Source organism: Pseudomonas sp. NMI760_13, assembly GCF_021283245.1.
GTDB lineage: Bacteria > Pseudomonadota > Gammaproteobacteria > Pseudomonadales > Pseudomonadaceae > Aquipseudomonas > Aquipseudomonas peradeniyensis.
The window spans coordinates 1-108155 of the sequence record NZ_JAJSRC010000003.1; the positions used below are offsets into that span (position 1 = coordinate 1).

Sequence of the window (108155 nt, forward strand, 5' to 3'; positions counted from 1 at the left end):
GTGCTGTCGATGGTGTAGCTGATGGTCACCTGGTTGCTGGTGACAGCATCAACGGTCCAGGCTGTGTTCCAGACAGTCAGATCGGGCAGACCGCGTTCCTTCAGCTTGGCTGCAGTGATGGTGGTCGTGCTGCAGGTGTTGGTGCGGCTCACCTGCCGGGCGATTGCACCGGGGAAGTCTTTCTGCAACTGAGTGATCGCAGTGCTCAGCTTGGAGTCTTCACGCGCCTTGAGCATGCCCGGCAGGAAGAAGGCAGTCAGGATTGCGATGACCCCCAGCACAATGGCCAGTTCGATCAGGGTAAAACCCTTCTGGCGATTACCTTTGGTACTACGTTCGATCATGGATCGTTCCTTTTGTGTGAGTTTCAAGCTTGCTGTTGTGCAACCAAGACCACGTGCCGACTTGTCAAGCAGCAGTCAGGCTCGACCACTTAGTTGCAGCGGTATGCCACTGTCACCTTGGTGTTGCCCGTCGCTGTTGCGGAGTTCTTCACGATGTTGTTGCTTTGGTTCAATGCTGTTGCGAGGTCCGCAGCAGCATTGGTGTCAGTGCTGTCGATGGTGTAGCTGATGGTCACCTGGTTGCTGGTGACAGCATCAACGGTCCAGGCTGTGTTCCAGACAGTCAGATCGGGCAGACCGCGTTCCTTCAGCTTGGCTGCAGTGATGGTGGTCGTGCTGCAGGTGTTGGTGCGGCTCACCTGCCGGGCGATTGCACCGGGGAAGTCTTTCTGCAACTGAGTGATCGCAGTGCTCAGCTTGGAGTCTTCACGCGCCTTGAGCATGCCCGGCAGGAAGAAAGCAGTCAGGATCGCGATGACCCCCAGCACGATGGCCAGCTCGATCAGGGTGAAGCCCTTCTGGCGCACACGCTTGGTATTACGTTCGATCATTGATCTATTCCTTTCTCTGTGTTTTTCCTGGGATGGACCTGGCGGTTACAGCTGTGGCACCAACGATGAAGTGCTCGCTTCGCGGATGGGGCGAATACCCGCTTTCTCATGTCGATTCTTCGGTGCGCCAACTCGATCCGAGAGGTAGGGCCGTAGCTCTTTTTCGAGCTGCTCGAACCCGATCACACCTTCGAACACTAGGCGCAAACCATCGTCCCAGAGGTCCTTGAAGGTCCCTTCTGCGATTTGGGAGCGTCTCAGCAAACTGGGGGAGATTCCATTCAAAATGGCCTCCTGAATTTCCGGCGTAAGCTCGAGTACCTCGATGACACCGCGCCGCCCTTTCAATCCGCCAGATTGGTGCGATCCGTTGTTACACACCTGACAGCCTTTGGGGTTTGCTCGATAGAGCTTGAGATCGCCGTTGCTGCCAAACACCGGGTTCGAGCCATACAAGGCGAATCGCTTCTCATCAGACCGGAAGAGGTATTCGACTTTGCAGCTTTTGCAGAGGCTGCGGACCAAACGCTGGGCCATGATGGCTTGCGTGTTGGTTGCGATAATGTCTGTCGGAATATCCATCCTGCCGAGGCGATCCAGCGACTCGTGGGCATTGTTTGTGTGCAAGGTGGTCAAGACCAGGTGACCAGTTTGGCCGGCTTTGAAAGCGTACTCGGCGGTTTCGTTGTCGCGGATCTCGCCAAGTAAGATCACGTCGGGGTCTTGTCGTAGCAACGCTCGGAGAGCGGTAGCAAACGACAAGTGCTTACCGCATTCGGTATGCGACATGCCCTCATGCTGGATCTCCACCGGCTCTTCGATGGTGTGGTAGTTCCGGTTCGGGTCCTGGCCATAGATGTCCAGAAGCATCGCATTGAGAGTTGTGGTCTTACCTGAGCCAGTAGGGCCTGTAACGATGATCAAGCCATTGGGGGCCTCACCCAACCGACGGAGCAGCGCCTTGTTTTCGGCTGACATGCCCAGTCTGTCCAGGTTGGCCAAACTCGTGTCGTTGCCCAATAGACGAACCACGACCTTGGGGGTACTCTCCGAGCCCTTGGTGACAGGAAGCGTGCTAACCCGCAGGTTGATTTTCTTATGGGTCGAGACCGCGAAATCAAACTTCCCATCCTGGGCTGCGTTCAGTTCCAGGGTAAGGCCGCAGTTGTTCTCGATGATCACTCGGCAAATGGCCTCGTGAATTTTGGACGTGTAGAGCTTGCGAGTCAGAAGTTCGCCGTCGATTCGCAACCGGACTTGAACCTGATCACCTTGTGTAGGCTGAAGGTGGATATCCGAGGCATTGAGTTTTGCCGCCTCGCGCACCAGGTCTTCAACTCGCTGTGTCGCGCGGGCCTTTAGCTGCTCGCTGTCATGGACCGCGCTATCGTCATCTTCAGTTTCGATCGCCTTGATCGCTTCCAAGCGGGTCAGGCTCACCACACCAACCTTCGGCTGGTGGATGTTGTTGGTCCTGGCGAACCCTGTGGCACGCTCGTGCATCCGTTTGTGGAACGGATTGGCCATGAAGATGGTGTTACCGTAAATGAACCATGGCTCCCCTTCAGGGCCCTGAGTAATCGAGAGCCCTTCCTCCAGCTCGAAGAACACTTCACGGCCGAGCGCCTTGCCGATCGCATGGGCAACTGCTTCGTCGTCCTTGCAGACGCGGAGGATGTCGGGAACAACCTGCTCGATGACTTCGGATACTGGCTGCGTATCTGCTTGCTGTTGCGTGATTTTCCCCGCCTCAACCAGATTCCGCAGGATCTTTCGTTGAATCCCCTGGATGTTATTGCTCATGGTCAGTCGTCCGCATAGCGTTTGGATTTGGTCCAATCGATTACCAGTTCCCGAGTGCCGTCAGGACCTTTGAAAACTGCCTTGTCGAGCCCAAATCGCTGCAGTGTGTAGTCGTTGACCTTTTCGCCATTGCGTACGATTCGGCGCCCTTGGCTGGTCATTACTACGATCGAGTCAGCCCGAACCTCGAGGAGCGCCAGAAAGTGTTTGGCCTTGTCTTCATCGTCGTCGGGGACGTTTTTCTGAGAGGAGCCAGGCTGGACTGGACCGCCTGGAGCAGCCTGTCCATTTGGTCCGCTCATCCCTAACGTAGGCTGGTCGAGCATGAACGGTGCGGCATTGGGGATGACTGGGTTTTGACCGAACGGGAGGTCAGCTTTATCGGGTTTAGTGCCTGCCTTGCGCACCTCTTTACCCAGAGTTGCGATATCTGTTACACCCAGTGGAGAGCCACTTTCGTCCACAATGAAGCCGGCATCCGACATTTTCTTGTAGGAGTCAGCCATTTCAGCCTGAAGTTTCAGCTGATCGCGCTTGTACTCCATGTCTCCAATCTTCCGACTGCGGTCACGATGAGTGTCTGCATCGTCCGCATCTGCAAGAGCATAGATAGGGAGCACAAATTGAGCTGCCATAAGAGTGCCGATGACAAGATTTTTCATAATCAGGTACCCACGACTACAAAGTTAAGTTTCATCACTCCGTTCGCAATGGAGTAATCGTAGAGATATAGGGGAATTTCCTTTTGAAGCGACCGCACACTTGATATCACTACCTGCGGATCGCCTATTACTTGGCCCGGCCAGCCTTTTAGCGGGCCTGAATAAGTATTCCCCATCTCCGAAGAATTGTTCGCGTCGAAGGTTTCGAACTTGAGCCCATCGAGTTCAAATGATGCAGTAGCCTTTTTCCAAGAGGTCACGAGTTTCGGAAGCTTTTCTAGCTCCGTATACCGCTGAACGTCTTGTCTTGAAGTTTCAATTACTGCATCGATCTGATCGAAGTCTCTTGGGAGAGTGCGGCTCTCCCCCATGGTCATGCTGAATCGAACGGCGCCAACTGCCACGGCTGCAATGACAATCAACATCAGATTCGAAAAGCCAAAGGTTGAAATAGACAGTTTTGAGCGCTTGATAATCATTGGTTGTCGCTCCCGCCAATTTCCGAAGGGTCAATTCGAATGACGTAATTCAGGTGGGGAGTGAATTCCGAAACTATGCCTCGGACTTTCTCAGCCGGATCGAATGGCAAGTATTTGCTCGTTACAAATTGGTGCAGCGTCGTGAACCCGACATGAGTTTCACCATCAGGTGAAGTTTCAAGGTTGTTATCGTAAGCAACCAGCTCACTGATCTTGCCGAGCTCAGCAGAGTTGTCCGGCCACTTATCCAGTCGTTCACGCAGTAGCTCGCCAATCTTGGTGTCTAACTCGTCTCTTTGAATTTGCTTGGTTTTATAGACCGCCATATCAGCGTTATACAGCGTGTACATGCCGTAGTTATATACAAGTGTGGCGATCAGCATCAGGCCGCAGATGCTTGCGACCATATACCAGCGTTTGGTTTGATCGTGCCTTTGCTTTTCGAATAGTTCTTGTCGGGTATATGCCGGACTGGTGGGTAACACCAGATCAAGATTATCAAGACTAATGCGAGAAGCATTTGAGAGGTCGTAGTCCATCCACTCAGGGATGAAATTATCTACAAACTCAGAAGAGCTCAGGATGCTCGAAGGCTTATGGACATCCGTACTAGAGTCCAACCGCAGATAAAGCCCGCGGTCAGGACCCATGGGGAAAATAATAACCTCGTTCCCCAGAGGAACGAGGTTGTTGGCGAACAGGAGCTGCCAGAGTCCATACACGTTAATGCCCGGGTACGACTCTCGCATCGACTTTAGTTCATCTTCGTCGATGTAGATCGCTGGCCGGCCGTCTTCGCGTGGCCCCTCAATGATGGTATACACCTCCGACTCGCGGGAGCTGCTGAGCGCCTGCGAGCCGATGGAGTCACGGCAGATGATGACCTCTTCGCCACCAATCTGGATTGGTACGCCAAGAAGCAACTGATTCATTAGAGAGCACCCTCCACCAATGTGGGGGTGACAACCAGGACCAGCTCACGTCTGTCGAGTTGATTGTTGATGTCCTGGGTAAGAGGGTTCAGCACTGCTTTGGTGACCAGATTCTGCCAAGGCAAATGGCGGAGAGCCTGGTTCATCTTTTTGGTGATGAGACCGCCAAGGTGTACTGCGCGACCAGAACTTGTGATCAGTTGTGTGCTGAACTCCTTGAGATTCACACGAGGAGTTTCGAACTGGAAATCACCGATGGCGATCGTGTCGTTGCCACTCAGGTTCGATATCACCGGCCAGATATCAACCAGGAGCTGGTCGTTATCGAGCACCCGCACAGTCACGCTAAGGGTCACGCCGACTTTCAAACGGCCCAATTTCGGGGTAACGGTTACGTTGCCCGACTCATCTTGGGATTGCTCGACGTCAACAATGTAGGTGAGTTCTTCGCCCGCATAGATTTGGGCCGGGACACCATTCCGGACCGTAATGTTGGGCTGGTCGGTGAGCTCAACTCGACCGAAGGTTTCCAGGAATCGGATCAGAACATCGGCTTTGACATGCTCAGATTCGTAGGTTCCTTGGACATTCCAGAAAGGGTCGGTGGTTTCAGTCTTCGTGTTGAAGAAATGAAGTCCCAGCGGGTTACCGTTTACTGTGCTCTTAACAAGCAGATCCCAGTCGATCCCTTTCTGCTTGTCGTTGTTGAGGATGACGTCGTAGGCCTCAACTTGCACGTTCACAATTTTGGTGGCTTCGCCGATCGCTCGCTTGAGGAAGCGGTCGAGGATTTTCATTTTCGAGGGCTTGCCGCCGGCGGTGATAATGCCAACGGAGCGAATCCCCTCGATGTAGGGCTCAATTTCTTCGCTCGAGGTCAGGAGACCGAAATCTGCTGGCGAGGGCGCATCGAAGTTCAAACCGCTCGTCATGCCATTATTGTTGCTGCTGCCGTTGCTGTTTCCACCGACAGCCGCACTCGATGCACCTGCAGAACCCTGCGTGCGACCACGGCTACCTTTATCAGACTCTTTCTCGGCACCGATAATCGTCCGAGCGCCTTCCATCACTTTCAGCCACTCATCTTCAGAGAGTTGCAGACCGATGGTTGTGCCAGTCGAGACGTTGGAGTCTTGTTGGTTGTTGGAATCGTCGTCGCCTGCTTTAGCACCCCGAGTCTGAGTGGATGCGATGACGTTGTTGACGTTCCGAGTCGACGCAAAAGTGGCAAGGTTCCACTCGCGGGTTTCGAAGTCGCTAACGATTACACGCTTTCCTACGATCTCGATGTTCAGGTCTCGGGTCCCTTCGATGTATTCGATGAAATCTGCAAGGGTCATCCCAGCAGCAGCTACATCGATTGGATCGTTAAGGTTGACTTTGCCCTTCGGAATGATCGCGTACCCAGGCAGCGTGTCTTGCAGCACGCTTCGAAGCGGCTTGCTCTGTGCCGTTAGGAAAATCGGCCGGGCTTTCGCAATATCTTCAGTCCTGATCTCGCGTACGAAAGTGTTACCCCGGGCAGCCTGAAGAGCATCTTTCGCTTCGGGTCGCAGGGGGGCATTTTTCGCTTCTTCGGAAATGTCGAAGCTGCTGGTACATCCCAACAGGCCGGTGGCAACCAGCAGAGCCAGGGCAATGGATTTCATCTTCATGGGTGTGGCTGCCTTAGTTCGGGCGGTCGGTGATCAGGATCATGGGAGACGGATTTCCCTGTTCGTCAGTCAGGTCCCAGAAATACTGGTAGCGAACACGGGCGTCCCGGACGGAAGCCGTGAGCTTGCGCAGGGCGATGTCACGGGCGTCAGTGGAAATGAACTCGTAGCGGCGGGTCTCAAGCTCAGGCTTGTTGTAGAAGGCTGTTTTCACACGCCATCCGACCGGCATGATCCCTTCCACAATCTCCTTCAGAGTTGCCCCTTGGTATTCGGCCTCAACCGGTTCGTTGATCACCACGGTCGGGTCTACCCGCTCCAGGGTCACTCGTTTGCGAGCAGCCGTTTCGATCATCTCCGCGTTGTTCTCGGCCAGCATGAGAAGCTGTTTGCTTTCTGTGCGGATCTGTTCGATGTCCGTGAGCTGTGCGACCTGTACCTGATCAGCCTTCGACTGCGCCGCTCGGTTCAGTTCCAGGGCTTTACGAATCTCGGCCTCTTGCGCCAGCAGATCCTGCTTACGCTTTGCAGCAGCCTCGATCGCCGTCTTCTGCGCAGCGATGAGATTGCGTTCTGCTTCGCTACGTGCGGCAGTCAGGGCCTGGCGGTTTCGTTCCAGGTCTTCGAGAGTTTTCCTGTATTGCCGTTCGGTCTCTGTTTCTTCTACCGAGGCAACGGGGTTATCGATCGACAGGTCGATCATTGCCGCAGGTGCTGAAGGCGTTTGCGTAGACCGCTTGTAGTCGATGGGCTGCATCACCTGCTGCGCCCTGCCGGCTTCATAAGTGCGATCGAACGGTGAGAGAGTTTCGCTCCGCGCGAGGTGAGAATCATCAAAGGCGGAAGCGTAGGCGCCCTGGCTCAGGAGGCTGACGCCCAGGATGAGGATCGATTTTTTCACTGCGGAGTCCCATAGAGGCTTCTGTTACCTCAATAGTGGGAAGGCAGTGCTCCAAATCCGGGGTTTGGTTGGAAAATCTTTTTTAAAACCTGCATCGTGATCTTGTGTTCACCACGTTGAGATAGTCATGTCCGCTTCTACACCAAAGGTCAAAGCCTCATCTGGGGTTGTTGCCCTGATCGTCATGATTGCAGTTGTCATCCTGGGCTATGCGGCCTACTTAGAATCCACGCATAAGGCATTGGACTTCCAGGCTGAAGCCCTGTCGCCCCACTTCTACATGTTCAAGCCTCATGCAGTGGTTCAGCTCATCGCATCTGGTGGTTACGTAGGGACGCTGGTTGCAGTCCTGGTAGAAGTGCTGCACTGCATTTTCGCGGCCGCTATGGTCTACACCATTGCCAGGGTTGCAGCTTCCAGGTATTTCCGACCGCGGAACACTTCGACTGAAGCCACTGCGGTGAGCGACGATCCCTTCGAGTACGAATGCTCTATTCCAGGATCGACCATGATGATCCTGCTCAGGAACAACAAGGACCCTCGAACCGGAGAGGAAATTGGAGGGGTAACAGACCTCAACCCCTACAACCAACGCTTCTTCCGATGCAACCGAAAACAGGTAGCTCTGAGCCGGGAGCCGTCGACGCCCATTGAACACCTCGAACTGGCCGTGCATGAGTTACTAGCTGCTCATCCCACAGTCCCAGCCAGTGTCGGCGCTCACCATGCCGATGCCACGTTACGCGAGCATTCCCTCGCCATCGCCAAGGAGGTCTTGTCCTATCTGAAGCGCCAGAATGTGCAGGAACCTCTCGCTTATCTCGCTGGGCTGTCTCATGACTTGGATAAGTTATTGGCATATGCCGAGAAGGCGCCTGGCCAGTGGGTTAAGAACAAGGACGCAACACACCACAACACTTACAGCGCTTACATCGTGCGTCAGATGCCGGAGTTCGCGAAGCTCCAGCCGGAGGATCAGAACGTACTCACCCTTGCGCTGCGCTACTACCACCATCCTGCAATGCTTCCGGTTTCTTCTGGCCCGCGCGTTGAGAAGTTGGTCCAAGCGCTGAGACACGCTGACGGTTTCGTGATCCGTGCAGAGAAGCAAGATGGTATTCGCGCAGCCAAGGAAAGCTCCCAGACTGAGGAACTGATCAGGGAGGCCATCCTGAAATTTGTCGGCGAAGCCAACATCAACAAGTTCCGGGCGACTGGAGAAGCAGAGGGTTGGACGAAGGACGCCATGGAGTTCGTCATCATTCCGATGTCACGAATCCTTGAGTCGATCGGCTCACATTTGCCGCTGGAGTTGAGCCGTCAGCTTCAGATGGGAGTTGATACCCGTACCTTCACCCACCCTGCTATTCCGGTGATGCTGGAGACCCTCGAGGGTATGGGGCTTTTGCTCCATAGCTACAATCATCATGACAGCCCATCGGGCCTGTTTGATGTGAAGATTGGGGTGATCAACTTCAATGCTTGCGTATTGCTAGACAAGGAAACCCTGCAAGAGCTCCTACCCGGGGTTGTCGACCGTTGGGGTATGGCGAACTACAAAATTCAAGTTCGTCGCCCCACTCGAGATGGTGGCGCAGAAGAGGAATCGGGCGGTGATTGACCGCCCGATTTAGCATGCGAAACTCAAATCACTTGATGCTGCTCATTCGGTCCCGAGAATGCGAAGGGCAGCCTCAGTGCGAATAGTCCTCTCCGCTCTGTCTTCATGGCCGAGGTTGTTCCAGCAGGCATACGCCTCCGGATAATGCGCCTGCCGTTCCGAGAGTCGGCACATAGTGACCTTGTACTCGTCTCCCGAAAGGTATTCTTTTGCGAACTGAGCCAGCGTCTGGTCCCTCCCGGTTTCCCAGAGGAGAGAAATCACAGTGTCGATTGCGATTTTCCTGCTCTCTCCGTTGAGCCCCCAGAACTGGATTTTCAGATCGCCCTTGTCCGTTCTATAGACGTACTTGGAGAGGAGCTGCTCTGCCTCCTGGTACTGCCCTCGTTGAACAGCCTGCTGAGCCCCGAGTATAAGGCTGCGGTCCTGAATGTCCGCCGCGGTGACCGGGAGTATGGTTTTGCCACCAGTGCACCCAGTCAGGGTTAGGCAAAGAAGCAGAGCATATTTCTTCATCCCTACTACTCCTTAAAGTGGGTTACTAGAGTGAAGGCGTCCCCTGCGCTGAAGAGTACGTTCTGCCGGTTCTGCAGTTGCTTCAGAAGCGAAGGCTTGACCCCGAACATCCGACTTACTTCACCGTAAGTCGTCTCGGGGGTCTTGAGAAGGAAGTAGGTTGAGACGTTTTTCAGGAGGTCCGGAGTGACCTGGTCTGGCTGCTGAACCCCAGCCCAAACACCCACACCGTAACCGCGTCCCTCGGTCGCAATTCGGTTCACTGGACTCAGAGGCGAGGACGAAATTTGTTTGACGTGCTTCCCTTCGTCCGCGATCAGGATGTGGCTTGGGTACTCGGGATTGAAGAGACCAGACCTTCGAGTATCCATCACTCCCATTGCAAAGACACGACTTGCCACAATACGCATGATGATCTGCTGGTGTTCAGACGAGATATCGGTCAGGACGTATCGGTTGATTTTGCCCGCCTGTGATTTTGAAGGGTTACCAGTGAATAGACGGGATTTCACCATGCCCTGGATGATGCTGCGCAAGCCAAAAAGGGAATCCTTGGACCAGAACTCCCAGAACGTTCCGTTGCCAGTGGACTTGTTCTGCAGCGCCTGGAAATCCAGATGCTTTTTGGCGTAGCCATGCAGGACTCCTTCCAAGTCATCAAGGATCTCGTTGACCTTGTCCTCGATCTCTAATGGATCTTTGCCATCCGCCTTCATTTTGACGATGGCCTTCTCTGCCTTCGACTTGGCCTGGCCATAGGCTTTCATGATGTCGGATACCGACCCCGAATCCATGCTGGCCGAGATGGAGTTGAACACGAGATCGATCTCATCAAGGACCTGATCTAAGGTCGGGGAAGGTCTGATCCAGGACTCAATGTCGTCCTGGGAAATTCCGGCTTTGCGGTAAACCTCGTTCAGAATCTCTTCGAGGTAGTCCAATTGCCGCTTGCCGGTATTCGGTGCAAAAACCTTCACCAACTGCTTCATACCTTCGACTGTCATCAGTACCCCACCCCCCTCTTTCGTCCTCGGGACTTGGAGTGGGTTGAGGGAGCTGCCGCCCTCGAAGTAGTTGAACGTGATGTCGTTGAAGTCTTCCGGCCGAACCAGGTGGCTGAGACCAGCCTTTTCGAAACTCTCGTAGGAGAAGTCGCCTTTGATGTCCAGGACGTGGAATGTCATGCCACGGCTGTAGACACGCGCAAGTAGATTTTGAATCGTATGGGATTTGCCTGCGCCGCTTGCCCCTTCGAAGAGGACGTTAAAGTTGCTGGACTTTGCCAGCACCCAGTCCACGGTTTGGCCGCGGCTGTCGCTCCCGATCCTGATGGGATCATAGTGAGTGAGTCCGGCAATGGCCTGACTCAGCGCTGTAGGTTGGGATGGTGCAGCTTGATACATTTGATTCCCTCGAGGAATTTCAGGTCCGAGGCGATGCCCTCAGGCAGGGCAGAGTCTTGGGAAAGCCGGTGATATGGAAACTTGCATGAGGAGCACTCGAGCTCTTCTTCCTGAAGCTTCACGGAATTGCCAGTGGTGTCGGCGATAACAGCGATGGCCTCATCTCCACCACACTCGCACTCGACGGCAAGCCCTCCTTTACTGAGCTTTACGGGACGATCGTCGAACGTACCCTTTACCTTTGCGGCAGGCGTAGCGTTCGGTGCCAGAGTGAATAGCCACTCCTGCCAGTCTTCGTCATGCAACTTCCCGATCTCTTCGCCCTTCTGCTTGACGTCTATTGCGTGCAGGATGTGTGCGAGCTCGTGAGGGATTGCTTCGTCCACCATCGTCTGCATGTCCTGCTGCAGATACAGGGGCTGAATCCGGAGTACAGCTATGCCGTGCGCCTCCCCACTGATCATCATCACATCCAAAGCGGATGAAGTTGGGTCAGTCATTGAGGGGTCGAAACGAAGGTCCAGCCAGATCCTTTCAGCTGGGAAGTCGACGTTGGTCAGCAGCCGGTTAATTTCCTTCGCAGCGAAGAGCTCGCGTGGGTATTCGGCGTTGTGCTGTTTGATGCGGGCGAAAATGGGGATTTGGGCATTCATACCCCAATAGTGGGAGTTGAGTGCCCTATTCCGCCTCTAGGTCCGAGTTAGGAGTTTTTGAACATGTCAGCGATGCGGTTCCACTCCGTAAATTCCCCGGCGTTCCCGTCCTTGATTAACCGGTCCATCTGAGCGATAGGAGCAGAGTCCTGGATGAATTCGATGACATCTCTCGAGCCTTTCCAGCGTTGCATCCCAACGGCGTAGATTGCCTTTCTGCAACGCTCCAGCCTCACTGGATCTGGTTCATCCTCAGCCACACCACGATCATCGTCTTGCGTTCGCTGGGGGGCGGCTACGTTGTCCGATTTCGCATGCGAAACTGGGAAGGGAATGCTTGTCAGGTCGGTAGAGCTTGTATGCGCTTTCAGCAGCTCGAGGATCGCCACATCAGTGAATGTTGGATAGATCAGCTTGGCGTAACCAAGGCAGTAAAATTGCAGATGGATCACATCGTCATCCGATAGCCCAACCTGGATGGTCAGCGTACCTACTGCTTCCGAGTCGAACTCTGTTGCAGTAAGCATCCGGGCGAACTGGCCGTCCTGAAGAGTGAAGCCCTGGAGTCGTTTTGGAGATGCGCTCGCACGAACTATTTCGTATTCCAACCGCGGCTGCTGGTCAGAGAGCCAACGGTATAACTCACGTACCGCGCCGAGCCCAAGGTTGAGACTGAGCTTGTCCGGGTCGTCATTTAGTAGGTACCTGCCCTTCGCTTTATGGGAGAACGTGAGACGGAGTGCTGTGTGCACACTAATCGCCTCGCCGGCGGCATTCACGTCGTTTCGGATGTAGATCGCAGCGTTGAGAGCGTTATTGCTAAACACCTGGTGAGCAGCCAGGTACTTCCCCTTGGCCGGCATCTTCGGGTTGGCGGGTGTATACACCCAGCCAGAATCTGACGGCCGCCCTTTAAGATACTGTGTGTGCTCGGCCTTGAAGTCGATCAGCATGAAGCCCCCCTTTTCATGAAACGCCGGCGGTGGAACGCGATGAGGAACAGCGCACCAGCAATCCAGACCGAATGGGCGACTCCGCAAAGCATGTAGAACAGTTCTCGAACCAAATGATGGACCCGGGTGGCGCCCGCGCTATCAATCACGATTCGTGCCTCTCCCTTGTCCAGGTAATAGAGCACAGCTGCGACGCCATCATCCGAGAGGTCGTTGAACACACCGAAACCATGTCCTTGCGGGAATGGCTTGGGGTGAGCCCTGAAAAAGGAATCAACCCCCTTCAATTGCTCCCTAAGTTCGGGTTTGAAGGCCCCATCCTCGAATGCGGTGCCCCGCCAGCAGGTCACTTTTGCTTGCTCACATTTGGGGGCGAAAGACTCTGCAGAGGCTTCAACCAGGTTGTAGTTCGTCCAAGCGAGATCCTTTGCCCAGAGAGGAAGAACACGGTTCACGAGGACGAGGTGGAAAACGGCAGTGGTGAGACAAACACTGATCAGAGCTACCAAGATCAGGGTACGGTCCATTGTTCTCCACCGAGAGCGGGAAACCCTGATCGCCAGGCCGAAGATACCCAATGCCGCGACTCCTGCGGTGATGAACTGAGGATTTGTACCTTCATTCAGCAGTAGGTCGGCCAGGTCGAAAGTCAATTCCAGTTTTACGAATGTCCAGGCGAGCAAAAGCGCTCCGCAAGTGCCGGCGGCACGCAGAGTTGGTCGGATGGATAGGAAGGCTGCGAGGAATGAAACGAAGTAGATTAGGGTGTGATCGAGGTCAGCAAGATCGAGCATGGTAGGGCTTCCAAATGGGATGCCCTAGAGGTTACCGGCAAGGACTTGGCCTTCCAGTGAAAACGGGGGGCTGAGCGCCAGGGGGCTGATTCTCAGCCCCCTTCAGCGTGACCAGGTCCACGCGCGCCCTTGGCCGCTCCGATCTGCCGCGGAAATTACCGCAACAGCCGAACGCAGGCATCGAAGTCCCACAGCGAAGTGAGTACGTCGACTTTCTGGACGCCGCCCATAAAAGCTTTGAAGAAGGAATCATCGGCAAAGAGAACCAGCACGTGGTTCCCCGGATTCGCCATCTCGTCCGCAGGACTGAAAGCGTAATAACCCATGCCAGGAAACAGCCCCTGCAGCTTCCGGTTCCAGCGCTCGATGTGATCGCGAACGAGTTCAAGCGGCATTGAGTCTGGAAACATCAACTTGGGCGCTGTGTGGCGGGCTATGTTGCCTTCCACCCCTTTGGGGAAATGGCTCTCGAGTGTGAGCCCAGAATTCCCGAAGGATTTCAGCAGGTCGTAGGCTCTGTTCGATACACCGTTCATGATTCACCTCTCGATTTCGGTAAAGGGCGGACGCCACCTCCAAACGCCCTCGTCGAGGATGCTTGGAGGTGACGTCCGCCCTCCCCTAAGGGAGAGGCGGTGTCACTTCAGGCTTAGAACATCCGCAGCACTGCGGTAACCAATCCTTCGACGGTTACTCCCACGGACCAGCCGATACCAGCCATGAACAGATACCAGCCGAGAGCGCGAGCGCTACGACTGGATGCGTCATGGTCGGTGTACATATGGAAGAATTCGCGGTCACCGAGGTTGGCTTCGCCAACAATCAGTTCCGCTTCCTCTTCCTTCTTGGAGATCCCCAGGGCCAACTTAGCGTCGTAATCGATCGCCATGGCATCCCGGGGCAAAGGACGACCTTCGTTTGCTCCCATTGCCCACAGAACCACAAAGTGGCCGTTTGCAGGGTTGAAGATCTTCACCAGCTTTTTACGGCTGACGATCCCTGTTTTCTTGTTCTCCGATTTGATGTGCTGCCAGCCCAACCGAACAATCGACTGGCCTGCATCCTCCCGAGGGAGGCTGAAGACTTTGCCGAATGTCACGCCGTTTACAGGTGGTCGCGCGGCGAAGTGCTCCTGGACCGGCCTCGGGTCAAAGACCTTCACCAGTTTCCAGACAGCACCAGCCAGTTTCAGAACAACCACATCGGCAACAGCAGTCAGCTTTGCTTTCAGAACATGAGTCATGATGTTTCTCCTCTGGGAGCCGGAGCCCAGTTCGCACACTCGAGGGTGGCTGAATGAATTTTCAGGCCCCGCCGGCGCAGGGGTCTGTTCGCAGTGAGTTACTCGTCGCAATCAAAGTCGTCGTTTTCCATCTCTCGCATGAGCGAGTCGGAAACCGGTTTCTCTTCTTTTGCTTTCCGTGCCGCTGCACGCTTCTCCCGCATCTGGTCCCGTTTGGTCAACCTGCGGATCGTTTCCCCCGTTCGGGAGTTATCGATGAAGTCGTGCTGCGTCATGACCTGCAGGAAGGCCTGCAGGCATGCATACGGATCTTCATCCTCCTCCATCATGCGCAGCCGGATGGCGAGCACATGGACGGAGTTGATGATGAGCCAGCAGCAGGGGTCAGTGAACACCGGTTCAAGAGCATCCCTCGCGGAGGTCAGCACGAACTGGCGATTGAGTTCCCAGATCATCGAGCCTCGTTTTCCGAAAACTCGACTCCCCTTGAACGGCTTGCCTACTCGGCGGTACTGGTATCCGAGCTCGTCGGTTTGCCACTTGCCATCTTTGATGACCGGTGCCATTCCGAGAGCCTTCTCCAGGCGCTCGATCGTGGAATTGTCTGAACGGGTATCCGACGTCGAGAGTGCATCCGACAAATCATCATCCTCATCCAACTCTTTCACGCCAGGCAAATAACCGGAGGAGGACCAGAGGGCCTTCCTGTCGATTACCAGCCTAGTTGGGGCCTTTCGAACTGCTTTGGGTTTCTCAACTGCGGTTGATTGATTGATGGCTACTCCAAACAAATCCACCGGTGCATCCGCCTCCGAGGAGGGTTGAATGGGGTTGGATAGGATGGGTTCACCAAAGAGATCGACTTGCATAGTGCGCTCCATAGGGCGCACCACTCCCCTGACGGGGTGTGGTGGCCCGTCAGGGGTGGGAGGGAGGTATTGCTTAGAGGAACAGCGCGAAGTTCTGCGACAGAGCCGGTTTCGGCTCCTCATGCACAACAGGCGTGGACTCAACCGCGTCCGGGACCGTGGTTTCGTCCTCTTCGTCAGTAGCTTGTGCCACAACAACCGGAGTTGCGGTGGTTTGAGCTACAGCTGCTGCAGGTGCAGCAGCGCCAGCCTGTACAGTGCTCGCAACCGAAGTTGCAGGCATGGACGCCGCGGCCGCCGAAGCGGTCGAAGCAGGCTGGTTCAAAGTTGCTTGCTGGGCTTGCCCAAGATTGGCTTGAGCAGTCGCAGGAGCTTGCTGAGTGATGTTGCTCACAGCAGCAGTGGTTGCTACCTGGATCAGGGGTTGGCCATTCTTCAAGCGGTCCCAAACGATGGTCTGGTCACGCAGAGACTTCAGGCATTCCCGCAGATTTTGGAATTCACCACCAGTAAGGAAACCGTTAGCCGGCACCTTGTCCATTTCGCTTTTCAGGGCGTCATGGAGGGGACGGATAAGCGGGTGAATGAAAGCCAGGGAATTCAGCTTCACACACATCGCTTGAGCACGACGGACAGTTCGGGGGTTAACCTTCACTTCGCCCGATTGGCTCCCGGTTGTCTTCTTGTCGAGGGTTTCCAGGATCTCCATGGACTCTTTGCAGACGTGTTGAATGACTGCTCCGAGGACACCCTCCCGCAAAGCAACAACGCTGTCGCGTTGTGCTTCATACAGGTCCGCATCGAACTCGCCATCCTCCATTGTTACCGGAGTGACGACAAACTCGAATTTGAACCGTGCGGCTACCTCTTCCCAAGCTGGTTGGCGCTTACGAAGGTGTTCGGCCAGCAGCATTACCTGGGCAGAGTCGGCACCTTTCGCAATTGCCTTCTGGCTCATCTCCAGCAGGTGCTTGTCGCACATTGCCTGATAGCCAGGTTCATCTTTAGCGAGTTGCTGAGCCCACTCCTCCTTGATCTTGTTCAGCTCGCGGATCTTGATGACCGCTTCGCTGCGGCTCATCACCGCCCCAATGGAGCACATGATGGAGCCGTCTTGCTTCAGGAGGGTTTCGCCGTTTTCACGAAGCCGGGCGTAGTTACGGAGAAAGTCTTTCGGGAAGATCTTCTCAGTCACCAGCTTCCGGATCTCATCGTGCAACTCTTCAACCTTGATATTCAGCACGTCGAGGTCGATCTGACGATCGGCCGCCATCGCGGAAACCAGCAGGTTGATTACTACTACTTTGTTGTCATTTGCAGCGCTGATTACTTGAGTCATCGGTATTTCCTCGCACCCGCCGCGCACGGGGCATTGAGATGAACACCCGGGCGCGGAGCCGGGTGGTTTGAGATCAATGACCTCGAACAAACACCCGGCAGTGAGCCGGATGTTTGGTCCAGCTCACTGAGCAAGGAAGGCCCCCGTGGGGGCCACTGTTACAGCAGACGTAGAATCGTGCCCTCTCCCAGCGGAGTGCGTTGGGAATAGCCGTACTCTGTTTTGTCCAGCACATAGCTGTAGGTTGCACGCATCCAGCTGAAGCTCAAGACGAGGGTGTTGCCCTCATCCCGGACCCGAAGATCGCGCGCGAATGTTCCTACCTCCTCGATGTAGCCCTGGAGTTCGGCTTGGGTAAGACGAACTCCTGTGGACTCGCGACGAAAGTGCAAAACGCTGTCTACTGACCGTCCGTAGACTTGAGTTTGAGTTGCCATTGAATTGCCCTCCCCCGTCGCGCACGGGGTGATCATTGAGAACACCCGGGCGCGAGCCGGATGGTTTTCCAGCTCGTTGGAGAGAGGGAGGCCGCCCCGAAGGGCGGCATCAGTGGTTACATCAGCAGCTGCTTGGCTTGCTCCAGAAGAGCTGGACCAACGTCATCTGCGGTTGCAGCAACGGCGTACGGGATACCCGCCTCTTCCAGCCAGTCCTTTCGGACCTCATTGCCGATGAGGAGGTACACCACCTTGATTCCAGCGTCGACCGCTAACGCAGTCTGTTCTGTAGCCAGGGTCGCACACGACGGAGCACCATCCGTGAGGACAAACATCAGCTTCCTCTGTGCCGGATGGCTTGCCAGGCGTTGGGCTGCTTGGAAAACCGCCTCACCAATCGGGGTGTGATTCCCGCCGGTGATGCTGTCCAGACCGCCAATGCGGTCAACCGCGTTTTGATGGGAGTCCCCGAAGGTCCTCACCACCGTGTTGAGATGGCCAGTTTTTGGAGCAAAGCCCAAGAACTCGCGTGGAGTGTCGATCCTGTGGAACACCTTCTCCATGATCAGCAGGCTCTGCTGGATGGATTTGGCAACTGTCTGCACCTCGTACTCTTTTTCATTGATAGCTTCCCCAGCAGCAATGGCCTTGGCTTTCGCCTTCGCCAACGTCGCGAGAACGCTAGGATCAACCCAGCTTGTCGAGCTGGAAAGATCTGCAAGAACAGAGACCGCTGCGGTAGGGAGTACCGTTTCCTCTTTACGTTCGAAGATACGGCTGTCTCCCATACCTGCACGGTAGAGGTGAGATTGTCCGAGCGAACCGCGGCGCGTCGAGTAGACGTCCGCTTCTTCTCGGTTTAACAGGTAGGCCTGCAGTTTCGTGGCCAGTACATTGACCTTGCGGTCTAGCGCATCAGCCAGTTCACGTGCATGTTCCTTGTCAGCAGGGCAAACAAGCATCCCTTCGACCAGGTCCTTGACCGTTCCAGCCCCCAGTGAGGGTTGGTTCTCCACATCGCTCGGTTCAACTTCGAAAGCTGGAACCGGAGCAGCATCCTGATAGTCCGGGTTGGTACCGTTCTGGATGCTAGTCGCGAGTTGCTGAATCACTTTGTCCATATCCAGGACTTCGGAATCGTCACCACCATTGCTGCTGAGCATTTGCTCGATCAACTCGGCGAGGTCGACCCCGTTTTGCCCTTGGCTGTCGCCTTGGGCATTCTCGGATTGGTTATTGGCATCAGCGTCATCCTCGCTCGGCGCACCTTGGCCATCAGCCTTGGAGTCGGACTCGTCTTCAGCTTTACCGTCATCGCTACCCTGACCACCGGTGTCACCGTTGGTAGGTTCTTGATCATCTTTCTGGCCCTGGCCTTGGCCGTTGTCAGAGGTCTGATCGTCTTCCTGATTACTCTCATCATCCCCTTGCGAGGATTGCTGATCGTCCTGGTCATCCCCTTCGTCACCTTCCGAATTGTCGTCTTCAGGCTCCTCTTGGGGCTGCTCATCCTGCTGGTCACGCTGCTGCTTCAGCATTTCGATCAGCCGAAGGGTGAGATCGCCGGCGTCTTGAGTGGAACGAACGCTCGGGTACTCAGCCAGAAGGATGGTTTCCAGGTTTTCGCGCACCTGGTCGGCATGCTCACCGAAGTGGGCATCGAAGTTTTTCCGAACAGCCGCTAGAGGCTGCTGGTACTCACTCCACCGACGGCTGCGAAGGAAGCACAAGGTGTAGCTTGCAAATGCTTCTTGGGGGCTTTGGCTTCCGTCCCGGAACATGCCGCGATCGAACATGATCGCTGCTCCCTGACGGAAGAAACGCTCAGAACGTCGAGAAGACCGAGTTTGAGCGTATTCCATATACACGTCGTCGACAGCGTTCAGCAGCAGGCCCGCGAAGGCACCATGCTCCATGCTGAACTCCTGAAAAAACGGCACATCGCTGTGCATGATGTGGCCGACTTCGTGGTAACCCCAACGCTTGAACAGGATCAAGTCTTCCTCTGTCAAATTCGCCGGCAGAGACGGCAGGTACGCGACCTTACCGTCGGTGCACGGTCTGACATTCGGACGAATCACGAACTTGATCTTGGAGTTTCTTGCCAGAACACGAAGGAAGGAAATCCAACCGTCCTGGAACTGTTTCGCGGTACGTTGCAGCTTACTCATGATCAGACTCCCTTCCGGATTGCGTAGGCTTTCTGGGCGTGCTCATTGGCCTTCTCTCGCAGCACACGAAGTGCTTGAGTGGGGACCTTAAAGCGGGTGTAGATCACTTGGTCTGCAACGTACGTGGCCCGTTTCAGGTACATCCGAGCGGCAACCCGGTGGTACTTGAGCAGGACTTTGTCTTTTGCTGCTTTGATTGCTTTCTGAATCAGGTTCATGGGTATTTCCTCGCACCCGCCGCGCACGGGGCATCGAGATGAACACCCGGGCGCGGAGCCGGGTGGTTTGAGATCAATGACCTCGAACAACAACCCGGCTGTGAGCCGGATTGTTGGTCCAGCTCACTGAGCGGAGTGACTGCCCCCGAAGGGGCAGTCCGCATGGATCAGCAGGTTTCCCCGCGGATCAATTTTGCTTCCAAGTCATGACGCAGGACTTGGTGGCGATGGCTTAAAAACTGATCTTTGGCCCGCACTTGGTAGGCGGGGTTTTGGATCTCGTTTGCACGGCCTTGAACCTTTTGGGCGAGGCGCGCCGCCTTACGGCGGTAATGCGCACTCATCAAACGGTGGTAGGCATGCAGCACAACGCCAATCCAGAACTTATCCAGAGCAGCATCCAGTTTCGCGATTGCGATTTTCATGGTCTTACCTCTCACCCGCCGCGCACGGGCAATGTAGAAAAAAGCCCGGGCGCGGTGCCGGGCTCGTTAGAACAAACCCGGCATGAGCCGGATTTGTCCAGCTCACAAGGAGGGAAGCCCATGGGGCCTAGTTATAGGAACAGGGACATACCGATGTTGGTGGGCACCGAAACCTTGGTCCTGGAGCCACCTAGTAGACTGGCATCTTCAAGCACCTTCAGAAGGCCAGGGAACGTCTTGTACCAGTCCATTTCTTGAACGGACTGGCGTTGGAACGGTCGCTGGAAATCGAGGGTGTAGTCAGAGTCACTCGTTACCGAGAACTCGGCTCCGGCTTTGTTGAGCTCGGCAAGAAAAGCCCGTGCACAGACATCCAAAACCGACTCTTGGGTTCTAAATCGCCATAACCCCTTCCCGCTTGGCAGCAGGTTGGTGCTGTCGATAAAGCCCCTTTCCTCGAAAATTTCTCGCCCCTTCGGGGACATGGTTTCCCAGTCCCGTACCGAGGCGATGCCTTTACGAATCGAAGCCCCGTTCAAAGCGACTTCAAACTCATTGCCTACCATCCTGAAAGCTAGGGGATGACCCGCATCGATGAGCACCCGAACTACATTCTCTAAGTGGGCAAGCCCCTCATTGAACTGCTCTGCAGTGCAGCTTTTGACACGGACATAGATTCCCCGGCTTAGGAGGTCAAACTCAGCGACTATCGACTGGGCTGCATCGAGTTCCACGGGGGAATGATCGATTGGCTGCGACGAATAGCCGTTGCTTCGAGCGTCGGCAACCTGGGCACAAACATGCTCCCAGGCTTCCTCCGCTGTTCCGCAGAGCAACTCCTTCTTACCGGAAACACCTCGCATGACTGAACCTTCCCACACTGTCACGAGGAACGTATTCACGTCCCCACGTACAGCGATGAAACGTCCCGAATCGTTCGTCAGGTAGAACATCACCTACCTCCTTACGCTATCTGAGCCGCATTGCTAACCGCAGCTTTCGTCAGCGCATCCAGCTGGTCCGCCACCGAGGTGGTGTACTCTTCCGGAAGTACGAGGTCGCGATCGAAGGTTTCATCGAAGAGTTCGCGGGCCAGAGCCTGGTCCGCTTCTTCGAGGTTGCCGTAGATAGCGTCGACGAAGGATTCATCCAGATCATCATACAGAGCCATTTTGGTAACCCAGCGTTTGAGCTCACGGAAGGAGATGTTGTCGAACGCCTCCTCCTGCGAAAACGCAACACGGAACCGGAACGCGAACTCAACCATCAGTTGGATGTTGAGATCATCCACTCCAGTGTTCAGACCATGCAGAGCAGCCATCTCTTTCTCAGCCGACATGAAGTTGGCCTTGAAGGAGGTGAAGCGGCTACGTACTGCAGCGTTCTGTCCCTTCGTGCCGGCATACCGGGGATCACGCGAGGACTTACCACCAGTGTTATCGGTGGCGAACAGCCGGAACGACGGGTGACGAACGATGTTCATCCCACCTTCGAGGCCGAGGAGTTCCCTCGGGTCCAGTTCAGGGTCAATCCCGTGGTGTTTCAGCGTCACGACCTCATCACCTTGGAGGATGTCGTTCAGACTGAGAAGCACGCCGGGATTCAGGCTGCAGATTTCGTCGATGGTGCAGCTCAGCCCATGGCGATAGGCATAACTCAGCACACCATCAACACTTTTCACACCGTCCTTCCCAAGGGTACGGAACCCTACCAGGTAACCTTCATCAACACCGGGGCCGGCATTGATTGCGATTGACGGACGGTTAAGACGGCCATTGATCTGGTTGATGAGGGAGGACTTACCGGTCCCCTTCTCGCCTACCAGCATGATGGAGTCTTTCGTCGCCATGCTCAGGAGAACCCGGCGAACCAGGCTCTCATTGAACACGTAATTGCTGTCGACACTCGGCGAAAGCGGATGACGCTCTGCCGGTACCGGGATCGGTTTCTCAAAACCCTTCAGAGGGGTAGAGAAGCCGAACAGCTCGTGGACCATTACCGGCTCGAACTTCTGGCTGGTGACAGCTTGGATGTGAGCGGCTTTGATCTCTTCGACGGTGATGTTCTTCTTGGCTACGTTGTTCATTTGTATTTCCTCGCACCCGCCGCGCACGGGGCATTGAGATGTACACCCGGGCGCGGAGCCGGGTGTTGTGAGATCGGTGACCTCGAGCAAACACCCAGCACTGAGCTGGATGTTTGGTCCAGCTCACAGAGCAAGGAGAGGCCCCTAAGGGGCCCGTTATTAGACGGCTACGCGGTCGTACATGGGGATCGCATCCGAGTCGTAAAACCCGAACATGATCATCCCAGCGCACAGTCGCTCTTCTGCGAGTCCGATTCTCCGAGCCAGCTCGGGAACCGAGAGATGCAGATCGATTTGCAGGTTGTTCAGCACGGCCCAGAAGGAGCGTGCTGGCAATACCTGGACCTCAATGGCCGGCAGGATGCCAACCATCACGATCTCTTCGATTTGCTCTGACTGAGGAACGTCGTAGACGGCTCCATGAACGAACCCCTTCTTCCACTCGTCGTAGGAGATGGTGTCGGGAGTTTCAGGGTTGTCAGATAAGGTCCGGCCTCGTAGCGCAGCCTGACGGCCTTGCTCCCAGCTGGTTGCCCCGAAATAGACTTCCTGGATGATCCCGAACAGTTCGTTGTCGCTGTATTGGCGTTGTTGCATTGCTAAAAGCTCCTACCCGCTGCAGACGGGAGAATTGAAGAGTTCACTCCCGCCTGCAGGTCGGGAGGGTCCGACCTGGCTTAGCCTGGTTGGTCGTCGTAGAGGCGTGCGATGTCGTCCCAGTTGCCTGGTTCTTTCGCTACCAACCAGCCCATTGCCCATGCCCTGCCCTCTTGGGACATGGATGGGTACGGATTGGATTGGTTGGAGTTGCCCGAACGATATGCTTCTTTGCCTTGTTGAAACGCCTTCATTGAATGCTCCTTCCCGAAATCCGGGTGATGGCCACCCGAAACCCGATCACCGGGCCGGTTTTCCGATGTGCTTCATTTCCGCATGACAGGCCGCGAGGGCCAGATCCAGGGCAAACCTCGTAGCGAGGAAAGCCATCCCCAGTGGGGTGTGGAGAAGAATCGGTTTGAGCAATTTTCGAATTATGTTCGTTGTCCGCAGCACGTAATCGGCAATGATCACCGACCAATACATCATCGGAACAATTGCTTTTGGTGCTGGTATATCTCCCCCGCAGCCAACATACAGGGCGAACCCGACTGATAGCTTTAGGTTAGAAACGAACTTGGATTTTTTGGTTTTCATGGTATTCACCTTCTAGTTTAGTTAGTTCATGGTTTTTCTCCTGTCCTAACCCCAGAGGTGATCATCCCTAAGGGGAATTTCACCCCCAGGGTATGTCCATGGAATTTATGGCGTGCTGCTTCGTGTACCAGCTACGTCGCCACCGGCACGCCGGCGCTCAACGTAGTCACAACCCCAGTAAATTGCGAATGCAAGAAACAGGATTCCGAGAGTCACACTGAAAGACATGGTCGCATCCTCGCGATGAGTAATAAGAGATTCTTTCGATCCTCTACTCACCTAGGGGCTACGTGCACGCTTCTTTGCCCGACGCGATTTACGTTTTACCGTGCGCGTCGGCTTCATTTTAGGACGCTTCTTCCGTCCCTGAGCCGTTGAGTTCAACGTAATGAGTGCAGTCATCAATATGGAAACCACAAAGACTATGCGAAGTTCATTAGTAGACCATCCTACGAACAGGGAGGAGGCAGAAGCACCCATGATGGACGCGATGATCACGACCATCAGGTTTTTTATGTAGCTCATGTTGCCTCCAAAGTTACGCCGTCGCGTGTTATGTGAAACACGACCAGGGCGTCCCGCCGGAAGTGTTGAACTTCCGGCCCGAAAGGGCTGGAAATTAGCCCTCCGGTTGGAGGAATAGCGGTGGCATATCGTCAGTATCCAGAGAGAAGTCGAGCATGCCCTGCTTACGCAGTTCAACTCGGTCCTTAACTCTGGCTTCTAACTTGGCTTTAATTTCATCTCGAAGCTCATTGTGTTTCCACTTGGGCATCGAGCGGGACCACGAACCGAGGTAATGCGCACCGTGGAAGTCGCTCCGAATCCTCGGAGACAGCAACCTGTGCGTTAGTACCTGCTTATTCGAGCCCCATACCACATTGATGCCTTCCTCCCCGTCGGAGCTCATGATGAGTTCAGAGGAGTTGGCAATAAGCTGTAAACGCTCGTGGTACGACACCCTCCCAAACTCTTCAGCTAGTAAGGCGCCTTCGGCCAAGTAATTCCGCATCAGGAAATCACCAATCTTACGACTGGCGAGATCCTCAGCTTCCTTGTCACGGCGAATTCGTACAGCACGTTGAGCGTAGCGCTCCATTCGATAAGACTCACGCATGTAGCCTCCTCGAGGGCGCACCAGCCCCGTAGGGCTGTTTTGCCCCACAGGGTTGTTTAAATTCAGATTAGGTCTGCAAGTGTCAGACCTGCTTTAACGCTGTATCCCGACAAGCAACCTTCGAGGCATAGCCCCGCCATGTCACACCGTTTGGAGTGACTATCGCAGGGTGAGTCGTAGGCCATATGAGGGGCACGGAAAAACTCACCTGCGCGAAGCCGTTTGGCAACTACGCGGGCATATTCCACTGCTTCCTCAATGTCGGCCGCCGTCCGTTTTACCCAGTGGACTGGATGCCAGATGGCGTTCACAACTGATTTGGAGTCCGGTTTCGTGATGTTGGGCTTCTGCCCTGAGGCATAACCACAAAGCTTTGGCTCTCTGATTCCCAACTGCTGGCATGCTAATTTCACTGCCAGCCAGTAGTAGGTCAGCTGATACCCGTATCGGGAAAACAACTCACCCTCAGGCTGTGCAGCGGTTTTCCAGTCCAAGATCACGACGTCGCCAACATCAGCCAACATCTCCCCTTTCGGGTTGAATATTGGTTTTGTGCATTCACCGACAAAGTCGATTACTAGCGTGATGAAGGTACGCTCAGCGATTTTCAACTTGAACTGTCCTTCAATAATCAGTGGCTTGAGGCCAAGATTACGGAAGTAAGACGGAAAGCCTGCAGCTAATTGTTTACCAAGAACCTCTGCTGTTTCCCGAGACTTAGACTTGGCCATGCTTATCAACTTTCCGTCGGATAAACCTTCGAACTTGTTAATAAACTGAGTGGCCATTTCCTCCTCTGGAATGTATCCCTTGACGAACCCTTCGATCACCCAATGCAAGGCTGAGCCGAACAGTAGGTTGAGCGGGGTTGCCTCGGGTTTTACACGAGCTCGGTAGTACCCCAGCAGCCGAGTGCAAACCATGGATTTCATGATCTGCGTTGGAGACAGCGTTATGTCTACTTCATCCGGGAGTGGATTGAAGATGTAATGCGGATTCACGAACGAAGTCATGCGATCACCTTTTCTAGGCGCACACGACTACCCGAGGGCAATCTTGTCGCCCTCGTGGGTTCTTGAATGGTTTAGAAGTCTACGACTTCAGATTCTTTTTCAGGTTGGTCATCCTCTCCACGGAAAAAACGCCCTTGCGCAATTTCCAATTGCTCACCTTCCGGCTGTTGCCACAAGGATGGAGCTTCGAGAAGTTCAACTTGGCCTGTCATGGTGTTTCCTCCTATATCCCCGCTGCACCGGGAATAAGCTCGCGAAGAGATCCCGTGCAGGGGTAAGCATTGAAGCTGGAGGGTGCCTTTGACTGGTTAGCGTGCGAACACACATACCGAAATGGCGGGGAGATACACGTTCCTGGAACACGTCTACCTTGCAGGAGCAAAGGACATGCCTGGTATCTCGAGATTGTGGACTGATCAGACGATCGTCCAGTCTGTTCCAACAATGTCTGTGCTCATCTAACTCGAATTCGAGTATCGAGTCGCACCCCAGAAAACCTCGGTGAATTCACCAACGTAGTCTGGGTTTGCTCTTTCGGAGAAAGGCAAATGGGACAGACACTTTTTAGCCGAGCACATCCTAGTAGTCAAGATGTCCAAGGTCGAAACAAAGCTACTCTGGGTTTAGCATGCGAAAAAAAACCCCAGACCAGCAAAAGCTGGACCGGGGTTTCTTGAGCGCTCACGCACAGGCACTGAGCAAGCCATCTGCGTTGACTGGCTTGAAGCCCATGAAGATCCCACCTTCGCATGCTTTCGCACGCAGGAGGTGGAAGCGTTGCGGCAATGGCTGTCCAACGACCTTCTCAACCACGATGATATCTTCCCAATCCTGGCCCTTGGCTCCAGGAGTGTGAATCACATCGGGCAGCATGAAGGCCACCTCGAACCCTTTACGCATCAGCTCAATAAAGAGCTTCCACGCAAAGGTTTGTCCATCGCCATATTTCCCACGTGCTTCGTTGTATGGGTCGTTATCAGACCAGATAACTACCCTATCGAATTCAGCACGATCGACAAACAACGTCGCCAGAGTGGTGCAGGCATGCGCTACTCGAACAGACTCGCCTGTTGCCAGGTGGATTGCCCATCCTTTCTCTACGCCTTCGGTCACATGCAGCGTCCTGCAACCTTCAACGTTTGCTACTCGGATTGACGCTCCTTTGAAGCCAGACAACGGGGAATCAATTTTCTTCACCTTCGAGACACCTTCCAGCTTATGACCATCCGGAGTCAGGTAGATCTTGTGGAAATTCACCACTCGACCAGTCCTGCTCCGAAACGCCGACACGATGGCCGGGAACCGACCGATGAGCTCCTTCACAACCTGACCATCTTTCTTACGGGTTTCGTAATACTCGAGGGCCGGGTGGAATTTCACGTCACCAAGGTTGCTGTTAAGCGGGATACCGCGGTGTTGAAAGTACAAACGGCCAGGAAGAGCATCCGGGTGGGTTAGCGAGATCAAGCCTTCTGCAGTCTTGATGTGCTTCGCCTTCCGCTTCTGCTCATCCTCCGGACTTATGCCAGCCCGTGAATTGACCACTACAGGAGTGACCTTACGGGTATAGCTTTTGCCGTTTGTTAGTGCATCTCTGACTTTGAACATTACGTCGGTGAAGTTGCGACCGACGCCGTCCAGGATCAGAAGCTCTACTGGGTCCCGGCCACCGTCCTGCAAGCAGGAGCAGATAGCGCGGTCTTCGTAGCCCGGCTTGTTTGAGAATCTGAAATCACTCTTCCCTCCCCCATTCCGGTGACGGTGTGGGAAAGGGCAGTCGACCAGATGTCCATGGTTCTTGAGTGCAGCATCGAACGAGCTAGTCAAACGTGGGATCACGTTAAGCCAACCGCCGTTGCTCTTCACCAGCTCCAGGACTTCCTCAGACAGTTTCGGACGATTGTCGTCTTGACGATCCATAGCTACCTCCAATTGCAAGGCAGCCACGTCCCCTTAGGGATGGCTTGCCCTAAGGGTGGGAATTGCGCGAGCGCGAGTTTTTAAAGAACCCAGCTCCAGAATTCTGGGACTGGAATCTTCTCCAGACATCCGTGCGGAATTTCGCATGCGAAAGCTGGGGGAAAGATCACCTCCAACGCTAAGGAGGCCCCCAGCTGAAATCAAGGACATGAAGTCTACAAATGCAGAAAGGCCCGGTGCATCGCTGCGCCGGGCCTTTCGTCTCATCTGTCTAGGGCACCTCTAATACAGCCTGCAAAGGTTGTATTAGGGGTGCCCTTGACTAAGTCATAGGGCACGAGATCAGCATTCAACTCCAGCAGCTTCAAAGGAAGCACATCTGTCGTGTTGGACCTTCGTCATTGTGTTTCGCGCATCATCTCCCTGAAAAAGGAAGAGAGCAGCAGAAAGCGCAAAGGCAAAGGTGAGTGCATATTTCATGTCGTGGTCCTCAATGTGAATTGAGACGACCACTACCCTCCCGAAGGCGATGTGGATCGCCCTAGGGGTCGAGTGAGATTTGCTTAGAAAACACTCTGCGACGGAATAGCGAATGATGAGGCCAAGGGGGCACACACCAAACACCAAACCGAGCGAATGTCACCACAACGCAGCAACCAGCTCAGCAAAATTGGCGAATGGGCGTGTTCACACCAAAACGCAAAATCGCAGAGTGAAGTCCTTTACGAACTCACGCGACACTGACTTGTTAAAGAACGTGAAGCAGGTAGATCACGATGATCAAGATGCAATGCACCTGGAACATCGCAAAACGATGAACCAAGTGAAAAGCACCAGGTTCACCTTGAAGCGAGATGATCAGAACGGCGACTGAATACAGTCACTGAACCAATCTCCCACCACAACCCTTGAATTCAAAGGCGGGGGCGGGTTGTGATCAGCTATCAGTGAGTTCACCAACAGCGGGAGATCACGAGAAAACGCCTTCACGATAGGTCGCCCTACCCCGCCATTCAAGTACGCCGTGTCCCAAAATGAAAAAGGGCGCCTCAATTGCTTGAAGCGCCCTATTCCCCTACTGAAGATTTAGTTCAGCCATCGGTCTCCATCGCTGCGACGCTGACGATATCGATCTGATCCACCTTTATCTGCTTGGGCTGTTGTGATCCGCCGATCATCAGCATGCACCATGCCTTGGAAGGATCTTCGCTGACGCGATCATTCATCAAATACCCGGACGCTACCGCACTGTCCAGTGCAACCTTGATACCGATTACCTGACGCTCCGCAGTAATCGGTATGTATCCCTTACCATTCTTCTTCGAAGAACTATTCGGCGCAGCGGCCGGCCCCTGTTCCTGCGAAGGGGTGGTTACAACTGCTGGCGTATTTGTCTCGCCCTGGCCCTGGGCTTTTGACTGCCCCTCGGGTTTAGCATGCGAAACTGGGGACTGGTCGGTCTGACCAGGAGGGTTCGCCTGAGAAGAATTACCACCCTTCCCTACCCCATCTTGAGCTGGATGCCCGACTTTTCCAGCTTGGTGTTCAGTTTGCGGTTCTTGTGCCGGAGGAGCTTTCGTGGGCACTGTCTTGCCTTTTGCTGCTCTGACCGCATCACGTACTTGCTGCCTGCTGATGGAGCCTTCCGCTTTTGCCCTTTCAATGAATGCAGTGAACGTCTCGGGCTGAAGGTTCTTCAGTTGCTTCATTTCCCGTAAGACTTCGCTGTCGCTCGTAATGCCTCCTTTGATCAGGTCAACCAGTTCCTCGGGAAGGTCTGCGAGTCCCAAATGAATGGAGATGTAGGTCTCGCTTTTCCCCATGTAGGTAGCCAAGTCCTGGTTGGACAGGGGCTCCCCAGCAGCCTTAGCTTCAGCTTTGGCTTCAGCCAAGGCTTGACCAACCTCATAGGGGTTGAGATTTTGCCGCTGCTCGTTTTCGATCAGCTGCGAGAGGATCTCCTTGGCCGGCGTGCGTTTCTTGCCGTCAACGATAGCTTTCAGCTTAAAGCCTGGGCGAAGTACCGCAGCGGCATAGCGACGACCGCCTTTCTTCAAGGGGTACTTCTGAGTTTCAGGATTCATCGGACCAACGATGATGGGGGTTTGCTGCCCTTCGTCATCGTAGCTAGCTGCCAGTTCCTCGATCTCCTTGAAGTCTTTCCTCACCTGAGGTTTGACTTCGATCTGATCTACGCTGAGGAGAATAATCTGATTCTCCTGTGCGGCCCGGCCAAGGTCCATCAGGTCATTCAGTCGAGTCAAACTCCCTAGGTCTAATGTCTTAGCCATTAGATTGCCCCCACTTTCTTAGCGCACGATTGGCTCTTTTTCTTTACCGGCTTTTTCTTCCGAGGCACCTTCGGTGCGATCACCACAGGCGTGATTTCTACGCCTGCTCGGTGCGCCATTTCCTCCATCAGCCTGATCATTTCTACGCCGGTCTCACGCTCAGCACCATTGGTTCGCATGCTCCAAACGGGCTTGCATTGGCGCAGCGCGGTATCAATTGCCCCTCGGATCGAGAGACTGTTTTGAAGAATTTTGGGACCAACTACTTTTCGCAGGTCCTCCAACGACTCGCGGTGAGCGTTCACGCGAGTGTTGTATTTGTTGCAGATGATCCCAGTAGGAGTGATCTGAGTGCCGAACAACGGCCCGACCATATCGAACGTCTCGATTAGAGAAATCACGCCATCTACAGCGAACGCCGCCAGCTCCACAGGTACAAAGATGTGATCCGATACCACAGATGCCGCAATCATCCGCACCCCATTGGTAGGTGGGGTGTCGATTACGATGTAATCGTAATCCTCTGCCAACTTTTGGATGTGCTTGGCAAAGGGACCTACCGCCGACAAGCCAATCTGCTCTACTGAACTCAACTCATCGTCTTTGTTCAGGGCATAAATCAAGTCGGCGCCGAGTGCCGTCTGGAGGGGCTTGAGATCAGGCAGTTCTTCTTTGAAGAGATGCGCGCTGCGGAGCCCTCCATTGCGGGAATCAGGCGCGAGTCGACTGGAGAAGTTGCCTTGGCTGTCCAGGTCGATACCCAGCACGCGGTATCCCTGCTCTACCAAGTAAACCAGCCAATGGAAATCGATCGTCGTTTTGCCTACGCCGCCCTTCTGGTTAGTAACAGCATGGACGTCGGCGAGCAGTTTTCTCTTCTTGAACGGGATTGCGGCCATGTGAGGCTCCTTGTCTGCAATGGAGTCCACTCTAACCGCATTGCAGTCCATTTCAAGTCAAAACACCTGCTTTGCAGCTTTTTTTCATGGCGGCGACCGCATTGCGAAATCTAAAAACAAAAAGGGGCGAATCCCCTCGCCCCTTCTCACTGAGTTTCGCATGCTAAACCGGCGTTACATCGGCACCTCTTGCGGGTGCACGGTCGCATGATTGGTATTGGTCGTGCGGTTTAAATACTCGACGCGCTTCGCTGCAGCGAGCTTGTCGTAGAAGCGCCCCATGTAAAGGTAGTACGTGCTCCCTTTGTGTACCGGTTCGAAATCCTTGATCCCGTAAGCTTCCAGGTAGCGCTGGAACTTCTGCCAGCTACCTTCATCCTTATAAACGTAGAGGACGTCGTAGATCACACGTGACTTTGGGGATACTACGATCGGTGCTGGGGACTGTACTGAAGATGTCACAGGGCCGCCGGCAAGCACCGCGCTACCAGCATCTGAGCCCCTCTGAATCACAACCGGAGATATCTTAGGCTCGAACTTGGCCACAGTTACTACTGGTGCCTGCTTGGATGCGATAGCCAGAGGCTTCGCATCTTGTTTGACCGGCTTGTCGTCAACCTTGGCGTAGGTGGTTGGCTTTTCACCATAGGAGCCTGCGTAGACCGCTCGACCAGTGACGACCGGGGCCACGACTGTAGCCTTTTTGATTTCAGCGCCGGCCGTCAAGGCCGCTACCTCTGTCCGGGCTTTGGCGGTGATTTCAGTTTTCTCACGCGCGAGTCGTGCTTTGATTTCGGCGATTCGGCTCTCTGTTAAGCTCCCGATCTCAGGCGAAGGCTGATCCGTAATTGCTGCTGTTACCGCCACAGGTGTCTGCAGCTGACGGGAGAGATCAGCCAATCGTTCATGCTCTTTCTGAGCCGCTGCCAATTTCGTCTCAAGCTGGGAGAGTTGCCCTTTCAGCTCACTAATCTGGTTATTGATTTCAACAACCGCATTTGCTGCTCGCCGTTCAGCGTCCGCGTTAGCTACCGCCATTGCAAAGCGTTGCTTCTCAAGAGTGCGGGAGCTTTCCGCCTTTTGTTCCGCAAGCTGAGCTTTCAGTTTCGCCAGATCGGCCTGCTTGGCTGCATCAGCAGCTTTCAACTGCTCAATCTCAGCCATTGCTCGATTCTCAGCCTCGAGTAATGCGCGGTCACGGTCATTCTCAATGATGGACTGGCGTATGGCCGCCTTTGAATTCTCTTCAGCAACCCGGGCCTGTGAGGCCTGGGTTGCCGCTTGGAACTCTTCAATCCGGCTCGACTCAGTTGAGGGAGCTTTACCCGAGCCTAGATCCTGTTCGTAGGCTGTTGTAGAAAGCGACGCCTCCAAGGCCTGCTTTTGCTTTTCGAGCGAATCAATCTGATCCTTGAACTCGTTCAGGCGGCGCATGTAGAGAATCTGCGATTCGGTGTACTTCTGGCTACCGAGACCATCCTGGATACGTTGATCGTACTGGGATTGAGGCTCGATGGAAGCTAGCTCCACCGGCTCATGGGTGGAGGTACAACCGGCTAACACTGCCGTCAGAGCGATAGCCAGCAGAGTTGGCACCGGGAATGGTCGGTTTAGCATGCGAAATTATACCTTCGGCCTCTGGCTACCCGCAGGATGGTCGGCAAGGTTCGGCAGGGCCATAACAATGGCTTCTGTCGTAATAATGGAAACGGAGTGCCCAAATTCGAGGGTAGGGGCTAACACTCGTCGACTTTGATGCCTAGCCGCTCCAGAAGCCCTGCGAATTGATCGTCACCTGTCATGAGAAAGCCCATCTGCCAATTGCCACTCGGTGTCTTCTGAATCACACAGGGATACCCCGTGTGATCGGATACCAGCCGGGTCAGACGTGCGATGTCGGCGTCTTGCTTGGGCAAGTTGACCTTTGGCTTAGGCTTGTTGAGGTGCTTGGCAACCTCATCTTCGATCTTCTTAACGCTCCACCCCAGCCTTACGGCTTTCGTCGCGACTTCACGTTGGATGCCTTTCGAGTCGAGTGAGCACAGCGGGCGAGCCTGAGTCGCCGTGAGTTTGCCGTGGATCAGGAAGTCCTTGGCAGTGATGTCCAAGGTGAGCAACCGCAGGTAGTTGGAGACGTGCGACCTGCTTTTACCCAGCTCCTTGCCTATTTGCTCGTGGGAGAGACCGGTTTCTTGTATGTCTGCATAGGCTTGAGCTTCTTCGATCGGGTTGAGTTGCACCCGGAGAACGTTCTCTACAGCAGAAATGAAACGGGCCTGGTTATCCGTGTAGTGCCCGATCCGACAATGCAGGCGGGGGATCATCTTGAGTTGCGCCGCGCGCCAACGTCGTTCGCCGGAAATGATGAAGTAGCCGCCCTGAGCCCGGGGACATAGCACCACCGGGGTTACATTCCCCCCGGCCTTGACCATGCTGTCACCTAGCTCTTCCAGCTCTGCAAGAGTGAAGTTCCGACGGGTTTGCCAGATGCCAGGCTGCATGAGATCAACATCGACGTCTCGGTGCTCAACAGGTACTAGGTTGATACCCAGGCAATGGGACTCTGTGGGGTTGATTCCGGTCTCTGATTGATACACGTGAAACCCTCGTGCGTTCGTGAAACATGATACACGAGGGATAACGGATTGGCCGCAAAAATCAACGCCCTAATGAGCTGGCCACCTGAATCGTTGCATCTTCGATTAGTCCCCAAGGCCGCCCTGCAGGACGTAAGCAGATCACCAGGCCAGGAGACTCGCCTCTGGAAGTGTAGGGTAGGGGGTGAGCAATGTGGGATGGATCATCGTCCGGCAAGAACCCATTCGAAACAAGTGCATCAATAACCGGTTTGCAGGCCGCGGTAACACTTTCTGGGTCGAGCAAGCTGCTCTCACCTGTGATGTATACCTCCTCGACCAACAGAGGATAGGTCGCAATGGCTATCCATTCCTCGAGAACAGCCTTGTAGGTGTATCGAAGGGCCTCCACTCGTTTCAGCCATGTGTTCTTCAGGCGGGTGGCCTTGGCGTCGTGGACGCGGAGCATGGTGTTGAGAGAGACCAGCTTCGCCCCGGGGAAGCAAATGGTCAGTACCCTGGATGTAGATTCCAGGCTAATCCTGTCTTTCCTCCCATCCATATTGGCGGTTTGGACTTTTTCGAGGCGCTGGACGGCCTTGCTCGGCTTTTTATCAGCAGGGGAGGGCGGGGTAGATGTTGGCTCGCTTTGGAGCTGCCTTGCAATCCGCTCCAGAAATTTGGGATCACTGGCGAATGCAGCCCGGTGGTTTGACTTACGCATAGGTCCTCCAGAAACAAGGGAGGACCATAACCGTGCATTGAGATATGACCAGTTTTTACCTGCTTGAGGTCGGTAAGGGCAGGTACGTCCAGAAGAGGGCACCTCCTGAACATTATTAGGGCATGAATCAGGAGTTGTTCCATGTCCAATATTCGATCTGTCTGCATCGTCGACGACTCCCCCGGAATGCGGAAGATGGGGGCCGGCTTTCTGCAGAAAGCTGATATCGAGGTTCACCTCGCAAAGGATGGGTACGAGGCCCTGCGTGTTATTCGCGAGGCTAGGCCTGATGCGTGCTTCATCGACATCGAAATGCCTAACCTGGACGGATTGAAGCTTGCCTCAATCCTACGAGCTTCGACTCAATTCAAGCACCTACCCATCGCCATGCTTTCCAGTGCGAGTTCACCTTTCGACATACAGAAAGGGCTCTTGGCAGGCGCAGATCTCTACCTGACCAAGCCGTTCACAGGCGACAAGATCGCGAAAGCACTCATTGATATGGAAGCGATTATCGATGAGCAGTGATATCTCCAGCGGTCGTTACAAGTGCATTGGGTATCGGATCGGCGATACCTACTGCTTGAGCCCTTCATTGGCGGTAAACGCCATCACTCAGGTTCCTGTTAGTCCCACGCAAGTGCCCGGAACGAAGCCCTGGTTGCTCGGGGCAACCAAGCTGGATGGAGACATCATTCCTTTCGTGAACATAGCTCGGTTCCTCTCGATCCCTCAGACCATGTCCAGGGCAGAACACAGTAACCCAGTGGCTTTGATCGTCCGGGGCGGAGCTGATGTGGGTGACGTAGGCGTCATCGTAGATCAAGTGGTTGGGTTCATCCCTTCGGGCAACCTCACTGACGCCCCAAATGCCAATTTGAAGATCCCACCCGGGTTAGGTGCTTGCCTAGTCGGAGTCGTAACAGGCGACGCCCGGACGTGGGCTGTCATCGACATTCAGGCGCTAATTGCCGATCCCAAAATGCAAACGATTGACCTCACATGAGACAGGACCGCATGAGCAACAATTTTTCCTTCGTTCCCCTTACCGCGGTCCTGCTGATCGCAACTGGCAGCGCGGCTGCATGGACTGGATACAGCTTCCTTAAAGACACTCGGGCTGATTCCTTCTATGTGGCTGAAACCTACGAACTGAAGTCCGCCGCTATGCAAACCATCTACTTGGCAGACAAAGCAGCGGCTGATGGTGCATATGCAAGCCAGCTCGTCGAGGCGGAAAGTCAGGTAGAGCGCGCCCTGATGCATCTTCGGAATGGAGACCCAATCAAGGGTATTCCCGGCGCACCGGAATCGGTACTGCGTAGCCTGGAGTCCCTGAGTGCTTCCTGGGATGGCATTGCCCCCTCGATCGCCAAACTGATCAGTGGACAGTCTGGGACCGAAGCCTTCAGCCGATCCGCCAAGGAGGCGAAGACGGCCGTTGTGAAAGTGATTGAGAGTGGCCGCTCGGCTGAAGCGCTGCTATCTAAGCTGAATGCTACTTCCCAGCAGAAGAGCCAGCTGGCTCAGGCCCTCACTGAGCTGGAAGCTGACGTAGCGGGAGTCACTGCTACTACAGTGGTCGATGCCACCGGGCTGCAAGGCGCAGAGGCAGGGGTTAGCAAGTATTTAGGCGCGCTCACCGCATTCGGGAATTCGTTGCCTCGTGACAAGGCAATGATGGATGAGTTGATCAAAAGCTACCGAAGCGCTCAATCCGCTCAGAGCCTGATCAGCCAGGCAAGCGGCCTTTCCGCCAACTCGGCCCAGAATCTTCCGCATGCTAAAGAAATCTGGCAGGCACGGGACAAGATCGCGTCTTCGACAGATACCTTGATCGCTTCGGTGAAGGCTTTGCCGGATGCACGGGCCATCAACCCAACTCTCGTGGCAGTCCTGGGTGCTCTAACTATCGGTCTCGCGATCCTGAGTGTCCTCTTGGTGGCTCGTGTATCTGCTTCTCGGGCTCAGGCGGTTGAAACCCGCGGCAGCACGATTGAGGGTAGTCAGCGTGAACGGTCCAAGGAGCTGAGTCTCCTTTTGACTGAAATTGAGCGAGTAGGGCGGGGAGAGTTGGACCTTACCCTGACAGATGATCGCGATTCCACCAAAGAGATCGCGAAACTGCTCAACCAGGTATTCGCGCGGTTCCATGAGATTTTCACCGAAACCAGCCAGACCGTAATGGGGCTTGCTGCGGCGACGGAACAAACCATCACCACAGCTCGCAATGTTGACCGCAATCGTGACGAGCAATTCCGGGCGATCGAGCACATCAGCTCTCTGATCGCAGACATGAATACCTTCATCAATCTGATCCAGCAGCTCATGGGTGATACCCAGCGCGTTGCCAACAGCGTGGCTAACAAAGTCCACGCCGGCAGTGAGTCTGTGAATGGTGTGCACGAAGGTATTTTGGTCCAGACCCAGCACCTGAACTCTATCCAGCATCGAAACAAGCATCTGATCGAACGGTTCCAGATGCTGGAAAGGATCAGTGAGTTCGTAAAAGAGGTTGCGACAAAGTCCGAGCTGGTTGCTTACAACGCCTACCTGGTATCGGACCAAGTCGAGGGCAATACCGAGCTGTCCCGTGCGATGGCTAAGAGCGGTGAAGCGGTCCAGGACCTCAGCACCCAGTCGAAAGCTGTGGTGAGCGAGATTGGGCAACTGCTCAAGGACATGAATGAAGCTGCTCGCGATACCCAGACCGCTGTTGACATATCACTGAGCGAAATGCAGGGCCTGCTGACCCGCTCCAATGCGGCGCTCGCTTCCCTGAAAGACATTCAGAGCATTACTGAGAGCCTCACCACGAGTGTTGACGACGTCAATCAGCGGACCAATAGCCTCATTTCTCAGTCGTCCGAGGTATCCGAGACGATGAGCTCTATTCGTCACTACGCTTCCGAAAACTCGGCTGCGAGCGAGCAGACTGCATCTGCAATGAACAACCTGAATCGCCAAGCTCAGAACCTGCACAGTGGCATTCAAGACTTCTACAGCAAGCAACGCGAACGCGCATGAATACAGTCGATGATCTGATTCTCGATGAGGGGATGGCCAACTCTTGGATGAAGATCATCGAGGAGCGCTTTGCCATCGAAATTGACGAGCACCGGCGTGTTGCCTTTGCGAGGGCCCTTACCAGTTTCGCATGCGAAACTGGTGAGACCCTCGAAAGCCTGTTCAAGCTGTTCGTGTCTGGGCGTTTGGAGGAAGCGCAGAGATTCCAGATTCTGCACCTGGCGACCAATCACGAAACTCGGTTTTTCCGATATCCCCCATCGTTATCTGCTATCCGTGACGCCTGTGCTGATATTCGTAGACCTCCCAGAGTCTTGTCAGTCGGTTGCTCAACAGGTGAAGAGCCCTACAGCATCGCATGCACATTGCTTCGCGCTGGACATGCAGCATTTCATGTGCATGGCACCGATGTGTCCCAGCCATGTATCGATAAAGCGCGGCAGGGGATCTACCGCGGGCACCCCGAGATACGACTCGATGTCGCTGCACCACAAGGCCAGCATGAGGTCCGGTTTCACGCCTGGATACGAGACATGGTCACCTTTGAGCAGCACAACATTCTTGCTGAGCGTCCGGTGAACTTCACCGCTCCTGACGTGATCATCACCCAGAACATGCTGATCTATTACCGCGTCGAAACGCGGCACCTAATACTGCAGAAGCTGGCGGCCATGTTGCCGATTGGGGGGTACTTACTGACCGGCCCCGCAGAGGACGGTAACTGGAATCCGCTGGGGTTGAAGCGACTCCCTAACCACCTTCTCAATCTCTTTGTAAGGGTTGCTTAGCAATGCCCAAGAATGTCCACGCGGCACATCTTTCCTGGATTCGGCCCCCGATCATCAAGAGCGTCGAGATCGCCAAGGCGTCTATCGACACCTACTTCAAAAAACATGCTGATCTACAGAATCCTCCTCAAGGGGCACAGGCTGAATGGTTTGCCAACCAGAAGAAGGCGATGGCCGATGCATTCCGCAACGTCAGTGAACACGTAGAGTTGATTCACTCTGCGCTGACTGTCTGCGATAGCCCCGGAGGCTCGGCTTTATCGGTTGAAATGCGGGTAGTCTGCACCAGTGTCCAAGAAAAACTCCTCGAAGAGGAGAAGGTGGCCCCCGCAATTCTCGCCATGATGTCCGGCATGATCATGCTGCCAAACTATCTCAAGATGGTCATTGATGGAGCCCCTGATGCTCCTGGCATCCTCTCCAGGCAGATCAATGAAATCCGTGAGGTCAGGGGCGTTCCCTTGCTTGTCGAGGACAGCCTCCCCCCTAGCATGCTCTCATTCGAGTTTGTTGATCCTCCCCGCAAGATTCATAACGTTGACGATGCCCGGCAGCAGGAGGTCTTCTCGACCTCATCTCGTCGCTTCCAGACAGCCTTCAGTTCCTACATTGGGACCCAGAACAAAGGGGCGCTGGCGGACATGCGCCAGGTCCTCCGAGAACTCCAGGAAGTTTCTCATAAGCCGGAAGTGGGCGATTTCTGGTGGGTTGGTGAGTGTCTACTCGAGGCACTTGCCATCGGGGGCCTTCGTAGTGGCGGTAACACCGTCTCCCAGGTCCGCATGCTCTCTGTCGCGGTTCAGAAAATCGGTCTAGGTGGTGAAGAAGCCGCCCTGGAAGTCCTGGGTATCGATCGCTTCAAGTCGTTGCTCTACGTACTGAGCCTAAGTTCAAAAAGCACGCCTAGCATCGAAGCCGCGTTGAGGGTGTTCAATGTCGGGAAGTCAGTCGACACCGACTCGTTGGCAAAGCTTCAGAGCAAGCTCGAATCTACTGAGGCTACAACCATTGCTGACGTCGTCCTGGAGCTGAAGCCTCTTCTGGATGCAGCCATGGTCTCTCTGGGGCGGGCCCTGGGGGCACGCTCTGACGACATCTTCAGTGTCCAGCTGTCTGCATATAGCGCGGCGATGCGTTCAGTAGCGAACGTGTTCTATATGGTGGGCGAGGATGAGCTTGCAGGGGTTGCCAATAAGTCCATCGCACTCGTGGCTGGCAAGGAAGGTATTTCTGCCATCGCTGCCGAGGTGGTAGACGATCTGAAGTCTTACATCCTCTACCTCGACGAGCGCATCAATCTCATCAATGAAAATGACGCGACAAAGGCACTGAACATTGAGGGTGTCGGTGCCGACGTTCTGGACACACTCGTCTCGGAATGTTTGATCGAAGTGGTGAAGACTCGTCGTTCCGTTTCGGTTCACGTAGAAAGTGGCATTGGCCAGGATGAACTGAAGGACGGACTTGCATCTCTCGTCAATACTGCTGCGGCCTTGAAGTTTTCGGGAGCAGAACAGGTTGGTGATTTGCTCGGTGCAGTCTGCTCTGGGATGGTAGGTCTCCTAGATAATGCGGAACTCACGTACAGCCCGGAGCTGGATCTGCTGGCGAAAGCCTTGGTGGCGATTGAGATGTACCTCGAAGCCATCAAATCCAAACTTGAACCTGATCCCGAAAACCTGACGAAGGCAGCTGAAGCTCTCCGCGAACTCGGGATAGATTTCACGGAGGTGGCTCCGGTAACCACCAACGAACTTTTGATTAAATTTGAGGCAGCCCAGGAAGAGGTACGCGAAGACGATGATCCGTTCCTCACCGAGCTTTTCGAGCTGAGGAGCGTCTTCGAAGATAGCTTCACGAGCCTCGACCTGCGTAGTCGTTCGTCCATTGAGCAACTCTACAAGGCTGCAGACCGCCTCTCCATGGCCGCCCGTATGCACGGTCATGAGTCGTTCGGAAAGATCGCCAGTGGTGTTGCTGCCTTCAGCAAAGGCGTAACAAACCGAGCCCTCAAAGAGGATTTCGACCATGCGGAGGAGCATGACTTGCTGCGCTCCGGCGTGGAGATGTGCCTCCGCTGCATGGATGAATACTCTCTCAGGAACAAGGTCTCCTTGTTTGTGAAAGATGTGGCCGATGCACTCATGGCTAAAGCTGATCCGGAAATGCAGTTGGCATACACGTCTCATCCAGAGATACCGGCATCGTCTACTAACGCAACTCATCAGCCTGCAGTCCAGAACAAGCTCGAGCAAGTCGTTGCCGAGCCGGATGCAGTGATACTGGCCCATGAGCAAGAACGGGAAATGCCCGAGGGCGTCGATCCGGTCCTGATCGATATCTTCCGTCAGGAGTTCACCGAGCAATACGCAGCAATGAGTGCGTATCTCAAAAGCGGGCGAAAAGACGTCAACGAAGCGTTTTGCCGTGTCGCTCATACCCTTCATGGAATTTCGTCCAGTGCTGATTGCCTCCCGCTTGCAAGTGCATTTGCAGCCCTAGAGACTCGCCTGTTCCAGTTGAGAAGTGATGAGGCCGAACTGATCCAGGGTGATGTAGAAGCCCTCCTGGATTTCCTGGCAGATGCTGAACGTTTCCAGCAAGCTTTCCCTTGGAAGACTGAAACTCCCGCACTTCACTCCTGGCTAGAGGTTGTCCAGGCATTGGGGTGCGGAGCGGAAGAGGCTGAGTACGTTGAGGTCGCTCAGGTCACTCCAGTTTCGCATGCTAAACCGGAACCGGATGCTCCGCAGGAAAGTCATCAGCCGGAAAATTTGAACCCAGTTTCGCATGCTAAACCGGGAAACTCTGAAAGCGATGATGTACAAGAGTCCACCACCAAGCATGCGCAGCAGCCTTCTGCCCCGCCGGCGATTGAATACAACCCGGAGATGGCTGAGTTCTATATTGAAGAAGCCGAGGAAGTTCTCCCTCAGCTTCAGCTGAACGTAGACCGCTGGATGGGCCAGATGGAAGACCATGACCTCGTTACCACCATCAAGCGGCAGATGCATACTCTGAAGGGCGCTGCAGCGATGGCAGAGGCAGCTTCGATCAGAGAGATTACCCATTACATGGAAAGCCTCTTCGAGAGTCTTTCCCTGTCCATCATTCCTGCATCAGATGACTGCGCCAGGCTGGTCGAGTATGTGTTGGTCGCATTGGATCAAATGACTAGCGCGATGCGTCGCGCTGTCGGGTACGAAGTTCCCTCGGCCCTGATCCGTTGCGTTGAAGCTGCAGTCCAGCATAATCGAGTGGATCTTGGCCTTCTTGCTCAAGAGCCCTGCACAGCCGGCGAGGTCCTCCTTCAAGATATCCAGCTAGAGAAGGTGGCCACCCAAGATGCCAGGGCCGAAACCCTAGAAGCTTGTGAAGCACAATCTATCGCAGAGCTTGAAGAAGAAACGCCTAAGACTGAAGAGTTCGAACAAGGCATCGTCCATCCTCAGGGTGAGGAAAACTCTTTGGCGGAGGAAGAGTCAGGACACAAAAAGACTCGTCGCAGGTCTCGAGGAAAAGGTGGTGCAAAACGACACGCGGCCCGTATGGCAGCTCACGCTCAACCCGCTCAGGAAGACAGTCTGGTGGTGTCCTCGGAGCCGGAAGACTCAGTCGAGGTCGAGAGTCCAGCTTTGCCCGCCGTCCCGGAAGCTACCCCCGAAGAGTCTGGCAAGTCAGTGCCGGCACCTGTAGCAATTCCCGAACTCGTTGAAGTCCCACCGTCAATTTCTGCCGTTACTGCACAAGAGCAGGAAGTACACCATGAGCCAGAGCGGCAAAGCAGAACTCTTCGCGACTCGGTCGAAGGCATAACCTCTAAATCTGCCCCAACCAAGCCTGTCAGCAGCTCGGTGATTCGCGAGATTCTGGCGAAAGCCCATGACTCCATCCACGGTGTCGGCAGCAAACGTCGAAGCGGTGGTTCGGAAAAAATCAAAGTGGATCAGCGACTACTGGACACTGCAGTCGAGCAGTCCAGCGAGCTGACCGCAGCCCGATATCGCCAACAGGCGCTGCATGCCGAGTTGATGATGATCGTAACCATCATTCGGGAGAAGCTCGAGGCGCAACAGTTGAACCACATGAAGTTCACCAGCGCCCTGCGTCTTCACACAAACCAACCCGTTCCAACCGCCTTGGCCCATCAATCGGCAGGTGATTTTCAGCTTGAGCGATTCAATGATCTTTCAGCTCTCAATGTGACCATGGGGGCTCAACTGGCCCAGACCATCCAAGACGTCGAGGAAATGTTCGCACAGGGCAAGCTGATCAAAGACTCCTACCGTCAACAGGCGGGGCTCATCAGCAGCCTGCAACGAGATCTTCTCGATAGCCGCCTGGTACCGTTCCAAAACATTCGTCCAGCCCTGACCAATCTCATCGAGCGTGAGTCTTCAAAACTAGGGAAGAAAGTAGACACCGTCTTCACCGGTGGCGACGTAATCGTGGACAAAGTCATGCTCGATGCTGTGCGTGATCCACTGGTCCACCTACTCAACAATGCTCTCGACCATGGTATCGAGCCTGAAGCACAGCGGATTGCTCAAGGGAAATCCGCGCATGGCAGCTTGGAGGTAAACGTCTGCCGACGAGCTAAGAACATCGTCATCACTGTCAAGGACGATGGCAAAGGCATCGATACCGCGATGATCAAGGCTAAGGCACTGGAGAAAGGCATCATCAGGCAGGATGATCAACTGACCGAATCGGATCTCCTGAGACTCATCACTCACAATGGGTTCTCTACTGCAGCAAAAGTCTCTCAGCTGTCCGGCCGCGGTGTTGGTATGGACATTGTCGCTACGACGGTAGAAAGCATGGGCGGCCGGCTGGTAATTGAGAGCAAGGTAGGCTGGGGTACGACCTTCACTTTGGAAATGCCATTCACTATCGGCTCGAACCGAGCTCTCATCTGCCGTACGGGCAGTCAATGGTTTGCGATTCCCAGCTACACCATGTACCAGATCATCCAGTGCTCCCGAGCCGATCTGGAAAAACAGCGGTTGGAGAAGGGGAAAGCGGTACTTCATCACGAAGGAAAGTCCTTCGAGGTTGTGCATCTGGCCGACCTTCTTGCGATGCCTGAGATGCGTTCCACTCACGATTTGGACCAGGAGGTCCTGGTCATTCTGTGTCAACAAGGCGAAATGGCTATTGGTATTGAGGTCGACAGCACTGATTCAATGCCCGAGATCCACATCAGGAAGCTGGACGGCATCCTTTCCAAAGTGCGCGGGATCATTGGCGAGACAGAGATGCAAGACGGTTCGCCGGTCTTCGTCATCGATGTCATGGAGCTGGTGAGGCTCAACCTCAAGCGGACAGACACCGGCTTCAAGGTTCGGCAAAACCGTGTCAAGTCTGTGAAACGAGATCTAAAACCGGTCTGCCTCGTCGTTGACGACGCTACGAGTTATCGCAAGCTGTTGCAGAAGCACTTCGAGGCTCGTGGGTATACGGTCATTACTGCCCGCGACGGTCAGGACGCAATGGACATGCTCCCTCTCGAGAGACTCCCCGAAATCGTCATGGTGGACATGGAAATGCCTCGAATGACTGGCTTGGAACTCACAAAGGCACTGCGAGCCCGGGCTGAATTCAATGAGGTACCAATCATCATGCTCACCACTCGCACAAATCTCGAGGACGAGGCCCTGCGAGCTGGCGTAAACGTTTATCTGAACAAGCCGTGCGACAGCATCGCGCTCGATAACGCGATTGCAGAAGTTCGCCCAGAACAAGCATTGCAAGGGTCCGCTGCATGAGAGTCGGTATCATTTCAACTAGCAACGTCCAAGTGGCTCTCATCCAAGAGGTTCTCTCGCCAGTTGTCGGAGAACTCACGGTCTATGACATGAGCCACGTGGAGAATGGAGACCTGTCAGCGACTGGCGTTCACGCACTGATCGTCGACTTCAGCGACGAGGCGATTCTCAACTCAGAAGATGTCCTCGAAATGTTGGGACGAGATGAGCCTGTCTGTGTGCTCAACGAACGTGAGTTGTATTCGATGAGCGCTGCAGAACGTCAGGCCTGGTGCAACAAGCTTGTCGATGAGCTTAAGCGAAGCATCCCCGACCTCGCAGAAAGCCTAGATGCGAGGAAAGCCGAGATTGAATCCCGAAACGCGAACGACACCTGGGTGATCGGCTGTAGCTCTGGCGGGCCTCAAGCTATCCGTGATTTTCTTGGCGAGTTACCCACGTTGCCAGTCAGTATTTTCCTGGTCCAGCACCTCACCGAAGCTGCATTCAACACCTATGTCCAGCGGGTACGCGAATGTACCTCGCGGTGGGAGGTGGTCGCGGCCGAGCATGGCGCCAAGCTTAAGGCCGGTACCATCTTCGTTGTCCCCCGTGACACCACAGTTGAAGTACGAAGCGGGGTGATCCAACTCCGGCCGGTCAAGCCAAACACCTACAGCCCGTCGATTAACAGCGTGATTCGGTCTGTGTTCAGTTCGATTGCAGGGAAGCTTGGAGTGATCATCCTCACCGGGATGGGGGATGACGGTGCCTCGGGAATTCGTGATCTGAAAGGAAAGGCGAAGATCGTTATGGCCCAGGATGCGGAGTCCAGCCAGGCCCGTTCGATGCCTGATGCTGCTAGGGAAACTGGGGCTGTATCCTTCTCGGTTAAACCGGCCGAGCTTGCCCGACATATGTACCGGATGTACGGCATCGGGAATCACTGATCACAAAACAGAAGGCCGCCCAAATTGGCGGCCTTTTCAGTTGGTTTATGCAACCTCTTGATCGTCATCACCAGGAGAGTCGGTGATCACCGCAACACCGGTGATTTTCTGGCTGCGGAGCTTCGCCTCGATCTCATCGCTGACCGCGGGATTCTCCTGCAGATACTGGCAGGCATTCGCCTTGCCTTGGCCGATCTTCTGACCTGCGTAGCTGTACCAAGCCCCCGACTTCTCGATCAAGCCACCAGCTACCCCAAGATCAACAATCTCACCGAGCTTGTTGATACCCTTCCCATAGAGGATTTGGAATTCAGCCTGGCGGAATGGTGGAGAAACTTTGTTCTTCACCACCTTCACCCGGGTTTCGTTCCCGATCTGCTCATCGCCATCTTTCACCGATCCGGTACGACGAATGTCCAGGCGCACAGAGGCGTAGAACTTCAGGGCGTTACCCCCGGTGGTGGTTTCCGGGCTGCCAAACATCACGCCGATCTTCATGCGGATCTGGTTGATGAAGATGACCAGGCAGTTGGCGTTCTTGATGTTGCCGGTGATCTTGCGCAGCGCCTGGGACATCAGGCGGGCCTGCAGGCCGACGTGGGCATCGCCCATCTCGCCTTCGATCTCGGCCTTGGGCACCAGCGCCGCCACGGAGTCGACGATGATCACGTCCACCGCGTTGGAGCGCACCAGCATGTCTGTGATTTCCAGAGCCTGCTCGCCAGTGTCCGGCTGCGAGACCAGCAGGTCGTCAACGTTGACGCCCAGCTTGCCGGCGTAATCCGGGTCTAGCGCGTGCTCGGCGTCGACGAAGGCGCAGGTGGCGCCCTGCCGCTGGGCTTCGGCGATGACCGACAGGGTCAGGGTGGTCTTGCCCGAGGATTCTGGGCCGTAGATTTCTACGATCCGACCTTTCGGCAGGCCCCCGATGCCCAAGGCGATATCCAACCCCATGGAGCCGGTTGGGATTGCCGGAATGGTCTGGCGCTCGTGGTCGCCCATGCGCATTACAGCGCCCTTGCCGAATTGTTTTTCGATCTGGCCCAGTGCCGCCTGAAGGGCCTTGTTCCGTTGCTCATTCATGGAATTTCTCCGTTCTGTGGACGCGGGATGCGTGAGATCAATTTCGGCCGGTTTCAGATGTGCCAGAACCCAAGACTTGTCGAATTGCCTTGGCTTGATCACCAAGGCATTTGCCGAGTGATTGATTGAGCAACTCAAGAGCTCCAGGGTTTGCCCGGTTGATCAGATCGCGCAAAAAGTCCTCCTGCAGATCTTCATCTGCTGGGAAGGACACTGGATCGAAATCAGCGCGAATAATCGTTGCCACGCCCAGCTTGGTCGTTACCTGGATGGTCCGTGGGTCGAGGCGTGTTGCGAACTGGCGAAGAAGGGGAGAGGTGGTGATTTGGAAGCTGTCCATAGATTGGTCCTCATGTGGCACTTGAGACCAATCTATGGATATCTGGATGTGGCAGAAGCGGCTCAACCGCAGATTGTTGGGGAGCAAACCCCCATGATCTCTTCGTACTCCTTGCAGCAGACCACAGGAGTCCACCAAACGAAGGCATACAGCTCCTCAAGGGAGACGGGGTATAGCCTCATGGCTGTGTCCAGGAGAGCGCTACCGGCCTTGAAACCGACGGTTGGCCAGGGTTGAGTTTGCTGCAGCTTCCCAACAGAGAGGGCCGCGCTGAAGGGAAAGGTGCCGATTGTGAAGCCGCTGAGGTGGATTGCTCGGTATGCGGCAATTCCGGCAGCGATCGCCGCGTTGTCGTTATGGGAAGCCATTTGCCGGGGATATAGACCACCCCATTGTCCAATGCAGATCTCCATTCCAGGGATGGAGAATGAGCCAGTGAGCGGATTGCAAATCACTCCCGCAATGGCTTCTGCTGCTGCTATGTCCCGACATCCGGTGTTCCAAGTCGGGTCGAACTCGGTGCTGTAGAGCAGCTTCGGGAAGCAGTTCGGCAGGGCTGAATTGAACGCACTGACGCCCTTTGACACGATAGGGTTGGCCACTGCACCGCACATGTCGAATTTAGAGGTCAGGGAAAAGTTAGTAGTGCGAGCAGCATCAACACCACAAAGCTTGCACGACTGATAGCCCATTGCGATGTCGATCGCCCAGTCCGGCAATTGCCAGATACGGACTGCCATCGATGTGTAATCGTTGTTGTCCGTGCCCACACTGAGTGGGCCACCAATGGGTTGGCCGAGTACCGTATCTCCACCCCCTTTGATCACTTCCACCAACGCTACTGGCTGGTAATGAGAGACGATCAGATGGTCTGGGCAGAAATGGCAGCATGGCCCGAAAATTTTGTACTCGAGGGTGATGGGGTCGATAAAAAGAAGAGTGGCGATGCTGGCACTCATCGCGGCTGCTTCCTGAGTTTTCACCCCAAACCCAATGGCGGCTGCAGCGCTGGCTGCAGCCGACATCTTCACGAAGCGTCGACGGGAGACTTCCAATTCACTCACCTACAGAACAAGGGTTTGGTCTAATAGTGGGTTGGGAGTGCCCCTCAGTTGAGGTTCCAGCACATACCCGGGAAGCCCACACTGACCATCGGCATGCTACCGTCAGCGTCAAACTGGTCATCGCCGTCTGGCGACATCACGTTCACCGTCGGTTCTCCGTCCTGGATGTCGACCATCACCATTACATGCTCTAGGTCGGTACCAGGTTTACGACCCGTGATGTAGACCGCTTCCCGGGATACGTAGGCTGTGAGTCGAGCTCGGAGCCTGTCAGCCCCGAATTGTCCTGCCGCAGGTGCTAGAGCAACCATGGCCCCAGAGACGTTCAAGGCCATGTCATGGCGAACCTCAAATTCAAGGCTCCCTACCCGGGCCTGGCCTCTGGTGCTCCATGCCTCTCCGCGGAATTCATAGGAGCAGTAGCCAGACTCACCAAAAGTCACGGGCTGGTTGAGTCGAGCTTTGAACTGCTCCAGCGCCAGCTTTTCCACTTCTTCTGGGTGGCAGTGACTGGGCACACGCACCTTCACCGTTCCGTTGAGGTTTACCGGTACCTCGATTGTCTGAAACGCATCGTCGTTGTCACGCATAGAACTACTCCTGTGGCTGATGATGCGCATTTTGGAGATGTTCAGGTGTGCCACCAGCGTGACCGAAAAAGAGGCACCCTCGAGACACTATTAGGACAAGGAAAATGAGGATAGAAACGTGGAATCTCAGATTTTGGGCGTCATCGGATCAGTGCTTCTTCTCGGTGCCATAGCCGCCCTATGGATCGGACGACTGAATAGTGCCGCGGGGAAGGCTTCAGCTGGCGAAGAAGCGCATAGCAGTAACCACCATCTGGAGGAAACACTTCCAGCAAAGCCGAAAATCAACATGGTTCCCCATGTATCTGCTACGCCGATTCAGACTTCACCTACAGAGCCTGAACGGGTGATCGAACTGGCGAAAGCGGAAGTACGTGTGGAAGAGCCCGTACTCGTCACCAGGCCCGAGGTGGATTGTGATGATGCAGCTATGAACCTCCAGCTAGCAGACCAGCTACTGGTTGTCGGTGACTTCGAAGGTGTGGCCGAGTACGCCAAGCTCGTCCTTGAGATGGATACCGCATCGGTAAGGCAACGCGATCGAGCTCAGATCCTATTGAGACGAGAGATGGCTCGTTGAAATTTCATCACCGTTACTGCCGCTCGTACATGCCGATCAACTCGAAACGCAATGAATCCTTCATCATCCGTCACATCAAAGCCTGGTGAGCTGCGCCATACGCAGTTCGTCTTCGACACCTGGATCAGACTTGCTCCCACGACTAGGCAGAACTGATCTTCGGCCACCGCGTAACTGTGGGCCAATCGCACATTTGATTCCGGCATTTTCAGAGTGAAGTGGACATCGCCATCATCCATCAAGTCGGCGCCGATGAAGGTGCCAAGAACTCCAAAAGCCTCGATCTCAGCACCGTACAGAGGCAGGCTCAAATTACTCATTCCAAAATCTCCAGCAGGCATTCTGCGTGCTCACTTTCTCTCAGCTTTTTCAGCGCCTCACATTCGATCTGACGTACCCGCTCCTTCGAAACACCCATGATCTCGGAGAGGGTCGCAAGAGTCTGGGCTTCCGCTCCTCCAATACCATAGCGTGCAACCACTACCTGCAGTTCCCGCTGGTTGAGAACGTCCCCGAGCACCTCAGTTATGTAGCCGGCGGCATCCTCCTCCATCACCTCCTCAACAAAGCTGTTGTTCGAGTCCGCGAGCAGATCGTGCATCCCCTCCGCCTCTGAACTGCCACTCTCCTGGAAGGTGGAGTCAATAGACATGGGCTTTCCTACACCCACGAAGTAGAGGAGATTCTCGACGTCATCCATCGAGAGTCCACAAACCTTGCTCAGGTGCTTTTTGGATGCATTCGGTTGCTCCTTCAGAGCAGCTGTAAGCTTGCTCAAGGCTCCATGTGATCCTTCGGGCAAACGGATCAGCTCCTGTTGGGTGAGGTCACGCAGGATCGTTTGACGAATCCAAGTCATGCCCAGTGTCGAAAATTTGAAGCCCATCTCCGGTGCGTACCGGTAGATGCTTCTCACGAGGCCCAGTTGAGCTGCCGAACGGACTTGCTCGAGGTCTGTGGCAAAGCGATACCCAGAGACGATCTGGTCAACCAGGCGCATATTCGCATTGGCAAAGAACCCTACGGTCTCGTGAACAACCCGCTCGGCAGAGTTGAATCCCTCCAAGGCGGCCAGCAGCTGCTCGGCCGGCATATCTGCAGTCGACGCCGCAGAAAGGATGTCCCGCTGCTTTTCAACGATCTCTTGGCGCAGCCGGCGCAACTCTTTCTGAGGATATAGTTTCAACTCGTAGCCCCCAGAGAGCATCAGACCAGGCATCAGCTTGGGTGACGTCCATTTCCCATTGATGATTCTTGCGACCTTGGAACGAGGAAGGCGAACCTCCTCTGAGATGTACTTCACCAGGCCTTTGCAGAGGCTGGACAGCTCCTTGCACTTGGTTCGGAATTCTCCGGCCGCGCGGTTGAGGATGAGGTCGTAGGGCAGGATCTCCAGAACCTTCTTCTGGATTTCGTCTCGGACAGCTGCCACGAACAGATTGTCCTCGAAGCCGGGAAGAGCGAACGCTTTCAGTTCCGCAATCAGGGTCTGGATGGTGTTCAGTTTCTTGCGAAGAATGGATGCAAACTCACTGTCAGGAATTGAGCCCGCGCGAACCCATGCTCCGTCCTGGAAGATCAGTGCGGCGGCCTTATCGACGCTATCGTTCTCGCCAATGGAGTTCCAAATGTCGGTCACCAGCCCTTGGAGAATGCTGGTGTCGCTCGAAATTGCTTTCAGCAGGCTGAGTTGGCCAAGAATGATGCGGTAGCCCAGGGACTGTTCCTGGTTCAGAGAAAGCAAAGCCTTTGGGCCTTCCAAAGAAGGCAGGGCCGGGAGTGAGTTAGGCAACAGGAAGCCCTTACGGGCCTCCTGGTTGACTATGCGGCAATCGAGCTTAGTGTTGGTGCCTTCAGTCAGGTTAGAGCGGTCGGTGTGGCTCATTTCTTGCCCCTTCAGAGGTCCGCCTTACAGGCGAACCGGCATGAGTACGAATTTCTGATGGGGGCAGTCTTTGGCCTTAATGAGCGTGCCAGAAGCAGGGCCGGAATAAAAAAGTTGCAGGTCGGTGCTGGATACAGCTTTGAAAGCTTCCTGTGCGTAGCGACTGTTGAACCCAACATCGAAAGGGGCCGCATCGAAGTCACACGGCAGCAGGTCTTCGGCTTCTGAAAGGGCATCATTCGACACAGAGACGACCTCGACCGTTTGTTGGCAAAACTTGAGGCGGACTGCCTGGGACTTACCATCCGAGAGGAGACTGACACGAGCAACAGCGCTCGTAATCGCATCACGGTTCAAGTTGATCTGTTGACCAGTCTCTGCACGCTCAATGAGAGCGCAGTAGTTAGGGAAGGCCCCGTCGACAAGGCGGGAGGTCATGGTCCCATTGACTGCGGTAATACTGACCAGATTGCCAGAGTGGGTGATGGTGACGTAGCCGTGGCTGGCAAAACTGGCAACGTCCTCAAGGCATGCAACAGGCAGAATGAACTTCATGGATGAGCTTTTCTCGATCTGGAGTTCTACCATGCCCATTCTGTGTCCGTCGGTGCCCACGAGAGTCAGCTTCCCTTCCGAGGCCTCGAACAGCATCCCGTTCAGGTACTGACGCACATCGTTCCGGGCAACGCAAAATGCGATACCACGGATGCCGTCCCTCAAGGCATGCGACTCGATAGTCAGTGCCGTTTGGACCTGGCCATCGGAATGCAAAGCCTTGGGGAAAGAAGACGCAGGTAGGGTGGCGATGCTGAATCGTGAGCGTCCACAGGTGACAGTGGCTTTCTCCTCGCCCACGGATACAGTCACATCACGATCTACGGGAAGAGAGGAAACGATTTGTTCGAATTTGGATGCCGAGATGCAGACGGAGCCAGCTTCACGAACGATCAGGCTTGGGTCCTGCAGGTGAAGGCTCATCTGCTGGTGGCCATTGTTCGCCGTTACATTGAGGTGGCCATCCTGAACATCGATCAGGAAATTGCCGTTGATATCCCCGGCCTTCTTAGATGCGACACGACCGCACTGTTTGAGAATGGCAGCTAAAGGTGCAGCCTGGACAGTGAACTTCATGGGAGTCTCCTTCTGAAAGATGCTCCCATTTACGTCGATGCGCGGCTGTGCCAGAACCAGTACAGCATGTCCTTTCTGGCTGAAAAACGCCCATACGTGTAGAGGCCAGCTACGGACTGGAATACAGAGAGTTATCCGCCGAGTTATGCACAATTCCTGGGGAAAAAGGTCTAGTGCGAATCGCGGAGGAAGTCAGCTAACCGGCTTGCGACCTCGGTGCGATTGGCTTTGAAACTTGCCTTTTGGGTGAAGCGAGATGCGTCGGCCAGCATAGAAGTGACCATTGCCCGATTCCCGGTGTTTCGGTAGTACCGCGCCACCACCAGATAAGCCCGCAAACGTGCCGAATCAGAGCTGAACTGGTAGAAGTCATCGGGTATGGGGCGGTACCCATCGATGACCTGGCCGACAAGATTGAACAGCTTCAGGTTGTCCGCAGACCTCACCCCTGGAATCCCATCAGCGGCCCTGACCAGGAAATCCCGAGCATCGAGCTTTAACCCCTGCGACAGATAGGTGATTGCCATTTCTGTAGCTGGTTCAACCCCTGTCTCTGGGTCTTTGGCGAAAAAAGCAAGAAGGTGGTTCTGGAGAGCCGAGGATCGCTCCAGATCTCCCTGAGCGAGTAACACCTGCAGCCGAAGAAGCAAGGCATCCATGTAAGCTCGCTCATCGTCTTTGCTTAATACATCCAGGGCTTTACCAAGGGCTTTGTCATCCTTGGCCTCGGAAGAGATCTGCACGATCAGCGAAAGGGCATAGGTACGGGCGTCCTTCCCATCGATCTGTTGGGCGGCGGATAGTGCATTCCGAAATCGTCCCTGCTGAGCTTCTTGGACTGCTGCGGAGGCTTCGTCCCAGTAGAACCTTTTGGCAGTGCAGGAAAACGCCTCTACTGAGGACTGAAGCGATTTCAGAGTCTCTGGGAACTGAGCTCCTGCAATTCGAACCGCAGCGGCGGCTCTCCACATAGCGTCATCACGAATCGTACCGCCAGGAGCTTTCTGTAGGTGGGCCGAAATCAGGTCCGCAAGACATACCTTGTCAGCAGTTTTGTAACAGTACGCAGCGGGCCTATCCGTTACCCAGCGAGGTTGTTCAACCGCGCACCCTCCCATGAGTATGGGGAACAGTATGACTCCCAGATTCCAGGCCTTCACGCTGGCAGCTCGACCTGGTGGGCAACAAGACCGGTTTCGCATGCTAAATCGTATGCTGCTTGAGCAAAGGAAGCTTGGCCATTGGTGCCCAAAAGAAAGACATGGGTGGCCTGGCTGATCGCGTTCTTCGCAAACTCTCCTGCGCTTTGAACCCGAGGAAGAAACCGCAGCGGAATGTAGCGTCGTGCCGCATAAGCAGCAGATCGCATGGATACCCCGCCATCAGCCGAGACGATTACTTCGTCAGGCTGCCGGACGTTGAAGATGTGATCGAGGACCTCATCAAAAGACGAACTCCTCAAGGCATTAGGCGAATCGTCCCCGGCGAGCAAGACTTTTCGCAATGGATCGCCAGAATGAAGCCGCTCGTATATCTCTTGAATCGCCTCATTGACCAGACCCACAGGGCACTCACATCCTGGATGTGTTATGAGCGGCACCATTGCATCTTTGTGCTGTACCAGTTGCATCCAGAGCCCTGCGCGGACCATTGGTGCTTTGATCTCATCCCAGTCCGGTCGGCGGACACCTTGGGTGATTCCTGCTGTTTCGAGGATGAAGTCATCGCGGTCCTCGATACTCAGAATGTACCGACGGTAGCCCTCGTCCAAACCGCGGAATTTCTCAGCCTCAATGAAGTGCATGAGAGAGAGATAGGTCTCCACTTGCCGGCCTTCGCTGCACATATAACCTTGAAACGGTCTGTGCTCGTATGGGTCGAAGATTGGCGGTGTTTCAAAATCCATCATTGACCATCCCCTTCAAACGATGAAGTCGTTCCCGAAAGCCCTGGACACCTGCTGCCGTCGGGTACTGCTGACACATATCCTCCGCTCGTTCCATGAGCTGTTCCAGCCGAAACGAACCGCTGAAATCTCCCCGGACTCTCTGATCCACATGCCGCAGCCATACTCCTCGGTCGCTAGGCGATAGGGCATCAGGCTGGTACCTACCAAGCATCCGGTTACCGAGATCCCGAAGTCGGCGGTCAGTGCCAGTTAAGAGGAGGTCCTGCCAGGAATTGAACCCCGAAGAATGCAGCTGGCGCATTAGGTCGAGGTCAGTTGAAGGGAAATCACCCGCCCACATTCGGTGGTCAACGTCTGCGGGCTGTGCGTTTAGCTGCAGCACTGGTTCATCCCGCAATCTGGCCACCAGGTGTTTCGCTGATGTCAGGCGCTGGATGTTCGCCTTCACTGCGGAGACATTGATGCCCAGGCGCTTAGCATCATCCGGTCGAATTGCGCTCAGCGGGGCCACGAAGGGAATTCGGGACATACTGATGTGGAAAAGCGGCGCGGAGCGGTCCCCTTTGTTTGCCCTAGACAAATGCTGGAGTGACTCCGTGGAGTCTGAGCATAAGCTTGAAAGGTCAGCCTCTAAGTCCACCATGCAGATCAGGTCGGGATAACTCACGTCAGCTGCCACTGGCATAGCGAGGATTGCGCCACGATTGTCGGGGAGCGAGGGGTGGACCATCACCACAGGCTTCACACTCCGCAGGTCCCAGACTTCACCCCCATCAAGGCCCAAGAGTGCCTTGATCTGGGAAGGAGAGCTGACTGTGACGGCATGGTGGAGAAGCTTCGGGCTCGCTTCCGAGATTTTGGAAAGAACCTCTTTGACCCGAAGTGCCCGGTTCTCAGTGCCGAGTCCCGCGTCCCACATGAGGAACTGGTAGAGGCCGGCTGCTCCACCAGTAAGCGTCTCAACATCCCAAGGGCATTCTCCTGGACGGATCAGGAGAATTGCTCGAAGTAGTACATCCAGATCGAGGAAGTGGGCAGTGTCAGGTACGCCCAGGCAGGGGTACGGGAGCAGATTCCGGTAAAAGGATGCTCGAATGAATGGATCGTGCCTTGTCGTTGATCCAAAGGCTATATGGAGAGTGTTTGGTCGGGTGAAATCCGCGAAGACCCTCCTGGCCCACTCTACTTCGCTGCAACCCTGGTCGAACGCCAGTAGGGCCAAGTCACTATTCATCACAACATCAGGATCGAGGTATACGTCGTCTCGGAGCTTGATGTTGGTAGTTGAGAGGTCTACCGATCCTCGGGCTGGATAGACCGCCGAGTCAAAGCGAATAACCTGGCCCTCGGTTGGAGAGCGCCCGGCAGTGACTGTGTCGTAGAAGTGTATGGTTGGCATGAGTTCTTCACCTGGTTCGCCCTAATAGTGGGGACCAGGTGCCCCTGAACTGGCTGCCATGGTTCATCATCGAGTAGAAGCTCCGACCAAGGCCTTCGCTGGAATGCTGGAATCTGCTCGATATACTCGGGAGGAGTTAGTTAAAGAGGTGGCACGAGTTGAATGGTGGCGGTTCCATTGCCCTGGTTTGCCTGGATGGCCGAGTGCATATTGCCTCGGTGCAGGCGGATGTGCTTGCGGCGAATTCAGTTGCAATCTGCGGGGATGAACTGGAGGGTTCCCCTGAGATTGCCTATGTGGACACTGGCGACCTACCCCACCTTCACACGTTCACAATCTGCCCTCGCTGTACTACGGCGTATTTGCGCTCAGGATATCGGGAGCGGGTACTTGCCGCGCTCCCGGATCAGCCTGCCAACGTATCACCACAGGCTGCGCTGGAGGCCATGTATGTCTCCCACAACCAGCTCACACTTTTCTGAGTTTCGATACCTTCCCTTTCTTGCCTGTTGCCTTCGTCTGTTTTGGCGCAGGAGGAGGGAAGGGGTAACTCATCTGCTCTCCTGTGCCCAAGTTCAGCACAAGCCAATGCTTGGACGTTTCACCAGTACGCAGTAACTCCCACACGATGCCCATCCCTGCCGTGGTCACCGCACGGTTCACAAGGCAGTCCTGAGTACGAATGGACTCGGCTGCTGAGCAAGATTTGGTGTGGTCATCTTCCAACGATGGAATTTCCGGGTAGGCGTCGAGGACATTCGGGAATCGGTCGCGCATGACTTTGTTGATACCACCGAAAACCACCTGACCATGACGGTGTCCATTCCCGAGGTCGAGCCACATGCAGTTATGTTTGACCGCTTCGCAGGCGCCGATGGCCACACGGGCCGAGGGTAGGTCTACTGCTGAAATGATGAGATCAGCATTGCCGATAGCGTCATCAGTTGCGCGAGAGGGGAAGCGATAGGGGAGTCCCTCCCATTTCATCCCCAGCATCAGGTTGTATCGATTGGCCAGACTGATTGCTTTGTACTGGCCGAGGTCGCAAGGCCAGAAACGCTGACGTACAAGATTCGGTTCGCGTACAACGGAGTCGTCGATGATGGTGACATGCAGGCCATGCTTGTGCCCGAGCGAAATCATGGCGTGATGGAACTGGGCGAGGCAATCCACTACTTCGCTGCCGTTCCCACCAGCCCCGATGACGACAATTCGTGGCGCGCTCGACAGCCATGAGTCTGGAGTCTTGAAGCTGATGGTTTCCGGGATCAAATTCTGAACGGCCCCCATGACTCAACCCTCCCCATTGATTGCTGCTTTTAGGGTCAGAGGCTTACCTTTGACTTCCGAGAGCTTGAGGCAACGGTCAGGGAACTTCTTCGCTTGCTTGGCTGAAAGGTCGCGGTAGAACTGCACCAACTCTTTGAAGTCCTTGATACCCTTTAGGGGGATAACCCCTCCGCCGTGGGTATTCGTGCTCTCCAAGACAAAACGCTGCCAGATGGGGATGTTCTCGATCAGGATTTCTCGCGGCAGATTGACGTTACCTGAGCAGAATGTACCGTTGTTATAGGTGTTGCCCAGCGGAGCGAAGTGCAGTTCAGTTTCCGGCGTCGGACGGCTCTTGCCTTTGTAGGCATAGCAGCGCAGCACGCCGCCAGCCAAGTAAATGAGGCCGGGGATTGGTGCTTTGATAATCTCGCCACGGAACGGGATTTCCAGCACCTGGGGAGCGGTGTACCACACCAATTTGTTGCGGCCCCGCACCAGCAGGTTCTCAGGCAGGAACTCGATGCTGGGTTCTTCTTCACGAAGGAGGTCGATCAGCACCTCCTTGTCCAGGCTCGAAAAGGCTCGGCCAGCACCAAGGGTGAAGGTTTTCCCCCCCTCCAGTGGCAGGACCTCATGGCTGGTGATATCCAGTCGATGGGTCTCGACGTGGCGATGGATGAGCATGGCGCGGCATTCGACTTTTTCACTGAGCATGTTCGTTCCTTAGAGAGCTTGGGTGAGGCGGCTAAGCAGCGATACGCACTGCTTGGTTTTGTCCAGTATCGTCACGGTCTGCTGTGCCAGAAGCTCTCCATCCAGTGGAAGCGCCAAATGCAGATCGCCCACACCGCTCACCCGGTCATCGAATCCGTTGCAGGCTTCATCTTCGAGCGAGCTGTACTCACCATGAATCGTCACAACCAGCGTCTCGAACACACCTACCCCTTCCTCCGCTGAACCCTGAAGGTCGTGCTCACTGATTGCTCGACTGCCCTCTACTGCGTACCGATGGCAAAGCTCAAATGCTTCCTTGATCACTTCCAGAACAGGCTTGAACGGGCTGCCTGCGTTGATCGAATCCTGAACCTGTTCAATCAACTCTTGAATTTCGACTGGGTGGTTGGAGTCCTGCTCATGCGTCAAGGTGAAATGGGTGCGTCGAGTCAGGTTGTCCAATTCTTTCAACTGATACGCGACCCCCTCGATGTAGTCTTCATCGCGGTCGTCACCTTCGATCCCCATGGGCCATGCTTCAAAGGGGAATTGATCCTCTGGTGTCTCCAGCAGGTAAGCGGTCAATTCTTCAGGGGAGGAGTTCTGAATGCGTTCTTTGATCGCACCATATGCGTCCGCCAACCCATGATTGTCGTAGCTGTAAACGCCCATGAAGCTGGATGGCGTGTGGAAATGAACAAGGTACGTGGACATGGCGTCCAGTGCTTTGAAAAGGAAGACTGCTACCTCACGGAATTCCTCGCAGTCCTCTGCTGGCAAGGTCAACTCGTACCGGTTGAAATACTTGGCACTGATGATGAACTTCGCCCCCTGAACGCCGAGGTAGAGCCAATCCTTTACATCCGGGCAATCGGCAGTAGCCAGATCAACAAGGCTTTGCTCGACCTTCTGTATGAGGTGGTAGGCACAGTTGGGGCCGAGGGCGACCAAGTCCTCTACCGACTCAGCAGTGAAGAGTCCTGCTTCGATGCACGCCAGCGTGGTTTGCGCTGCGGGTTGGAGTTCGTACGCTGGGGTTCCAATGAGCTTGGTACGTCGCTTGACTCCAGGAATCAGCCCGACCTTTGAGAACCCAATTCGGGATTCAATGGCCCCGATCACCTCGTTGGTGACCAGGTGCAAGCCATAGTCGTTTGGATAGGCGTTGAGCCAATCCAACTCCTTGTCACTGATCAGGCCGCCTTCATGCGCATCAAGACAGAAGGCAGCATGGCTCTTGCGATCTACAAGGTGGCTGTATTCGCCAAAAGCGCGGCTATGGGCCTCCCGCATGGCCGTGGTGACCTGCGGGAGAGCGAGAGGGCTCAGCGCGGAACTTGGGAATTGATAGTTCCGGGAGAAGCTGGAGAGTTCAAGAGCGCCCATAGCCGCCTCAACTGTTCGTTGGATAGATCGTGGTCGGGGTTGGTCGGGACGGAGCGGGCGGAGGAATCTCCGTCCGCCCACGCCATGAGGGTGGAGAGGGCGTCCTTAACCCTTGTCTCCGAAGCTGGCTTCACGGAATTCATAGACATAGCGGTCGCCCTCAGAGATAGGTTCAACAATCTTGGCGCCTACCAGTCGTGGGAACTGGCGGCTGTAGTGCTTCAGCACGTCGCTCGGCTCCATGCTCGGATCGGGATCGTCCAAGTCGCGCCCGGCATAACGGAACACTCGGTCCAGGGTGACGATTGCGATGCTCATCGTGTCGCTCCTCAGAATCGTTCAGCGAGATTGGCGAAGGGGGCGGGAGCCGCCGCTTGGGACGGAGCTGGGGAGGCGGACGGCTTGGTTGCCGGCTCAGAGCCACTTTCCAGATCGGAATCGTCGCTATCGTCCTCTGCTGCAGCGCTGTTCCCTTTCGCGGCGGTGGGTGCGCTAGGAGCAGGCTTCGATGCTTGCACTGCCGCCTCGCTCAGCTTGCGGATTTCGTCCAGGGCGGACATGCCGTGGTTCACTACTTCCGCATGACTGCGGACACGCTCGAACAGCGCGGTTTCCACTTCTTCCGGGGTGCCCGACAGCATCATCGGCTTGGCGATGGCTGCGCGCAGTTTGATCTCGGCTTCGGAAGCCTTTGCAGGGGTGGGGCCGATGTTTGCACTCAGCACCACTTTCACACGGCCTCCTTCGAGGCCGGAGACGTCGATGTTGATGCGTTTGTTGCTGTCGGTCAGCGCCTGGCTGATAGCGGTGAAGAAGGTGTTCATTTGAGCGGCTCCTTTGTTTCGATGAGGTTATTGTTAGGCCGAGCGACGTGTGCCAGAACCGGCCTGAACAGAAATCTCAAATGCTTCGGGGAGATACCCGGCCCAAGAGAATTCTTTGAATTCCAGTACCGCTTTGATCAGGGTGTCTGTTTTCTCGGTCGAGAGCTTGACGAAAGCCTTGTCGCCGTGGACCTCGTTGTACTTCGCCTCGAATCCCGAGCGCTTGCAGTCCGCGATAATTCCCGCTTTCACCAGAGATTTGAGGTAGTTCTCGCTCATCTGGAAATGTTCAACCGGCTGCATGCCTTCATGTTTGATGTAGGCAATCGACTGACTACCCGGCAGCGACTTCTCGAAAGAGTCGGCGCTATCGTTACGGAAGGTGGTGCAGGAGGCGAGATTGGTCAGCAGCTCCAGCAGCTCTGATTCCTCCAGCTTGGCCAGTTCTACCTCCACATTGCAGCGGCTGCTGTCCAGCATGGCTTCAGGCATGCCCAGCTTCTTCTTGATCCGGTTGGCCAGCTCGTGAGGCAAGCTGCTGCGCATCTCCAGGTACATGCTGACGACGGCGATGGCCAAGGCGAGTCTGCGATTGCCTTGAACTGCCTTGGAACCCATTTGGCCATAGAGGTTGAATGCCTCACGGCGAATGGACTTTTTCAACGCCTGCGGTTGTGCAGGCTTGCTCTTGCCCGCAGCTTGTTTCGATGCCGGAGTGGTGGCCGAGGCAGTTTTGGACAGCGGTTCAGTCGAGCGATTGTTAGCCGGCTCATGGGTGTTTTGCTGCCCAGCCGCTTCTGCGAGTGCGGCCTTGTAGGCTTCACGCATGTCCTTGTTGCAGTTACGGTCGAAGCAGTAGCCTCCTGCAACGGTCCCTTCGTGACCCGCTGTGGTACTCACGACGGCCCCATAGTTGGAGCAGGACAGGCAGGCCGTGATCTGGCTATCACCAACGCCATTCGGCCCTTTCGCTTCCAGTTGGACATAGCCGTCCTTTGGCAGTGTCAGGTCGGTATGCACTACCCCGAACTCGTCACGGGCCTCGATGAGTTTGACCTCGATCAGTTGGCTAGCTTTCTGATTCCAGCAGGTGGCGTTCTGGCATTTGGCACCGGCTACTGAGGTATCGAACAGGTCCACGTAAGCAGCCGAGTTGTGGCGGCATGACGCGCAGTCCTTGGTATCGAAGCGAGCGGACGAGATATCGCGGGCAATCGTAAAGAGACGGTCCTGGGTGTCTTTAACCGTCAGGTTTTGATCGATGATCTTGGCCAGGATGGGCGCCTGCTCGCTTTCCACCAGACGGCACAGCAATTCAGCGTGGCCGATCTTAATTTGACCTTGCAGCAGAGCATCGCGGACTTCCGGGCAGGCGCGGGAAAGCATGATCCGACTATCGAGGCGGGTACGGGACCAGCCAAGCAGCTTCATCACCTCCGCGTGATCGTTGCCACAGTCAGCCAGAACAACAACGGCATGCTGTGCTTCTTCAATCGGGGTCAAATCCGCACGTTGCATGTTCTCGATGGCCGCGATGATCCGTGCTTGAGCCTCAGTGAGGTCACGGATGATCGCTGGGATTGTCAGGAGTTCCAGATCGACGGAAGCCTGCCAGCGGGTGTTGCCTGCGACTACCTCATAGTCGAACTCGGGCTCATCAACCGGGCGGATGATGATCGGCTGCTGTACCCCATGCTGACGGATGCTCTCTTTGATCTGAGAGTAGAGAGCGGTGTTCCGGCCCTTACGGGGATCGACTGTAGGGTTGCGGCGAATGCGGGCAACAGCTACATGCTGCATATCGGCCTGTTCTGCGGAGGCTGCGTCTTGGGTGGGGATGTGCTGAATCACGGCGGTCATGGTGAGTGCCTCTGTGTGTTTGCGATGGGCAAACTTTCAGGGGTATCGGTGTGTGGCAGAACCGGGCCGCAATTATTTTCCGCAGGGCAGGGCCTAGCGGCTTGGGCTTTGATGTCCCCGCTTCCAAACCGATATGGAGGGTTGAACTTATCGGCGGCTGGATGGATTCCGTTGCATGAACTCGGGAAGGGTGACGCCTGAGAACGCTTCCTCATCGAGGAGCGGGAAATCGTCTATTCGCTTCCGGATGTGCTCGCCCCAACGATTTATCGCGGCCATCTGCTTTGGAGTGAGCATCCAGAAACGGTGGAGGTGCGTTTGCATCTGCTCCAGGAACTCGCGTCGATCCTTATTCGTGTGCTGAACCGCCTCCACAAGCCAGTGGTTGAGGCCAATGCAGCGTTTGACGTTGATTGGGCTCAGGACCGATTTGTTGGCCGCCGCGTTACGCATAGCGCCGCCGATCTGCTTGCGGAGATCATCTTCGATCTCTCCGCTTTGTTTGTACTCGTCGTGAGCCAGCTTCAACACCTTCGATACAGCGAACTTGAAGCCGTTCATTGCTTCACATCGGAGGCGAACGTATTGCACTACCTCGTCTATGGGCGGGAGAGGAGGGCGTTGTGGGCTAGAGGTTGGTGAACTTCCAGCCCCTATCTCTGGAGCTGGACTTGCCGGTGTTGGGGCCGATTCGTTGTGCTGCGCTGGTTCGTCAGCCACAACCAGTAGGGCCAGGCGCGATACATCAAGCAGCCGCTCTTCCGGCTGCCCCAGATGCTTCTTAGCGCAGCTGGGGCCAGCGAAAGCTTCGGTACCGACCTCATCGGTGATGACGATGCCCTTTTCACTGTGCAATGGCCGACGACAAAAAGTGCAAATGGCCAGGGGAGGGAGGAAGTCTCTACGCAAATAGCTCCAAGTCATCTCGATTCCCTCCCGTTTAGGTCAGCGCTGCATTTTGAGCAAGACGGTCCATTTGCCGTCTATGACCATTGGCTTGGTCTTGTTGGGCTGCAGCCGAACAGTGTCAGACAAGGCGGTGTTCGTCAGCTTGACCTCCTGATTGGTCCCGCACTTGAGTTTTGCGCCGTCATTGATGGCGCTGAGAGCGGAAACCATCCCCAACACCTCGATCGGCTGTTCAGTTCCTTCGATCGGAAGCGAACGCAGCTTCAGCACCAGTCCCGTCTTGTATTCACCATCACGGCAGATTTCGCGCTTCGTCGCCGGGTCGACAAATGCAGCGTGGTAGCGATGAGAATCACGGATGTCCAGCTCGTGAGCTTGGCCGTCGAACGGCACAATGAACACCTCCGGCTCATTGGTACCCACGATGACAGAGACTTGAGCTTGGCTTGCCTCGGCACTGCCAGCAATTACAAGAAGCAAGGGGAGAAGTCGCTTGATCACTGAGGTCCTCACAGTTTTTCAGCAAAGGTGCGGGTGATGAGACGCCAGGCCGCTTGTTCCATGAACGAGTCATGGTCCAGCTGGTCTTTGGGGGTTGCTTTCAGGTCTTCGGCTGAGACCACCAATACTTCCACCTGGGCAGGTCCCCAGCTGGTAATTGGTGCCAACCCATAGCCATCCTTCAGGATGTTGTAGAGGAATTCCTCCTTGCCTACCGGGTACTCGATGCGGATGAAGCTTGGGTGCAAACTCTCGTAGTAGCCCAGGATGTACTCCAGAAGCTCATTGGCAGTCAGTTTGCTGAACGGGCAAGCCAGTGCTTTACCTTCAAATTGCAGAACCGACTTTGTCGCCGCAGCGAGTTGGGTCATAGGGCCTCCGCAGACACAGTCACCCGAATCGGATCAACTGTCCCGAAGTCATACCGAACGACCTCACCACTCTCGCCGGCAAACCGAATATTCAAGCGATCCAACCGGATCAGTGGATTGGTGCTGCTGTTCAGGTCAGCCTGCGGTACGTACATCCGATCCACCCCGAGGCAGAAGCTGATCGTGTTGTCCGAGATCTGAGGGCTTGCAGCACGGATGAAGAATCCTTCGGGGTAATGGAAAAGTTCGCCTGTTTTCACCAGCCCATTTGTGTCGACACCCAGCAGCCAAGACCGCTCCTTCTGAAAGTCTTTCATGACTACCTGATGCCCATTGTTCGAAGGCAGAACGAAGTCCAGGTCCTGACCGTGGCTCGAATCCGAGCCGCTATGGAGATTCACTTTCAGCCGGAAGCCAGTCATTTGCTTCAGCCCGGTCGGTTGATACGGCTCCCCATCCCGCCAAAATTTGGGGCACTGATCCGAAGGACCATCAGTACGCTCGACAACCTGGACAGTCCCGGAGTGAGCCTTCGATTCGTAACTGTAGGAGGTCTCTTGCAACTCCTTGTTAGCGCAACCCGACAAGGCTACGGCCAGAGCAGCGAGAGGAACGAGCGTGATGATTCGCATAGTGGTCCTTTTCGAGTGCCAGGGCGGAATTGCCCGCTCCTGGATTGTTGGTTTCCGAAACCAGAACGATTTTAACGATCCAGCATATGGATTCACGCCAAAACGCGGGCTTGAAATCCAGGCTTGCTGATTGGCTTGAATGCGGCTGACGGGCTGTCAGAGTCGGAGTTTTCCGTAGAGGAGGGGACATGAGCACTCCGCAAGAAATGGCCTGGCTCACGACGATTTCTGTGCCCACGGTGCAAGCTGGAGAGAAGTATGTGCGCCTTACAGGACTACCCGATAACCGTAGGAAGGACGCTTGGAAGACGATCACGAGTAACCATCCTGGGTTAGCGGATCTCCTTCGGTCACCTGAGCTAAAGGAAGTCGTCGCGTTCTTCGACGCAGACATTTACGTCGATGCGGAGGTGGTGCCTGCTTTGCCGGCGGAGCCACTCAAAGGGCGAAAGCAGGCCGTACCCTAAAACGGTCTTGCCAACTCATCCTTGAGCGCGTTGAAGCGAGCTCGACGTTCTTCAGGGGTCAGTGAAGCCTCCTCCCCATCTTCATTGGGTATGAGATTTCCTATATCGAGCTGAGCTGTAGGCGCGGGAACGTCAGGGAGTGACACCTCTGGAGGACTCTCCCCGAATTGCTTCATCAGCAATTGTATCGCGGCATGTAAGTCCTTCTGTCCTTCGAGACTTTGGCAACCTGCGAGTTGATGACAGAGGTTGTCGATGGATTGCCTGATTTCATCTGGCGATGGCATCTCACTCTGCAGCCATTGCTGAGCTTGACCTAGAGCGTTCATTGGGGCGACACCTGGCTGGGCCGGGCAAGCATTGCTCGGATGTTCTGAATTGCCTTGGCTTTCTCCTCCATGGTCAAAGGTGGAGTTGGTTGAACGTCAGGACAAAGCGGGGACAGATCTATCACCGAGGCCGTCGTCACGGCCGCTTTGTCGGTTTGGGCACCCTGGTGCTCTTCCGGTGCTTGGTACAGATCGAACATTTCACCGCCAGCGTCCACGTACCCTTCAATCAGTGCCTCGAGAGCTGTTCGACCGTCCTGCGGGTCGATCGACTTATCCTTCTGGGTTTTCTTGACCAGCCTCAAATGAGCGTCCTGGATTTCCTCGAGAGTTCGTGGAGCAGAAAGCCAGGTCTTTGCCCGGCTGGTGAGGGAGTTCTGGCTGTTGTTGGGCATGTGGTTCACCTCCTGAATTGGTAGGTGGATTCCCTCATGATGCTGCTTGTGCCAGAACCCTCAAGACAAAGGAAATATAAGGAAAAAGGAAGAATATAGGAGAGACTCGTAAATCCCTTTAGAAACAAGGGGTTGAGCGAAGAATCGTGAGGCAAACCTGCCTAGAATCATGAGCCAATCCTCACTATGCTTGGTCGGCCTCAAGAGAATCGTGGACCAAACCTTCACTGTATAGAATCGAATCGTGGAGCAGACCTGACTATGCCATCCCGAAACGTGGAGGAAACCTGAGTAGCCGAGCGGCTTTATCGACCCTAGCCCTGTAGATAAGTACCCCATAAAACCCCTGAGTGGAGCAAACCTCAGTACAACCGTGGAGTGAACCTGACTACTGGATAAACCGGTTAGGACGGATTATCCCGGTTGAGCGGATCAGGAATCGATCGCTGGAGCAGTGGGGATCGTGGAGTAAACCTCAGTATCTTTCGGTGGGCCCCCACGCTGGGAAATTTATCCGGTTGGTTACTGCATACGTGATGCTGCCGAGAAAGAAGGGGAATCGTGGGCGAAACCTGAGTAGTAGGAGCCTTCATTAGCGCAGGGTATCGAGCTACATACCCGGTACTGGACCGTGGGGTAAGCCTCGGCGCCGCCGGCGGAAGGGGTAAAGGGCATGACTCAAATCGTGGACGAAGGCTGAGTGTATGCCGGAGGCTGACCGGGACCTGAATCATGGACGGAAGCTTCGTGCGCACCGTTGGCCGGGCCGCGGGCCCAGATCCAGATCATGGGCGAAGCCTCGGTGCTGGCGGCGGCCGAGATACAGGTCATGGTCCAGATCGTGGACGAAGCCGCGGTGTACGCCGGGGGCTGGTTGCGGGCCGGGGCCAGAATCATGGACGGAGCCTTCGTGTGCGACGTTGGCCTGGCGCGGGTCCAGGCCAATATCGTGGGGTGAACCTCAGTGTGTCCCGGGGCTGGCCCGTAAGGCTGACCAAACATCAATCGTGGACTAAACCTCAGTGCTCGATGAGTCCGGAAGTGATGGTGGATCAAAACCAGGAGTGGGAGAAAGGAGGAATCATGTTCCAAACCTCAATAGGGATGCACTAAGGTTTGGCTACCAACTAACGTGGCCAGTCATTCGACCTGGCTCAGAACCCATCGACCAGTCGGTAATGTGTTTGAGACCGGCAAGCGTCGAACCTGGAGCCATAACAACCGGTCTGACTGACCCTATCCCAATGTTGACGAGGTGAAGTACCGAGCCCAATCGCTCGAGCAATTTGCGTATGCCTCGGGTACCGATCCTGCGTCGTGAGCTTCTCCAGTCCGTCTCTGATAATGCGCGATCATTGCACATGCTCAGGATTGCATATCGGGCCTGCTCCAAGACCATCTTGGCCTCAGGGACCTCTAGGCACATTTCATACACCGCAACCCGACAAGCAGTGTCGAGGCAAAGCCATCCCGCTTCATTGAACAGCCGCTCTGAGGTACAAGTCGGATGAGTAGGAGACATTTCCTTATGGCTCCATTCCCCTTCCATGGAATTGAACTGTGGTGTTGCGTAGAGGGCGGACGGCCATTCACTGTCCACGCGGCCATATACGTAGCCTGGTCCGGTGTACTGGACAACTGTGTAGTAGTCCTGAATACGCTCGATCAGTAGGGCTGTCGCCCTACGGACATGGTCTGCAGTGACCTCGTCCACCAATCCAAACTGAGCGCGAATCTTCTTGCGGTTTAAAGGTGCTAGTGCCCCACATTCACGAGCACTAGCAATTGTTTGTGCGGGGGATGGCGCGGCCGACATCTACTTACCTCCTGAGCGATAGGCAGATTGTCTAAGAGAAGAATTGGTGCCAGAAGGTCGTTCCCAGGGGAAGAAACGTGGACTAAACCTGAGTAGTGGAAGGTCCAGCGGAGGTGCCGGCAGGTGAGCTGCCGGCAGACGACAGGTCAACGCGCCCGCTTTGCCATCAACTGGATTTCTCGACGAGCTTCCGCTTGGTGCCCTTTGATGATAGTGGAAACAAACTCATTAGTAGGCCAGAGTTTGTAGGTATAGTCTTTTGCTCCTTTCCCTTTTGATTTGGCAATTTTGGTGTGTTCGTAACGCTGGATAGCCTTCTCTTTAACTAACTGCTCCAACGCAATGTTCATTGCGCGAAAGTCTTCCGGCATGCGGTTTGAAAGTCCTCGGGCCGTGTTAGATAAGAAATCTACCAGTGAAAAAGTATACGGATGGCTTGGAGATGCGTTTCGCCATTTGAAGGAAAGCATCCTGTATAGGACACGAGCAATGCCATTCGTAAGCCCCATGGATGTTGTGTATTGATAAAGCCGGTAATCACCATTTGCGATGCTTCTTGAAATAAGCGGGTGAAGAACAGCTTTGCAAAGCACTGAACTCTCAGGGTCGTCATCCGGAGAGGGCTGCACGTATGCGGAGCTTCTTTTATTTCTACTACGAATAGCTAGGAAAGGAAGGTAGGTCGATTTAATGTCAATCACCTCGCCATCCGCCGTCCGAGTCTGGATAGTAAGAGGAGCTTCGCTGAGGATTTCTAAGGCTTCCCGGAGCTCTGCGTACGTATAAGTATGCTTCTGCGACTGAAGCTCTTTCTGTAGTTCATAAAGAGTAAATTGAACAGAGCACTCAGCCTCGTTAAATTTGGCATTGCCTTGAGTTGAAAATTTGCGAAGTGCCTCTTCAACGAACTCCTCACGAGCGCCGGGGAAAACACCAACATCTTCTACTTGCTTAGATAGCTTGCCATCCACCTTGAGCCGTTTCTGCATTGGAACGGCTTTAAGAATTACACGAAACGGCTCCCCGTTAATCGTACCTTCCTTAACAATAGTCATTTCGGCGACTGAACGTACAGTCTTCCCAGACCATGCGAACCGTGGAAGCGCATCGTAAATGCTCACCAGATTTCCCAGATCGTTATCATCAAGAGTGATCTGGTATGCCGAGAACAAGGGCAGGGTTGATGATGCCGCAGGCTCCTGGATTCTTTTTCCAGTAGCTTTGCTTCTGATGCTATTCAAACGGGCTACGACTCCCGTTTCTTTCCTCGAGAGGGATTGCGAATTACAATCGAGGCCTGTGAGCAAGTCGTTCTGTGATTCGATTACATCCATAGCGGCATGCCATTTACTACAACAGGAAGGGGTACAAAATGGTTTCGAAAGTCCAGCAGGTTGCAGCGATTGAAGCTCAGATCCAGGATCTTCAAAAGCAACGAGAAGAGATCATCAACAGCCCTGGATACCAATCCGAGGCCGAGTTCAACGGCAAGCTGAATGAGCTCCTTGGCTCCTACGGAAAAGGCTTGAAGGACGTCATCGCCATTCTTGATCCAGACCGGCGAGCGCCAGAGAAAGTCGATCGCAAAGGTGCTCGTCGTGCTCGCACGCTGAAGCGCTTCAAGAATCCTCACACCGGGGAAGTGGTTGAAACCAAAGGTGGTAACCACAAAACCCTGAAGGAGTGGAAGGAGAAGTGGGGCGCCGATACTGTCAAGGGCTGGGCACAGTAAGCTGCCAGTGACCGAGGGGCCAATTGAGGCCCCTTTTTCATTTCCCTTCACGGCGTTGCTCGATCGATCAGCGTCAGCACCCTGAAGGTGCAATCTGATACGCCTTCCGGTGCACTTAATGCGAGATCAACCGCTTTTTTGAACTCGACAGCATGGGAGCGCTGTGTGTCCAGCATGCGCGAGATGTCGATGTACTGATCCGCCGTTATCTCGTCCTTAGGAGAGCAAATGTGATAGCCCCCTTCGATGGTGACGTCCGACAGCCTTTTCGCCGCCGTGGAGATGTCGAACTTGGCGGGGGCCTTCAGAAAATCCTCCTGAATTGAAGCCTTCACGATCTCATCGCTCGACTCTGTGGAGGTGGTTACCGGCAACGCGCCTGGCGTTGTGTGGCTGTACTGAATCGCACCAATCGTAGCCGCGATAGAGGCTGCGAAACTCACGATGAGTATCAGTCGTTTGTGGGGGATTACCTGCTTCACATGCTGATCCGGCAAATGATGACTGGCCGAGATTAACCAGTGGGCGGACGATTCCAAGTCAAAACGCAGTCCTGAAATCCGCCCCCCCTCTTTGCTGGTACCAGGACTATTCAGTCGTTAAGGTGAGTCATGGATCAACCACCAAAGAAGGTGCCCTATGCTCATCCTGACCCGTACCGTCGGCGAGACCATCAACATCGGTGATGACATCACTGTAACCGTGGTGGCTAACAATCAAGGTCACATTCGCTTGGGGATCAATGCCCCGAAAGATGTGCCAGTCCATCGCGAAGAGATCTATCAGCGTATCCAGGAAGAAAATGTTGCTCGGTAATCTGATGCGTTCTTCTCTCATCATCTGGGCAGCTCTGGTGTCTGGGTGCGCCGCGGGTTGGATTCAGAGCCCGAGCTCAACCACACGTAACCTGGTCGAGGACCTCAAATTAGAGGGGTTCGTCTGCAAGGCGAAGTGGTCAGCGATAGAGTGCCGCCAGGAAACGCCATACGTGAAGAAGGCCCCCAAGATATGCACATCGGAAAAAGGGTGTGTAGAGCAGCCGGGTGAGCTGATTACCAACGTCTACTTGATCGAACAAGACGCCTATGGCATCCCAGCCGTAAGGCAGTGGGTGGAATCTGAGCCCTCACCAAATTGAAGAAATACGACAAAAAAGCCCGGCTCACTGCCGGGCTTTTTCCATCATGCAAGACGCCAAATCAGCGATACGGGTATCTGAGGAGAGGTGTTCCTCGTGCCACCGGCCATGCTCATCACATACGGCCCGAATGATCGAGAGCCTAAGCGGCGCACCCTCCGGCTGCATCGTGATTGTGAGTGCTCGGGGGCCAACCATCTGATCAGTATCAGGGGCCAGGCGAAAGCTGATTCGCAACGAATCTGCTGTGTCCCCGGCAAGGATGGTTCCGCGGTAATACCGACCCAGTTGCTTTGACAGGATGTTGAATAGCGGTACCGCGACTGTCGTTTTCCAGTCAGCTGCAGCACGATGCTCTCGATCAAGGTTGTCCCTTCGATGACGAGCAAGGCTTAGCCGGGTTTCCAGCCGACCACCTGAACGACGGGTGGATGATTCCAACCGTCGAATCTGGGTGTCGAGCTGAAGTGCATGTGACTGACGGCGCTCAACGCTATCGTTATAGCGATGAAGGAGTGCAGAGACTTTCAATTTCCCCTCGCAGCCGCGCGGATAGGAGGCGCGACAGTAAATGTGCGGACCCGTCAAAATGATCAAGTACGCATCGATTTTAAGTTGCTATTTGTCGGCAGTATTCACCGCCTTGTTGATGTAGGCGGTCAGCCCTGGCAGGTCCTCCGACATTGCATACACATCACGGTTAAGCCCCTTCATGTTGAACCGACCGTAGACTTTGCCGCCGGCGGGCATTTTGAGTGGGTTGGTCAGTGTGGCCATAGCCGTCACCTTGACCTTCTGTGGTTCCTTTTCCAGAACACATTCGCCAGCTTTCTCCAGGGCCGTGGCGGAGGCTTGGAAGTAGGACTGGAACGCATTCTGTCCGCCACCCTTCATCGCAAGCGTGCTCCCTTCGTAAAGCAGGAAAAGCGACTCCGGAGATTTGCAGAGAATAGCCTCTACACGCAGTTCCGAAGAAACCGGGTTCTTGAACTCAAGCAGATCCGCCGCGCCGGCTGCCATGGGACTAAGAGTCAAAAGTGCGGCAAAGGCCGCGCGCATGTTCATAGGAAATCGAATCCGCTGGTGGGTAGAAATGGGACGATGCAACCGCTGTGGCAGCGGTAGACGGTTGGGGAATAGCCAAGCTGCTTCGCTTGCTCAGCAGCTGAAAATGGACTGTTGGTATGCTCCAGCTCCAGGAGTTCTACTGAGTTTTCGGTTTGATGCCAGAGCTTGAAGTAGACCGAGCCACGCTGATCGTCCTTCGTGCTGCTATCCATCAGCATGACGAGGGCACACCGAGGGAAGCGCTCGATGGGAGCTGACATAGCGTAGGCAGCTGAGAAGTTCTGGACTGTCTCGATCCACGGGTAGGTGACCTCGCCGAAAGCGATATCGATCAGATCCTGTGCCGTGCAGTCCCAAGGCAAGTAGAAGTAGGTGATCTCACAGTCGTCGTGCGGCGTGGCGGACGGTTTGCATGCCATGAATTTGGCACCCACCATCACAGGAAAAACCGGCATGTCGGTGACACCCCTTGCCAGAGGTTTGAACCAAATAATCGAGGATTGATTACCACGCTCAAGCCTCAGTTCGAGCATGTCCGGTTCTGCCTCTTTCCACTCGGTGACATCGATACCGGTGAAATTGAATAAGACCTTCAGTCCTTGAACCACCTGGTTCCAGGCGATGATTTCCGTGCGACCTTTGGAAATGATCTCAAGCGCAGGCCGAGCGCACAGGTTTCTGGTGACGTCTTGAGTCATGGACTCTTAATCCTCATCGTTGGTAAGGGCCCGCTTTGCCACTAGAGCAGAGACCGGGTCCTTGGTAGCGCTTTCGATGTCAGCCAGTGCCTTACGCAGATCCCTGATGCGAGACTCGTCGAGGTCAGAACGCTGATCACCTGCTGCGGTATGGGCAGCTAGCAGAAGGTCCAGTACCTGCTCCATCGCTAGGGTGTCAGGTAGCTCGTCGGTACCGAGATGGTTCATTGCGAACTGCTTGGGGCTGAACATTCAGTGCTCCTGGAAAAATGCCCATCGATCGATGGGCATTCTAGGTTAGACGCCTTGCGGAACCTCGATACCGCCTAGTGCCTCGAAGAGTGCTGGTAGGAACTCGGCGAAAGTCAGCATCATCAAGGTGAAGCTGGCATCAAATTGGGCTAAGGCATCCTCGCCGCCGTCTTGTTCTGCTTGATCCTGCAGGAGATCTTCAAACCGGAGACGCTTGATAGCCATCTTGTCGTCAAGGATGAAAGACAGCTTATCCGACCAGGCCAGCGCCAGCTGGGTGACCAACTTTCCCGCGGACAGGTGAAGTTGGATTTCCTCGCTGGTCAAATCCTGAGCTTTGCATTTGACCGAGCCACCGTCTTCATGGGTATCTCGAAGCTCGCAGTCACTCAGGACATGGAAGTCACCGGCTGCCTTCTGAGTTTTAACCCAGTCAGTGAGGGTAGCGCTTGGGGCGACCTTGACGCTGACCGGGCGCACCGGGAGGGACCCGAGGACCTCGCGGAGTGTGGAAAGGAGGTCCTCCGCCTTTTTTGCGCTGGAGGTATCAACCAGGATCAGCCCCAGACTTGGAGCAATTGCCGCGAACGTGGTGGAGCGGCGCACAAACGCGCGTGGCAAGAAAGCCTGGATGATGTCGTCCTTCAGCTGATCACGTTCCTTCTTGTAGACCTTCCGGCACTGCGCAGTCTCGATTTCCTCGACCTTCTCTTTGACCGCATCGTTTACCACGCTGCCGGGAAGGATGCGTTCTTCCTTCTTCGCCGCTACCAGGAAAAAGCCCTGACTCGCGTGCACGAGCGGCGCATCAGGCCCTTTTCCCAGAGGGGCGGTAAAGCCGTAGGTAGTGAGTTCCTGATTCTCACAGGGGCGAGCAGGCTTGCCTTTCAATGCCTGTTCGAGAACCTCCGCGGTGAGTTGCAGGTCCTGGGTAAGGGAGTACGCAAGCAGATGCTTAAACCACATGGGGTTGCCTCATTATCAGGGGAGGCAGCCAGAGTAACGATGGCACTGATCAGTTCAACTCAACCAACGTGGCTGGAATTCTCATCAGTGCCGCCACGTAGCCATCGACAGGCTAAATTTTGGCCGCGTCGAGTTTCGCTTCTGCAAGGGAGGGGTGCCGATCGACTCTTCCTGATAAATGCTTCAGGACCCAATGAGGTCGGTTAAGCCCGCCGCCATTTTCCTTGAGAGCAGCCTTGTCGACGTAGTAGATGGTGGCTACACACGGGCCATCCTTTGTCACGTGGTAGCTTTTCTTTCCATTGATCACTCGATCAGTCATGAAAGTGATGCGAGCCATGTGAACTCCCGGTCAGGTAAGAAGGGTCAAGTCAGCGAGTACACCATTTGCGGCTTGCGGGCCGATGGCCTGTGACAGCCACTGCACCCGCTCGAATACCGTACGGTTGCAGATAGTGGCTCCGGTCTGACCGACCAGGCCCAGGATCACATCAGTCAAAAGGCTATCGATGTCGACATCATCATTTCGTGTCGCCAACTGAGCTTTCTGATACTCATCAATGGTGGCCTGGCTCCAGATCAACGACAGAGGTCGATTGTCCTCGAGCATTACCCAAAGAGAGACCTCGCGAATCATCGCTTTGCCGAAACTGCTTACTGCATGATTCGTGGCCATCTCGAGCTCACCGAGAATGTCCAGCGCAGCGTCGGGGCCCCGATGGGTCAGCACCCAACTGATCTGGCTCAACACCCCCTCATTGAGGGAGCTAGTTACCGACCGCTCGAGCTGGGTATGGATCGTCTCGTCCAGCCGGTCGGCATCGACCTGCAGACCAAAGAAGGACGGATCACTGCCGTGCTCAGCGCAGCTGAGCAAGGTCTCAGCGACACCCAGTTCCCGGGTACTGACTTCGTTGACCTTGATGGAAAAGTCAGCCAGAAATTGCATCAAGGCATGGTGAATCAGGTCACCAGGCACCTTTTGGTCCCCCAGGACGTCAACCGTAAACGTCGAACTGGTGGTTTTTGCCAGTGTCATCTCGGTGTCCTTCAGTGCACGGTGATGGTGGTGGAGGTGGAGGTAAGTTCGTTGTTGATTTGGATTGCTTCGAAGCGCATGCCGAACTTGGCCTCTGGGTCTTCGATCGCCTGGACCAGGTAGCCAGTCATGTGTGTCCGCGCGAAGTCCATCATGGCCACTGCAATATCGGTGCTGGCGTATTGAACGGTTGGGCCATTTGGGGTGCTGAGGGTGATCATGCTCTTGAATTCCTATTCGCTGTACCGCTGGCGGAGTGCCTTTGGGTTGTGCTCATTTTGTCGCGATGCGGGCGTGCCAGAAGGGGGCCTGTAACTGCAGCGAAAGGCCGATGAGCGCAATCGGTAACCAGGTGGGAGGAGTTTTGCTCTCCCAGGTTCGGACCGTTCGGACGTGAACACCTAGGTGACATGCCAGCTCGGCCTGCTCGAGGTTCAAGTAACCGCGGGCTGAAATGAGGTCCTCGGCAGTGAGCGCCGACACTGCGCTGCGAAGCACCAGGGTTGTAGGAATCCCCAGGCAGGCCAGGTGTAGCCAGTTGGGTTGGTTCCCTTTCTCCCAGTCGATTACGGTGGTTCGATGAACCCCCAGAATCTCGGCTACCTGTTGCTGGCTCAGCCGAAACGCCTCACGGAGTGCAGCCAGGTCTATAGGCGTTACTAACGGGCGACTCGGAGTGCTCATGCTGCAGCCCTCAAGCTCTGGCCAGGGAACTTGCGTAGGTACTCAACCAGGTCTGAAGGTCTTGCAGCATCATTCAGCGGCATGAACCAAACCCGCCGTACTCGTATTGCTGGATCGAATAGACCATCCGGCCCGGGAGGCATATCAGCAGAGGGTGGGGCTACCCTGAGCATCACCTTCAGGGTTGGAGATCCCTTGCATTCAAATATTCCGATTGAGAGCCCAACGTCTGGAATGTAAGCGCCGGAACGTGGCTCGTAGTAGTTCTGGACTACAGCCAACCCATCTTGAAAAGCCGAATGGAGACGGAATCCGAAATCAAGGAGTTGACCTGCAACCTCCTCGGCCGCGATCGCGACCAGACCGGCGGTTACTCCGCCATACTTCAGATCTGGGTGACCACTCCCCAAGAGATGCTGGATCACCTGGTGATTGACAGTGGATGTGGTCATTTCGATACCTCGAAGTTCTTGAGGATCGACTCCACAGCTCGAATGACTGCTTTGCTGATCAGTCGAGCGTCTCCGCCAGCGATACGGCCCTCTCGCTGGATGCGCTTGATCCTTTTGGCGACGAATGCCTGCTGTGCTTCCTCATCGTCGGCCTTCAGTCCTGGTGTTCTCGGCAGATCCATAAGCTTGAACGACCAGGTCGAATCAAGCTTTCGTCCTTCGAAGATCGAGATCTGGAAGGTTGAGCCATCCAACACCACCTGGGCCTTGAAGGTATCGTCCGCGGCAACCCTTGCCGATGTCAGATGCAGCTTCTTCTGCTCCAAGTAGGATGCGAGCCGACCCGTGAGTACGTCTTTCACATACTCCGGGGCGCGTTCCGGCAGCCGGGAAATTGGGGCATAGCGGAAACCCGGCCGACGGAGACCTTGTCGTCCATCCTCGCTTTCATAGAGTTCAGTGTGTCCGGTACGGATTGCGAAATCGATCAGACTTCGCCAGGTCGTGATCCCCTGGGAGAGCACGCGGTCGTCAACCACCATGTCACCAAGTTCTGCGCCGGCGCTGCGTTTACTTGGCGCTTGGACCTGGTCGTCCTCTTCAGCGCGAACCAGCGCTGGAGATCTGCTGTTGATGGAAACGTGAGTAGGTAGCTGAAAGCTGAAATCCAGGGCCATCTGTGGGGCCCGGACAATAGAGCGTGTGTTTTTCATGCTGGTGCACTCCTCTGAAGATGGCTCCATTGGAAGTGCAGGTTTCGAGTGGCAGAAGCGGCGTGCCTCAAAAATCTACGAATTCTTGGTACGCCGCCCAGGGAGTGTCATTCGATCAGAGGTGGATTTCGGAGTGGACGGTTGTGATCCGACCACGCGAACGCATATACGGCAGCCAGACACGCACAATGCCAAGCAGGTTCGTCAAGACGAAGCAAAGGTTGAGTAGGAGAATCCCGTAAGCGCCTACGATTAGGCCGTAGCTGCACAAGGCCAGGCTTGAGATCAAAAACAACCACCATCCCCAAGGGGATAAGCGAACGTTACTAGCGATCAACGCCGCCCCGGTGATTCCGCAAATCGTACCCACCCACTCGAAGATTTCGTTCATGGCTTCATGCTTGTCTGCAGTTGATTGACTCGCGGGGCTGAGATCCATAGGAGCCAGCTTGAGTGTCCCGCTCCCGAGTTGTAGGAGCAGGATGTGGTCCTAAGAGGTGTGCCAGAACCTGTTAGTTGGAGGCTGGAACTGGCACAGTTTTGAGCTCTTCGAGGCGCTTCAGGATGGCGATTGCCTCATCAGAGGTAGCGGGATTGGCATATGCGGACATGAAGCTGTCGAGCAAGGAGCGCAGCATCCCGCCGGTGCCCTCATTACGAATTACGGACATGAGGCAAAACTGCTCCAAAGGGACCGAGTCGACATTACTGAGGAAGTCTTCACCGACGGTGTTCCCGACGTCATTCATCAGGATGCGGAGGATGTGATCAGGACCTTCCACATTGCCTTCACTGTCGCCGGGAACATCCACGAATGATAGGAAGCGGCCTGAGGTGTGGCCGTGAGGGGTGTTGCGTAGCGCATTCAGATGCTGATCGATGCGCTCATTGAGGGTCGAGCCTCTGTTGGTCATGGTGTATCTCTCATTCACGATACGCCAAGGCTATCAGCCGAAATGCTGCGGTAGTAGCGAAAGCAGTGGGGCGCGCAGATGCGAAGCCCAACTACAACCAAAGACGCATTGGATCGATTTCAACGGCCCGAACTGGCAAGGCCTTGAGCTGGTCAAGTCGTTGTTGCCTTGCTGCTTGATCCTCAGCAGTCATCTCGGACTTGAGTTGCATTTTTTCTGCTGGGGCGTCCGTAGCGGTACCCACGAGCACGTAACCGCGTGCAAGCCTTTTTTTGCAAGCTGCCTCGAATGCCTCAAGAGCCGCGAAGTAGGAGCTCTGGGACTTCACAACCCGTTGAGTTCCGGCTGTCCCAGTACGGCCATAATGCGAGAGGACCACCCAACCACCCGAGGTGGAATTGAGCATCAAGGTGTAGAACTTATTGGAGCTACCTTGCTGACAAAGGTAGTTGTGGGTCTGATTCAGGCTCATGCGGGCTCCCGTTGCATGGGAGTGATGATCCTTCGTTCAGTGAGGTGCCAGAAGCTCGGCTTGGAATGGAGACTCCCGGCTGAGTATCCCCAGGAGGGCCCTGGTGCACTCAGCCGGAGATGGAGGGGAATTACACCGCTGGGGCCAGATCCGGAGCCGGGTGGCCTTTACGGTGGGCGCGGTGGAGATGAGTGGCCCAGGCGACCAGGAGCGCGAAAAGGGTGAACGCCATCCAAAGACTGCCGATGCAGAACCATGCGATCGGATTGAGGGTGGTGCCCTCACCGAACATGAGCGTGGTGGTGAGAGCGCAGGCCACGACAAACAGGGTCATGGCCATGAATGCAACGCGGAGGAAAGACTCGGTGATCATGTGGTAGCTCCTTCGCTAAACCGACATTACTGATTTGGGCTTTCGCCGGGCCAACCTGTCCGGCATGAGCAGAGGTATAACCAGGGTGAGTCTTGTTTCAAGGTGCAGCCTGAAAATACGAACCCCGCCGAAGCGGGGTCACTGTGACTATGGAGTTAGCCGGTCCACGTCGAGTATCGCGTTCAACTGCCCTTGCAGCTGTTTCAAAGCGCCCTCGATGTCACCTTGCTGCAGATTATGGAGTGCACACGATGCCGCAACATGAAGATCCACGTATGCATGCATGAGCGTGTTGTTAGTGGGGTAGGAGGACGCCGGGCCAGGCAGGGAGACCTCGATGTGCTGTGTGTCCTGCTCACTCCAGATGGCCTCACTCTTCAGGCAGGTATCTCCACCTTCAGTCACCAGGACCAACTGGTTGTTGATCTGCAGGAGCTCTTGGCCATTCCAGTTCACTAGGGTTTCGCTACCGTCCTCAAGAGTAATGGTGTCGCCTGTCTTGTGGATTTCACGGGGAACCCAAGCTGGGATCACTTCAAAAGTGCCGGCCAGACGATCACCCGAGATCGGGTGGTAGGGATATAAACGCGAGTTGCTCGACATTCTGTTTTGGCTCCTTATTGATGAACAATGGAGCCATTCTTGAATGCGTTAGGGGGTGCCACCAGCTGAGTGGTGTCAAACCTCAGGTTCAAATTGCGGGCAGTGTTTCCTTACCGCGGAGAGTAGATCGTCCTGGGTAAACGGTTTGGTGATGTAGTCTGTTGCGCCGTGTTTTTTGCCCAAGGCGATGTCAAACAGGCCATCCTTCGACGAAAGCATCACCACAGGAACTGACTTGAAACTGTCCCGGCTACGAATCAGTTGGCAGGTCTGGTAACCGTTGAGCCGCGGCATGAGGACGTCGATGAAAATGAGGTCTGGTTTAAAGTCCAGAGCTCGGCCGAGACATTCGAACCCGTCGACAACGCAAAGCACCTCGCATCCTGCCTTAGCGAGCATGACTTCGCCCGTTTTTCGGATAGTTCGGGAGTCATCGACAAGCATGACTCGCAAGGGGGATAGATTACTCATAGGGGTCCTCGGGATTACGTGCCATCAATGGCAAGACCGACGAATGTTCGCCGGTCTGTTGCTGATAATCCAGTGAAGTCAGTTTGCTACTTTTCACCGCATCAGAAACGCCGTATTTCCGGATCGAATTCCTGAGCAAGACGCATGGCGTCACTCATCGATTTGAAGCCCGATTGCCGCGAGCCATCGGAAAGACGTACTTCCCACTGCAGGGCCTGATTACCGGCTTTGGAAGGCGCGGTATGGCTCCAGATCCGCGCTCCTGTCTCGTGCTGATAGATGCCTGGCCGGCTTCGGTACCACCCTTGAACGGCCTTGCTCACGCCTCGCCTCCGGATTTCAGCGGGTTTCCAGTGGCAGCATGCATTAGCACCTTTCGCTTTGCCCCGCGCACCAAGCGGTAAATCTCCACTTGGCCTGCAGATATCGCATCTCGCAGGTCTTGCTCATCATGGGGCGTGGCTTCAACTGTCGAGATCGTGTCGACAACCTTGTGCATCTTTCCGTCGGACAGAATTGTGAACGTCGGGCCGGGACAGATCCTTGCGAAGGTACTGGAACTGGGACTCTGGCCAGCCTGGTGCTTCCAGCCATAGAGCACACCTTCTACGGTGTCCGAAAGTTGGGGGGTGTGATTGCGATTCATCAAATAGCCTCGTCAGCCAGGAAATTTCGGGGCTATTTGAACGTTCCGAGAGCTGTGCCAGAACCACTTGGAAAGCAGACCAGCATTTCGAGTTGAATCAGTAACTTTCTTCGATAAAGTCGGGGGTGTCCGTAGCAAAGTGCCTTCAGAATGACTCCTCTCACTCAGATCAAGATCGAACGTGGCCTGTTCAAGGCCCCCGCAACCCTCACCGAGGTGGATCGAAACGCTCTTGCCGTCATCCAGAACCTAGGTGGTGAGATCACGGACGCCGGTATGTTAGGCACGCTGGTTTCGACCAAAGTCGCTTCAGCAAGAAATCAAAGGTTGCTGGGGGGCCGATTAATCAAGCGATTGGAGGGGATGGGGCTGCTGGAGCGCCGGCGGAGTGACGAAAGTGTCTCCCGGTTCGCACTTACAGAATCCGGAGCCGAGCAGGCACGGGCTTCGAAGCTCCCGATCACTGCACGAATTCTGGCGTGACTGGGGGGCGCCTTTGCATAAGGTGCCCCAGTCGGAGAGCCCCTCTACTGGTTCGAAGAGCTCAGGACATTCGCGATAACTGCCAGGCCCAGTGCAGTGAGCTTGACGTCGAAACAACGATCATCAGAGTCGAGCCGGTCCGGCATCTCAGCGACGATGCCCTTCTTCATGCAGGAGAGCGCAACGCGATGCTCTTCTCGATCGCACTCCACTGATTCCGTTTCAGTCAGGTCGTTATCAAAGGACCGCACGAACCGCAGCTGAGGCTCAGTGAGCTTTCCCGCAATTTTGTCAGCGCGAAGCCCGATCAGGTGCGTATGGACCTGGTCTGCAGGGATTTCCAGTTTCGCCCAGGCGGCAAAAGAGGTACGGGTGCTGTTGCTCTCCTGTCCGATGTCGGTGGAGGACTTGGCGTTCAGGCAGCGAAAGCGCAGGCAGTCTTCATCTTCGACGCCGGCGTAGAGCTTGTATTGAGGCCCCTCATCAAGCACTTCCCGCAGTCCAACCTTGCCATCGCTGTAGAACCGACCTTTTCCGATTTCTGACTTTTTCATCAGCAGATCCTTGTTTGAGTGGATGTGTTGCAGTCGAGACTGCTCGTGGAACAGGGTCATCATCCGCCCATCTGTTCTGTGCCAGCAGCCGGGATGATTAGCCCTGGTCGACAGCTTCGTTCGTTTCCTGGATGCACTGATCCAGCTTGCCCGGGCTTTTTCGCTCCGAAAGGGTCTTCACTCCGGCCAGCGCGGATAGCTCAGCTGCTGCCTCTGCGTGTCCATGATTTGCAGCTACGGCATACCAGCAATACGCCTCGAACTGGCCATCAATTGAAGGGTATTTCCCCAGGCTTAGCCCCAGGGCAAACCGATACATCGCCTCTAAGTCGCCGTTGTACGCCTTCTGCTTGAGAGACTCCGCTCGTACATCCGCGGGGTCTCCCTCCGTACGAGGCTGCACCACCAGGGAAGCTGACGCGCCGAGCGTGCGCGGTACGCTGAGGCCAGAATTCAACATGCTGAGAGCTCTAGCCGATTCAGAGTCTCCGGCGGCTGCGGCTTGACTCAAGAGATCTTTTGCTCGGGATGGATCGTTGAGGTTGGGTTGGTAAGTGTTATTGAGCAGCAAGGCGAATTCCCGTTTGGCCCTGACGCTGGTCTCTGCAGCTTTCTCCATCAGAGCGGTCCCATATGGGATGTCCTTGGTTACCCCTTTCCCAAGTAGATAGTCCCAGGCCAGCACCCGGGTAGACTCGACATGGCCAAGTCCGGATGCAGTGGTTAGATAAGCCACTGCGAGCTCAGGGTTAGCTGGCACTCCTTCTCCGTTCTGGTAGACCTTGGCCAGCCGGTACAGGGCATCCATGTTCCCCCTGAAGGCGCTTTGCTCCAGCAGTTCGATCATTGCCGTCGTGTCACCGGTGGTAGCTACCTTTTCCGCCTCGGCCAGCGCCTCACGGCCGGAGTCGGGTGCCGGTGTTACTGCAACTGGAACGTTCGGCGTAGAGGAAATCGGGGTCGGAACTGCACCAGCAGGGTAGACCTGAACGTCGGGTTCGATGTCAGCCGTCTGCCTGATCTGAGCGACGGGCAAATCGGCAGGGACTTGCCGCGGTGATGCTTTGAGGATGCGACCAGGTTCCGCGGCGGGTGCTTGGATTGGTTCTCGCGCAAGAGGCTCGTCGAAGGGGTTTCCCTCCCGTGTGACTTGGGAGGTACAGCCAGATGCGATGAGCGTTAACAGGAAGGTGGTGGGGATGCTCAAGCGTCTCATGCAGAAGGGCTCCTAACCATAGGCTGGCAAGGATTACAGAATCAGCAGAGAGGCCCAACCGAAAGCCAGGCCCGCATTTTCGGGCCCGGCTCTAAACCATAACGGGAAGTATCTGAAGCTCGGTGGACGTTAAGCGTTGAGCAATTCGAGGTCAGCCTCGGTGTGCGGGGTTCCACTGAAGTTCAGTCGGCGATACAGCTCCTTCAGGACCTTCTCGTCATCGGTGTAGTCCATCTCGATGCAGGGGAAGATCAGGTTGTTGAAGCGGCGGCGCTTGTCAGCCAGGCTCAAGTCCTGGAAGAAGATCCCCCCGAAGATGCTGATCTCCCCGTGAAAGAAGCGGGCGATCGCAGTGATTCGCTGTTGACCATCAATCAACCACCCAGACATGGGCTTGTCATGGCCCTGGTCGTCATAGTCGCGCCCATTGATAACGTAGTACCCGGTACCAAGGCCCAAGAAAATCCCCTCAATAAATTGGACCTGTTGGTCGAGGTTCCAGCTGGGCGGACGCTGCCACGGCGGAAGCACCAGGTTCAAAAGCTGACGCTCCTGATCAACGTTAGTGCGGGCCGGGGTCCCCTCCCACAGTGCGCTTATAGAATACGAGCGCTGGTTCCCAGCAAGGATTGGAGCAGGTAGGGCGAGAGAGGACATGGAGATCTCCAGTTGTTGAGCGACCAGGAAAGAGTGGATGCGCACATAATCTGGCAGGTAGGAGTGTGGCAGAAGCCCATCCGTTGAACTGCTGTAGATCGTCAGCTCCAGGCCTTAAGCATCTCGGCTGGAACCTCGGAGCGGAGAGTCAAAATACATTGCTGATAGGTCACATCGTAGAGAATGACCGCCTCACCGATTTTCAGCGCCCTCATCACTCGTTCGATCTTCACGGCCTCAGGAGTGTCGTCACCACCATCAGTTCCGTCCCTACTCACGAAATCGGCCATGAGGTTGTGAAGCGTTTCAGGCTGTAGCTGGTCGTAGGGAATGAGCATGGGATCACCTCTAGTTTGCCTTGAAGGGTGAGGTGATCCTCTGCTGTTGAACGGTGTGCCAGAACCCGCAGTATTATCAGTCCCGACTCTGGCAGTGCTGCACAAAACTTCTGATCAGATCCCGTTCGGACCTGGCGTCAATCAGGAAGCCGTAGAAGGAGTCAGAGCCTGTGGGGTGAAAGCCAAATCCAAGTTGTTCAGCGGACTGCATATCCCAAATCATGCTGGAGTCAGGGGTGAAGGTCGCCGTCAGATAATCACCACTGATCTTGGGAGCGGATTGCAGATGAGGGATGGGGAGAAACTGGCTGTTCACCCTCAGGGTGTAATTCCGCGCATTCCGCAAAATCTCTTGGTTGTTGGTGCCTGCATCGTATAGAGCGGAAATCTTGACGCCGTTGTGACTCGCGCAGGTGACGATCAGCTTGCCGGTACCGTTCCAGGTTTCCTGTTCCCCCTTGAGGTACACAGTTCCTTGCTTGCCTTCGATCCCCCACTGGGGCGATAGAATCCCGTTGTTCACCAATGACAGGCCAGAGGCTTCAGAAATTGGTAAAAGCTGCATCTTGCCGCCACCGACCTGGGCCATCTTTTCGAACAGCAAAGGGCTGACCCCCATACGGATCAGGTAGCTGGTGATGGCAGCGCTGACTACCTGCCCGACATCCAGGTCTGACGTCGAGGTGGTCCGGCGATAAAACCTGTGGATGCCAATACGGGCGTTCTGGTCTGCAAACCGGAAGTGGCCTCCACTGAATGTAAGGACGCAAGCGCTGTAGCAGATCCCGGGCAGAGGCTTGCCATAGTTACCACTGCTTTTTCCGATCGAAGTGTTGATGCCTCTGCGCCGGATCGCTTCACCCAGCTCCATTCCTGCGACCAGGTCCCCACCTGCAGAGTCCAGGTAGAGCATCGGCACCTTCCTGCCTATCTGGTCGAGGGCGGCCAGCATCTCCTGTTTGGTCGAGGTGGTTATTTCGCCTGAAAGGTACAGTTCTGCGGGCGCGGCGGTTCCATCAGGATATGTGCTTTGGAGCACTTTGATCGATGCGCCAGCGGTAGCAGGACTGAACATCAGACCGAGACTAAAGGCTGCGCCAAGAGCCTTCCCGGCCAAGTTTCTGATCTTCATCTGGCGCACTACAGGTCGAACCGTTTGAAGGTCAGCTTTCCTGCCGGAGTGTCTTGGGTGAGGTCTCCATTCTCCAGGATTTCGAAGCGAACGATGCGGTTGCCTTCTTGATCGAGGGCGGTAATTGATCCAGATTCTCTGCTCCAGCTGGACACCTTTACGTCCTGACCATCGGCGCTGATATTCCCTTCTTGGATCACCGCAATACCAACCGTCCTGGCCTGGCCTCCTTCGGATTCCATCGTTGCCTTGTAGGCACCGACAATTGAGTTGTCGCAGCCGGCGATCAGTGTGAGGGACATCACCAAGGCTATTCGTATAAGAGATTGCATGGAGGGCATCTTTGCTTTCCGAGAATAGGGTTTCTACAAAAAGCTAACGGGTTCCCCCGGCCATTCCAGTGAAAATGTATCCCGGAAATTCAGGGCCTACATTTCTGACGCGATCGTGCGGGTAGCGGCTTCGGAATGTCCTGTAGGCCTGCTTTCACCATCCTGCGGTACTGGTCACGTCGGGGAGGGGGAGCAAGGGGTATTTGCTCCGGGGGCGGAATTCCCTCGCGCTGGGCCAGACGAAGCACCGTTTCCTCGTAAGCATCTTGGTAGTTTCGAACGCCAATGCTGACCCTGATTTTAGGGGCGCCGTCGGCGGTTTGATTGGTTGCCCAGTGCGCGCGATAGGGTGGTGACTGGGAAACGATCAAGGAAATACTTGCGATTGGTTTGGAAGAACACGCGGCGCTATGGCTGCCTGGATCGATGCCTAGCTTCTTCTCTGTCAAATCACGCCAATCCATAGCTGCGCGTAGAGCTTCGCTGAGGGAGACCTCGGGGGTGATCTTGAAGGTCTGGTAATAGTCTCGACGATGCTCCTTCGTGCCTTGCTGGATCGTTGGCCTATATCCAACAATCTCGCCGTCCTGGTTCTTCAGAATCACGATCCGACGCATCTGGAACCGTTTGTCATCTCGCCAGCGGCGTTGTCGCATAAGGCGAGGGGCGGTCAGGCGGAGGGTATCAGCGGACGTAGAAGGTATAGGGGCAGGGGAGGCAGAGAGGGGCACTGGCAATGTTCCTTATCCATTGGCCCCACCCATATTGGGTAGGGCCATCCGAAGTTCGATATGTTCGCAAACATCGAGGGGGATTCAATGCCATTTGTCGGTCCGGAATTTCGGACACTGAGGCTCACCAAAGGAACGATGGCGGGCAAGCATTCTCCTTAAAGTGGAGCGAGATGCCGAGGCTACACGTCTATCTCAATGGTTTGCGCCTGGATAACGCCAATCAGTTGGTGAAGGCGATTAGCCAGGTCACGACGCGCATCAGAAGTGACAATTCGACCATCGCCGTATAGGCCCTGCATGATGGATTGAAGGCAGCGGAGCTGCTCACCTTCGAGAAAGAACCCCTTCATGCTTTCAAAGCTCGGTGGAAAGAGGTCTCGCCAGTGAGTGATCTGCTCGGTCACATCCCAAGCTGACGAGCAGGTGGTTTTCCATCGGCCGGAGCACTCATCTTCATCTGGGGGATACCACCTGACGACTGCCTGGGTTCCATCCTTGAATAGCCCCTGAAGTGCTTCAGATCGGGTCGTGTAGTGATCGGTGTTTGTGGCCGCTGGCGCGATGAGTACGCTGATCCAAGGCATGCTGCCTCTCCCGTGTATTAGGCCCGGCGTTTTGTCGTCGGAGATAGTTGTTCGAGGGCGTTCAGCAATCGCTGCGCATCATTCGTGCGGATCTGAACCACCTCTGCGCCACCGGCAATGCCGGCGCGGAGTTGGCTCGGTACTTTCGCTTTGAGCAGCGTACGGACTACTGCTTTTGCCGCGGCGACAGGGCGATCCTTGCGGGGCTTCCTCTGTCTGTCTTCCTCCTGAGCCGCTTCCTGAATCACAGCCATAACGTCCTGGCCTGTGGCCTCAGCAACACGCATTGCCTTGTGTGCTGAGGCAATGGACGCTTTTCGGTTGGCCACCATTTCCACCAGCCCAGTCGGTGCTTTGGAAAACTCAAGTAAGGTTTTCACATGCCGCAATGATCGGCCTGCGATCGCTGCGATCTCGATGTCCATACAACCAGCCTGGCTAAGGTTCATATACACCTGCGCAGCCAGGTGCGGGCGAAGGCCCGCAAGAGCTATCCGGAACGCCTGCACTACTGCTGCAGGAATCGACTCGCCGGAGGTCAGAGAGGTCTTGACCTCTTCATATGGCAGATCTTTCACGCCTCACCCTCCCGCGAAATGATATCGACCTTCGTGCCGGCGCAATCGACTACGTAGGTGTAGTCCTCACTGGTATCGGCGGAGGTGTCAAAAGTGCCCTTGAAGTCCTCGTCGCCGTAGCTACGAGAGCGCGGAACGAGCACCGGGTAGTAGTCGGTGGAATGACGGGTATCGCGGACACCGATCATCAGTCGCTGATCCAGGGTGATGAGCTTCTGCCTTTCCTCGTTGACCTTCACGAGCACGGCCTTCAGGTAGGCGGGCAGAATCTCCAGGTCGAACTGTTGGAGAGCTTCCAGTTGATCGAATAGGGCTTGGAGCTGGTTGGTATGGAACATGGGATTCTCCTTCTGGGAACGTGGAGTAATCCTCACGCCTGCGGGGCTGTGCCAGAACCCCCTTATGGAATGACACAAGGTGTTCTTTTTTCTGGAATTCAGGTCGTTAACTTCCTTAAGGCGAACTGTAATCGCGAAGGAGAGATCAGACTTTGAAGTGGACCTTGGTAGTTGTCACCTTTCTACAAGGTGGTTATGGCACTCCAGCAGGAGTGCAGTACCCCATCGTTTCCGTTACCCCGTACCAAAGCCAGGCCGAATGCGTAACGGTCCTCAACGCCATCATGGATATGTCGGGCTATCAATCTCGGGCGAAGTGCGTCCCGCCGCCGGCAAAGATTCCGGCGAAAGAGGCGGCCGTTAAGTAGATCGGAGTGCGAAAGGGGCCGCCCTTTGGGCGGTCCCTACATTTTCGTGATGTGAGACTGTCTCAGTCTAGTGGAGAGTGGCTGGCGCTCTCAGGATCGGTGCGTAGGGGCTCTCTGCGAGGAGTAGGCGGCGGCGTGTTTTCTTCGCTCTTCTGCTCTCGAGAAGTGCTGGCGTGCGCCGCTGATATTTCTTTGGCGACGATACGAACCATTACGCTATCGGTAATGAGTCCATAGAAGGTGCCGTGCAACTCCAGAGGATGTGCAATTCGATTCAAGAACTGGCTCCGTGTTTCTGATCTCCACAGGGACGAACATACAGCATTGGTGCATGGTCGCCCCTTCAAAAACGGCCACTCAAGGTAGCCCCGTTTCATCATGCTGCTTGGGTTTGGTTCTCAGTGGCACTGCCCTTGACTTTGGCCAGTTTGTCCATGAAACCAGCCAGGGGCATGTCCTGCAGATCGGAAATTCGATCGCGCAGAATCGACCAGCGTTCTTCTTCCTCCATGGCCATGTACTGGCTGCGATAGCGGCATCCATCCAGGATGAGTTCAGTCGCGGTCGCGCGGTCGACTACGAAGACGACCTTGCCATCAAGCTTCAGGTTCTCCCTTGCAAAAACCTCAGAGATGCTGTCTTCCGGGTCTAGCGTGGCGTAGAAGCGGCCGCGGAGAAAGTCACCTTGGAACGTGGTCTGGCCCAGTAGTGGGCGAGCTGCATTCATCAAAATGTGCCCTGAGGGTGTCTCGGTTCCGTGATCCAGGTTGGTAGTAACCGCAACCGGAGCATGGGCCAGGAAGGAAAGCAGGTTGGATTGAGCGTATTGCATGGGGAGGTCCTCTGTCTGGGATAGGCCCAGTATCAGCAGGGAAGGGCTGTGCCAGAACCGCTGTCAGAATTTCACAGGGTCAACTTGACGTGCATCGCTCAAACGCTTCTGTACCTTGGACGCATCACTGGTGACGCCAGATCCTGGCAAAGAGAGGCCCCCTTGATACGTCGAATTGCCGTAATGGCAACCCTTACCATCGCTGCCGGTTGCAGCTCCCACGCTACGTCGGAAACTCCCACGTCCTTGAATGGCCAGGTATCCGCGCAGCCCACTCCCTTGACTGCAAGCCAAGCCCGTTCGTTGGCATTCGATGACTGCAATTACATCGTCGACCACCTGGCTAGCACCCACAAAGATTCCGCACGGGCTCGAGCGTTGAATTACTGCATGGGCGTGGACGTCGCTAAGTTCGGCATGAACTGATCTGGTCGATCAGCCAAGAAAAGAAAACCCCGCACCTGTGAAGGTAGCGGGGTTTTTGTTGGCTCCAACTTTGAAATCCAGCAAACCGAAAGGCCAGCTGGTGACAATCAAGCAGCGGATGCGTACTTGGCGTCGATGTTTTGGAACTGATCCAGCATTTCCCGGTAGCTGATCTCGCCGCAATTGTGCCGCGTGATGAACTCCAGGCGCTCGCACCCTTTCTTCCACTCGACCGTAGATGCAACCCGATCGAGGGTATCTGGAGATGCCACCATACGAAAACCGGCGCAGAAGGCGTCTGATACGACTTCGTCCAGAGTTGTGCAGGTGTGATGGGTAATCCAGCCGTGCAGACCGAAAGCCTGGTAGCGGAATTTACCGGGTTCTGAGGCATCAGGAAGAACCAGCGCCCATTGGTTCCCGGACCAATGTTTGAGGATCAACCCTACGCCAACCCGATCCAGTTCGTTGTACAAGGCGGTCAGGGCTTCGTGCCGCTCCATACTTTCCCGGAGCATTTGGCGGACCGAAGGCGATAGACCAGCTTGATCGGCATGGAGGTCTTCGCCATCCCCGAAGGTTTGGCGGACCGCCCTTGCCTGCTCGATGAAGCGATTTCGAAGGTCTTTATCCATGAGAACTCCAAGGGAGCACTCAAGCCCAGGGCATGATGTGCCCCAGGTTGGGTTAGAGGACGCGCCGGCGGATGCCAGGGCGCTCGAACCACGCTATGCGCGGTGTGCTGCTCCTGGCCAACCAGGTTGTCTTCATCCACAGATTGACTTCACGACATGGCCGGCCGGAAAGGCGCACGTCATCAGGCGAGCAGCTTGAGAGTTGCCCGACAGGTCTCACTTCGAGGATTTGAGTAAGTCGACTGTAGTCGAGTCACTCGGTGTGCACGAATGTGCAGTGGTTGGAGCCAGCGGTGACTCCCCGATTGAAAACTGAAACTCAGGTCTCAGCCGGGGCCAGATGAACACCCTAGAGTTCTAGCGCGTACATCTGGTGCTTAAAGTCCAAGGACTCAAGCAGGAAGCATGTTTTTTGTATCACCACGCCCTACCCATCGCAAGTCAAACTGAGGCCTATTTTCTTACTCTAACGCGGTCGAGCCCGGTTTAGAGGTATGTACTGCGAGTGTTCGTCTCTCAGTACCCGGCCGAGGCTCCATCCTTCCTCAAGCGAAGCCAGGTCATCCCAGGCGATCGGGGTCAGACTGGCATTCCACCCTGCCTTAACGTCGCTGGTGTAATGGAGCGATCCATCGGGATGAAGCCGGACTATCAGTGCGTCTGGCGGTGATTGGATGTTGTGTCGACGAGTGAATCGGAAGCAAGCCGAGCATTCACCGCCGCCGGAGCACACATCGAAATGACTACCCCACTGAGCAATGGCCGTATTCATCGATTCCCGAAGCCCTGCAAATGTCCGCGGCCGGAGTGCCCAGCGGGGTTGAGGGTCAATCGAATCGATGCGTAAGCGATTCCTTCCGTCGCCATCAGGGCCACGCGGATCGCAGCTTGGGCCTTCCAGGTATATTGGCACTGTGGTCTCCTCAGGCAGCTGTGGCAATGGTGCTGGTTGGGCAGGAGCGCTCTGCCAGGCGCAGCTTGCGTGCTAGATCCTTGTCCGCTCGCCAATCGCTTGGCGTGTACGAGGCGAACACCGGAGGGCAGCCTGGCCGGCTGAAACGTAAGTGTGTTCCCCGGGTGATGGAGATTTCCCAGAGAGGATGTGCTTTCTGTAGTTCTCGGAGACGTTTCATGTGATGGGATTCCAGTTTGAGTACGCCCATCGTGATGCTCGAGGATCTGTGCCACCAGCTGATAAAAATCAGGCCCCGAAGGGCCTGACATTCAGAAGTCGATCGGTGATTCTTGGGGGCAGCGCGCCAGATGCAAGCCGAGTTGAATCGAAACGATCTCGGCCAGGTCCTCTTTCGTCAGGGGCGCGTCGCCAATCGCCAAGCCAGAACGAAGTACGTGTGCACCATTCTTTGCCTTCCAATCGATCGCGACAAAATGAAGCCCTGGAACTTCGTTGAGCGGAGGAGCAAGGCCCCAGGTCTGTGTAGTCCGCGCGAAACCGGCCAGGCAAGCGATTACTGTATTTTTCTTGCCTAGATCTCGCTGAGATGCCTCCGGAAGCGAGTCGAATTCGGCTACTGTGCCGAGATACTGCTCGAACGGCTTGTGTTTCGGATCTCGTCGAAGCAGTTCCGCGATGATCCCATCACCACTCACTACGGAGCGGTAGAGATCCTGGGAAACCATTGCGGCCACCCGGGGACCGCGGTGGATGTTCACAGAGTAAAACCAGCATCGAACCGCAGAAATGGCTGGGGTTTCTGGGTCCATCTGCCAGCCTGATTTCTCCATAGCGGCCGCGACACGCTTCCGCATCGCTTCATTAAGTTGGTGCATCGAGGTACCTATCATCTGTTTGGGAGCACCGATCTTGGCATTAACCAAGTGTGCCACCAGCTCGGGAAAAGCCACGGTCGTTTTGAGTTGAATGACGCGATGCGCCAGCTATCGTGGGCTCCGACTTTCGGAGTTCATCGGATACAGGCGTTGAAACCATCGACCATTACCCGACGGCAACTGCTTGCAGCATTTCTCGCCGCGCCAGCCGCACTCACATTGAGCCAAGCCCTCGGCAGTGTCCCCTCAGGACGTAAATACGATTGGCGTGTGGTAGCGCTAAACCGAGATCGTTGGCTTGATCTTGAAAGGCCTGATAGCGGTGAGAAGGCATCTTTCTGCTACTTTCGCGGAGGGAAGGGCTGGGACGTTGGTGGATACCAGAAAGCCTGCAGCATTCTGCGAGACGTGAAATTCAAATCAACCGTTCGCATGAGCCCGAAGCTACTTGATCTGCTTTACCTCATCCAGGTCTGGTTGAGGATCAACCGATTGCCCTACAAGATCCTTGTGAACAGTGGGTACCGCACCCCACAGCACAACTCCAAATTGGAGGGCGCAGCCAAGCAATCACTTCATATCAAGGCGATGGCCGCGGATATTCGCATACCAGGCTTGTCCGTCGACAACCTGGGAAAGCTGGCCCAGGCTATTGGCGTCGGAGGTGTGGGCTTCTATCCCACGAAGGGATTCATCCATGTCGACGTCGGCAAGGTTCGAACCTGGCGCGTGGCCGAATCGACCGTCCTGGAGCCAGAACACTGGATTGTGGAGCTACTCGATCCTTCGACCGATGCTCAGTGGCTGGCCAACCTTGCGCCTGATTGGCCAGAACTTGAAATGCTCGCTTGACCTTCAGCAGCCGCCCTAGATCGCGCTTATTCGCAACTCCACCCGGCGATTGGCTTGGCGACCGGCGGGTGTTTCATTTCCTGCGACCGGCATCGAATCGGCCACCCCGCGAATTGCAATCCGGTCAGCCTGAATTCCACCTGCGTAAAGGAACTGTCCAACCGCCTGCGCTCGGTTGTAGCTGAGACGAAGGTTATTTTGGAACGGACCGGTGTTGTCCGTATGGCCGGTGATTTCAATGCGAAGGTTACCTTGGTTCCGCAGCGATTCGGCCAGTCGCGCTAGGGACGGGAAAGCCTGACTTTGCAGATCTGCCGATCCAGTGCTGAACGTAATGTCCGCGGGCGCGCTCACCACGAGTGCCTGGGTGGTGTTCGCATCATCCACCTGCTTTTCAACGGTGAGGCCTGTCCCTTTCAGCTTTGCCTCTAGCTCGCCATGCTTACGGTCGAGGATGAACCCGGTGCCACCGCCGATACCAGCACCAATTGCCGCACCAATGAGGGCTGCACGACTATCGCCGATCGCCGCGCCAATTAGGCCGCCTGCAACAGTCCCTACTACGGCCCCGACGGCGGTCCGGTTAATTTCACGCTCACCGGTCATGGGGTTGGTCGCACAGCCGGCCAGGCAAGCGAGCATTACGAGGACGCTGAAGGGTTTGAGCAGTTTGTTCATGCTGGAGCTCCTTGAGATGGAGCTCCATGTTGATGGTAGGCAAGGTGTGCCAGAAGCAGCCCCTTGCAATACCCCTCAGCAGCCGATTCCTTGCGCCAGGCGATTGCAGCGCAATGCCAGCTTGTGCTGGTAATCGGTCCCGGTGCAGGTACTCTCAAGTCGAATGAGTTGCTCCAGAGTGACTGCCTGGTTACCCGCTTTGTGGACCGCTTCGGTCAGGCTGGTGCACATCCTCACCACGTAGTTTGGCGCGCTGTACTGGGGATGGCGCGAAAAGTCGTCCGCATCGTGGCCTCGTTTGGTCAACGCTTGCTGGATAATGCTCGAGTACGGTTCGTTTACGGATTGAGTGCTCATGGATTGAGAGTCCTGGAATCAGCCAGCAAAGTGAGAGTGGGCCGTAGTATCCACCACACGGTAGGCCACGATTTGAGCGTGTGGGTTGTAACCACTGTGGTTCCAACCGAAGGCCTGTGCACTGCCGGTGTGCCGCTGGCCGTTGCGGAAGATCACTTCGACTTGGCTCGCTTCACTGAGCCCGTGTGGAAGGTGAGGACCTGTGACAGGCGATCCACCCCAGGTTAGGTATCCATCCTGCAGCGCAGCTTGCAGAGCTTGCTCGGCGATTATGTTCTGCACCAGGTCGAACTCGGCGCGTGCTGCTCCATCTCGAGTCTCAAAGATGAAGTCGCCTTCCTTGCCCAAGTCGGTGCGGCGGCGGTCACAGACAATACGCCACTTACCGTCCGGATAGTTGTTGCTGACGCAGCCGCAAGCCCCGCTTGGGTAACGAAGATTGGATACGTACCAGCCTCCATGACGCCACTTCGAATAAAACGGTGTCCAGCTTTGGTCTTGGGTTTGGTCTCGTTGAATCGGTTGCATTATCTACCTCAGATGAAGGCCTTGTTGGATGGAGTAATCCTGAGGGTGACGGTTGTGTGCCAGGGTCCTCAGCACAACCAGAGCGTCTAACGGGTTAGCTTGAAGGGCCACCCGCAGTCGAAATCTGTCTCACCCATTGGCTTCGCCTGAGGTGAAAAGAAATCCACCTGCCGTTCTGCATGATCCAGGGCGGCATCAAGTCTGGGCAACGTTTTGGAGAAACGGGTAGCACTGGTGCCATCGAACGAATGCGCGCCCGCGGCTGCGCAGAGGTGGATTCGTTTCGCGCTGTTCACCCGGCCAATGTGGTAGTAGCAGTTCCTTCGTCTTGCCAGGACACCCCATGCGTTGGCCGTTGCCAACTTCCACTCCGTCGACCCACCAAGGAAGATTCCGCATGCCGGGTTGAGATACTCTCGTACATCGTCGGGCTCCATGCCATCTTGCACCGCCAGCAAAGTCAGGGTGGGAATCCCTGAAAGTCGTTCCTTCCATTTGAGGCTGAACTCCAGTGATCTCATCCCACCGGCCACAATGTCAGGCAGGATGAAAAAGTCGCTTCCCTCGCCGAGCAGGTCGATTGCTCGCCCAAATGCGCGCTCATCAAATGGACGTCCTTGCTGAAATGCTGTCCAAGCGCCGTTGTCCAGGCAGTACCGGAAATCTTCCGTCCGTAATACTCCAGTTGGACTCACCAGCAGTCGCCAGCCAGCCTCACGCATGGCGGCAAGATTCTGCTTGGTACCAGTTCTGCTTGCGTAGGAGACCATCTCGCGGCGATGTACGGGCAGCCGCTCCTCACATTCCGGTTCCAGATCAGCACTGCCATCGAGGTTGTAGTAGTCGGCATAGGCCATAACAGCCTGGGAGTACCCGACTCGGCTTCCCTCCTTGTAGGGGGTCATCCAGCTTGGCGGGGTGAAGGCGGCGTCTTGCATGTTGAGCTCCATGAGCAGAATTCATGCAAATGGTGACTCGCCCTGAGTGTGCCACCAGCCGGTTATGATCAGGATTCGTATGGTTTTGAGGCTGCAAATATGCGCTACCCGAATTCCCTCATGACAACCTATTTCAACGGCTGCGCCGGCGGGCAATCTGAGCCATGCGTCGTTATTTTTCGCGACGAAGAGGTGGTAATCGAATACACCCGCAAGGGGCAACCCTCCACATATCGGGGACACCTGAAGGACGGCATCTACTCTTTGCGGTACTGGCCAGAAGCAGATGGATTTGTTGGGGAGGCCACCCTATGCGCACCAGAGGGGAACCTCATGGACGGAGACTGGTGCGAGCAGGAAGGCGGCAGCAAGGATGTGGGCACCTGGGAAATCGAACTCAGAAGGTAGGGCCGCCGATCAGCGGCCCGGGTGATGCCTCCGGTTCCACTCTTTGATGATCCCTTCCGGAACCTGAGCACACTCAGCAAGATCGTCGATTCCGAGACGTTGGGCGAATCGTTTGATCCGCCAGGACTCGCTCGGGTAGCTTGCTGCCGTGTACTGGGGTTTGAGCCAGTTCAGGGCCTGGGCGGCATTCTGAAAACAACGCCGCCCGCTATAGCCCAATGCCGGGCCGATCACCACGGCTGTGATGGCCAGTCTGTCACGTGGATTGATCGACTCCAGTAGCGTGATGAGAGGGCTTTCCGGCTTCTTGAACTCAGGTACACGTCCTGTCCGAACATACTGGGCGTGAAGCCTGGGATTCCGTGCCATCAGGTGCAGCGCTTTTCGATCAACCATGATGGTCCTCTTCGATCAGATCCTGGGTCGGCAAAACGGTATTCAGGTTCACCCAGCGCACCATCTGAGCGTCGGGAGATTCCCCACCGTAGACTCGCTTCCTCCAGGCCGGGAAAAGGAATTCGCCGCTCTCCTGATCTTCCTTCTCCTCCGCCTGGAGCCGATCAACCTCTGTGTTGGCGATGTACACGATTGTGTTGCCATCTTTCAGGGGCCGGCCGCGGAGCGCCTCGATACCCTGCTGTGCAATCAGTTCAGCTGCGGAGCCTGGAGCTGGGGTCCTCTTAACCATTGAAGTGCCCCTCGACTACATCAAAGCATCCTTCATGGGAGTAAACGTTCACGCTGTTGCCGTTGGGGAATGGCTCGCCCTGGAGGACGATTGCGCATCGCCAGTTTCCCGCGGCGGTGCGCAGAGTGTTCATTACTCGTCCACGAATTGTCGGTTTCAGCAGGGACTTGTCATGAGGTGTGAAGATCACGTGGTCCATAGGCTGGACTGGACATTCAAGTGCTGGGACAACGCCGGAGGATTTCAAATCCCTGGGGAGGGTGAGGCTGATTTGCTGCATGTCATGGCTCCTATTTGGTCTAGCCATGATCAGGGGGTTAGGGGAGTGGCAGAAGCGAAGAGTGGTACACCGGGACCGCGAATAGGTTGGAAAACAGCACACCTACTTGGCGTGTAGCAACTAGGTAGTTTGTGGACACTTCCGTTGCCGGCCTAAGCCGGGAACTGAATGGGGAATACTGTGTTTCGACGCCTTTCTTATCTGATCGCTGCATGTGAGGCGGAGGAGTGGCTACCAGGGCTTATCAGCAAACTCCTGGGCCAGGATCACGCCAACGAAATCGAGGTCGTTCTCGCGTCTGATGATGGTGTCGACCTACGTACCAGGCTGCCTAGCGATCCTCGTCTTGTACATTGTCCGCCAGCATTTAGAACCGGGCCGGCCGCGGCGCGCACAAGAGCACTTGTAGCTGCGTCAGGAAGTCACGTTGTTCAGATGGACGCAGATGATGATGTATCGGATGGGTTCGTCGAGGCCGTGATCTCGGCTTTGAAAGTAACCCCTGCTGTCGCTCTAAGGACTGTGTATGTCCGAGGAGGGGAGGAGGTGAAGCGCTTTCAGTCCCCAACGCTGGAGCTGGGCTCACTGTTGGATTTTTATGGCAGCGTCATTTGTGCGGCTCCCAGGAACTGGATCAGGCTCTATCCAGCGGCGATTGCTGAAGACGTAGTTGCGAGCATCGCATTTTTGCACCTAGCGGGAGGGCGGCTGCCAGTAGTGGATGCTGACTACAGAGTGAGGCTCCACCCACACTCCTTCTGTGCCCAGAATGCTTGCTCCTTCACCTCGGCTTATCGGTCAGGAGTGGTTCGTGCGGGTTGGCTGGCACAGGAAGTCGGCTGCCCAGGAATTGAGGCTGCACTGATCCGAATGTACCGCTCGCGGATTGCCATGAGCCGGGCCTACGATACGTTCTTGTTAGGTGGGGGAGAGGGGGACTATCACGACTTTGTGCAACAGCACCAAAATCACCCGGTCATGCCTGCTTGAACGATTAGGGGAGTGTGGGGCTCACGCCCCACAAGAACATGCCCGCTTACCCTTCTTTACGCTTGCGGGCAGCCTGATCATTCAAGGCTGACAGTCCACCGGCGAAGAACGCGCAGATCAGGGCAGCAATGGAGATGCCGACGATAATGTTGGACTCTGCCCAGTGTCCGTACTCCACAACGAAGAATTGAAGGCCGGAAGCGAGTAGGACAAAGGCGATGACAGCGAGAACGCGCAGAATCATGGGGTAGTACCTCTGTAAGATTTATCGAAATTCTCAAGCCGCTGCCGGTGTGCCAGGAGCACTCTCGTCATCATTTTTCACCGCCTGCCTGACCGCCCCTTCGTAGAAGCTCAATGCATCGCCTAGCGCCTGGATTCGAGCCGCCACCCGGGCTTCCCACCCGCCACATCCCTCTGGCTTGGTTTTGAGGAGGTGCAACGTTTGGACAACGAGTTCGCTGGACGACAAGTGGTCAGAGTTTTGATAGGAGAAAATCATCTTGTTGCTGAGCAGCAGCGCTTCCATTCGGTCATCGCTCACCTCAAGAGGAACTATCGGACCTCGAAAAGCAGGGTCAGGTCGGTAGAACGAAGCGATGCCGGCTACAGGCACTGCAGGAGTGCTCGTTACGCGCATTGTTGGGTAGATGCTTTCTGCGTAGACCAGCAGCGACTCCGGTGATGCTTTCGGTCCAGCGATATCATTGCCCAAGCAAACCAATCCGTTGCCGTCATAGGTTGCGACCTGAAGCACCTCTTGGCCGTAGTCCATCCAAACGAAACCGGAGGATTTCTGCCGTGCAGCGATATCGATTACCCGCGCTGGGATCGTGTTGATCTCGACAATTGGCTGGTCATAGGAAGGGCCAACAACGAAGTTTCGACGGAGGGCAAGAGCGGCGCTTTGAGTGCGGGGGCAGATAGAGCGGGAGGATGACATGAGGTGGCTCCAGTGAGTGACTGGAGCCATTACCCCATGAGGTCAGGCGTGGCAGAACCTAGGCAGCGGATCGAGCTGGTTGATCGAGCAGTTGAGCTTGGAGTGCTCCTCCTTGGTCAATAATCGCTTCAAGCAATGCGTTCACCTGGCGCGAGACATTCACCCACCACGCCAAGGCTGTGAGCAGCATGCTGTGGACACTCACCTCATGGGATTTGGCTTGCTCTGCCATTCGGTCCCGAATGTAAGGGGTGTAGCGCAGCATGGTCGAAATCTTGTCCGAAGCCAGGCCGGGCTCTTCGGTGACGACAGGCAGTTTTGCCAGAAGCACCGCGACGTCCGCTTCATCAAGTTGAGAAATCAGCATCTTGCGGATCACTGCGCAGCGTTTCTGGTGGTCAAGCCAAGAGATGAGGCCCATGACGCATTCTGCATTCATGCTCCTCCCATGCTGTTGGGCGAGGTCGGTGAGGCCTTCATGGCACTGGCTGTTGAGGCGGACCATGACTTTGGGGGCGGTACGGGAGTTGCTGTCCTTGTTCTTCATCGCTTCGTCCATACTCCTACTTCTGTGGTACCACGGCCAAGGGTGGCCGTGGTACGCATTGTGCCGGTCGAGCTGGCGGAGTGCCCGCCAAACATCTGAGCTGTAATCCAGGCTGAACTTAGCTCTGGTCGTAAACGGCGAGTCCTTCCACGGTATCGAACTGCTCGTCCAGGCGCACCCATCCGAGACGATTATGCGTATTGAGCCAGTGGCGGATGTCGCGCAGAGCTTGCGGGACGGTCTCAGGCAGGTCTTCGATGTAGAGGAACATTCCGTCCTGGTACACCGCACATACCAGCCAATCATTGTCGTCGCCGTGCTTGGCAAGCACGTCGAAAGTTTCCTTGTCCAGGTGCAGGCAGGATAGGCGCGTGACTTGAATTGTTGGTGCAGGCATCGGGCTAGTCTCAGTTGTTGGTTGGAGAGCAAGGGTCTTGAAAACCTTGTCTATGGAGGGTCAGTCCTGAAGACAGGGTTCCTTCTCAATCAGGCCCCCAATCGCATCAGCCACCCGCTGTTCTGCAAAGCTGTCTTTCGGCAGATGCTCCCAAATCTCGTCGAGTAGAGGGATGCAGGTCTTGACGTACGTTGGCTCGTACTTCCGGGTGGCCCGGAGGTGGAGGTACAGCGCTGAATGAACCTCTGCGACCTTGGGACTGGTGGATGCCAGGTTGGCCAGAGCTACCTCGAGCAGCGGCCGCGAGACAAGGATTGTTCTTGGACCTTGATCACTTGCAAGAGATGCAGTGATCTCCGAGTAGGCTGCGAGTAGCTGAGCGTTCAACCAGTCAGGATAGGCTTCCCCGGGCGGGCAATCCTCTCTGCGGAAACCTGGAGTGAGGATGTCGATGTTCCGGGCGGTTTTGTCCATCACGGCTGCAGGGGCATATCCGCAAACCGCGAAAGCCTGATTGATCAGTGGAAGGTTCGAACCGAACAGAAGGAAATCGCCATCCTCGTCTTGGTTCATCGCATCCACCAGACCTTGAAGCACCTCAAGGGCCAAATTCGACTGCGTTGCATTCATTGCGAGTGGTCCTTGCTACTTGATCAGAGGTGCTGGTGGTGAATTTCTACGTAGCGCTGCAGGTAAGCCTGCTTGCGGGTGGAATCGAGGCTTGGGAAGTGAGACCGATAGTGCAAGCCAACCCACTCTTGAAGTGCTTCTTCGCCGCCTCCCACGAATGAGTCATTGGGGGCGTTTACGGTGATCTCGATGTGATCGCCGCTATCGTCGAGTGAGTCCTCGGTCTTCAGCGACATATTGGTCGTGACGAAGCCATGCGCCGCAGCGAAGCTTGCAGCCCCGGCATGGCAGGCGCATTGGCTGAGCCCATACTTCTTGGCATTGGGGTAGCGGTAGAAAAACTGAATTGCGGCTGCGCCCCGCAGCTTCTGGGTATCGACCAGGACCTGGGCAGGGCCATCGGGAGTCAGCACATAGGCTTCAGCCATGACGGCATCATCGAGGCCGTCATCAGTGTTGAAGACGAGCGTGATTGGCGTAGTGGTCATCATGCCTCCTCTGGAGAGTGTCAAGCAGCGAGGCGCTGCAACAATGCGTTCTGAAGATCGGTTTCGGCTCGGATCACGTCTCGGATCGCCACCCTGGACGAAGGGCGGATGAATACGTGCTCAATGGCGGAGTGGATCAGGAAGTAAACAGGCTCCCCGCGGTAAACGCCCTTCCAGTAGGTGACGTGGTAATCGTCCCGCAGACGCAGTCCACGCCCGTAACCGAGCTGTTGCTCAAGTTCCTCAAGGCCGGTGACGTGCTTCGCCAGCGATTTGAAGGTGATCTTGCGCGCAGCCTCGACCAAGTCGCTGATGGCTTGTCCTTTTGATCGTGCGGACTCGCCGTCATGAAGGTCTATGCACCGCGTGTAGTATTCAAACGCCTGGTTGCTGGTGGACATGGAGATGCTCCCTTATTGGATTGGAGACATCTTCAAGCGCGTCAGGGCGTGCCAGAACCCCAGGCGGCTGAGCCGGGGGGACTCAAAGTTGAGTGATCGTCTGGTTCTCCACCTTGAGCCTTCCGGCGACGTTACCTCGACCGGAAATCCGGATTAGCTCCCAAACTTCGGAATGACTCGAGCTACTGGCATCGTCATCCAGCCTGTCGCAACGACCTAGGTAGAGGTTTCGGCTACCCAGGAACTCGGCGGTAACGGACTCGGCCGTGCGCTGGATGAAATTTCGAACCTGGATGCGTTCGCCGGCGAAGTCCAGGGATGAACCATGCTGTGCCACATAGGCTTCGAGTTGTGTGGAAGGCATTGAAGCTCCGGATAACAGTACGTACTGGCGGTGGCCAGTGTTCCGATTGTGGGAAGGGATTCAAGTGAAGTGAGGGTGCTGAAATTCAAGGCGGCCCTCATCCCGATGAATATCAAGGGTGTGATTGAGGAGAGTTGGCCAGGTTTGGTGCAGAACCCGGCCATTAGGGGAGGGGAAAATGCAGGGGGCAACAGCACGCGCTTGCTGCCCAAATGCATGTCAACACGCCAGAGTTAGTCCCAGCCGGCGTGCTCCACGGCCTTGTTGAAAGTATCCGCGACCAGGTGGGCCAGCTCCTCGTGCGTGTCTGCCTTCGGATGCTGCAGGCCGTCTGTAACGATGGCCTTGTGTTGCCAGGCCCAGGCCTTGCCCTTGTCGGCGAAGATGATTGCGCGAGCTTCGGCGATCCAGAATCGGAACTCAGCTCGCACTTGCTTGGGATCGTCATTGTCCGGAACCTTTGGAACCACCCAGGCGGAGAATTGGCGACTCCGGATCGAATCTACCCAGCGGAGGTCGTCCTCGATGTCCATTCGGAACAGGTAGGTATCAGGCAGGACAAGCTTCTGTTCCAGGATCGATTTGATCTTGCCGGCAACATAGCGCCCATGATCCTTGATGTTCCCCTTGAGTGCGTCACGAAGCTCCTGCTTCGAAAATCGGCCTGCCATGTGCGCAACGCACTGGCCATCCCGCATGACCGTAGTAAACCGACCGTCTTTGTTGAAGACGATGCGCGCTTTCTCATAGCTGTCGTGGAAATGGTCGCCGCAGATTGCTTCCAAGGCTGCGTAGGTGGCCTGCATGCTGGACAGGCCGATCATGTCCGCTTCCTTCTCGGTGATAGGTGCAGGTACGTTCATCTTCAGGTTCCCCGTGGTGTGTAATTGGAACCATCTTCCCCGCCGGTTGAGTGTGCCAGAAGCACTGTAATGGCCCGTTTTCCAACCCCTGTCTACCGAGGCAGGCGGTTGAAGATTGCACGTGAGCAGAGCGGGGGATGTTCTAGTCCCAAATGGGGAAGTGAACGGCAGGTTCAAATTCAGGCCCCCAAAGCAGGGACCGGAATGGCACGGGAGCCGCCAGGAAAGCATCGCGGAGTCGAGAATTGGTTCAACCTCACACAAGCCGACTCATTGAACCCGCTTGGTCACTTTTGATTGAACTGGTGTAGAAGGGCGCGGAGGTGGGCAGCCGCCTTTTGCTTCAGTGCCGAGAATTTGCATCGAAGGATGTGCAGCGGCAGATCGCCGATCAGACCGTCAATGAAAGCCAAAATCCAGTAGCGAATGTTGTCACACGAGGTCGGTGGCGGGTCTTTGTAGTGGCTATGGACTTCGGGGGCTACAGCAACGGCGTGAGCTGCATTGTCGAGAGCAAGGTGTAGCTTCTTGCAGATTTTCATGGCGGCACCAGTAGTGCGGCCTCAGAGAGGCCGCATAGGACTTAAGCCAGCTTTTGCTCTTGCTCGGAAAGGCTGGCGATGAAGCTAGGGCGGTTGAATATGCGCTGGCAATATTCGGAGATTCCGCGAACCTTTGTCAGGTTTATCCCAAGGGACTTTACCCGCCAAAGGAGAGGGGCGAGGGTGCAATCAGCGACCGAAAGTTCGTCGCTCATGAAGTATTTCTTCTGCTCAAAGAGCGGTGCCAGCGCCAGCAGAGTGCTTGCCAGTTCCTTGCGCGAATCGGAACAACCATCTTGGGTTTTGTCCAAGAGCGGATAGAGTTCCCGGTGGATACGGCGAGCCAGCATGCGGGTATGGGCGCGGGCAACGGTGGTGCTGGGTAAGAGCGCCGGATGCGGGTAGCGCTCCTCCAGATACTCGACAACCATGTCCACCTCATGAAGTGCGAGGTCGCGCTCAGCCAGCGCGGGTGCCTGCATCGTGGAACCGAACTGAGCCATCAATCGTGCATTGGCTGGTACTGCGACATCTAAGATGCGAGCGTCGATTGCCTTTTCTGCCAGCACCAATCGAACGATATGGGAGAGGTAGCAGGTGCTGTTGGAGAAGAAGGTTAGGGTGTTCAGTTTGCTCATGGCTTTTCCCCGAGGTGTTGTTTGCGATGGGGAAATTTTCAGCTTGGTTGGTGTGTGCCAGAACCATCCGCGAAAAATAATCCAATCAAAGCCGGGCAGCCAGTCGTAGCCTTTTCCCTTGGCAGAGCTGAATAAAGCTACCGATCATGGACGAGGCGCCATCCACCTCAACGTCGAATCCAGCCCGAAGATCAGTCCCGGATTTGCCGTACCGGAACCCAACAGTCCTGGCTCGCGAAATTGCCATCAATTGCTCTGCGGAAGGTTCTGTTGTGAATGTCAGGAATCCGTTCCGGAGCTCAGGATTCAATTCGGCCAAGGCTTGGCCGGTCGGAGCCCCATCGACAGTGAGTGTGATGGTATCCATTCTCCGGAGCAGCGAAGGGGAGTACCAGGACTTGAAAAGGGCAGCTAGTTCGACACTGGCATCTTGACTGCAGGCCAAGGCGATCTTACCTGTACCCTGCACCTTCTCCTGAGTCCCCACCAGTACGATGGCTCCCTGGACCTCTTCGATACCCCACCGCGCCGGCAGTTCACCCGCATTGATCAGGCCCAGGTCATAAGCCTCCTGCGGAGTCAGATACCGCATGCTCTCACTACCAGCCGAGACCATACGGTCCATTAGACTCAGGCTAACTCCCATTGCGCTGAGGTGAGTTGCGATCAGTGTCGACGCGACCTGCGCCAATGACAGGTCGTTTGCTTGCTGCCCGGCAGCCCGATAGAAACGGTGTACGCCCATCTTCGAATCCTCATCCAGGAAGCGAAAGCGCCCCCCAGCGAATGCAAATGGGCAACCGCTCTCACAGCGACCAGGTTGTGGAGTGCCCGCAGAGCCTCGTCGGCCTACTCTCGTTGAAAAGCCTCGTTCTCGAATGAGTTGGCCGAGTTCAATTGCGGCAACCAGGTCCCCGCCGAGCGAGTTGAAGTAGACCATTCCCAGGCCTGCCCCATTGAGATTGCCGACGCGCTTGAATGCTTCCACCGTTGGCTGATGGATATAGCCGTCGATGTAGATTTCAGGGAATCCGCCATCCTCAGACGGTTTGAGGAACGTCACTGCTGCAGGCTGAAGGCGCGGATCGTCCGCCGGCACCGGAGCGGGGGAGGCAGCCAAGTTGATGGAGATGCCGGCTAGAAGAATGGCGATGATGCTTTTCATGTTGTGGCCGTAGTAATTGATCGCATTCAGCATGCGTGCTTACGGCCAGTGCCAGAAGCGTAGCGATCCTGCCATTCAATACCCGGAAGCCCAAACCAAAGCCGCAGTCTGGAATCCATACCCTAGTTACCGTTGCCGACTGACATTCGGGTAGGAGTTGTCGGTGTCTGGAGCCTTGTTATGAGGTTGCATTCCCTATCGCTGTGAGATGATCGGTACATGGAGTGGGGACTGGGCGAACTGCCGTTATCCTGGCTCCCAGTTACTGAGGAAACCGCCGACTACTGACCCTCCAAGTCGCTGCCGAGCATGTTCAGCGAAATGCCTGGAGCGAGGCTTCTGGCAGATCAAGGTGGCACTCTCGGCGATCTCATCACATAGGAAAAAGCCAATGAGCATCGAGCGTGAAGAATTAGATGGTTTTGAGGTCGCTTACAGCGTACAGGTCGACAACAGTCGGATGCTTGAATTGTTAGTTGACGAGATTGAAACAGGTGACTGCTTCTGGCAGATCACGAATTCCTGCGGACAGATTCTGGACCGCTCCGATCGTTATGAGGATCAGGCGCACTGCCTCCGTGACGGTCTGAACAAATCGTTGGCATAGGAAAGCTCATGAGCACAAAAGAACCCGGATCTCTGGAAACCGAGGCATCACAGGCCGCGAAGGAATTGAGTTCAGTGTTGGCAATTGGTGGAGCTCTCACCATCGGCGATTTACCGATAATTCGCCGTCGATTGGATGAGGTCATCCAGGCAACGAATGCTGCCATTCAAGCGTGCGAACAGCATCAATCCGGCCAAACCGTAGAGTAGAAATTTTGACAGCCCAGCCTGGCCCCATCGAAAGTCGATGTAAGAGGATCTACCGAATGCCTGAACAAGCCAGCGGTTAGGCTGACTTTCGAATGCCAGTGGCCGTTGAGATAGGGAGCCTGGCCTCAGAAGGGCCAGGCGTGTTCTTGTGCATCGATCTGCTGAACAGGAATCAGCAGGCCTGAGGCTTGCTGTTCGAAAGTAGGGGAGAGGCCCTTATCCTTCGCCGCGGCCTTGGCCATAAGCTCCTCGTACCGGACGATGATGCTTTGTGCATCTCGATAGTTGATGGCCAAGCCAAGTTCATCGGCAACAGTGCATCGCACCTCGGCAAGCAGTTCGGCCTCCCCGTGGGTAGGTACCGCAACAGGCCATCCCTTCACATACAGCAAGTGCTTCGGAAGGCGAGCCTCCGCATTTTGGCGGGTGATGGCCTTACGCTTTGCATCCTCCAGAGCCTGGCGCATGTCTAGCGTCAAGAGATCAGGCCTCACGTCTCCCAGCCATTTACCGGATTGGAACGAGAAGGTGGATGCGATTTCGAGCCCGACCATTTCCCTGTAAATGTCGTGGTTCCCTTCATACCCAGTCGACGACTTCAGGTCCCCTGCCGAAGCAAGCACGCAAAATGCGCAACTAATCCTGGTCATGTTGTAGGTGGTGTAGCCGACGTGCCTGGCCAGTCCGTATGACTCGATGAAGTCGATCACCTCGTCCCGCTTCATATCGATGATCGCGTTCCAGGTCGCCCCCTCCTTACCCCGGGTGACCAGCGTGCTATCCGGCTTGCTTACGGGTTGCTTTGCCCGGTTCGCGCTTTCTTCGCGTCGCACACCCACCACGTTGATTACGTCCTGGCCGGGAAATCGTTTCTTGAGGGCGCTCGCAATCGGTTTTGCTTTCTTTTCGGAAGTGCAAAAACGCATCGAGGCAGTAGACCAGGGCAGGATCATCTGAACGCACTCGAGGTCGATGTAGCGCCTCACGTTGTTATCAAAGCGCGTCAACCAGCGATCCATCATGTCGCCGCTGCCGGTACGCACGACCAGAAGCTCCCATCCCAGGAACTCTGCCATCTCCTGGCACTTCGGAAGGCTCTGATCCCATTCAACACGGCCTAAGTCCGCATGCACGGCAATGCGGGGGCCGGTATGGCCGATCGAATTGAGATGTTCGTGTACGGCCAGTTGGCAAGCCTGACTGTCTTGGCCACCGCTGACTCCGACAGCAACTGCAGCATTCGCTGCCAGCAATCTGTCGATGTCAGGGGTGGTGCTGATGAAGCGGCGCAGGAAGGACATTTCGTTGATCCTGTGATGAAAGTGTTGGTCACAGGATCAAGGGGTTGGAAGTGTGCCAGAAGCAGGCCAGGGTTCAGACTGGCGTTTCTTCCTCGCCAGGTACCGGGATCGCGTCGATGTCCCTCGCAGCAAGAATCTGTCCCGATTCATCCATGAGAACTACTTGCGTGGGGGTCACCACAAGGCTGCCTTGTGGAACAGGCCGGTACCACAGGGTATCGTCGGGCGAAATCTTCATGAACCCGTAATGTCTGGGCTCAACCTTAAAGCGCCCACACTCGCTGAGCGTTGGGTCGCGGATCTCGAAGTCATCATGTTCGAAGTACAGGTCGCTGACCTCCCCGTAGGGTCTTAGGCGAATGTCGATGAGCTCAGGCTTGTTCAACTGCCGAACAACCCATCCCTCTCCTTCAAAGTCCCAACCTCGGGGATCTAGGCACCCGATCTCATCAACGTCGATCAGACCATCTTCATGGAGTGGTGCAGAGCAGACTTCACCTCCAACCATGAAGTTGACCTCTTTGAAGTGCGGGCTCTCTGGGCAGCGCAGGATGAGCCCGCGCCCCGGCCGGGCAATCAGAATGGCTTCGTTGCCCTTCCAGTAAGCCCGGAAATCCATGGAATCAGTGGTTAGAGGCGGGACAGAATGTGGTTCGCTGGAGTTGGGAAGTCTGTAGAACGGCATGGTCTAATCCTATTGGTAAGAGGCCAACAGGATCTCCCGCAGCTGCATGTGCCAGAAGCGGCTAGGCCACTCGCTCGAACGGATGTTCTGGGTCGCTTCCAAGTCCATCGTCGCCCACATATTCGGTGCCCATTATCAGCGAATAGGCAAGACGTGCGCGCTCGATCCTAGCGTCGGGCATTTCTAAAGTGTGGCGCTCACCAGTTGGGCTGATCAGCACCAGGGGATGAGCAAACGCTGGTAGACCGTAGCTGTCGGTCATCTCTTCCAGCTTGCCTCGACGCAGCATCCAGCCCTGGAACTGAACGATCCAGCCTTTCTCCCCGGTCTCATAGATCTGGCTGGGAGTGATATCGTCCAGGACGAATTCCCGTCCTAGCTCTACACGGGCAAGAAATTCATCCTTCAAGTCGAGTGAGTCGAACAATGGATGGCTGCTCGCATTGATGCTCTGCCGTCGACAGTAATCCGCAAGTTCCTGAATAGCCTTTCGAGCCAGGTCCAGGGTGGAGTAGTAACCTTGTAGGCGAGGCTCATACAGGCTTCCCGTCCCAAAAAGGTCAGAGTAGATCGCACGGCAGACGCGGAGCTGGGCACTGTGTAGTGCGGCGTTGAGCAACAGCGAAAATAACGGGCTGGGCATGCTTCACACCTCCTGCAGCGGCGTTGCGCAAAGATGAATCGACGTTACCCGATCTGGATAGATCTCTCGAACCTTGCGAACAATGCGCATTGCGCCTTGTGTCGTATCACATCCGTGGAACTGTTCGATTTCCGTGAGGTGGTAAGCGACTCGCTCCCTGCGGGCCTTTTCGCTGGGAGCGCAGGCTCGGATCAGATCGGCGTCATATCTTGCGGAAATGATGTCGTACCAATCCACCAGCTGGAACTCGAAAGCGACATCGACTGCCCTGCCGGTGGGTAGTGCCTCATCCCACGCATCTCTCCTGGTGTCCCACTCAGCTTCGCTGATTGTGTCAGGCCTGTCGGTTGAGTTCTGGTAGTGGTAGTCAGTGAATCCCGCGTCTTCAATCAGGCGAGCGAACGGCGCATGGTTGCGCCAATACGTCAGCATCAGAACATCACCGCGGAACGGCAAAACTGATACCGAACCTATGAAGTCCCAATTCATGGTTTTGATCGTATTGTCCTGATTACGGTAGGCGTCCTCGATCTGGCCTAACACATGGTTTCGGGACCAGCGATTGCGGTCCTCATCGACAAGGCAGTAGTTCTCCGCCAGGTCCCGGCCGAAGGCGAGCTTTCGAGCAATGACGGTAGCCACCGCCTTGCGAGCTTCCTGGATGAAAGCAGGGCGTATCCGTACAAGCTCGGCAAGTGCCTGCTCCAGGGTTGCGCGGCGTTTGATCCGGCCGTGATTGATCTTGGTACTCATGAGGTGACTCCTTCAATCGATGTCCCATGGTGAGGCTGGACGGTGTGTGTCACCAGCCAAGTGGGTGGCCTATATTTCGTGGGCCATCGTCGGCTCAGTTCAGCAGGTGCAGCAGCAGCGAGAACGCCGGCACTCCAAGAACAATCATGAGGATCGTGGTGTACATGGAGGTAAGCCTCCAGATACGGCGGCCGTCCATTGTTGCCAACGCATCACTGCGCTTTCGAAGCCGTGGGGATCGAGCATCCAAGGTGTCGGCTCTCACCATCAGAGCCAGCAGTAGCAAAACCACGTTGTGCATGGCCAACAACACAACACCGAGGATGGGGCTTTGAGCTGCCAGGCCGGCCGAGGCGACGAACGCAAGTAGATGAGGCACGTTGTCGATCAGCTTTGCCAGACCTTTCGCAGGGGTGAATCCGAATCCTCGCTGAGCCGTTCGTTCGGTGCATACCCAACAAGCCAGCGATGCAGACGCCATGAAGATGGTCAGCATGAGCATTTCCTCTTGTCACACCAGTACCAGGACGCGGCCCTGATCGATCGCGAAGTCAACAATCTTGCTCCCTCGGTTACGAAGGGACAGCACACTCCAGGCTTCGGCGTTGGGACGCCCGATGACACGGGCGGGAATGTTCATCGCAATGAACTCCGCGCGTTTGGTTTTGAACGTGGCAAACAGACCAAGATCGCCCTCGCGGCGGATGTTTGAAACAGCAAATTCACGCCGGCCAACAGTGAGGTTCTGGGAATCGCCGATCAGCTCTTCGAGCTGGGATTTGGGCGGAATCGTAGAAATCATTCGAACGTACTCGTATTTGATCAGGTCTATGCTCGGGAGACCGAGCGCGTGCCGGAAGCCGTGAGCTAATCGGCCGGGGCCAGCACGTTGGCTGGCATGGTCTTGAGCAACGACTGCCCACCCTGGTTCTTGCCGTAGTTACAGCGGACAAAGACGCCCTTTGGGGTATCCCAAAAGCGAATGACCTTTGCCTTGTTCCCAGGAATGCTGTCGGCGAAGAAAATCCGGGTTTGCACGGCTAGCCCCCGGCGCAAACGAGCTACATCAAGAGCGGGGAGGTCGAGCGCTGGGTAGAGCGGGATCATTGCTCAGCACCATTTGCGCCGCAGACGAAGTCCTTCCAGGTTGCCCGGGTCAGGCGCTTGAGGTTTGCCGGATGCCCCTCACGGGAGAACGGGTAACGACGGTCCTCTGTCAGTCGATAACGACTGAGGGTAATCGTGTCTTTGCTGGTACTGAGACTGGTGCACCACCACACCTGCAGGTCCTGGAATCGAGGCATCATCAGGTCGGTGTCATCGCCGGGCACCAGCAGTGCGACACCTGGTGCAACCCGATTGTCTTTCAGGACTTCGGAAGTCGATATCGCAACCAGCGGGGCTTTGAATGGTTTGAAGTCGAAGGCCTTTTCCCACAGCCGGCAAAACGTTCCCCCTGCCAGGCATGCGGTGAAGTAGTTGTGGTCCGAGAAGGGGCGGAAAACGCCGACCGAAGTGGTCATCTGCAAACGTTTCATCGGCTCAACGTCATCCAGATCAAAGGCCATCTTGCCCTTGATCGCGATTTCCATCGCTTCATGGAGAAGTTTGGAGCGTTCCCGATCACCGACCGATTTGCCTATACCGTTGAAAGCGGCACGCATAAAGCCGAGGCCGGCGCTGACGGATGTGTTGTTCATGTGACTTCCTCAGTTGAGTGGACTGAGGAAATCTTCAGGGGGCTGACGGTGTGCCAGAACCGGCGCGGGAGAGAATGATCACTGATCTTGCAAGAAATCGATTTGCCGGTTGTTGAGGTCAGTCCTGGGGGCGTTAAGCGGGTGCCCGAGCTGGCGCTTGACCTCAGAGAGCCACGCTTTGTAAGGCCTGTTTGCGCGGTTTCCCCAGGGGTATGCCTCGGCGAGAGCCTTGCGCAATGCAGTCATGTCTTTCCGGCCAACGCGGTTGATGACTTCTGCCACTATCGGTGCCGCTCGATCTGCCCAGGACATGTTCACCTCACCATGCCGTTTTGTCCGCTGGGCGTGCCGCGGACAACTGGATACGGATGTCTTCTGCAAGGCTGATGAGACGGTTCCCTTCACCCTCAAGTTTCTGGGCTACTGCCTGGACCTGCTCAGCGGTGGCCACCTCATCCCTGCAGAATCCCTCATCTAGAAGCCACTGCTGGACCTTGGCGAACCCCTCTATTGAGAGGCTCATGCTACTTTTCCGCCGGCGGCGATGATCGCCTCCTTGATGGCATCCAGCTTGTCCTTCGGT

At 55.5% G+C, this 108155-nt stretch carries 137 protein-coding genes (1 of these 137 running past the window's edge); 18 read left to right on the forward strand and 119 right to left on the reverse strand.

Annotated features, from left to right (window positions below; all coding sequences use genetic code 11):
- The 8 genes from LU671_RS03410 to LU671_RS03445 all read right to left on the reverse strand — a co-directional run.
- The coding region (locus tag LU671_RS03410; protein WP_057382998.1) for a type II secretion system protein at positions 1–344 on the reverse strand (344 nt) is incomplete at its 3' end.
- Positions 345–433: 89 nt separating this feature from the next.
- Positions 434–895: a type II secretion system protein gene (locus LU671_RS03415; protein ID WP_019439017.1), complete on the reverse strand. Its 462-nt coding sequence runs from the start codon at positions 893–895 to the stop codon at positions 434–436.
- Positions 896–940: 45 nt separating this feature from the next.
- Positions 941–2698, reverse strand: a complete 1758-nt coding sequence (locus LU671_RS03420; protein WP_010792564.1) for a GspE/PulE family protein — start codon at positions 2696–2698, stop codon at positions 941–943.
- 2 nt (positions 2699–2700) lie between these two features.
- The gene (locus LU671_RS03425) at positions 2701–3360 is read right to left on the reverse strand and encodes a hypothetical protein (protein WP_019439018.1); all 660 of its coding nucleotides are present in this window, start codon (positions 3358–3360) and stop codon (positions 2701–2703) included.
- Positions 3361–3362: 2 nt separating this feature from the next.
- Complete coding sequence (locus tag LU671_RS03430) at positions 3363–3839, reverse strand: hypothetical protein (RefSeq protein WP_010792566.1); 477 nt, start codon at positions 3837–3839, stop codon at positions 3363–3365.
- Positions 3836–4771: a hypothetical protein gene (locus tag LU671_RS03435; RefSeq protein ID WP_010792567.1), complete on the reverse strand. Its 936-nt coding sequence runs from the start codon at positions 4769–4771 to the stop codon at positions 3836–3838. The genes LU671_RS03430 and LU671_RS03435 overlap by 4 nt, the downstream gene beginning before the upstream one ends.
- Positions 4771–6426, reverse strand: a complete 1656-nt coding sequence (locus LU671_RS03440) for a type II secretion system protein GspD (RefSeq protein ID WP_010792568.1) — start codon at positions 6424–6426, stop codon at positions 4771–4773. Before LU671_RS03440 ends, LU671_RS03435 begins: the two co-directional genes overlap by 1 nt.
- 13 nt (positions 6427–6439) lie before the next feature.
- The gene (locus LU671_RS03445; RefSeq protein WP_021018427.1) at positions 6440–7327 is read right to left on the reverse strand and encodes a hypothetical protein; all 888 of its coding nucleotides are present in this window, start codon (positions 7325–7327) and stop codon (positions 6440–6442) included.
- A 127-nt stretch (positions 7328–7454) separates the two neighbouring features.
- Here LU671_RS03445 and LU671_RS03450 point away from each other — a divergent pair, with 127 nt between their 5' ends.
- Complete coding sequence (locus LU671_RS03450; protein WP_019439020.1) at positions 7455–8948, forward strand: HD domain-containing protein; 1494 nt, start codon at positions 7455–7457, stop codon at positions 8946–8948.
- 42 nt (positions 8949–8990) lie between these two features.
- On the opposite strand, the gene LU671_RS03455 is transcribed toward LU671_RS03450, so the two are convergent.
- From LU671_RS03455 to LU671_RS03590, 28 genes are all read right to left on the reverse strand, one after another.
- Positions 8991–9464, reverse strand: coding sequence for a hypothetical protein (locus LU671_RS03455; RefSeq protein ID WP_010792571.1), 474 nt, complete (start codon positions 9462–9464; stop codon positions 8991–8993).
- Positions 9465–9469: 5 nt separating this feature from the next.
- Positions 9470–10867: a helicase HerA domain-containing protein gene (locus tag LU671_RS03460; RefSeq protein ID WP_010792572.1), complete on the reverse strand. Its 1398-nt coding sequence runs from the start codon at positions 10865–10867 to the stop codon at positions 9470–9472.
- Entirely contained in the window at positions 10831–11520 is a 690-nt protein-coding gene (locus LU671_RS03465; protein WP_010792573.1) for a hypothetical protein, read from the reverse strand. Before LU671_RS03465 ends, LU671_RS03460 begins: the two co-directional genes overlap by 37 nt.
- A 47-nt stretch (positions 11521–11567) precedes the next feature.
- Positions 11568–12473 carry a hypothetical protein gene (locus tag LU671_RS03470; RefSeq protein ID WP_010792574.1) on the reverse strand — a complete coding sequence of 302 codons (906 nt, stop codon included), beginning with the start codon at positions 12471–12473 and terminating at the stop codon, positions 11568–11570.
- Complete coding sequence (locus LU671_RS03475; protein ID WP_010792575.1) at positions 12467–13267, reverse strand: hypothetical protein; 801 nt, start codon at positions 13265–13267, stop codon at positions 12467–12469. Before LU671_RS03475 ends, LU671_RS03470 begins: the two co-directional genes overlap by 7 nt.
- Before the next feature lie 155 nt (positions 13268–13422).
- On the reverse strand, positions 13423–13803 hold the full coding sequence (locus LU671_RS03480; RefSeq protein ID WP_010792576.1) for a hypothetical protein: 381 nt from the start codon (positions 13801–13803) through the stop codon (positions 13423–13425).
- Between the two features lie 113 nt (positions 13804–13916).
- The gene (locus tag LU671_RS03485) at positions 13917–14510 is read right to left on the reverse strand and encodes a hypothetical protein (RefSeq protein ID WP_010792577.1); all 594 of its coding nucleotides are present in this window, start codon (positions 14508–14510) and stop codon (positions 13917–13919) included.
- Between the two features lie 98 nt (positions 14511–14608).
- The gene (locus LU671_RS03490; protein WP_010792578.1) at positions 14609–15379 is read right to left on the reverse strand and encodes a hypothetical protein; all 771 of its coding nucleotides are present in this window, start codon (positions 15377–15379) and stop codon (positions 14609–14611) included.
- 73 nt (positions 15380–15452) lie between these two features.
- Positions 15453–16718, reverse strand: coding sequence for a DUF3150 domain-containing protein (locus tag LU671_RS03495; protein ID WP_232854957.1), 1266 nt, complete (start codon positions 16716–16718; stop codon positions 15453–15455).
- 158 nt (positions 16719–16876) lie between these two features.
- Positions 16877–17155, reverse strand: coding sequence for a hypothetical protein (locus LU671_RS03500; protein WP_010792580.1), 279 nt, complete (start codon positions 17153–17155; stop codon positions 16877–16879).
- 116 nt (positions 17156–17271) lie between these two features.
- Positions 17272–19326, reverse strand: a complete 2055-nt coding sequence (locus tag LU671_RS03505) for a hypothetical protein (RefSeq protein ID WP_044060638.1) — start codon at positions 19324–19326, stop codon at positions 17272–17274.
- 2 nt (positions 19327–19328) lie between these two features.
- Positions 19329–19544: a hypothetical protein gene (locus LU671_RS03510; protein ID WP_010792582.1), complete on the reverse strand. Its 216-nt coding sequence runs from the start codon at positions 19542–19544 to the stop codon at positions 19329–19331.
- A gap of 167 nt (positions 19545–19711) precedes the next feature.
- Positions 19712–19969, reverse strand: coding sequence for a hypothetical protein (locus LU671_RS03515; protein ID WP_010792583.1), 258 nt, complete (start codon positions 19967–19969; stop codon positions 19712–19714).
- A gap of 131 nt (positions 19970–20100) precedes the next feature.
- Positions 20101–20922: a hypothetical protein gene (locus tag LU671_RS03520; RefSeq protein WP_010792584.1), complete on the reverse strand. Its 822-nt coding sequence runs from the start codon at positions 20920–20922 to the stop codon at positions 20101–20103.
- An 11-nt stretch (positions 20923–20933) separates the two neighbouring features.
- Positions 20934–22055, reverse strand: a complete 1122-nt coding sequence (locus LU671_RS03525; RefSeq protein WP_010792585.1) for an AAA family ATPase — start codon at positions 22053–22055, stop codon at positions 20934–20936.
- Between the two features lie 159 nt (positions 22056–22214).
- Positions 22215–22652, reverse strand: coding sequence for a hypothetical protein (locus LU671_RS03530; RefSeq protein ID WP_044060639.1), 438 nt, complete (start codon positions 22650–22652; stop codon positions 22215–22217).
- 80 nt (positions 22653–22732) lie between these two features.
- Positions 22733–22906 (reverse strand): ribosome modulation factor, encoded by a 174-nt coding sequence (locus tag LU671_RS03535; RefSeq protein WP_010792587.1) that lies wholly within the window; start codon positions 22904–22906, stop codon positions 22733–22735.
- A 46-nt stretch (positions 22907–22952) separates the two neighbouring features.
- Complete coding sequence (locus LU671_RS03540) at positions 22953–23249, reverse strand: hypothetical protein (protein WP_010792588.1); 297 nt, start codon at positions 23247–23249, stop codon at positions 22953–22955.
- Positions 23250–23868: 619 nt separating this feature from the next.
- The gene (locus LU671_RS03545) at positions 23869–24366 is read right to left on the reverse strand and encodes a hypothetical protein (protein WP_010792590.1); all 498 of its coding nucleotides are present in this window, start codon (positions 24364–24366) and stop codon (positions 23869–23871) included.
- A gap of 62 nt (positions 24367–24428) precedes the next feature.
- Positions 24429–25379: a PD-(D/E)XK nuclease family protein gene (locus tag LU671_RS03550; RefSeq protein ID WP_010792591.1), complete on the reverse strand. Its 951-nt coding sequence runs from the start codon at positions 25377–25379 to the stop codon at positions 24429–24431.
- Between the two features lie 71 nt (positions 25380–25450).
- Positions 25451–25591 carry a hypothetical protein gene (locus LU671_RS03555; protein WP_019439024.1) on the reverse strand — a complete coding sequence of 47 codons (141 nt, stop codon included), beginning with the start codon at positions 25589–25591 and terminating at the stop codon, positions 25451–25453.
- Positions 25592–26060: 469 nt separating this feature from the next.
- Positions 26061–27299, reverse strand: coding sequence for a DUF7146 domain-containing protein (locus tag LU671_RS03560; RefSeq protein ID WP_010792592.1), 1239 nt, complete (start codon positions 27297–27299; stop codon positions 26061–26063).
- Positions 27300–27641: 342 nt separating this feature from the next.
- The gene (locus LU671_RS03565; RefSeq protein ID WP_153274579.1) at positions 27642–27779 is read right to left on the reverse strand and encodes a hypothetical protein; all 138 of its coding nucleotides are present in this window, start codon (positions 27777–27779) and stop codon (positions 27642–27644) included.
- 611 nt (positions 27780–28390) lie between these two features.
- Positions 28391–29542 (reverse strand): ParB/RepB/Spo0J family partition protein, encoded by a 1152-nt coding sequence (locus LU671_RS03570; RefSeq protein ID WP_223198331.1) that lies wholly within the window; start codon positions 29540–29542, stop codon positions 28391–28393.
- A gap of 47 nt (positions 29543–29589) precedes the next feature.
- A complete protein-coding gene (locus tag LU671_RS03575) occupies positions 29590–30489 on the reverse strand; it encodes a ParA family protein (protein ID WP_087785428.1) in 900 nt (299 codons plus the stop codon).
- Positions 30490–30663: 174 nt separating this feature from the next.
- On the reverse strand, positions 30664–32106 hold the full coding sequence (locus LU671_RS03580) for a hypothetical protein (RefSeq protein WP_019484886.1): 1443 nt from the start codon (positions 32104–32106) through the stop codon (positions 30664–30666).
- 119 nt (positions 32107–32225) lie between these two features.
- Positions 32226–33086, reverse strand: coding sequence for a ParB/RepB/Spo0J family partition protein (locus LU671_RS03585; protein WP_010792597.1), 861 nt, complete (start codon positions 33084–33086; stop codon positions 32226–32228).
- A 61-nt stretch (positions 33087–33147) separates the two neighbouring features.
- Complete coding sequence (locus LU671_RS03590; protein WP_019439026.1) at positions 33148–33789, reverse strand: hypothetical protein; 642 nt, start codon at positions 33787–33789, stop codon at positions 33148–33150.
- 141 nt (positions 33790–33930) lie between these two features.
- On the opposite strand from LU671_RS03590, the gene LU671_RS03595 reads away from it, so the two are divergent.
- The 6 genes from LU671_RS03595 to LU671_RS03620 all read left to right on the forward strand — a co-directional run bounded on the left by LU671_RS03595 (position 33931) and on the right by LU671_RS03620 (position 44301).
- Positions 33931–34317, forward strand: a complete 387-nt coding sequence (locus LU671_RS03595) for a response regulator (RefSeq protein ID WP_010792598.1) — start codon at positions 33931–33933, stop codon at positions 34315–34317.
- Complete coding sequence (locus LU671_RS03600; RefSeq protein ID WP_019439027.1) at positions 34307–34795, forward strand: chemotaxis protein CheW; 489 nt, start codon at positions 34307–34309, stop codon at positions 34793–34795. Before LU671_RS03595 ends, LU671_RS03600 begins: the two co-directional genes overlap by 11 nt.
- A gap of 11 nt (positions 34796–34806) precedes the next feature.
- Positions 34807–36816 carry a methyl-accepting chemotaxis protein gene (locus tag LU671_RS03605; protein WP_021018430.1) on the forward strand — a complete coding sequence of 670 codons (2010 nt, stop codon included), beginning with the start codon at positions 34807–34809 and terminating at the stop codon, positions 36814–36816.
- Positions 36813–37604 (forward strand): CheR family methyltransferase, encoded by a 792-nt coding sequence (locus LU671_RS03610; protein ID WP_019439029.1) that lies wholly within the window; start codon positions 36813–36815, stop codon positions 37602–37604. The genes LU671_RS03605 and LU671_RS03610 overlap by 4 nt, the downstream gene beginning before the upstream one ends.
- Positions 37605–37606: 2 nt before the next feature.
- Positions 37607–43372 carry a response regulator gene (locus tag LU671_RS03615; RefSeq protein ID WP_021018431.1) on the forward strand — a complete coding sequence of 1922 codons (5766 nt, stop codon included), beginning with the start codon at positions 37607–37609 and terminating at the stop codon, positions 43370–43372.
- Positions 43373–43461: 89 nt separating this feature from the next.
- The gene (locus tag LU671_RS03620) at positions 43462–44301 is read left to right on the forward strand and encodes a chemotaxis protein CheB (RefSeq protein WP_232854958.1); all 840 of its coding nucleotides are present in this window, start codon (positions 43462–43464) and stop codon (positions 44299–44301) included.
- 45 nt (positions 44302–44346) lie between these two features.
- On the opposite strand, the gene recA is transcribed toward LU671_RS03620, so the two are convergent.
- From recA to LU671_RS03640, 4 genes are all read right to left on the reverse strand, one after another.
- Positions 44347–45384 (reverse strand): recombinase RecA, encoded by a 1038-nt coding sequence (recA, locus tag LU671_RS03625; protein ID WP_010792603.1) that lies wholly within the window; start codon positions 45382–45384, stop codon positions 44347–44349.
- Positions 45385–45421: 37 nt separating this feature from the next.
- A complete protein-coding gene (locus LU671_RS03630; RefSeq protein ID WP_021018432.1) occupies positions 45422–45724 on the reverse strand; it encodes a hypothetical protein in 303 nt (100 codons plus the stop codon).
- A 62-nt stretch (positions 45725–45786) separates the two neighbouring features.
- The gene (locus LU671_RS03635; RefSeq protein WP_079278433.1) at positions 45787–46749 is read right to left on the reverse strand and encodes a TraU family protein; all 963 of its coding nucleotides are present in this window, start codon (positions 46747–46749) and stop codon (positions 45787–45789) included.
- 83 nt (positions 46750–46832) lie between these two features.
- Entirely contained in the window at positions 46833–47378 is a 546-nt protein-coding gene (locus LU671_RS03640; RefSeq protein ID WP_021018434.1) for a hypothetical protein, read from the reverse strand.
- A 118-nt stretch (positions 47379–47496) separates the two neighbouring features.
- Between LU671_RS03640 and LU671_RS03645 the strand changes: the two genes are divergently transcribed.
- On the forward strand, positions 47497–47958 hold the full coding sequence (locus LU671_RS03645) for a hypothetical protein (RefSeq protein ID WP_021018435.1): 462 nt from the start codon (positions 47497–47499) through the stop codon (positions 47956–47958).
- On the opposite strand, the gene LU671_RS03650 is transcribed toward LU671_RS03645, so the two are convergent.
- The 16 genes from LU671_RS03650 to LU671_RS03725 all read right to left on the reverse strand — a co-directional run bounded on the left by LU671_RS03650 (position 47925) and on the right by LU671_RS03725 (position 62751).
- Complete coding sequence (locus tag LU671_RS03650) at positions 47925–48278, reverse strand: hypothetical protein (protein ID WP_019437341.1); 354 nt, start codon at positions 48276–48278, stop codon at positions 47925–47927. The two genes, LU671_RS03645 and LU671_RS03650, sit on opposite strands and share 34 nt — an antisense overlap.
- Positions 48275–49843 carry a sigma factor-like helix-turn-helix DNA-binding protein gene (locus LU671_RS03655; protein ID WP_010792606.1) on the reverse strand — a complete coding sequence of 523 codons (1569 nt, stop codon included), beginning with the start codon at positions 49841–49843 and terminating at the stop codon, positions 48275–48277. The genes LU671_RS03650 and LU671_RS03655 overlap by 4 nt, the downstream gene beginning before the upstream one ends.
- Positions 49844–49867: 24 nt before the next feature.
- Positions 49868–50974: a DNA polymerase III subunit beta gene (gene dnaN / locus LU671_RS03660; RefSeq protein WP_021018436.1), complete on the reverse strand. Its 1107-nt coding sequence runs from the start codon at positions 50972–50974 to the stop codon at positions 49868–49870.
- 170 nt (positions 50975–51144) lie between these two features.
- A complete protein-coding gene (locus tag LU671_RS03665; RefSeq protein WP_021018437.1) occupies positions 51145–52134 on the reverse strand; it encodes a hypothetical protein in 990 nt (329 codons plus the stop codon).
- Entirely contained in the window at positions 52131–52883 is a 753-nt protein-coding gene (locus tag LU671_RS03670) for a hypothetical protein (RefSeq protein WP_010792609.1), read from the reverse strand. The genes LU671_RS03665 and LU671_RS03670 overlap by 4 nt, the downstream gene beginning before the upstream one ends.
- Positions 52870–54282 carry a hypothetical protein gene (locus LU671_RS03675; protein ID WP_010792610.1) on the reverse strand — a complete coding sequence of 471 codons (1413 nt, stop codon included), beginning with the start codon at positions 54280–54282 and terminating at the stop codon, positions 52870–52872. Before LU671_RS03675 ends, LU671_RS03670 begins: the two co-directional genes overlap by 14 nt.
- 468 nt (positions 54283–54750) lie before the next feature.
- Positions 54751–55572 carry a PRTRC system ThiF family protein gene (locus tag LU671_RS03680; RefSeq protein ID WP_010792611.1) on the reverse strand — a complete coding sequence of 274 codons (822 nt, stop codon included), beginning with the start codon at positions 55570–55572 and terminating at the stop codon, positions 54751–54753.
- A gap of 3 nt (positions 55573–55575) precedes the next feature.
- A complete protein-coding gene (locus LU671_RS03685; protein ID WP_010792612.1) occupies positions 55576–56268 on the reverse strand; it encodes a PRTRC system protein B in 693 nt (230 codons plus the stop codon).
- A gap of 9 nt (positions 56269–56277) precedes the next feature.
- Positions 56278–57654 (reverse strand): hypothetical protein, encoded by a 1377-nt coding sequence (locus LU671_RS03690; RefSeq protein ID WP_010792613.1) that lies wholly within the window; start codon positions 57652–57654, stop codon positions 56278–56280.
- 105 nt (positions 57655–57759) lie between these two features.
- Positions 57760–57972: a PRTRC system protein C gene (locus LU671_RS03695; protein WP_010792614.1), complete on the reverse strand. Its 213-nt coding sequence runs from the start codon at positions 57970–57972 to the stop codon at positions 57760–57762.
- Positions 57973–57983: 11 nt separating this feature from the next.
- Positions 57984–58478: a PRTRC system protein E gene (locus LU671_RS03700; protein WP_010792615.1), complete on the reverse strand. Its 495-nt coding sequence runs from the start codon at positions 58476–58478 to the stop codon at positions 57984–57986.
- Between the two features lie 33 nt (positions 58479–58511).
- Positions 58512–60338, reverse strand: coding sequence for a PRTRC system ParB family protein (locus LU671_RS03705; protein ID WP_044060642.1), 1827 nt, complete (start codon positions 60336–60338; stop codon positions 58512–58514).
- A 147-nt stretch (positions 60339–60485) separates the two neighbouring features.
- Positions 60486–60899, reverse strand: a complete 414-nt coding sequence (locus LU671_RS03710; RefSeq protein ID WP_038405153.1) for a hypothetical protein — start codon at positions 60897–60899, stop codon at positions 60486–60488.
- Between the two features lie 384 nt (positions 60900–61283).
- Positions 61284–61748, reverse strand: a complete 465-nt coding sequence (locus tag LU671_RS03715) for a hypothetical protein (protein WP_010792618.1) — start codon at positions 61746–61748, stop codon at positions 61284–61286.
- An 8-nt stretch (positions 61749–61756) separates the two neighbouring features.
- Entirely contained in the window at positions 61757–62119 is a 363-nt protein-coding gene (locus LU671_RS03720) for a hypothetical protein (RefSeq protein ID WP_010792619.1), read from the reverse strand.
- Positions 62116–62751, reverse strand: coding sequence for a hypothetical protein (locus LU671_RS03725; protein WP_010792620.1), 636 nt, complete (start codon positions 62749–62751; stop codon positions 62116–62118). The genes LU671_RS03720 and LU671_RS03725 overlap by 4 nt, the downstream gene beginning before the upstream one ends.
- Positions 62752–62939: 188 nt before the next feature.
- Between LU671_RS03725 and LU671_RS03730 the strand changes: the two genes are divergently transcribed.
- Positions 62940–63218 (forward strand): hypothetical protein, encoded by a 279-nt coding sequence (locus LU671_RS03730; protein ID WP_010792621.1) that lies wholly within the window; start codon positions 62940–62942, stop codon positions 63216–63218.
- Here the strand turns inward: LU671_RS03730 and LU671_RS03735 are convergent.
- Together LU671_RS03735 and LU671_RS03740 are read right to left on the reverse strand one after the other, a co-directional pair.
- Complete coding sequence (locus LU671_RS03735) at positions 63215–63547, reverse strand: hypothetical protein (RefSeq protein ID WP_021018441.1); 333 nt, start codon at positions 63545–63547, stop codon at positions 63215–63217. The genes LU671_RS03730 and LU671_RS03735 overlap by 4 nt on opposite strands.
- Complete coding sequence (locus LU671_RS03740; RefSeq protein WP_019484869.1) at positions 63544–63942, reverse strand: hypothetical protein; 399 nt, start codon at positions 63940–63942, stop codon at positions 63544–63546. The genes LU671_RS03735 and LU671_RS03740 overlap by 4 nt, the downstream gene beginning before the upstream one ends.
- Before the next feature lie 787 nt (positions 63943–64729).
- On the opposite strand from LU671_RS03740, the gene LU671_RS03745 reads away from it, so the two are divergent.
- Positions 64730–64900, forward strand: coding sequence for a hypothetical protein (locus LU671_RS03745; RefSeq protein ID WP_153274580.1), 171 nt, complete (start codon positions 64730–64732; stop codon positions 64898–64900).
- 1004 nt (positions 64901–65904) lie between these two features.
- On the opposite strand, the gene LU671_RS03750 is transcribed toward LU671_RS03745, so the two are convergent.
- Complete coding sequence (locus LU671_RS03750; protein WP_010792625.1) at positions 65905–67092, reverse strand: hypothetical protein; 1188 nt, start codon at positions 67090–67092, stop codon at positions 65905–65907.
- A gap of 38 nt (positions 67093–67130) precedes the next feature.
- On the opposite strand from LU671_RS03750, the gene LU671_RS03755 reads away from it, so the two are divergent.
- On the forward strand, positions 67131–67490 hold the full coding sequence (locus tag LU671_RS03755; protein ID WP_010792626.1) for a histone-like nucleoid-structuring protein, MvaT/MvaU family: 360 nt from the start codon (positions 67131–67133) through the stop codon (positions 67488–67490).
- Between the two features lie 47 nt (positions 67491–67537).
- On the opposite strand, the gene LU671_RS03760 is transcribed toward LU671_RS03755, so the two are convergent.
- Positions 67538–68029, reverse strand: coding sequence for a hypothetical protein (locus LU671_RS03760; protein ID WP_170831737.1), 492 nt, complete (start codon positions 68027–68029; stop codon positions 67538–67540).
- 100 nt (positions 68030–68129) lie between these two features.
- Here LU671_RS03760 and csrA point away from each other — a divergent pair, with 100 nt between their 5' ends.
- Positions 68130–68306 carry a carbon storage regulator CsrA gene (gene csrA, locus LU671_RS03765; protein ID WP_010792690.1) on the forward strand — a complete coding sequence of 59 codons (177 nt, stop codon included), beginning with the start codon at positions 68130–68132 and terminating at the stop codon, positions 68304–68306.
- Between the two features lie 940 nt (positions 68307–69246).
- On the opposite strand, the gene LU671_RS03770 is transcribed toward csrA, so the two are convergent.
- The 17 genes from LU671_RS03770 to LU671_RS03845 form a co-directional block, all read right to left on the reverse strand.
- Positions 69247–69693, reverse strand: a complete 447-nt coding sequence (locus LU671_RS03770; protein WP_010792692.1) for a hypothetical protein — start codon at positions 69691–69693, stop codon at positions 69247–69249.
- Positions 69690–70394 carry a hypothetical protein gene (locus tag LU671_RS03775; protein ID WP_010792693.1) on the reverse strand — a complete coding sequence of 235 codons (705 nt, stop codon included), beginning with the start codon at positions 70392–70394 and terminating at the stop codon, positions 69690–69692. The genes LU671_RS03770 and LU671_RS03775 overlap by 4 nt, the downstream gene beginning before the upstream one ends.
- 6 nt (positions 70395–70400) lie before the next feature.
- Entirely contained in the window at positions 70401–70646 is a 246-nt protein-coding gene (locus LU671_RS03780; RefSeq protein ID WP_010792694.1) for a hypothetical protein, read from the reverse strand.
- 45 nt (positions 70647–70691) lie between these two features.
- Entirely contained in the window at positions 70692–71612 is a 921-nt protein-coding gene (gene rdgC, locus LU671_RS03785) for a recombination-associated protein RdgC (RefSeq protein ID WP_010792695.1), read from the reverse strand.
- A gap of 112 nt (positions 71613–71724) precedes the next feature.
- A complete protein-coding gene (locus tag LU671_RS03790; protein ID WP_010792696.1) occupies positions 71725–71952 on the reverse strand; it encodes a hypothetical protein in 228 nt (75 codons plus the stop codon).
- A gap of 12 nt (positions 71953–71964) precedes the next feature.
- On the reverse strand, positions 71965–72651 hold the full coding sequence (locus LU671_RS03795) for a hypothetical protein (RefSeq protein WP_010792697.1): 687 nt from the start codon (positions 72649–72651) through the stop codon (positions 71965–71967).
- Between the two features lie 11 nt (positions 72652–72662).
- A complete protein-coding gene (locus LU671_RS03800) occupies positions 72663–72872 on the reverse strand; it encodes a hypothetical protein (RefSeq protein WP_010792698.1) in 210 nt (69 codons plus the stop codon).
- Positions 72873–72924: 52 nt separating this feature from the next.
- Positions 72925–73335 carry a helix-turn-helix transcriptional regulator gene (locus LU671_RS29640; RefSeq protein WP_010792699.1) on the reverse strand — a complete coding sequence of 137 codons (411 nt, stop codon included), beginning with the start codon at positions 73333–73335 and terminating at the stop codon, positions 72925–72927.
- Positions 73332–73787 carry a hypothetical protein gene (locus tag LU671_RS03805; RefSeq protein ID WP_019437999.1) on the reverse strand — a complete coding sequence of 152 codons (456 nt, stop codon included), beginning with the start codon at positions 73785–73787 and terminating at the stop codon, positions 73332–73334. Before LU671_RS03805 ends, LU671_RS29640 begins: the two co-directional genes overlap by 4 nt.
- Positions 73784–74500, reverse strand: coding sequence for a hypothetical protein (locus LU671_RS03810; protein ID WP_010792700.1), 717 nt, complete (start codon positions 74498–74500; stop codon positions 73784–73786). The genes LU671_RS03805 and LU671_RS03810 overlap by 4 nt, the downstream gene beginning before the upstream one ends.
- A 512-nt stretch (positions 74501–75012) precedes the next feature.
- The gene (locus LU671_RS03815; protein WP_010792702.1) at positions 75013–75414 is read right to left on the reverse strand and encodes a hypothetical protein; all 402 of its coding nucleotides are present in this window, start codon (positions 75412–75414) and stop codon (positions 75013–75015) included.
- A 91-nt stretch (positions 75415–75505) separates the two neighbouring features.
- On the reverse strand, positions 75506–75886 hold the full coding sequence (locus tag LU671_RS03820) for a WGR domain-containing protein (protein ID WP_019438002.1): 381 nt from the start codon (positions 75884–75886) through the stop codon (positions 75506–75508).
- 130 nt (positions 75887–76016) lie between these two features.
- On the reverse strand, positions 76017–76259 hold the full coding sequence (locus LU671_RS03825; RefSeq protein ID WP_010792703.1) for a hypothetical protein: 243 nt from the start codon (positions 76257–76259) through the stop codon (positions 76017–76019).
- Positions 76260–76406: 147 nt separating this feature from the next.
- On the reverse strand, positions 76407–76862 hold the full coding sequence (locus LU671_RS03830; RefSeq protein ID WP_010792704.1) for a hypothetical protein: 456 nt from the start codon (positions 76860–76862) through the stop codon (positions 76407–76409).
- 75 nt (positions 76863–76937) lie between these two features.
- A complete protein-coding gene (locus LU671_RS03835; protein ID WP_010792705.1) occupies positions 76938–77333 on the reverse strand; it encodes a response regulator in 396 nt (131 codons plus the stop codon).
- Positions 77334–77434: 101 nt separating this feature from the next.
- Positions 77435–77656: a hypothetical protein gene (locus LU671_RS03840; RefSeq protein WP_021018443.1), complete on the reverse strand. Its 222-nt coding sequence runs from the start codon at positions 77654–77656 to the stop codon at positions 77435–77437.
- Entirely contained in the window at positions 77653–77979 is a 327-nt protein-coding gene (locus LU671_RS03845; RefSeq protein ID WP_010792706.1) for a hypothetical protein, read from the reverse strand. Before LU671_RS03845 ends, LU671_RS03840 begins: the two co-directional genes overlap by 4 nt.
- Before the next feature lie 150 nt (positions 77980–78129).
- On the opposite strand from LU671_RS03845, the gene LU671_RS03850 reads away from it, so the two are divergent.
- Positions 78130–78462, forward strand: coding sequence for a MarR family transcriptional regulator (locus tag LU671_RS03850; protein ID WP_019438004.1), 333 nt, complete (start codon positions 78130–78132; stop codon positions 78460–78462).
- 44 nt (positions 78463–78506) lie between these two features.
- On the opposite strand, the gene LU671_RS03855 is transcribed toward LU671_RS03850, so the two are convergent.
- The 13 genes from LU671_RS03855 to LU671_RS03915 form a co-directional block, all read right to left on the reverse strand.
- Positions 78507–79079: a hypothetical protein gene (locus LU671_RS03855; RefSeq protein ID WP_019438005.1), complete on the reverse strand. Its 573-nt coding sequence runs from the start codon at positions 79077–79079 to the stop codon at positions 78507–78509.
- A 34-nt stretch (positions 79080–79113) separates the two neighbouring features.
- Entirely contained in the window at positions 79114–80232 is a 1119-nt protein-coding gene (locus LU671_RS03860) for a tetratricopeptide repeat protein (RefSeq protein ID WP_087785525.1), read from the reverse strand.
- A 129-nt stretch (positions 80233–80361) separates the two neighbouring features.
- Entirely contained in the window at positions 80362–80763 is a 402-nt protein-coding gene (locus tag LU671_RS03865; protein WP_228778172.1) for a DUF262 domain-containing protein, read from the reverse strand.
- Between the two features lie 227 nt (positions 80764–80990).
- Positions 80991–81227 (reverse strand): YheU family protein, encoded by a 237-nt coding sequence (locus LU671_RS03870; protein WP_019438007.1) that lies wholly within the window; start codon positions 81225–81227, stop codon positions 80991–80993.
- 76 nt (positions 81228–81303) lie between these two features.
- Positions 81304–82359: a hypothetical protein gene (locus LU671_RS03875; protein ID WP_021018446.1), complete on the reverse strand. Its 1056-nt coding sequence runs from the start codon at positions 82357–82359 to the stop codon at positions 81304–81306.
- An 8-nt stretch (positions 82360–82367) separates the two neighbouring features.
- The gene (locus tag LU671_RS03880) at positions 82368–82661 is read right to left on the reverse strand and encodes a hypothetical protein (RefSeq protein ID WP_177331035.1); all 294 of its coding nucleotides are present in this window, start codon (positions 82659–82661) and stop codon (positions 82368–82370) included.
- Between the two features lie 119 nt (positions 82662–82780).
- Complete coding sequence (locus LU671_RS03885; protein WP_171886844.1) at positions 82781–83296, reverse strand: hypothetical protein; 516 nt, start codon at positions 83294–83296, stop codon at positions 82781–82783.
- A 308-nt stretch (positions 83297–83604) separates the two neighbouring features.
- A complete protein-coding gene (locus tag LU671_RS03890) occupies positions 83605–84009 on the reverse strand; it encodes a hypothetical protein (RefSeq protein ID WP_019484866.1) in 405 nt (134 codons plus the stop codon).
- 17 nt (positions 84010–84026) lie between these two features.
- Positions 84027–84587, reverse strand: coding sequence for a hypothetical protein (locus tag LU671_RS03895; RefSeq protein ID WP_019438011.1), 561 nt, complete (start codon positions 84585–84587; stop codon positions 84027–84029).
- Positions 84584–84925, reverse strand: coding sequence for a hypothetical protein (locus tag LU671_RS03900; protein ID WP_044060644.1), 342 nt, complete (start codon positions 84923–84925; stop codon positions 84584–84586). The genes LU671_RS03895 and LU671_RS03900 overlap by 4 nt, the downstream gene beginning before the upstream one ends.
- A gap of 744 nt (positions 84926–85669) precedes the next feature.
- Positions 85670–86125 (reverse strand): hypothetical protein, encoded by a 456-nt coding sequence (locus LU671_RS03905; protein WP_010792716.1) that lies wholly within the window; start codon positions 86123–86125, stop codon positions 85670–85672.
- A 533-nt stretch (positions 86126–86658) separates the two neighbouring features.
- Positions 86659–87186 carry a hypothetical protein gene (locus LU671_RS03910; protein ID WP_010792717.1) on the reverse strand — a complete coding sequence of 176 codons (528 nt, stop codon included), beginning with the start codon at positions 87184–87186 and terminating at the stop codon, positions 86659–86661.
- A 1224-nt stretch (positions 87187–88410) separates the two neighbouring features.
- Positions 88411–89025, reverse strand: a complete 615-nt coding sequence (locus LU671_RS03915) for a hypothetical protein (RefSeq protein WP_021018452.1) — start codon at positions 89023–89025, stop codon at positions 88411–88413.
- A gap of 102 nt (positions 89026–89127) precedes the next feature.
- On the opposite strand from LU671_RS03915, the gene LU671_RS03920 reads away from it, so the two are divergent.
- Positions 89128–89829: a YcbK family protein gene (locus LU671_RS03920; protein ID WP_021018453.1), complete on the forward strand. Its 702-nt coding sequence runs from the start codon at positions 89128–89130 to the stop codon at positions 89827–89829.
- A gap of 15 nt (positions 89830–89844) precedes the next feature.
- Here LU671_RS03920 and LU671_RS03925 read toward each other — a convergent pair whose 3' ends face one another.
- The 4 genes from LU671_RS03925 to LU671_RS03940 all read right to left on the reverse strand — a co-directional run bounded on the left by LU671_RS03925 (position 89845) and on the right by LU671_RS03940 (position 92330).
- Positions 89845–90507 (reverse strand): OmpA family protein, encoded by a 663-nt coding sequence (locus LU671_RS03925; RefSeq protein WP_010792719.1) that lies wholly within the window; start codon positions 90505–90507, stop codon positions 89845–89847.
- A gap of 75 nt (positions 90508–90582) precedes the next feature.
- Positions 90583–90864 (reverse strand): hypothetical protein, encoded by a 282-nt coding sequence (locus LU671_RS03930; RefSeq protein ID WP_010792720.1) that lies wholly within the window; start codon positions 90862–90864, stop codon positions 90583–90585.
- 18 nt (positions 90865–90882) lie between these two features.
- Positions 90883–91392 (reverse strand): hypothetical protein, encoded by a 510-nt coding sequence (locus tag LU671_RS03935; RefSeq protein ID WP_010792721.1) that lies wholly within the window; start codon positions 91390–91392, stop codon positions 90883–90885.
- Between the two features lie 86 nt (positions 91393–91478).
- On the reverse strand, positions 91479–92330 hold the full coding sequence (locus tag LU671_RS03940) for a hypothetical protein (protein ID WP_010792722.1): 852 nt from the start codon (positions 92328–92330) through the stop codon (positions 91479–91481).
- A gap of 120 nt (positions 92331–92450) precedes the next feature.
- On the opposite strand from LU671_RS03940, the gene LU671_RS03945 reads away from it, so the two are divergent.
- Entirely contained in the window at positions 92451–92738 is a 288-nt protein-coding gene (locus tag LU671_RS03945) for a hypothetical protein (RefSeq protein WP_170831735.1), read from the forward strand.
- 9 nt (positions 92739–92747) lie between these two features.
- Here the strand turns inward: LU671_RS03945 and LU671_RS03950 are convergent, their stop codons facing one another.
- Genes LU671_RS03950 through LU671_RS03960 form a run of 3 tightly spaced genes read right to left on the reverse strand, consistent with a single transcriptional unit; the run spans position 92748 to position 93706 of the window.
- A complete protein-coding gene (locus tag LU671_RS03950) occupies positions 92748–93134 on the reverse strand; it encodes a hypothetical protein (RefSeq protein WP_010792724.1) in 387 nt (128 codons plus the stop codon).
- The gene (locus tag LU671_RS03955) at positions 93127–93426 is read right to left on the reverse strand and encodes a hypothetical protein (protein WP_010792725.1); all 300 of its coding nucleotides are present in this window, start codon (positions 93424–93426) and stop codon (positions 93127–93129) included. Before LU671_RS03955 ends, LU671_RS03950 begins: the two co-directional genes overlap by 8 nt.
- Complete coding sequence (locus LU671_RS03960) at positions 93419–93706, reverse strand: hypothetical protein (protein ID WP_054888504.1); 288 nt, start codon at positions 93704–93706, stop codon at positions 93419–93421. Before LU671_RS03960 ends, LU671_RS03955 begins: the two co-directional genes overlap by 8 nt.
- Before the next feature lie 168 nt (positions 93707–93874).
- Here LU671_RS03960 and LU671_RS03965 point away from each other — a divergent pair, with 168 nt between their 5' ends.
- Positions 93875–94696 (forward strand): glycosyltransferase family 2 protein, encoded by an 822-nt coding sequence (locus LU671_RS03965; RefSeq protein WP_010792727.1) that lies wholly within the window; start codon positions 93875–93877, stop codon positions 94694–94696.
- A 46-nt stretch (positions 94697–94742) separates the two neighbouring features.
- On the opposite strand, the gene LU671_RS03970 is transcribed toward LU671_RS03965, so the two are convergent.
- From LU671_RS03970 to LU671_RS04025, 12 genes are all read right to left on the reverse strand, one after another.
- Positions 94743–94940, reverse strand: a complete 198-nt coding sequence (locus tag LU671_RS03970; RefSeq protein WP_010792728.1) for a hypothetical protein — start codon at positions 94938–94940, stop codon at positions 94743–94745.
- Positions 94941–94973: 33 nt separating this feature from the next.
- Entirely contained in the window at positions 94974–95639 is a 666-nt protein-coding gene (locus LU671_RS03975) for a hypothetical protein (protein WP_010792729.1), read from the reverse strand.
- A 58-nt stretch (positions 95640–95697) separates the two neighbouring features.
- Positions 95698–96198: an Arc family DNA-binding protein gene (locus tag LU671_RS03980; protein WP_019438019.1), complete on the reverse strand. Its 501-nt coding sequence runs from the start codon at positions 96196–96198 to the stop codon at positions 95698–95700.
- A 106-nt stretch (positions 96199–96304) separates the two neighbouring features.
- A complete protein-coding gene (locus LU671_RS03985; RefSeq protein ID WP_010792731.1) occupies positions 96305–96583 on the reverse strand; it encodes a DUF5983 family protein in 279 nt (92 codons plus the stop codon).
- Between the two features lie 60 nt (positions 96584–96643).
- Positions 96644–97213 carry a hypothetical protein gene (locus LU671_RS03990; protein WP_019438020.1) on the reverse strand — a complete coding sequence of 190 codons (570 nt, stop codon included), beginning with the start codon at positions 97211–97213 and terminating at the stop codon, positions 96644–96646.
- Positions 97214–97236: 23 nt separating this feature from the next.
- Positions 97237–97704, reverse strand: a complete 468-nt coding sequence (locus LU671_RS03995; protein WP_180215259.1) for a hypothetical protein — start codon at positions 97702–97704, stop codon at positions 97237–97239.
- Positions 97705–97721: 17 nt separating this feature from the next.
- Positions 97722–98102: a hypothetical protein gene (locus LU671_RS04000; protein ID WP_010792734.1), complete on the reverse strand. Its 381-nt coding sequence runs from the start codon at positions 98100–98102 to the stop codon at positions 97722–97724.
- A gap of 82 nt (positions 98103–98184) precedes the next feature.
- The gene (locus tag LU671_RS04005) at positions 98185–98466 is read right to left on the reverse strand and encodes a hypothetical protein (RefSeq protein ID WP_010792735.1); all 282 of its coding nucleotides are present in this window, start codon (positions 98464–98466) and stop codon (positions 98185–98187) included.
- A gap of 233 nt (positions 98467–98699) precedes the next feature.
- Positions 98700–99290 (reverse strand): hypothetical protein, encoded by a 591-nt coding sequence (locus tag LU671_RS04010; protein WP_010792736.1) that lies wholly within the window; start codon positions 99288–99290, stop codon positions 98700–98702.
- A 326-nt stretch (positions 99291–99616) separates the two neighbouring features.
- Positions 99617–99871 carry a hypothetical protein gene (locus tag LU671_RS04015; protein ID WP_019438022.1) on the reverse strand — a complete coding sequence of 85 codons (255 nt, stop codon included), beginning with the start codon at positions 99869–99871 and terminating at the stop codon, positions 99617–99619.
- A gap of 41 nt (positions 99872–99912) precedes the next feature.
- A complete protein-coding gene (locus LU671_RS04020; protein ID WP_010792737.1) occupies positions 99913–100509 on the reverse strand; it encodes a glutathione binding-like protein in 597 nt (198 codons plus the stop codon).
- Between the two features lie 85 nt (positions 100510–100594).
- Entirely contained in the window at positions 100595–101707 is a 1113-nt protein-coding gene (locus tag LU671_RS04025) for a hypothetical protein (protein ID WP_038405156.1), read from the reverse strand.
- Positions 101708–102065: 358 nt separating this feature from the next.
- Here LU671_RS04025 and LU671_RS04030 point away from each other — a divergent pair, with 358 nt between their 5' ends.
- Positions 102066–102281 (forward strand): hypothetical protein, encoded by a 216-nt coding sequence (locus tag LU671_RS04030; RefSeq protein WP_010792739.1) that lies wholly within the window; start codon positions 102066–102068, stop codon positions 102279–102281.
- Between the two features lie 8 nt (positions 102282–102289).
- Positions 102290–102490 carry a hypothetical protein gene (locus tag LU671_RS04035; RefSeq protein WP_021018457.1) on the forward strand — a complete coding sequence of 67 codons (201 nt, stop codon included), beginning with the start codon at positions 102290–102292 and terminating at the stop codon, positions 102488–102490.
- Positions 102491–102615: 125 nt separating this feature from the next.
- Here the strand turns inward: LU671_RS04035 and LU671_RS04040 are convergent, their stop codons facing one another.
- From LU671_RS04040 to LU671_RS04085, 10 genes are all read right to left on the reverse strand, one after another.
- Positions 102616–103791: a phosphoadenosine phosphosulfate reductase domain-containing protein gene (locus LU671_RS04040; protein WP_180215258.1), complete on the reverse strand. Its 1176-nt coding sequence runs from the start codon at positions 103789–103791 to the stop codon at positions 102616–102618.
- 73 nt (positions 103792–103864) lie between these two features.
- A complete protein-coding gene (locus LU671_RS04045; protein WP_010792741.1) occupies positions 103865–104476 on the reverse strand; it encodes a hypothetical protein in 612 nt (203 codons plus the stop codon).
- A gap of 61 nt (positions 104477–104537) precedes the next feature.
- On the reverse strand, positions 104538–105119 hold the full coding sequence (locus LU671_RS04050; protein WP_010792742.1) for a hypothetical protein: 582 nt from the start codon (positions 105117–105119) through the stop codon (positions 104538–104540).
- A gap of 3 nt (positions 105120–105122) precedes the next feature.
- Positions 105123–105872, reverse strand: a complete 750-nt coding sequence (locus LU671_RS04055) for a hypothetical protein (protein ID WP_010792743.1) — start codon at positions 105870–105872, stop codon at positions 105123–105125.
- Between the two features lie 94 nt (positions 105873–105966).
- The gene (locus LU671_RS04060) at positions 105967–106368 is read right to left on the reverse strand and encodes a hypothetical protein (protein ID WP_010792744.1); all 402 of its coding nucleotides are present in this window, start codon (positions 106366–106368) and stop codon (positions 105967–105969) included.
- Between the two features lie 15 nt (positions 106369–106383).
- On the reverse strand, positions 106384–106674 hold the full coding sequence (locus tag LU671_RS04065) for a hypothetical protein (RefSeq protein ID WP_019484842.1): 291 nt from the start codon (positions 106672–106674) through the stop codon (positions 106384–106386).
- 65 nt (positions 106675–106739) lie between these two features.
- A complete protein-coding gene (locus tag LU671_RS04070; protein ID WP_044060650.1) occupies positions 106740–106979 on the reverse strand; it encodes a hypothetical protein in 240 nt (79 codons plus the stop codon).
- Positions 106976–107572 carry a hypothetical protein gene (locus tag LU671_RS04075; protein ID WP_010792747.1) on the reverse strand — a complete coding sequence of 199 codons (597 nt, stop codon included), beginning with the start codon at positions 107570–107572 and terminating at the stop codon, positions 106976–106978. The genes LU671_RS04070 and LU671_RS04075 overlap by 4 nt, the downstream gene beginning before the upstream one ends.
- A 319-nt stretch (positions 107573–107891) precedes the next feature.
- A complete protein-coding gene (locus LU671_RS04080; RefSeq protein ID WP_010792749.1) occupies positions 107892–108095 on the reverse strand; it encodes a hypothetical protein in 204 nt (67 codons plus the stop codon).
- Positions 108092–108155: the 3' portion of a hypothetical protein gene (locus LU671_RS04085; protein WP_010792750.1), read on the reverse strand. The gene runs 287 nt beyond the window's last position; only the last 64 of its 351 coding nucleotides appear in the window; its start codon lies beyond the right edge, outside the window — the gene reads right to left on this strand; it ends in the stop codon at positions 108092–108094. Before LU671_RS04085 ends, LU671_RS04080 begins: the two co-directional genes overlap by 4 nt.

What these genes read in the sequence shown, in the direction of transcription:
- LU671_RS03415 (WP_019439017.1), bottom strand. Translation starts at nt 895, where the DNA reads ATGATCGAACGTAATACCAAGCGTGTGCGCCAGAAGGGCTTCACCCTG.
- LU671_RS03420 (WP_010792564.1), bottom strand. Translation starts at nt 2,698, where the DNA reads ATGAGCAATAACATCCAGGGGATTCAACGAAAGATCCTGCGGAATCTG.
- LU671_RS03425 (WP_019439018.1), bottom strand. Translation starts at nt 3,360, where the DNA reads ATGAAAAATCTTGTCATCGGCACTCTTATGGCAGCTCAATTTGTGCTC.
- LU671_RS03430 (WP_010792566.1), bottom strand. Translation starts at nt 3,839, where the DNA reads ATGATTATCAAGCGCTCAAAACTGTCTATTTCAACCTTTGGCTTTTCG.
- LU671_RS03435 (WP_010792567.1), bottom strand. Translation starts at nt 4,771, where the DNA reads ATGAATCAGTTGCTTCTTGGCGTACCAATCCAGATTGGTGGCGAAGAG.
- LU671_RS03440 (WP_010792568.1), bottom strand. Translation starts at nt 6,426, where the DNA reads ATGAAGATGAAATCCATTGCCCTGGCTCTGCTGGTTGCCACCGGCCTG.
- LU671_RS03450 (WP_019439020.1), top strand. Translation starts at nt 7,455, where the DNA reads ATGTCCGCTTCTACACCAAAGGTCAAAGCCTCATCTGGGGTTGTTGCC.
- LU671_RS03455 (WP_010792571.1), bottom strand. Translation starts at nt 9,464, where the DNA reads ATGAAGAAATATGCTCTGCTTCTTTGCCTAACCCTGACTGGGTGCACT.
- LU671_RS03460 (WP_010792572.1), bottom strand. Translation starts at nt 10,867, where the DNA reads ATGTATCAAGCTGCACCATCCCAACCTACAGCGCTGAGTCAGGCCATT.
- LU671_RS03465 (WP_010792573.1), bottom strand. Translation starts at nt 11,520, where the DNA reads ATGAATGCCCAAATCCCCATTTTCGCCCGCATCAAACAGCACAACGCC.
- LU671_RS03470 (WP_010792574.1), bottom strand. Translation starts at nt 12,473, where the DNA reads ATGCTGATCGACTTCAAGGCCGAGCACACACAGTATCTTAAAGGGCGG.
- LU671_RS03475 (WP_010792575.1), bottom strand. Translation starts at nt 13,267, where the DNA reads ATGCTCGATCTTGCTGACCTCGATCACACCCTAATCTACTTCGTTTCA.
- LU671_RS03480 (WP_010792576.1), bottom strand. Translation starts at nt 13,803, where the DNA reads ATGAACGGTGTATCGAACAGAGCCTACGACCTGCTGAAATCCTTCGGG.
- LU671_RS03485 (WP_010792577.1), bottom strand. Translation starts at nt 14,510, where the DNA reads ATGACTCATGTTCTGAAAGCAAAGCTGACTGCTGTTGCCGATGTGGTT.
- LU671_RS03490 (WP_010792578.1), bottom strand. Translation starts at nt 15,379, where the DNA reads ATGCAAGTCGATCTCTTTGGTGAACCCATCCTATCCAACCCCATTCAA.
- LU671_RS03495 (WP_232854957.1), bottom strand. Translation starts at nt 16,718, where the DNA reads ATGACTCAAGTAATCAGCGCTGCAAATGACAACAAAGTAGTAGTAATC.
- LU671_RS03500 (WP_010792580.1), bottom strand. Translation starts at nt 17,155, where the DNA reads ATGGCAACTCAAACTCAAGTCTACGGACGGTCAGTAGACAGCGTTTTG.
- LU671_RS03505 (WP_044060638.1), bottom strand. Translation starts at nt 19,326, where the DNA reads ATGAGTAAGCTGCAACGTACCGCGAAACAGTTCCAGGACGGTTGGATT.
- LU671_RS03510 (WP_010792582.1), bottom strand. Translation starts at nt 19,544, where the DNA reads ATGAACCTGATTCAGAAAGCAATCAAAGCAGCAAAAGACAAAGTCCTG.
- LU671_RS03515 (WP_010792583.1), bottom strand. Translation starts at nt 19,969, where the DNA reads ATGAAAATCGCAATCGCGAAACTGGATGCTGCTCTGGATAAGTTCTGG.
- LU671_RS03520 (WP_010792584.1), bottom strand. Translation starts at nt 20,922, where the DNA reads ATGTTCTACCTGACGAACGATTCGGGACGTTTCATCGCTGTACGTGGG.
- LU671_RS03525 (WP_010792585.1), bottom strand. Translation starts at nt 22,055, where the DNA reads ATGAACAACGTAGCCAAGAAGAACATCACCGTCGAAGAGATCAAAGCC.
- LU671_RS03530 (WP_044060639.1), bottom strand. Translation starts at nt 22,652, where the DNA reads ATGCAACAACGCCAATACAGCGACAACGAACTGTTCGGGATCATCCAG.
- LU671_RS03535 (WP_010792587.1), bottom strand. Translation starts at nt 22,906, where the DNA reads ATGAAGGCGTTTCAACAAGGCAAAGAAGCATATCGTTCGGGCAACTCC.
- LU671_RS03540 (WP_010792588.1), bottom strand. Translation starts at nt 23,249, where the DNA reads ATGAAAACCAAAAAATCCAAGTTCGTTTCTAACCTAAAGCTATCAGTC.
- LU671_RS03545 (WP_010792590.1), bottom strand. Translation starts at nt 24,366, where the DNA reads ATGCGTGAGTCTTATCGAATGGAGCGCTACGCTCAACGTGCTGTACGA.
- LU671_RS03550 (WP_010792591.1), bottom strand. Translation starts at nt 25,379, where the DNA reads ATGACTTCGTTCGTGAATCCGCATTACATCTTCAATCCACTCCCGGAT.
- LU671_RS03555 (WP_019439024.1), bottom strand. Translation starts at nt 25,591, where the DNA reads ATGACAGGCCAAGTTGAACTTCTCGAAGCTCCATCCTTGTGGCAACAG.
- LU671_RS03560 (WP_010792592.1), bottom strand. Translation starts at nt 27,299, where the DNA reads ATGGATCGTCAAGACGACAATCGTCCGAAACTGTCTGAGGAAGTCCTG.
- LU671_RS03565 (WP_153274579.1), bottom strand. Translation starts at nt 27,779, where the DNA reads ATGAAATATGCACTCACCTTTGCCTTTGCGCTTTCTGCTGCTCTCTTC.
- LU671_RS03570 (WP_223198331.1), bottom strand. Translation starts at nt 29,542, where the DNA reads ATGGACCTTGGCCGGGCCGCACAGGAGAATCAGATTATTCTCCTCAGC.
- LU671_RS03575 (WP_087785428.1), bottom strand. Translation starts at nt 30,489, where the DNA reads ATGGCCGCAATCCCGTTCAAGAAGAGAAAACTGCTCGCCGACGTCCAT.
- LU671_RS03580 (WP_019484886.1), bottom strand. Translation starts at nt 32,106, where the DNA reads ATGCTAAACCGACCATTCCCGGTGCCAACTCTGCTGGCTATCGCTCTG.
- LU671_RS03590 (WP_019439026.1), bottom strand. Translation starts at nt 33,789, where the DNA reads ATGCGTAAGTCAAACCACCGGGCTGCATTCGCCAGTGATCCCAAATTT.
- LU671_RS03595 (WP_010792598.1), top strand. Translation starts at nt 33,931, where the DNA reads ATGTCCAATATTCGATCTGTCTGCATCGTCGACGACTCCCCCGGAATG.
- LU671_RS03600 (WP_019439027.1), top strand. Translation starts at nt 34,307, where the DNA reads ATGAGCAGTGATATCTCCAGCGGTCGTTACAAGTGCATTGGGTATCGG.
- LU671_RS03605 (WP_021018430.1), top strand. Translation starts at nt 34,807, where the DNA reads ATGAGCAACAATTTTTCCTTCGTTCCCCTTACCGCGGTCCTGCTGATC.
- LU671_RS03610 (WP_019439029.1), top strand. Translation starts at nt 36,813, where the DNA reads ATGAATACAGTCGATGATCTGATTCTCGATGAGGGGATGGCCAACTCT.
- LU671_RS03615 (WP_021018431.1), top strand. Translation starts at nt 37,607, where the DNA reads ATGCCCAAGAATGTCCACGCGGCACATCTTTCCTGGATTCGGCCCCCG.
- LU671_RS03620 (WP_232854958.1), top strand. Translation starts at nt 43,462, where the DNA reads ATGAGCCACGTGGAGAATGGAGACCTGTCAGCGACTGGCGTTCACGCA.
- recA (WP_010792603.1), bottom strand. Translation starts at nt 45,384, where the DNA reads ATGAATGAGCAACGGAACAAGGCCCTTCAGGCGGCACTGGGCCAGATC.
- LU671_RS03630 (WP_021018432.1), bottom strand. Translation starts at nt 45,724, where the DNA reads ATGGACAGCTTCCAAATCACCACCTCTCCCCTTCTTCGCCAGTTCGCA.
- LU671_RS03635 (WP_079278433.1), bottom strand. Translation starts at nt 46,749, where the DNA reads ATGTCGGCTGCAGCCAGCGCTGCAGCCGCCATTGGGTTTGGGGTGAAA.
- LU671_RS03640 (WP_021018434.1), bottom strand. Translation starts at nt 47,378, where the DNA reads ATGCGTGACAACGACGATGCGTTTCAGACAATCGAGGTACCGGTAAAC.
- LU671_RS03650 (WP_019437341.1), bottom strand. Translation starts at nt 48,278, where the DNA reads ATGAGTAATTTGAGCCTGCCTCTGTACGGTGCTGAGATCGAGGCTTTT.
- LU671_RS03655 (WP_010792606.1), bottom strand. Translation starts at nt 49,843, where the DNA reads ATGAGCCACACCGACCGCTCTAACCTGACTGAAGGCACCAACACTAAG.
- dnaN (WP_021018436.1), bottom strand. Translation starts at nt 50,974, where the DNA reads ATGAAGTTCACTGTCCAGGCTGCACCTTTAGCTGCCATTCTCAAACAG.
- LU671_RS03670 (WP_010792609.1), bottom strand. Translation starts at nt 52,883, where the DNA reads ATGATGGATTTTGAAACACCGCCAATCTTCGACCCATACGAGCACAGA.
- LU671_RS03675 (WP_010792610.1), bottom strand. Translation starts at nt 54,282, where the DNA reads ATGCCAACCATACACTTCTACGACACAGTCACTGCCGGGCGCTCTCCA.
- LU671_RS03680 (WP_010792611.1), bottom strand. Translation starts at nt 55,572, where the DNA reads ATGGGGGCCGTTCAGAATTTGATCCCGGAAACCATCAGCTTCAAGACT.
- LU671_RS03685 (WP_010792612.1), bottom strand. Translation starts at nt 56,268, where the DNA reads ATGCTCAGTGAAAAAGTCGAATGCCGCGCCATGCTCATCCATCGCCAC.
- LU671_RS03690 (WP_010792613.1), bottom strand. Translation starts at nt 57,654, where the DNA reads ATGGGCGCTCTTGAACTCTCCAGCTTCTCCCGGAACTATCAATTCCCA.
- LU671_RS03695 (WP_010792614.1), bottom strand. Translation starts at nt 57,972, where the DNA reads ATGAGCATCGCAATCGTCACCCTGGACCGAGTGTTCCGTTATGCCGGG.
- LU671_RS03700 (WP_010792615.1), bottom strand. Translation starts at nt 58,478, where the DNA reads ATGAACACCTTCTTCACCGCTATCAGCCAGGCGCTGACCGACAGCAAC.
- LU671_RS03705 (WP_044060642.1), bottom strand. Translation starts at nt 60,338, where the DNA reads ATGACCGCCGTGATTCAGCACATCCCCACCCAAGACGCAGCCTCCGCA.
- LU671_RS03710 (WP_038405153.1), bottom strand. Translation starts at nt 60,899, where the DNA reads ATGAACGGCTTCAAGTTCGCTGTATCGAAGGTGTTGAAGCTGGCTCAC.
- LU671_RS03720 (WP_010792619.1), bottom strand. Translation starts at nt 62,119, where the DNA reads ATGACCCAACTCGCTGCGGCGACAAAGTCGGTTCTGCAATTTGAAGGT.
- LU671_RS03725 (WP_010792620.1), bottom strand. Translation starts at nt 62,751, where the DNA reads ATGCGAATCATCACGCTCGTTCCTCTCGCTGCTCTGGCCGTAGCCTTG.
- LU671_RS03730 (WP_010792621.1), top strand. Translation starts at nt 62,940, where the DNA reads ATGAGCACTCCGCAAGAAATGGCCTGGCTCACGACGATTTCTGTGCCC.
- LU671_RS03735 (WP_021018441.1), bottom strand. Translation starts at nt 63,547, where the DNA reads ATGAACGCTCTAGGTCAAGCTCAGCAATGGCTGCAGAGTGAGATGCCA.
- LU671_RS03740 (WP_019484869.1), bottom strand. Translation starts at nt 63,942, where the DNA reads ATGCCCAACAACAGCCAGAACTCCCTCACCAGCCGGGCAAAGACCTGG.
- LU671_RS03745 (WP_153274580.1), top strand. Translation starts at nt 64,730, where the DNA reads ATGGGCGAAGCCTCGGTGCTGGCGGCGGCCGAGATACAGGTCATGGTC.
- LU671_RS03750 (WP_010792625.1), bottom strand. Translation starts at nt 67,092, where the DNA reads ATGGATGTAATCGAATCACAGAACGACTTGCTCACAGGCCTCGATTGT.
- LU671_RS03755 (WP_010792626.1), top strand. Translation starts at nt 67,131, where the DNA reads ATGGTTTCGAAAGTCCAGCAGGTTGCAGCGATTGAAGCTCAGATCCAG.
- csrA (WP_010792690.1), top strand. Translation starts at nt 68,130, where the DNA reads ATGCTCATCCTGACCCGTACCGTCGGCGAGACCATCAACATCGGTGAT.
- LU671_RS03770 (WP_010792692.1), bottom strand. Translation starts at nt 69,693, where the DNA reads ATGAACATGCGCGCGGCCTTTGCCGCACTTTTGACTCTTAGTCCCATG.
- LU671_RS03775 (WP_010792693.1), bottom strand. Translation starts at nt 70,394, where the DNA reads ATGACTCAAGACGTCACCAGAAACCTGTGCGCTCGGCCTGCGCTTGAG.
- LU671_RS03780 (WP_010792694.1), bottom strand. Translation starts at nt 70,646, where the DNA reads ATGTTCAGCCCCAAGCAGTTCGCAATGAACCATCTCGGTACCGACGAG.
- rdgC (WP_010792695.1), bottom strand. Translation starts at nt 71,612, where the DNA reads ATGTGGTTTAAGCATCTGCTTGCGTACTCCCTTACCCAGGACCTGCAA.
- LU671_RS03790 (WP_010792696.1), bottom strand. Translation starts at nt 71,952, where the DNA reads ATGGCTCGCATCACTTTCATGACTGATCGAGTGATCAATGGAAAGAAA.
- LU671_RS03795 (WP_010792697.1), bottom strand. Translation starts at nt 72,651, where the DNA reads ATGACACTGGCAAAAACCACCAGTTCGACGTTTACGGTTGACGTCCTG.
- LU671_RS03800 (WP_010792698.1), bottom strand. Translation starts at nt 72,872, where the DNA reads ATGATCACCCTCAGCACCCCAAATGGCCCAACCGTTCAATACGCCAGC.
- LU671_RS29640 (WP_010792699.1), bottom strand. Translation starts at nt 73,335, where the DNA reads ATGAGCACTCCGAGTCGCCCGTTAGTAACGCCTATAGACCTGGCTGCA.
- LU671_RS03805 (WP_019437999.1), bottom strand. Translation starts at nt 73,787, where the DNA reads ATGACCACATCCACTGTCAATCACCAGGTGATCCAGCATCTCTTGGGG.
- LU671_RS03810 (WP_010792700.1), bottom strand. Translation starts at nt 74,500, where the DNA reads ATGAAAAACACACGCTCTATTGTCCGGGCCCCACAGATGGCCCTGGAT.
- LU671_RS03815 (WP_010792702.1), bottom strand. Translation starts at nt 75,414, where the DNA reads ATGACCAACAGAGGCTCGACCCTCAATGAGCGCATCGATCAGCATCTG.
- LU671_RS03820 (WP_019438002.1), bottom strand. Translation starts at nt 75,886, where the DNA reads ATGAGCCTGAATCAGACCCACAACTACCTTTGTCAGCAAGGTAGCTCC.
- LU671_RS03825 (WP_010792703.1), bottom strand. Translation starts at nt 76,259, where the DNA reads ATGATCACCGAGTCTTTCCTCCGCGTTGCATTCATGGCCATGACCCTG.
- LU671_RS03830 (WP_010792704.1), bottom strand. Translation starts at nt 76,862, where the DNA reads ATGTCGAGCAACTCGCGTTTATATCCCTACCACCCGATCTCGGGTGAT.
- LU671_RS03835 (WP_010792705.1), bottom strand. Translation starts at nt 77,333, where the DNA reads ATGAGTAATCTATCCCCCTTGCGAGTCATGCTTGTCGATGACTCCCGA.
- LU671_RS03845 (WP_010792706.1), bottom strand. Translation starts at nt 77,979, where the DNA reads ATGAATCGCAATCACACCCCCCAACTTTCGGACACCGTAGAAGGTGTG.
- LU671_RS03850 (WP_019438004.1), top strand. Translation starts at nt 78,130, where the DNA reads ATGACTCCTCTCACTCAGATCAAGATCGAACGTGGCCTGTTCAAGGCC.
- LU671_RS03855 (WP_019438005.1), bottom strand. Translation starts at nt 79,079, where the DNA reads ATGATGACCCTGTTCCACGAGCAGTCTCGACTGCAACACATCCACTCA.
- LU671_RS03860 (WP_087785525.1), bottom strand. Translation starts at nt 80,232, where the DNA reads ATGAGACGCTTGAGCATCCCCACCACCTTCCTGTTAACGCTCATCGCA.
- LU671_RS03870 (WP_019438007.1), bottom strand. Translation starts at nt 81,227, where the DNA reads ATGCTCATTCCCTACGACCAGCTACAGCCTGAAACGCTTCACAACCTC.
- LU671_RS03875 (WP_021018446.1), bottom strand. Translation starts at nt 82,359, where the DNA reads ATGAAGATCAGAAACTTGGCCGGGAAGGCTCTTGGCGCAGCCTTTAGT.
- LU671_RS03880 (WP_177331035.1), bottom strand. Translation starts at nt 82,661, where the DNA reads ATGTCCCTCACACTGATCGCCGGCTGCGACAACTCAATTGTCGGTGCC.
- LU671_RS03890 (WP_019484866.1), bottom strand. Translation starts at nt 84,009, where the DNA reads ATGCCTTGGATCAGCGTACTCATCGCGCCAGCGGCCACAAACACCGAT.
- LU671_RS03900 (WP_044060644.1), bottom strand. Translation starts at nt 84,925, where the DNA reads ATGTTCCATACCAACCAGCTCCAAGCCCTATTCGATCAACTGGAAGCT.
- LU671_RS03905 (WP_010792716.1), bottom strand. Translation starts at nt 86,125, where the DNA reads ATGCAATACGCTCAATCCAACCTGCTTTCCTTCCTGGCCCATGCTCCG.
- LU671_RS03910 (WP_010792717.1), bottom strand. Translation starts at nt 87,186, where the DNA reads ATGGATAAAGACCTTCGAAATCGCTTCATCGAGCAGGCAAGGGCGGTC.
- LU671_RS03925 (WP_010792719.1), bottom strand. Translation starts at nt 90,507, where the DNA reads ATGAACAAACTGCTCAAACCCTTCAGCGTCCTCGTAATGCTCGCTTGC.
- LU671_RS03930 (WP_010792720.1), bottom strand. Translation starts at nt 90,864, where the DNA reads ATGAGCACTCAATCCGTAAACGAACCGTACTCGAGCATTATCCAGCAA.
- LU671_RS03935 (WP_010792721.1), bottom strand. Translation starts at nt 91,392, where the DNA reads ATGCAACCGATTCAACGAGACCAAACCCAAGACCAAAGCTGGACACCG.
- LU671_RS03940 (WP_010792722.1), bottom strand. Translation starts at nt 92,330, where the DNA reads ATGCAAGACGCCGCCTTCACCCCGCCAAGCTGGATGACCCCCTACAAG.
- LU671_RS03945 (WP_170831735.1), top strand. Translation starts at nt 92,451, where the DNA reads ATGACAACCTATTTCAACGGCTGCGCCGGCGGGCAATCTGAGCCATGC.
- LU671_RS03950 (WP_010792724.1), bottom strand. Translation starts at nt 93,134, where the DNA reads ATGGTTGATCGAAAAGCGCTGCACCTGATGGCACGGAATCCCAGGCTT.
- LU671_RS03955 (WP_010792725.1), bottom strand. Translation starts at nt 93,426, where the DNA reads ATGGTTAAGAGGACCCCAGCTCCAGGCTCCGCAGCTGAACTGATTGCA.
- LU671_RS03960 (WP_054888504.1), bottom strand. Translation starts at nt 93,706, where the DNA reads ATGCAGCAAATCAGCCTCACCCTCCCCAGGGATTTGAAATCCTCCGGC.
- LU671_RS03965 (WP_010792727.1), top strand. Translation starts at nt 93,875, where the DNA reads ATGGGGAATACTGTGTTTCGACGCCTTTCTTATCTGATCGCTGCATGT.
- LU671_RS03970 (WP_010792728.1), bottom strand. Translation starts at nt 94,940, where the DNA reads ATGATTCTGCGCGTTCTCGCTGTCATCGCCTTTGTCCTACTCGCTTCC.
- LU671_RS03975 (WP_010792729.1), bottom strand. Translation starts at nt 95,639, where the DNA reads ATGTCATCCTCCCGCTCTATCTGCCCCCGCACTCAAAGCGCCGCTCTT.
- LU671_RS03980 (WP_019438019.1), bottom strand. Translation starts at nt 96,198, where the DNA reads ATGGACGAAGCGATGAAGAACAAGGACAGCAACTCCCGTACCGCCCCC.
- LU671_RS03985 (WP_010792731.1), bottom strand. Translation starts at nt 96,583, where the DNA reads ATGCCTGCACCAACAATTCAAGTCACGCGCCTATCCTGCCTGCACCTG.
- LU671_RS03990 (WP_019438020.1), bottom strand. Translation starts at nt 97,213, where the DNA reads ATGAATGCAACGCAGTCGAATTTGGCCCTTGAGGTGCTTCAAGGTCTG.
- LU671_RS03995 (WP_180215259.1), bottom strand. Translation starts at nt 97,704, where the DNA reads ATGATGACCACTACGCCAATCACGCTCGTCTTCAACACTGATGACGGC.
- LU671_RS04000 (WP_010792734.1), bottom strand. Translation starts at nt 98,102, where the DNA reads ATGTCCACCAGCAACCAGGCGTTTGAATACTACACGCGGTGCATAGAC.
- LU671_RS04005 (WP_010792735.1), bottom strand. Translation starts at nt 98,466, where the DNA reads ATGCCTTCCACACAACTCGAAGCCTATGTGGCACAGCATGGTTCATCC.
- LU671_RS04010 (WP_010792736.1), bottom strand. Translation starts at nt 99,290, where the DNA reads ATGATCGGCCTGTCCAGCATGCAGGCCACCTACGCAGCCTTGGAAGCA.
- LU671_RS04015 (WP_019438022.1), bottom strand. Translation starts at nt 99,871, where the DNA reads ATGAAAATCTGCAAGAAGCTACACCTTGCTCTCGACAATGCAGCTCAC.
- LU671_RS04020 (WP_010792737.1), bottom strand. Translation starts at nt 100,509, where the DNA reads ATGAGCAAACTGAACACCCTAACCTTCTTCTCCAACAGCACCTGCTAC.
- LU671_RS04025 (WP_038405156.1), bottom strand. Translation starts at nt 101,707, where the DNA reads ATGCTGAATGCGATCAATTACTACGGCCACAACATGAAAAGCATCATC.
- LU671_RS04030 (WP_010792739.1), top strand. Translation starts at nt 102,066, where the DNA reads ATGAGCATCGAGCGTGAAGAATTAGATGGTTTTGAGGTCGCTTACAGC.
- LU671_RS04035 (WP_021018457.1), top strand. Translation starts at nt 102,290, where the DNA reads ATGAGCACAAAAGAACCCGGATCTCTGGAAACCGAGGCATCACAGGCC.
- LU671_RS04040 (WP_180215258.1), bottom strand. Translation starts at nt 103,791, where the DNA reads ATGTCCTTCCTGCGCCGCTTCATCAGCACCACCCCTGACATCGACAGA.
- LU671_RS04045 (WP_010792741.1), bottom strand. Translation starts at nt 104,476, where the DNA reads ATGCCGTTCTACAGACTTCCCAACTCCAGCGAACCACATTCTGTCCCG.
- LU671_RS04050 (WP_010792742.1), bottom strand. Translation starts at nt 105,119, where the DNA reads ATGCCCAGCCCGTTATTTTCGCTGTTGCTCAACGCCGCACTACACAGT.
- LU671_RS04055 (WP_010792743.1), bottom strand. Translation starts at nt 105,872, where the DNA reads ATGAGTACCAAGATCAATCACGGCCGGATCAAACGCCGCGCAACCCTG.
- LU671_RS04060 (WP_010792744.1), bottom strand. Translation starts at nt 106,368, where the DNA reads ATGCTGACCATCTTCATGGCGTCTGCATCGCTGGCTTGTTGGGTATGC.
- LU671_RS04065 (WP_019484842.1), bottom strand. Translation starts at nt 106,674, where the DNA reads ATGATTTCTACGATTCCGCCCAAATCCCAGCTCGAAGAGCTGATCGGC.
- LU671_RS04070 (WP_044060650.1), bottom strand. Translation starts at nt 106,979, where the DNA reads ATGATCCCGCTCTACCCAGCGCTCGACCTCCCCGCTCTTGATGTAGCT.
- LU671_RS04075 (WP_010792747.1), bottom strand. Translation starts at nt 107,572, where the DNA reads ATGAACAACACATCCGTCAGCGCCGGCCTCGGCTTTATGCGTGCCGCT.
- LU671_RS04080 (WP_010792749.1), bottom strand. Translation starts at nt 108,095, where the DNA reads ATGAGCCTCTCAATAGAGGGGTTCGCCAAGGTCCAGCAGTGGCTTCTA.